The organism is Flavobacterium rhamnosiphilum (assembly GCF_004349195.1).
GTDB lineage: Bacteria > Bacteroidota > Bacteroidia > Flavobacteriales > Flavobacteriaceae > Flavobacterium > Flavobacterium rhamnosiphilum.
Window position 1 is genome coordinate 1 of the sequence record NZ_SMLG01000012.1, and the last position, 115,343, is coordinate 115,343.

General features: G+C 33.9%; 104 protein-coding genes. 53 read left to right on the forward strand and 51 right to left on the reverse strand.

What is annotated here, in order from left to right; translation table 11 throughout:
- The first annotated feature begins 345 nt into the window (after positions 1–345).
- Both E0I26_RS13795 and E0I26_RS13800 read left to right on the forward strand, forming a co-directional pair.
- A complete protein-coding gene (locus E0I26_RS13795) occupies positions 346–1,158 on the forward strand; it encodes a DNA adenine methylase (RefSeq protein WP_131917027.1) in 813 nt (270 codons plus the stop codon).
- 3 nt (positions 1,159–1,161) lie between these two features.
- Complete coding sequence (locus tag E0I26_RS13800; RefSeq protein ID WP_131917028.1) at positions 1,162–3,504, forward strand: DGQHR domain-containing protein; 2,343 nt, start codon at positions 1,162–1,164, stop codon at positions 3,502–3,504.
- A gap of 210 nt (positions 3,505–3,714) precedes the next feature.
- Here the strand turns inward: E0I26_RS13800 and E0I26_RS13810 are convergent, their stop codons facing one another.
- The 3 genes from E0I26_RS13810 to E0I26_RS13820 form a co-directional block, all read right to left on the reverse strand.
- Positions 3,715–4,230, reverse strand: coding sequence for a hypothetical protein (locus E0I26_RS13810; protein ID WP_131917029.1), 516 nt, complete (start codon positions 4,228–4,230; stop codon positions 3,715–3,717).
- Between the two features lie 3 nt (positions 4,231–4,233).
- Positions 4,234–4,710 (reverse strand): Panacea domain-containing protein, encoded by a 477-nt coding sequence (locus E0I26_RS13815; protein WP_131917030.1) that lies wholly within the window; start codon positions 4,708–4,710, stop codon positions 4,234–4,236.
- Between the two features lie 231 nt (positions 4,711–4,941).
- Positions 4,942–5,325 carry a helix-turn-helix domain-containing protein gene (locus E0I26_RS13820; RefSeq protein WP_131917031.1) on the reverse strand — a complete coding sequence of 128 codons (384 nt, stop codon included), beginning with the start codon at positions 5,323–5,325 and terminating at the stop codon, positions 4,942–4,944.
- 169 nt (positions 5,326–5,494) lie between these two features.
- Between E0I26_RS13820 and E0I26_RS13825 the strand changes: the two genes are divergently transcribed.
- From E0I26_RS13825 to E0I26_RS13870, 10 genes are all read left to right on the forward strand, one after another.
- Positions 5,495–6,346: a hypothetical protein gene (locus tag E0I26_RS13825; protein WP_131917032.1), complete on the forward strand. Its 852-nt coding sequence runs from the start codon at positions 5,495–5,497 to the stop codon at positions 6,344–6,346.
- 2 nt (positions 6,347–6,348) lie between these two features.
- Positions 6,349–6,699: a hypothetical protein gene (locus E0I26_RS13830; RefSeq protein WP_131917033.1), complete on the forward strand. Its 351-nt coding sequence runs from the start codon at positions 6,349–6,351 to the stop codon at positions 6,697–6,699.
- Positions 6,700–6,703: 4 nt separating this feature from the next.
- A complete protein-coding gene (locus E0I26_RS13835) occupies positions 6,704–7,063 on the forward strand; it encodes a hypothetical protein (RefSeq protein ID WP_131917129.1) in 360 nt (119 codons plus the stop codon).
- A gap of 453 nt (positions 7,064–7,516) precedes the next feature.
- The gene (locus tag E0I26_RS13840; RefSeq protein WP_131917034.1) at positions 7,517–9,808 is read left to right on the forward strand and encodes a DNA topoisomerase 3; all 2,292 of its coding nucleotides are present in this window, start codon (positions 7,517–7,519) and stop codon (positions 9,806–9,808) included.
- Positions 9,809–10,073: 265 nt separating this feature from the next.
- Positions 10,074–10,553, forward strand: a complete 480-nt coding sequence (locus E0I26_RS13845; protein ID WP_131917035.1) for a DUF6265 family protein — start codon at positions 10,074–10,076, stop codon at positions 10,551–10,553.
- A gap of 198 nt (positions 10,554–10,751) precedes the next feature.
- Entirely contained in the window at positions 10,752–13,124 is a 2,373-nt protein-coding gene (locus tag E0I26_RS13850) for a TonB-dependent receptor (RefSeq protein WP_131917036.1), read from the forward strand.
- 64 nt (positions 13,125–13,188) lie between these two features.
- Entirely contained in the window at positions 13,189–14,322 is a 1,134-nt protein-coding gene (locus E0I26_RS13855; protein ID WP_131917037.1) for a PepSY-associated TM helix domain-containing protein, read from the forward strand.
- A gap of 189 nt (positions 14,323–14,511) precedes the next feature.
- A complete protein-coding gene (locus E0I26_RS13860) occupies positions 14,512–16,731 on the forward strand; it encodes a TonB-dependent siderophore receptor (protein ID WP_131917038.1) in 2,220 nt (739 codons plus the stop codon).
- Between the two features lie 126 nt (positions 16,732–16,857).
- Positions 16,858–17,406 carry a PepSY-associated TM helix domain-containing protein gene (locus tag E0I26_RS13865; protein WP_131917039.1) on the forward strand — a complete coding sequence of 183 codons (549 nt, stop codon included), beginning with the start codon at positions 16,858–16,860 and terminating at the stop codon, positions 17,404–17,406.
- A gap of 136 nt (positions 17,407–17,542) precedes the next feature.
- On the forward strand, positions 17,543–19,447 hold the full coding sequence (locus E0I26_RS13870; RefSeq protein ID WP_131917040.1) for an alpha/beta fold hydrolase: 1,905 nt from the start codon (positions 17,543–17,545) through the stop codon (positions 19,445–19,447).
- 178 nt (positions 19,448–19,625) lie between these two features.
- Here the strand turns inward: E0I26_RS13870 and E0I26_RS13875 are convergent, their stop codons facing one another.
- The gene (locus E0I26_RS13875; RefSeq protein WP_131917041.1) at positions 19,626–20,003 is read right to left on the reverse strand and encodes a hypothetical protein; all 378 of its coding nucleotides are present in this window, start codon (positions 20,001–20,003) and stop codon (positions 19,626–19,628) included.
- 265 nt (positions 20,004–20,268) lie between these two features.
- Positions 20,269–22,902 carry a valine--tRNA ligase gene (locus E0I26_RS13880; protein WP_131917042.1) on the reverse strand — a complete coding sequence of 878 codons (2,634 nt, stop codon included), beginning with the start codon at positions 22,900–22,902 and terminating at the stop codon, positions 20,269–20,271.
- Positions 22,903–23,119: 217 nt separating this feature from the next.
- On the opposite strand from E0I26_RS13880, the gene E0I26_RS13885 reads away from it, so the two are divergent.
- On the forward strand, positions 23,120–23,506 hold the full coding sequence (locus E0I26_RS13885; protein ID WP_131917043.1) for a DUF1573 domain-containing protein: 387 nt from the start codon (positions 23,120–23,122) through the stop codon (positions 23,504–23,506).
- A gap of 63 nt (positions 23,507–23,569) precedes the next feature.
- Here E0I26_RS13885 and E0I26_RS13890 read toward each other — a convergent pair whose 3' ends face one another.
- Complete coding sequence (locus E0I26_RS13890) at positions 23,570–24,898, reverse strand: PDZ domain-containing protein (protein WP_131917044.1); 1,329 nt, start codon at positions 24,896–24,898, stop codon at positions 23,570–23,572.
- 127 nt (positions 24,899–25,025) lie between these two features.
- Between E0I26_RS13890 and E0I26_RS13895 the strand changes: the two genes are divergently transcribed.
- The 5 genes from E0I26_RS13895 to lgt all read left to right on the forward strand — a co-directional run bounded on the left by E0I26_RS13895 (position 25,026) and on the right by lgt (position 30,083).
- Positions 25,026–26,228: a pyridoxal phosphate-dependent aminotransferase gene (locus tag E0I26_RS13895; RefSeq protein WP_131917045.1), complete on the forward strand. Its 1,203-nt coding sequence runs from the start codon at positions 25,026–25,028 to the stop codon at positions 26,226–26,228.
- 218 nt (positions 26,229–26,446) lie between these two features.
- Complete coding sequence (folE, locus tag E0I26_RS13900; protein WP_131917046.1) at positions 26,447–27,118, forward strand: GTP cyclohydrolase I FolE; 672 nt, start codon at positions 26,447–26,449, stop codon at positions 27,116–27,118.
- 159 nt (positions 27,119–27,277) lie between these two features.
- Positions 27,278–28,756, forward strand: coding sequence for a cysteine--tRNA ligase (gene cysS / locus E0I26_RS13905; protein ID WP_131917047.1), 1,479 nt, complete (start codon positions 27,278–27,280; stop codon positions 28,754–28,756).
- Between the two features lie 83 nt (positions 28,757–28,839).
- On the forward strand, positions 28,840–29,088 hold the full coding sequence (gene yidD / locus E0I26_RS13910; protein ID WP_131917048.1) for a membrane protein insertion efficiency factor YidD: 249 nt from the start codon (positions 28,840–28,842) through the stop codon (positions 29,086–29,088).
- Between the two features lie 68 nt (positions 29,089–29,156).
- Entirely contained in the window at positions 29,157–30,083 is a 927-nt protein-coding gene (gene lgt, locus E0I26_RS13915) for a prolipoprotein diacylglyceryl transferase (RefSeq protein ID WP_131917049.1), read from the forward strand.
- Between the two features lie 51 nt (positions 30,084–30,134).
- Here lgt and E0I26_RS13920 read toward each other — a convergent pair whose 3' ends face one another.
- The 13 genes from E0I26_RS13920 to E0I26_RS13980 form a co-directional block, all read right to left on the reverse strand.
- Positions 30,135–32,273, reverse strand: a complete 2,139-nt coding sequence (locus E0I26_RS13920; protein WP_131917050.1) for a T9SS type B sorting domain-containing protein — start codon at positions 32,271–32,273, stop codon at positions 30,135–30,137.
- A 162-nt stretch (positions 32,274–32,435) separates the two neighbouring features.
- Positions 32,436–33,050 carry an acyloxyacyl hydrolase gene (locus E0I26_RS13925; RefSeq protein ID WP_131917051.1) on the reverse strand — a complete coding sequence of 205 codons (615 nt, stop codon included), beginning with the start codon at positions 33,048–33,050 and terminating at the stop codon, positions 32,436–32,438.
- 142 nt (positions 33,051–33,192) lie between these two features.
- Positions 33,193–36,162 (reverse strand): protein translocase subunit SecDF, encoded by a 2,970-nt coding sequence (secDF, locus tag E0I26_RS13930; RefSeq protein ID WP_131917052.1) that lies wholly within the window; start codon positions 36,160–36,162, stop codon positions 33,193–33,195.
- A 226-nt stretch (positions 36,163–36,388) separates the two neighbouring features.
- Positions 36,389–37,324, reverse strand: a complete 936-nt coding sequence (gene mdh / locus E0I26_RS13935; protein ID WP_131917053.1) for a malate dehydrogenase — start codon at positions 37,322–37,324, stop codon at positions 36,389–36,391.
- Positions 37,325–37,393: 69 nt separating this feature from the next.
- Positions 37,394–37,960, reverse strand: coding sequence for a tetratricopeptide repeat protein (locus tag E0I26_RS13940; RefSeq protein ID WP_131917054.1), 567 nt, complete (start codon positions 37,958–37,960; stop codon positions 37,394–37,396).
- Between the two features lie 27 nt (positions 37,961–37,987).
- Positions 37,988–38,224 carry a hypothetical protein gene (locus E0I26_RS13945; protein WP_131917055.1) on the reverse strand — a complete coding sequence of 79 codons (237 nt, stop codon included), beginning with the start codon at positions 38,222–38,224 and terminating at the stop codon, positions 37,988–37,990.
- 25 nt (positions 38,225–38,249) lie between these two features.
- Positions 38,250–40,193, reverse strand: coding sequence for a DNA topoisomerase (ATP-hydrolyzing) subunit B (gyrB, locus tag E0I26_RS13950; protein WP_131917056.1), 1,944 nt, complete (start codon positions 40,191–40,193; stop codon positions 38,250–38,252).
- A gap of 612 nt (positions 40,194–40,805) precedes the next feature.
- Entirely contained in the window at positions 40,806–42,422 is a 1,617-nt protein-coding gene (gene asnB / locus E0I26_RS13955; RefSeq protein ID WP_131917057.1) for an asparagine synthase B, read from the reverse strand.
- A 195-nt stretch (positions 42,423–42,617) separates the two neighbouring features.
- Complete coding sequence (locus E0I26_RS13960) at positions 42,618–44,243, reverse strand: amidohydrolase (RefSeq protein ID WP_131917058.1); 1,626 nt, start codon at positions 44,241–44,243, stop codon at positions 42,618–42,620.
- Between the two features lie 501 nt (positions 44,244–44,744).
- Complete coding sequence (locus tag E0I26_RS13965) at positions 44,745–45,194, reverse strand: hypothetical protein (protein ID WP_131917059.1); 450 nt, start codon at positions 45,192–45,194, stop codon at positions 44,745–44,747.
- Positions 45,195–45,301: 107 nt separating this feature from the next.
- Positions 45,302–47,053, reverse strand: a complete 1,752-nt coding sequence (locus E0I26_RS13970; protein ID WP_131917060.1) for a TonB-dependent receptor — start codon at positions 47,051–47,053, stop codon at positions 45,302–45,304.
- 126 nt (positions 47,054–47,179) lie between these two features.
- Complete coding sequence (locus E0I26_RS13975; RefSeq protein WP_131917061.1) at positions 47,180–48,043, reverse strand: PhzF family phenazine biosynthesis protein; 864 nt, start codon at positions 48,041–48,043, stop codon at positions 47,180–47,182.
- Positions 48,044–48,125: 82 nt separating this feature from the next.
- The gene (locus E0I26_RS13980; RefSeq protein ID WP_131917062.1) at positions 48,126–51,140 is read right to left on the reverse strand and encodes a tetratricopeptide repeat protein; all 3,015 of its coding nucleotides are present in this window, start codon (positions 51,138–51,140) and stop codon (positions 48,126–48,128) included.
- A 236-nt stretch (positions 51,141–51,376) separates the two neighbouring features.
- On the opposite strand from E0I26_RS13980, the gene E0I26_RS13985 reads away from it, so the two are divergent.
- Together E0I26_RS13985 and E0I26_RS13990 are read left to right on the forward strand one after the other, a co-directional pair.
- Positions 51,377–52,060 carry a cell division ATP-binding protein FtsE gene (locus tag E0I26_RS13985; RefSeq protein ID WP_131917063.1) on the forward strand — a complete coding sequence of 228 codons (684 nt, stop codon included), beginning with the start codon at positions 51,377–51,379 and terminating at the stop codon, positions 52,058–52,060.
- Entirely contained in the window at positions 52,060–52,950 is an 891-nt protein-coding gene (locus tag E0I26_RS13990; RefSeq protein ID WP_131917064.1) for a glycosyltransferase family 2 protein, read from the forward strand. Before E0I26_RS13985 ends, E0I26_RS13990 begins: the two co-directional genes overlap by 1 nt.
- On the opposite strand, the gene E0I26_RS13995 is transcribed toward E0I26_RS13990, so the two are convergent.
- From E0I26_RS13995 to E0I26_RS14005, 3 genes are read right to left on the reverse strand one after another with little or no spacing between them, the layout of a single operon-like run.
- Positions 52,947–54,047, reverse strand: a complete 1,101-nt coding sequence (locus tag E0I26_RS13995) for a glycosyltransferase family 4 protein (RefSeq protein ID WP_131917065.1) — start codon at positions 54,045–54,047, stop codon at positions 52,947–52,949. The genes E0I26_RS13990 and E0I26_RS13995 overlap by 4 nt on opposite strands.
- Complete coding sequence (locus E0I26_RS14000) at positions 54,044–54,451, reverse strand: sugar 3,4-ketoisomerase (protein WP_131917066.1); 408 nt, start codon at positions 54,449–54,451, stop codon at positions 54,044–54,046. The genes E0I26_RS13995 and E0I26_RS14000 overlap by 4 nt, the downstream gene beginning before the upstream one ends.
- On the reverse strand, positions 54,448–55,410 hold the full coding sequence (locus E0I26_RS14005) for a glycosyltransferase family A protein (protein ID WP_131917067.1): 963 nt from the start codon (positions 55,408–55,410) through the stop codon (positions 54,448–54,450). Before E0I26_RS14005 ends, E0I26_RS14000 begins: the two co-directional genes overlap by 4 nt.
- Between E0I26_RS14005 and E0I26_RS14010 the strand changes: the two genes are divergently transcribed.
- Entirely contained in the window at positions 55,374–56,471 is a 1,098-nt protein-coding gene (locus E0I26_RS14010) for a glycosyltransferase (RefSeq protein WP_235831777.1), read from the forward strand. The two genes, E0I26_RS14005 and E0I26_RS14010, sit on opposite strands and share 37 nt — an antisense overlap.
- A 4-nt stretch (positions 56,472–56,475) precedes the next feature.
- On the opposite strand, the gene E0I26_RS14015 is transcribed toward E0I26_RS14010, so the two are convergent.
- The 4 genes from E0I26_RS14015 to E0I26_RS14030 are packed head-to-tail and all read right to left on the reverse strand — an operon-like array spanning position 56,476 to position 60,500.
- The gene (locus E0I26_RS14015) at positions 56,476–57,750 is read right to left on the reverse strand and encodes an O-antigen translocase (protein WP_235831778.1); all 1,275 of its coding nucleotides are present in this window, start codon (positions 57,748–57,750) and stop codon (positions 56,476–56,478) included.
- Between the two features lies 1 nt (position 57,751).
- Positions 57,752–58,864: a DegT/DnrJ/EryC1/StrS family aminotransferase gene (locus E0I26_RS14020; protein WP_131917069.1), complete on the reverse strand. Its 1,113-nt coding sequence runs from the start codon at positions 58,862–58,864 to the stop codon at positions 57,752–57,754.
- On the reverse strand, positions 58,861–59,862 hold the full coding sequence (locus E0I26_RS14025; protein WP_131917070.1) for a GNAT family N-acetyltransferase: 1,002 nt from the start codon (positions 59,860–59,862) through the stop codon (positions 58,861–58,863). The genes E0I26_RS14020 and E0I26_RS14025 overlap by 4 nt, the downstream gene beginning before the upstream one ends.
- 35 nt (positions 59,863–59,897) lie before the next feature.
- The gene (locus E0I26_RS14030) at positions 59,898–60,500 is read right to left on the reverse strand and encodes a trimeric intracellular cation channel family protein (protein WP_131917071.1); all 603 of its coding nucleotides are present in this window, start codon (positions 60,498–60,500) and stop codon (positions 59,898–59,900) included.
- 211 nt (positions 60,501–60,711) lie between these two features.
- Here E0I26_RS14030 and E0I26_RS14035 point away from each other — a divergent pair, with 211 nt between their 5' ends.
- From E0I26_RS14035 to E0I26_RS14070, 8 genes are all read left to right on the forward strand, one after another.
- Positions 60,712–61,497 (forward strand): TrmH family RNA methyltransferase, encoded by a 786-nt coding sequence (locus E0I26_RS14035; protein ID WP_131917072.1) that lies wholly within the window; start codon positions 60,712–60,714, stop codon positions 61,495–61,497.
- 71 nt (positions 61,498–61,568) lie between these two features.
- Positions 61,569–63,119 carry a serine hydrolase gene (locus tag E0I26_RS14040; RefSeq protein WP_131917073.1) on the forward strand — a complete coding sequence of 517 codons (1,551 nt, stop codon included), beginning with the start codon at positions 61,569–61,571 and terminating at the stop codon, positions 63,117–63,119.
- Positions 63,120–63,174: 55 nt separating this feature from the next.
- On the forward strand, positions 63,175–63,576 hold the full coding sequence (locus E0I26_RS14045; RefSeq protein ID WP_131917074.1) for an acyl-CoA thioesterase: 402 nt from the start codon (positions 63,175–63,177) through the stop codon (positions 63,574–63,576).
- Between the two features lie 82 nt (positions 63,577–63,658).
- Positions 63,659–65,878: a RelA/SpoT family protein gene (locus E0I26_RS14050; RefSeq protein WP_131917075.1), complete on the forward strand. Its 2,220-nt coding sequence runs from the start codon at positions 63,659–63,661 to the stop codon at positions 65,876–65,878.
- A 118-nt stretch (positions 65,879–65,996) separates the two neighbouring features.
- Positions 65,997–66,452: a Fur family transcriptional regulator gene (locus tag E0I26_RS14055; RefSeq protein WP_035670620.1), complete on the forward strand. Its 456-nt coding sequence runs from the start codon at positions 65,997–65,999 to the stop codon at positions 66,450–66,452.
- 59 nt (positions 66,453–66,511) lie between these two features.
- Positions 66,512–67,783 (forward strand): adenylosuccinate synthase, encoded by a 1,272-nt coding sequence (locus E0I26_RS14060; protein WP_131917076.1) that lies wholly within the window; start codon positions 66,512–66,514, stop codon positions 67,781–67,783.
- Positions 67,784–67,844: 61 nt separating this feature from the next.
- Positions 67,845–68,426 carry a GDP-mannose pyrophosphatase NudK gene (gene nudK, locus E0I26_RS14065; protein ID WP_131917077.1) on the forward strand — a complete coding sequence of 194 codons (582 nt, stop codon included), beginning with the start codon at positions 67,845–67,847 and terminating at the stop codon, positions 68,424–68,426.
- Positions 68,426–69,307 (forward strand): DMT family transporter, encoded by an 882-nt coding sequence (locus E0I26_RS14070; protein ID WP_131917078.1) that lies wholly within the window; start codon positions 68,426–68,428, stop codon positions 69,305–69,307. The genes nudK and E0I26_RS14070 overlap by 1 nt, the downstream gene beginning before the upstream one ends.
- A gap of 195 nt (positions 69,308–69,502) precedes the next feature.
- Here the strand turns inward: E0I26_RS14070 and E0I26_RS14075 are convergent, their stop codons facing one another.
- From E0I26_RS14075 to E0I26_RS14085, 3 genes are all read right to left on the reverse strand, one after another.
- Complete coding sequence (locus E0I26_RS14075) at positions 69,503–70,141, reverse strand: peroxiredoxin (RefSeq protein ID WP_131917079.1); 639 nt, start codon at positions 70,139–70,141, stop codon at positions 69,503–69,505.
- Between the two features lie 245 nt (positions 70,142–70,386).
- Positions 70,387–71,598 carry an MFS transporter gene (locus E0I26_RS14080; RefSeq protein WP_131917080.1) on the reverse strand — a complete coding sequence of 404 codons (1,212 nt, stop codon included), beginning with the start codon at positions 71,596–71,598 and terminating at the stop codon, positions 70,387–70,389.
- Between the two features lie 54 nt (positions 71,599–71,652).
- A complete protein-coding gene (locus E0I26_RS14085) occupies positions 71,653–72,567 on the reverse strand; it encodes an AEC family transporter (RefSeq protein WP_131917081.1) in 915 nt (304 codons plus the stop codon).
- Positions 72,568–72,710: 143 nt separating this feature from the next.
- On the opposite strand from E0I26_RS14085, the gene E0I26_RS14090 reads away from it, so the two are divergent.
- The 3 genes from E0I26_RS14090 (at position 72,711) to meaB (ending at position 75,017) form a co-directional block, all read left to right on the forward strand.
- A complete protein-coding gene (locus E0I26_RS14090) occupies positions 72,711–73,118 on the forward strand; it encodes an RrF2 family transcriptional regulator (RefSeq protein WP_131917082.1) in 408 nt (135 codons plus the stop codon).
- Between the two features lie 55 nt (positions 73,119–73,173).
- A complete protein-coding gene (locus tag E0I26_RS14095) occupies positions 73,174–73,821 on the forward strand; it encodes an NAD(P)-dependent oxidoreductase (RefSeq protein ID WP_131917083.1) in 648 nt (215 codons plus the stop codon).
- A 95-nt stretch (positions 73,822–73,916) separates the two neighbouring features.
- A complete protein-coding gene (gene meaB, locus E0I26_RS14100) occupies positions 73,917–75,017 on the forward strand; it encodes a methylmalonyl Co-A mutase-associated GTPase MeaB (RefSeq protein ID WP_165929455.1) in 1,101 nt (366 codons plus the stop codon).
- Positions 75,018–75,048: 31 nt separating this feature from the next.
- On the opposite strand, the gene E0I26_RS14105 is transcribed toward meaB, so the two are convergent.
- From E0I26_RS14105 to E0I26_RS14120, 4 genes are read right to left on the reverse strand one after another with little or no spacing between them, the layout of a single operon-like run.
- The gene (locus E0I26_RS14105; protein WP_131917085.1) at positions 75,049–76,989 is read right to left on the reverse strand and encodes an LTA synthase family protein; all 1,941 of its coding nucleotides are present in this window, start codon (positions 76,987–76,989) and stop codon (positions 75,049–75,051) included.
- A 55-nt stretch (positions 76,990–77,044) separates the two neighbouring features.
- Positions 77,045–77,284: a hypothetical protein gene (locus tag E0I26_RS14110; protein WP_131917086.1), complete on the reverse strand. Its 240-nt coding sequence runs from the start codon at positions 77,282–77,284 to the stop codon at positions 77,045–77,047.
- 19 nt (positions 77,285–77,303) lie between these two features.
- Positions 77,304–77,531: a hypothetical protein gene (locus E0I26_RS14115; protein ID WP_091204000.1), complete on the reverse strand. Its 228-nt coding sequence runs from the start codon at positions 77,529–77,531 to the stop codon at positions 77,304–77,306.
- 27 nt (positions 77,532–77,558) lie between these two features.
- Positions 77,559–78,941, reverse strand: coding sequence for an MATE family efflux transporter (locus E0I26_RS14120; RefSeq protein WP_131917087.1), 1,383 nt, complete (start codon positions 78,939–78,941; stop codon positions 77,559–77,561).
- Between the two features lie 226 nt (positions 78,942–79,167).
- On the opposite strand from E0I26_RS14120, the gene E0I26_RS14125 reads away from it, so the two are divergent.
- The gene (locus E0I26_RS14125; protein WP_131917088.1) at positions 79,168–79,737 is read left to right on the forward strand and encodes a hypothetical protein; all 570 of its coding nucleotides are present in this window, start codon (positions 79,168–79,170) and stop codon (positions 79,735–79,737) included.
- A gap of 53 nt (positions 79,738–79,790) precedes the next feature.
- On the opposite strand, the gene E0I26_RS14130 is transcribed toward E0I26_RS14125, so the two are convergent.
- Positions 79,791–80,669, reverse strand: a complete 879-nt coding sequence (locus E0I26_RS14130; RefSeq protein WP_131917089.1) for a PPK2 family polyphosphate kinase — start codon at positions 80,667–80,669, stop codon at positions 79,791–79,793.
- Between the two features lie 151 nt (positions 80,670–80,820).
- Here E0I26_RS14130 and E0I26_RS14135 point away from each other — a divergent pair, with 151 nt between their 5' ends.
- Positions 80,821–81,657 carry a DUF6929 family protein gene (locus E0I26_RS14135; protein WP_131917090.1) on the forward strand — a complete coding sequence of 279 codons (837 nt, stop codon included), beginning with the start codon at positions 80,821–80,823 and terminating at the stop codon, positions 81,655–81,657.
- 148 nt (positions 81,658–81,805) lie between these two features.
- On the forward strand, positions 81,806–82,522 hold the full coding sequence (locus E0I26_RS14140) for a 3-ketoacyl-ACP reductase (protein WP_131917091.1): 717 nt from the start codon (positions 81,806–81,808) through the stop codon (positions 82,520–82,522).
- Positions 82,523–82,735: 213 nt separating this feature from the next.
- Here the strand turns inward: E0I26_RS14140 and mtaB are convergent, their stop codons facing one another.
- Positions 82,736–84,064 (reverse strand): tRNA (N(6)-L-threonylcarbamoyladenosine(37)-C(2))-methylthiotransferase MtaB, encoded by a 1,329-nt coding sequence (gene mtaB, locus E0I26_RS14145; protein WP_131917092.1) that lies wholly within the window; start codon positions 84,062–84,064, stop codon positions 82,736–82,738.
- A 131-nt stretch (positions 84,065–84,195) separates the two neighbouring features.
- On the opposite strand from mtaB, the gene E0I26_RS14150 reads away from it, so the two are divergent.
- Together E0I26_RS14150 and E0I26_RS14155 are read left to right on the forward strand one after the other, a co-directional pair.
- Positions 84,196–84,777, forward strand: a complete 582-nt coding sequence (locus tag E0I26_RS14150) for a hypothetical protein (RefSeq protein WP_131917093.1) — start codon at positions 84,196–84,198, stop codon at positions 84,775–84,777.
- A gap of 97 nt (positions 84,778–84,874) precedes the next feature.
- Entirely contained in the window at positions 84,875–85,684 is an 810-nt protein-coding gene (locus tag E0I26_RS14155; RefSeq protein ID WP_131917094.1) for a hypothetical protein, read from the forward strand.
- 255 nt (positions 85,685–85,939) lie between these two features.
- Here E0I26_RS14155 and E0I26_RS14160 read toward each other — a convergent pair whose 3' ends face one another.
- From E0I26_RS14160 to hisS, 9 genes are all read right to left on the reverse strand, one after another.
- Positions 85,940–86,737 (reverse strand): Cof-type HAD-IIB family hydrolase, encoded by a 798-nt coding sequence (locus E0I26_RS14160; RefSeq protein ID WP_131917095.1) that lies wholly within the window; start codon positions 86,735–86,737, stop codon positions 85,940–85,942.
- A 21-nt stretch (positions 86,738–86,758) separates the two neighbouring features.
- Positions 86,759–86,977: a DUF2007 domain-containing protein gene (locus tag E0I26_RS14165; RefSeq protein ID WP_131917096.1), complete on the reverse strand. Its 219-nt coding sequence runs from the start codon at positions 86,975–86,977 to the stop codon at positions 86,759–86,761.
- A 16-nt stretch (positions 86,978–86,993) separates the two neighbouring features.
- Positions 86,994–87,713, reverse strand: coding sequence for a DEAD/DEAH box helicase (locus E0I26_RS14170; protein WP_131917097.1), 720 nt, complete (start codon positions 87,711–87,713; stop codon positions 86,994–86,996).
- A gap of 74 nt (positions 87,714–87,787) precedes the next feature.
- Complete coding sequence (locus E0I26_RS14175) at positions 87,788–88,951, reverse strand: sigma-54-dependent transcriptional regulator (protein WP_131917098.1); 1,164 nt, start codon at positions 88,949–88,951, stop codon at positions 87,788–87,790.
- An 83-nt stretch (positions 88,952–89,034) separates the two neighbouring features.
- Positions 89,035–90,351, reverse strand: a complete 1,317-nt coding sequence (locus tag E0I26_RS14180) for an ABC transporter permease (RefSeq protein WP_131917099.1) — start codon at positions 90,349–90,351, stop codon at positions 89,035–89,037.
- Between the two features lie 96 nt (positions 90,352–90,447).
- Positions 90,448–91,368 (reverse strand): ABC transporter ATP-binding protein, encoded by a 921-nt coding sequence (locus E0I26_RS14185; RefSeq protein ID WP_121342666.1) that lies wholly within the window; start codon positions 91,366–91,368, stop codon positions 90,448–90,450.
- A 141-nt stretch (positions 91,369–91,509) separates the two neighbouring features.
- Positions 91,510–92,625 carry a molecular chaperone DnaJ gene (gene dnaJ / locus E0I26_RS14190; protein ID WP_131917100.1) on the reverse strand — a complete coding sequence of 372 codons (1,116 nt, stop codon included), beginning with the start codon at positions 92,623–92,625 and terminating at the stop codon, positions 91,510–91,512.
- A gap of 78 nt (positions 92,626–92,703) precedes the next feature.
- Positions 92,704–93,282, reverse strand: a complete 579-nt coding sequence (locus E0I26_RS14195; protein ID WP_131917101.1) for a nucleotide exchange factor GrpE — start codon at positions 93,280–93,282, stop codon at positions 92,704–92,706.
- Positions 93,283–93,568: 286 nt separating this feature from the next.
- Positions 93,569–94,939, reverse strand: coding sequence for a histidine--tRNA ligase (gene hisS / locus E0I26_RS14200; RefSeq protein ID WP_131917102.1), 1,371 nt, complete (start codon positions 94,937–94,939; stop codon positions 93,569–93,571).
- 344 nt (positions 94,940–95,283) lie between these two features.
- Here hisS and E0I26_RS14205 point away from each other — a divergent pair, with 344 nt between their 5' ends.
- Positions 95,284–96,528 carry an ABC transporter permease gene (locus E0I26_RS14205; protein WP_165929456.1) on the forward strand — a complete coding sequence of 415 codons (1,245 nt, stop codon included), beginning with the start codon at positions 95,284–95,286 and terminating at the stop codon, positions 96,526–96,528.
- A 10-nt stretch (positions 96,529–96,538) separates the two neighbouring features.
- Here the strand turns inward: E0I26_RS14205 and prmC are convergent, their stop codons facing one another.
- Both prmC and E0I26_RS14215 read right to left on the reverse strand, forming a co-directional pair.
- Complete coding sequence (prmC, locus tag E0I26_RS14210; RefSeq protein WP_131917103.1) at positions 96,539–97,396, reverse strand: peptide chain release factor N(5)-glutamine methyltransferase; 858 nt, start codon at positions 97,394–97,396, stop codon at positions 96,539–96,541.
- A 158-nt stretch (positions 97,397–97,554) separates the two neighbouring features.
- Positions 97,555–98,040, reverse strand: a complete 486-nt coding sequence (locus E0I26_RS14215) for a GNAT family N-acetyltransferase (protein ID WP_131917104.1) — start codon at positions 98,038–98,040, stop codon at positions 97,555–97,557.
- A 115-nt stretch (positions 98,041–98,155) separates the two neighbouring features.
- On the opposite strand from E0I26_RS14215, the gene ribD reads away from it, so the two are divergent.
- The 3 genes from ribD (at position 98,156) to E0I26_RS14230 (ending at position 100,503) form a co-directional block, all read left to right on the forward strand.
- The gene (gene ribD / locus E0I26_RS14220; protein WP_131917105.1) at positions 98,156–99,199 is read left to right on the forward strand and encodes a bifunctional diaminohydroxyphosphoribosylaminopyrimidine deaminase/5-amino-6-(5-phosphoribosylamino)uracil reductase RibD; all 1,044 of its coding nucleotides are present in this window, start codon (positions 98,156–98,158) and stop codon (positions 99,197–99,199) included.
- On the forward strand, positions 99,192–99,794 hold the full coding sequence (locus E0I26_RS14225) for an HAD family hydrolase (RefSeq protein ID WP_131917106.1): 603 nt from the start codon (positions 99,192–99,194) through the stop codon (positions 99,792–99,794). Before ribD ends, E0I26_RS14225 begins: the two co-directional genes overlap by 8 nt.
- Before the next feature lie 85 nt (positions 99,795–99,879).
- Positions 99,880–100,503: an IMPACT family protein gene (locus E0I26_RS14230; protein ID WP_235831779.1), complete on the forward strand. Its 624-nt coding sequence runs from the start codon at positions 99,880–99,882 to the stop codon at positions 100,501–100,503.
- A 29-nt stretch (positions 100,504–100,532) separates the two neighbouring features.
- Here E0I26_RS14230 and E0I26_RS14235 read toward each other — a convergent pair whose 3' ends face one another.
- Entirely contained in the window at positions 100,533–100,937 is a 405-nt protein-coding gene (locus E0I26_RS14235) for an acyl-CoA thioesterase (RefSeq protein ID WP_131917107.1), read from the reverse strand.
- Between the two features lie 184 nt (positions 100,938–101,121).
- Here E0I26_RS14235 and dnaA point away from each other — a divergent pair, with 184 nt between their 5' ends.
- The 6 genes from dnaA (at position 101,122) to E0I26_RS14265 (ending at position 107,115) form a co-directional block, all read left to right on the forward strand.
- Entirely contained in the window at positions 101,122–102,549 is a 1,428-nt protein-coding gene (gene dnaA / locus E0I26_RS14240; protein ID WP_035674283.1) for a chromosomal replication initiator protein DnaA, read from the forward strand.
- A 7-nt stretch (positions 102,550–102,556) separates the two neighbouring features.
- Positions 102,557–103,024, forward strand: coding sequence for a low molecular weight protein-tyrosine-phosphatase (locus E0I26_RS14245; protein ID WP_131917108.1), 468 nt, complete (start codon positions 102,557–102,559; stop codon positions 103,022–103,024).
- A gap of 72 nt (positions 103,025–103,096) precedes the next feature.
- A complete protein-coding gene (locus E0I26_RS14250) occupies positions 103,097–103,819 on the forward strand; it encodes an SAM-dependent methyltransferase (RefSeq protein WP_131917109.1) in 723 nt (240 codons plus the stop codon).
- A 506-nt stretch (positions 103,820–104,325) separates the two neighbouring features.
- Complete coding sequence (locus tag E0I26_RS14255; RefSeq protein WP_131917110.1) at positions 104,326–104,856, forward strand: hypothetical protein; 531 nt, start codon at positions 104,326–104,328, stop codon at positions 104,854–104,856.
- Positions 104,857–105,028: 172 nt separating this feature from the next.
- Positions 105,029–106,156, forward strand: a complete 1,128-nt coding sequence (locus E0I26_RS14260; RefSeq protein ID WP_131917111.1) for a methionine aminotransferase — start codon at positions 105,029–105,031, stop codon at positions 106,154–106,156.
- Positions 106,157–106,233: 77 nt separating this feature from the next.
- On the forward strand, positions 106,234–107,115 hold the full coding sequence (locus E0I26_RS14265) for an SDR family oxidoreductase (RefSeq protein WP_165929457.1): 882 nt from the start codon (positions 106,234–106,236) through the stop codon (positions 107,113–107,115).
- A gap of 57 nt (positions 107,116–107,172) precedes the next feature.
- Here the strand turns inward: E0I26_RS14265 and E0I26_RS14270 are convergent, their stop codons facing one another.
- From E0I26_RS14270 to E0I26_RS14285, 4 genes are all read right to left on the reverse strand, one after another.
- Entirely contained in the window at positions 107,173–107,484 is a 312-nt protein-coding gene (locus E0I26_RS14270; protein ID WP_235831780.1) for a response regulator, read from the reverse strand.
- Positions 107,485–107,554: 70 nt separating this feature from the next.
- Positions 107,555–108,085 carry a YceI family protein gene (locus E0I26_RS14275; protein ID WP_131917113.1) on the reverse strand — a complete coding sequence of 177 codons (531 nt, stop codon included), beginning with the start codon at positions 108,083–108,085 and terminating at the stop codon, positions 107,555–107,557.
- A 74-nt stretch (positions 108,086–108,159) separates the two neighbouring features.
- Positions 108,160–108,912, reverse strand: a complete 753-nt coding sequence (locus E0I26_RS14280; protein ID WP_131917114.1) for a pirin family protein — start codon at positions 108,910–108,912, stop codon at positions 108,160–108,162.
- A 90-nt stretch (positions 108,913–109,002) separates the two neighbouring features.
- A complete protein-coding gene (locus tag E0I26_RS14285) occupies positions 109,003–109,584 on the reverse strand; it encodes a Crp/Fnr family transcriptional regulator (protein WP_131917115.1) in 582 nt (193 codons plus the stop codon).
- A 151-nt stretch (positions 109,585–109,735) separates the two neighbouring features.
- Between E0I26_RS14285 and udk the strand changes: the two genes are divergently transcribed.
- The 6 genes from udk to scpA all read left to right on the forward strand — a co-directional run bounded on the left by udk (position 109,736) and on the right by scpA (position 115,054).
- On the forward strand, positions 109,736–110,344 hold the full coding sequence (gene udk / locus E0I26_RS14290) for a uridine kinase (RefSeq protein WP_131917116.1): 609 nt from the start codon (positions 109,736–109,738) through the stop codon (positions 110,342–110,344).
- A 139-nt stretch (positions 110,345–110,483) separates the two neighbouring features.
- Positions 110,484–110,804, forward strand: a complete 321-nt coding sequence (locus tag E0I26_RS14295) for an FtsB family cell division protein (RefSeq protein ID WP_099714581.1) — start codon at positions 110,484–110,486, stop codon at positions 110,802–110,804.
- 117 nt (positions 110,805–110,921) lie between these two features.
- Positions 110,922–112,286 carry a methylmalonyl-CoA mutase subunit beta gene (locus tag E0I26_RS14300; protein WP_131917117.1) on the forward strand — a complete coding sequence of 455 codons (1,365 nt, stop codon included), beginning with the start codon at positions 110,922–110,924 and terminating at the stop codon, positions 112,284–112,286.
- A gap of 73 nt (positions 112,287–112,359) precedes the next feature.
- Positions 112,360–112,593: a hypothetical protein gene (locus E0I26_RS14305; RefSeq protein ID WP_131917118.1), complete on the forward strand. Its 234-nt coding sequence runs from the start codon at positions 112,360–112,362 to the stop codon at positions 112,591–112,593.
- Positions 112,583–112,879 carry a type II toxin-antitoxin system RelE/ParE family toxin gene (locus E0I26_RS14310; protein ID WP_131917119.1) on the forward strand — a complete coding sequence of 99 codons (297 nt, stop codon included), beginning with the start codon at positions 112,583–112,585 and terminating at the stop codon, positions 112,877–112,879. Before E0I26_RS14305 ends, E0I26_RS14310 begins: the two co-directional genes overlap by 11 nt.
- A 36-nt stretch (positions 112,880–112,915) precedes the next feature.
- Positions 112,916–115,054: a methylmalonyl-CoA mutase gene (scpA, locus tag E0I26_RS14315; protein ID WP_131917120.1), complete on the forward strand. Its 2,139-nt coding sequence runs from the start codon at positions 112,916–112,918 to the stop codon at positions 115,052–115,054.
- Positions 115,055–115,343: the final 289 nt, after the last annotated feature.

The following is a 115,343-nucleotide window of genomic DNA, read 5'->3' on the forward strand; positions in this document are numbered from 1 at the left end:
AGTGCGAGCATCTTGCTCGTACCCACAAACAAGCTAAAACACAAGAAACTACAACCCTAAAAGTTGTCGTTTTTTGTTAAAAAAAGGCATTTACGGTTTCCCGTAAAATCCCTGAATCAAAAGGAGTTACTTTGGGAGGATAATCCAAAATAGAATGTTTTTTATCAGTATTTTCGGTATTAATTTATATATTTGAAAATAAATAAACACTGACGTTTATCAGACAAAACGCCCCAATTTAGAGGTAATAAGTCGGACATCGTTAGACTTATTTATGCAAGTTGGCACAAATATTAAGAAAACCAGTAGAAAAAAGAAATTTTAAATATATTTGAAAAAAAATCAATGGCGGAAACTAAATTGGCAAAACCGTTTTTAAGATGGGCTGGCGGAAAAAGATGGTTGAAAAAAGATATTGACGAGTTAGTTAACATTAATAACTACGAAAATTACCACGAGCCTTTTGTTGGTGGTGGAGCCATTTTATTTCATTTAAAACCAACTAATGCTTTTATATCAGATGCAAACAAAGAATTAATTGATACTTATCTTGCAATAAGAGAAAACCCAAATAACGTTATTGAAAATCTAAAAAAATTCAAAAAAGATAAAGAATCATATTATATAATTAGATCCCAAAATTTTGAAAACAACTTTCAAAAAGCGGCGCAATTTATATACTTAAATCAAATGTCTTTTAATGGAATTTATCGGGTAAATGCAAATGGAGGATATAATGTACCATATGGAAATAGAGAAAAATATGATTTTGATTATGTAAATATTTTATTGGTAAGTGAGTTTTTACAAAACATAACAATTCAGCATTGTGATTTTCAAGAATCCTTAAATAATGTCGGAGAAAATGATCTAGTTTTTCTAGATCCACCATATACAATTGCTCATAACTTAAATGGTTTTGTTCAGTATAATCAAAAAATATTTTCTTTAGACGATCAATATCGTCTTACAGATGCAATTGATCAAATAAAAGAAATTGGAGCTAATTATATTCTAACAAATGCAGCTCATTCAAAAGTTCGAGAAATATTTGACAAAGAAAATGATACAATACTAGAGATTTCGAGAGCTAGTGTAGTAGGTGGGAAAAATTCAATTCGGGGTCAATATTCAGAATACTTATTTACAAATTTATAGTTTATGGCATTTTTAGATCAATTTCAAATAGATACAATAAAAGGGAAAATCATTGATGATTTATCCAATTTAGGGAAAACTTACAAATCGAAAAAAGGAGATTATCAACAAATAAGTGTTGATCATTCACGTGTTGAAGATTATACAAAACAAGGTTGGGAAGAATATGCAAAACCTTTAAAAACTAAAACTTTGCTTCGCAAAGTTAAAGACCATTCTAAGAAATTTGAAGACGATGTTTGGTGCCAATTTTACGAATTAGGTTTCAGAAAAATGAATTATGATGAAAATTTAATTTTACCTTTTAGTAAAAACATTGAAGATACTAAACAAATAGATCTCATTGCAATAAATGAAGAGACTATATTCATCATTGAATGTAAATCAAGTGAAAGTTTCAAAAAAGCACCTTCATACAAAGACGAATTTGATTTATTAAGTTTAAGATTAGATGGTTTTAAAAAATCATTGCGTCAAATTTATGGTAATCATTACAAGATAAAATTCATATTTGCAACAAGGAATTTAAGATTTGATCCCGAAAGTATTGATCTATCAAGATTAAAAACAACGAATTCATTCTTTTACGACAACAACACCTATAGCTATGTAAACAGTTTAATCAAAAACTATAAATCCGCATCATTATATCAATTTTTAGGTTTAGTTTTTAAGAATGAATTAATCAATTTAGATAAAATTGAAATTCCAGCGGTAAAAGGTTTAATGGGAAATAAAAAATATTATATGTTTTCAATCGAACCTCATTTACTTTTAAAAATGGGATTTATTCTACATCGAACTAAAGCAAATGTTACAGAATTCCCCACTTACCAAAGATTATTAGTTCCAAGCAGATTAAAAGGCATTACAAAATTTATTGATGATGGAGGTTATTTCCCTAATTCAATTATTGTGAATTTTAATAGTTCTAAACATAAAGTTCAATTTGAATCTTCATCAAAGCTAGGAGATTCAAATTCTTGTTTTGGCACATTAAAAATTCCGAATTCATATGGTATTACATACATCATCGATGGACAACATAGAGTTTATGGTTATGCTGGATCAAAATTTGCTAAAAACAACACTATTCCAGTTGTAGCGTTTGATGGTCTTGAAACTATTGAACAGTTAGAAATTTTTATGGACATAAATCAAAATCAAAAAGCAGTTAGCCCAAGTTTAAGATTAGATTTAGAAGAAGATTTATATTGGGAATCAGAAAGAGCAGATTCAAGAATAAAAGCATTAAGATCATCAATTATAAAACAATTATCCAATTCCGAATCAAGTCCATTATTTAATAAAATATCTGTTGGAGAAGACAAAGCAATTCTAACTTTTAAGCCTTTTACAGCTGCTATAGCAAATTCACATCTATTGCCAAGTGCTCAAGGAAATAAATATAATGAGGGTTCTTTAATTGGTAGTCTTTACGACACAAATAACCATGATCACAATCAAGAAATGATTAAGGCAAAAAAGAAAATTGTTGAATTTATTATCCACTCTTACGACTATGTTGAACAAGAATATCCCAATATATATAATAGAGAAAAATATTTTATACTGTCAAATAGAGGAACATTTGCATTTATATCGTTAATCGGAGATTTAAATAAATTTGAGACACAAAAAGGAAATTTAAGTAAGCAATTAAATTCATCAGATAGATTTTTAATCATAAAACCTTATTTAAAAGCTTTGTTAGATGGTCTTAGTAAATTAACCAAAGAGGAGGAGGATAATCAACTTACTCTTTTAGGAGCTGGTGCAGACACAAAATGGTTACGATATTTTCAATCGATAGTAAATTCTGTTTATCCAGATTATAATCCAAGTGAATTAATTGATTGGAAAGAACGTCAAAATGAAGAATATCAAACTGATGGAAGAAAATATGTAAAAGAGATTGAACGGTTTATGAAAAAAACAATACTCACAAATCTAAAAATATTATTTGGCGATAATTGGGAATTAGAAATTGAAACTATTCAATCTGCATGTATACTTAGAGCCAACGCCGAAAACAAAAAAAACTACAAAGACGGATTATCTAAAAGAGTGGAATGGACTGAAATGTTTAATATAAATGATTACAATAAAATTATTGAAGATTATTGGTCAAAAAGACCTGAAATTAACGACAGCGACTATATAACTTTTGAAAAAACATTTTCTATCGATATAGGAGTTGGTAAGAATAAAAAAGAAGTTTTAAAATGGATATCATATTTTAATTCATATAGAAATCAATTAGCTCATGAAGGTTCTAAAGAAAAAGGTATCAATAAAAAAGAAGTGGACTTTTTAGAAAAAATACATAATCATTTCTATAAATAAAAATACTTGACAGCTCTGATAAACACAATCGTTATCGTAATTTTGTAAACCGTGCCCGTAGAAACAGGTTTTGTAATTGATCCAATAGATTGGAAATATAGAAGTGCTAGAAACTACGATAATAACGACCATTCTATTTTGAAAATCGACATGAATTAGATTGTACGTACGAGCAATATTCTCGCACGGGCATGGCATGGGACAGTAATACTATTTCGAACCTGGATAAATAATATGATTTTTATCGAACCAAACTAAATAGAAAATTCCTTTGTACAGAAAACCACAAGCTCTTGATTTTTGTTTATAATGCAAATCAAATTGATAAAGTGTGGGTAATTCTTCGTCAGCTAATTCATCTGGTTTATATGTAAGCGCTTTTTTAAAATCTTTTCGCTTAATAGAAAGTTTGTCTTTTTCAAAATCAATAGGATGAAATCTAAAATTAGGTGTTGTTCTTAATTGATTATAAGTAAATTGAGAATTAGTTTTTAAAGCTGTTAAAAAACCTAAATAATCATCAGACGTAAGTTTGTTGCAATCATAACATAATTCAGTTTGATTTAAAGAAAGGTAATCAAAAGCAAATACTGGCTTCATTTCTCTTATATCATAAAAAGATAACCCTTTTACACCTACTTTATATTTATCATTATCAAGTTTTAGTTTATCTAATTGCCCTTGAGGATTTCCAACATTGAATTTTTTTGCGCTCTTATTAGCCATTAGTTAAAGTGTCGAATAAAATTCTAACATAGACGCTTTAGAAATAATATTTGTACATCTTTCATGTGGCAAACAACCGCCTCTAGCATCTATCCAAGGTTTCTCGCTATGAGAAAGTAGTTCTAAATCAAAAGAGGATAAACTTCCGTAATTATCTAAAACAGAATAAATAAATTCAACTTTATCTTCAATTCTATTTTTAGTAATAATAGCTTCAATTTCTTTATCAACTGTTTCCTCTTCGTCATTAATAACTTTTAAGTTATTAAATCCAAATTCTTTTAGCTGGTGATAAAGTTCAGGCACAACAGGTCCATGCATCCAAGCTTGAAAGTCTTCTTCTAATAAAGGTTCTCCAAAATTAACAAGATGCCAAGCGTCAACATAAAAAAGTAACTTTTGTAACTTTTTATGCGAAACTGTGTCTCCTTTTTCATTGACATAGTGAGTAATAATATGTCCTAAATCCCATGATTTCATGTTGCAAAGGTAATTAAAAAAGCACTACTGCCAACACACGTTTTTGCGATATTGGGGTTTTAATGGGATTACCGTAAATAATAACTTTTACGTTTAACAGAAAAATGCTCAGTTTCAAAATCCCCAGCCGCTCCAAGCACCAAAATCTTACTGCAAACGATCACTTACAATACAAAAGAAGAGACTTGTTACAGTCTCTTCTTTTACTTTTTATAATAAAATTTAGCCGTTCTATTTTTTCAATAGCTTCTCTAAATATTCCATTTTTTCTTTTTCCGCTTGTAACAAACGTTCGTAAAGTTCAAGAATTTTATCCAATGGATTAATCGAACATAAGTAGTTATTGTTATTAGAACTACTATCTGTAAAAGTATTATTTATAATATTAAATACAGTTTCTTCACTGAATTGTCTTATTCCTTCTGGAGAAACGTTTAATGCTGTTGAAATTTTTTCCAAAAGTGCATCCTCAATTGTCTCACTACCTTCCATATTAGAAACCGTTTGCTGGCTAACACCAATGGCTATTGCTAGCGCTTCTTGTTTCATTCCTCGCAATTCTCTAATGCGACTGATGTTGCGTCCTATATGTTTTGGTTTTGTAGTTGTATTCATGTTTCAAAGATATTAAATCGGTGCGAATTTTTTATTGGTAAAATACCAATGATGAATTGTGTGATACAATGGTAATTGGTTCGGTACGGCTGGAACTGTTCGGACCTTGCCATGACCTAAACAAAAATACAATTTTTCAGACATTATATCAATTTAAAAAAGTAAAATTATGAAAACAATTGACAACGTAGGATTACAAACAGTTAAAAACATTATTGTTGAAAGTATAAGTATCAGCGGTATGTACTGTTTTGGAAAAAAAAAGAAAATACAATCAGTTTTAAATCCTTTTTCCGAAAACAGCTCAAAAAAGGATAAACACACGCATTTTTATTTATTGGTTTTGACAAATGAATATATCATTAATGCGGTGGCGGATATTAGCGATATCGTAAAAACAAAAACGGAAGGCCGTTATACAGTAACGCTGTTACTGCATAAAGCAAAATCGGTTCATTTTCTCACGCCACATCAATTATATTTTTACCATGAGGTTTTAACCAAAGGCTATAAAGTTTACGAACATGAAAATGTTCTTCTGAACATAGACTTTAATGAAACTCCAAAACGTAAAGTCGATTACTTGCGTTCCTATTGGAAAAACAGAATTAAAATTGCTGAAACATTTTTAAGAAGCGAGAATCAAATTGATTATACGGACACTGGATTTGTTCAGGAATCTATGATGCATATTGCTGTAGAGCAAATCTGTTTAGGGCTAATCAATGTTTTTTTAGGATATCATCCCGATCATTTTTCAATGGCTTATTTGTTTGATATCTGTGAAGTATTCACGCCACTTACTTCTGATGTATTCCCACGAACTACCTCTGAAGATAAAAAACTATTTGATTTACTAAAAGCGCACCCAAGCGCACTTCGCTGGGGTAGTACGAAAAGATCATGTTTATTAGATACAGAACTTTTAGAAAAAAGATGCAATCTTTTTCATGAAAGAGCCTGCGAACTTGTGGAAAAAGAATTAGAACGCTTGGAAAATCTTGAACCTAAAAAACAGTAGTCATGACAAGTGAAATTAAAACCCTCGAAGAATTAAAAGGAATTGCCCGGAAAAGCTTTGTAGTCCTACAACCCAATGATAGAAAGGGACAATACAATATAACGTTGCCGGTTAAAAGTTATATCGAATTGCATTTTTTCATATTAGACATTGTAAGACTTTCGTTAATAGCACTTGATGCAGAACAAGAGTCTGTGACGACTATTAAAAATCCTTGCGGTGCTATACGAGGCGTATTGGAAATTGTGCTGCGGCTTGTCCCATTAGAAGAAGCTGAATTATTGGATAAAATTCATGAAATGATTAGGAACGATGATCAAAAACAAGATGAAACTACCAACCTCAAAGAATAGAATTATGGACACAAATGAAATTAAAAAGGTAGAAAATATTAGAAAATTAAGCGTTCGGTATTTCAACACACTAAAGCCTGTTACAGATAAAACGGATATGTACACTGCTGAAATCAGAGTGCTAAATTATTGCGAACTTGCTTATGTTATTTCTAACATGCTGAAATTATGCATTCTGGCATTAGACCAAGAAGCGCCTGAAATTTCAGAGACAATCAAAAATCCATCTATTAATGTTGCGCTCGTATTGGAAATCGTGGCTCAGTTACTTCCTCTGGATGAAATTGAGTTATTGGATGAAATGCATCAAATGCTTATTACAGATTCGCAGGAACTAAATAAATTAACTACTGAAAAAGTATAGGCTTCTATTAGAGCACCATATCCTACTAGCACCCCCCTTCTGGTGCACTGCGACCGTGAAAAATGATTATTCAAATTTAAATTAAAAATCCTTAGTATGGGTGAAAAACACTTAAAACAAGTGAGAAACACTTATTTTTAATACACTTAGGTGAAAAACACTTATGAAATTTATGTTCGTTTATTCTTAAGGTTTCCGTGATCTTGTATTTGTACAACTTTTTTTGTTACTATTTTGTTTTACGAAAGTTATTTAATATTTGATAAAGCATAGATAGTATATAGATAGTATATAGATAGTGTATGGATAGTGTATGAATAAAGCATCGATAAGCATTGCTTCATTCCTTCCAATGCCTCCTGCACTACTTACACTCGTTGATAACTCCATACAATTTCTTTTCAATACCAACTTCTAAATCCCTAATTTGCGGCCTTAAATTAGAAGGAGAAAATGAAGGTCTGTATTGCCGAAAAACCAAGTGTAGCACGAGAAATCGCATCCGTTTTAGGAGCCAATACCAAACACGATGGGTATTACGAAGGCAATGGCTATGCCGTAACCTATACCTTTGGGCATTTATGCACCTTAAAAGAACCTAACGATTACAAACCCCATTGGAAAAGTTGGGATTTGAACAACCTGCCCATGCTTCCCGAAAAATTCGAAACCAAAGTGGTCGAAAATTCGGGGATTCAAAAGCAATTCAAAATCATAAAAAGTTTATTTGACAAAGCCGAGTTGGTCATCAACTGCGGGGATGCCGGGCAAGAAGGAGAACTCATTCAGCGCTGGGTCATGAATGAAGCCCAGTACAAAGGCGAGGTACAACGCTTATGGATTTCGTCCTTAACCACCGAAGCCATCAAAGAGGGTTTTGAAAATTTAAAACCATCCGCCAACTACGATAATTTATACTACGCAGGCTTTTCCAGAGCCATTGGCGACTGGTTACTCGGTATGAATGCCACCCGTTTGTACACCGTAAAACATGGTGGGTACAAACAGGTATTGTCTATTGGACGGGTGCAAACCCCTACTCTAGCCATGGTCGTTGACCGATTTAAAGAAATTGAGAATTTTAAACCTCAACCGTATTGGGAATTACAAACCTTATACAGAGAGACACTTTTCAGCTATGAGGACGGGCGCTTTTTGAAAAAGGAAGATGGCGAAATTTTGGCTGATAAAGTCAAAGAAAGTGAGTTCGAAATTGTTTCTGTTGAAAAAAAGAACGGCAATGAGTTTGCGCCTAAACTATTTGACTTAACTGGCTTACAAGTGTATTGCAATACAAAGTTTGGGTTTTCGGCAGATGAAACACTTAAAATTGTTCAGACTTTATACGAACAAAAAGTAGTCACGTATCCGAGAGTCGATACCACGTTTTTACCAAACGATATCTATCCAAAAGTACCCGGAATTCTGCAAAATTTAACCAATTATGCTGCGTTGACGCAACCTCTTTTAGAAAAAAAGATCAAAAAATCGACCAAGGTTTTCAACGATAAAAAAGTAACCGATCACCATGCGATTATCCCGACGGGCGTACAAAACAATTTGCAATACAATCAACAGCAAGTGTATGATATTATTGTAAAACGTTTTATTGCCGTGTTTTATGATGATTGTTTGGTAGCCAATACCACAGTAATAGGAAAAGCAGCCGATGTCCTGTTCAAAACCACCGGAAAAGAAATCTTAAAAAAAGGATTCCGTGTTGTTTTTGAAGACCCCAACGCCAAAGAAAAAGAGGCCGATATATTACCGAGTTTTGTTGTAGGCGAAAAAGGACCACACGAACCCTCGTTTTTAGAAAAGGAAACCAAACCACCCAATCAGTTTACGGAAGCCACTTTATTGCGCGCCATGGAAACCGCGGGCAAACAAGTCGATGATGAAGATTTACGCGAATTGATGAAAGAAAACGGTATTGGGCGCCCATCAACACGAGCCAATATTATCGAAACCCTGTTTAAACGCCAATACATCGTTCGGAACAAAAAACAGGTATTGCCAACGCCAACGGGGATCCAATTGATTGACACCATTCAGAATGAATTGGTAAAGTCGGCTGAACTTACGGGTTCCTGGGAGAAGCAGTTGAAAGATATTGAAAAAGGAACCTTTACCGCCGCTGCGTTTATTAAGAATATGAAGCGCATGGTTGAAGTCTTAGTGTATGAAGTACGAAGTGAAACCAGACGCGCCAATATCTCATATGCAGGAAATGCTCAAAAAGAAGTCGCTAAAGTAGAGAAAAAGAAAGCGGCAGGAATTTTGGCTGAAGTCTGTCCGAAATGCAAAAAAACGACGCTCATAAAAGGGAAATCCGCTTATGGATGCGGCGATTATAAAGCAGGTTGCACGTTTCTATTGCCCTATACTTTTGCAGATAAAAAAATATCCGAGAACCAATACTTGCGATTGCTTCAAAAAGGATCTACCGTAAATTTGAAAGACTTCAAAACCGATGCCGGCACTGTGGAAGGCTTGCTTCGCTTTGATGAAAATTTCAAACTTGTATTAGAACCAAAGAAAACTTTGGCGAAAATCATTCCAGACGCATTAGCCTGTCCTAAATGTCAAAAAGGAACAGTTCTTAAAGGGAAAACCGCTTATGGTTGCAGCAATTATAAATCGGGCTGTGATTTTAAAGTCACTTTTGATATGGTCAGAACGAAACTAAATGATCAAAAACCTACTAAAGAATTAGTGCATTCTATTTTGAACGAAAGTATTTAAGAACATTTAAAAAATATTTTTTTTACCACATAGAAATAAAACTTCTATCAAACTCTTTTTTAAATACTAGAATTTCTATGCCTCTATGTGGTAAAAAACTACACTCAACTGAATCTGATCACTATTTTAGCCTGATTACTTCATTATTCACAATGAACCATTAATTCGATGGGTCACTCTTTTGCATATTCCAAAACTAAAAAAGGCACACTATTCTATTTTTTCATACTTTAGCTTTTCAAAATAACATCAAAAATTTACACCAATGTTTCAAAAAACGACTCTTTTACTGCTTTTGTTAGCCATTGTTTCCTGCAAAAATTCTGATTCAAGCAAAAACGAAAAAATCAAAGCGGCAAGTTGGCTTTTGGGTAATTGGGAAAACAAATCAGCAGATGGTAATCTAACGGAAAATTGGAAAAAAGTAAACGACAGTACTTTTGAAGCACAATCCTATTATATAAAAGAGAAAGATACCTTGCATTTTGAATCTATAACATTGCAACAAAAAGGAGAAGAACTGACTTATACCGCAACTGTACAAGGACAAAATAACGATAAACCAGTGGCTTTCAAATTGACAACTGCAACCGATAAACAAGTAGCATTTGAAAATTTGAAACACGATTATCCTCAAAAAATCAGTTACAGCCAAATTACTCCTGACAGTTTGGTTGCTAAAATTTCGGGAATCCAACAAGGGAAACCAAGCTCTGAGAGTTTTTCGATGAAAAAAATCAAATAAAAGTTTAACATTTTATACTCAAATCAAAACCTTGCTCTAGAAAAGCAAGGTTTTTTTATGCTCAAAACTATGGAAATCATCTCGTTAAAATATTATTTTTAATTAGTCTAAATAATATTCGTTAAATAAAAATTAAATTTTATTTTTGTCTTATTCTTATTTATTCTAAATAAGCTTTAACTTCTTTAATTTTTAATCATGAACTATTTAAAACAACGAATACCTCAATTTATTTTTCTCGCCTGTCTATTGCTACTTTCTATAACCACCGCTTTTGCCCAAAACTCCGGTAGCATAAAAGGAACCATTTTGACTAGTGACAACAAACCCGCCGAAGGAGTTTCAGTTTCTATAAAAGGAGCGAACAAAAATACTATTGCGGATAACAATGGAATTTTTACACTAAAAAACATGCCCGAAGGAGTTCATATCCTAAAAGTTACTTTAGTTGGGTATAATGACCTGGAGCAAGAAGTAAAAATTACTACTGGAGAAGCTACTGCCGTGGCACTAAAACTTACCTTATCGAACAATGAACTCAATCAAGTGGTGGTTTTGAGTAACAAAAGTGCTTTCAAAACGAATCGTGTTTCATCTACGCTACGATTACAATCTCCTATTATAGAAATACCACAAAATATTCAGGTCATAACTGGAAAACTTATTCAAGACCAACAAATTTTCAATATGCTAGAAGGTGTGACCCGCAATGTGAGTGGCGCTACAAGAGTGGAACATTGGGATAATTATGCCAATATTACGATGAGAGGCAGTCAAGTAGCCGCTTTTAGAAACGGAATGAATGTAAGCTCAAGTTGGGGTCCGCTTACCGAGGATATGAGTATGGTAGAACGGATTGAATTTGTAAAAGGTCCTGCAGGATTTATGCTCGCAAACGGTAACCCGAGCGGTTTTTATAATGTAGTTACCAAAAAACCAAGCGGACGTACCAAAGGCGAAGCGAGTTTAACGTTGGGAAGTTTTGATATGTATAGAGGAACATTAGATTTTGATGGGAAGTTGACCAAAAATGGAAAACTATTGTACCGCATTAATGTAATGGGCGAAAAGAAACAAAGTTACCGTGATTTTGATTTTAATGACCGCTACACATTTGCTCCTGTACTTAAATATTTGGCAACCGATAAAACAGCAATTACACTGGAATACACGCAACAATTCTCTAAAGTAAATGCCGTTGGGAGTAACTATGCCTTTTCTAAAAAAGGGTACGCTGATTTGCCAAGAAACTTTACCACTTCAGAATCAAATTTAGACCCGACAAAAATGACAGAAAGAAATATTCTTGCCATTTTAGACCATAAAATAAGCGACAACTGGAAATTAACGGCTCAAACATCCTATCTTAATTACCAACAGGAAGGAATGTCATTATGGCCTGCTGGCTTTGACCCAAACAATGATGCGATTCTTAAACGTGCCGGTGGAAATTGGGATATTTTAGGAAAAATATATGTTGGACAAGCTTTTATAAATGGCGAAGCTAAAACAGGATCCGTAACCCACAAAATACTATCAGGATTGGATTTAAGTGATAAAACATTTTTTCATGACTGGTCACAAACCTTTACAATGCCTGATTTAGACATATACAATCCGGTACACGGAACACTGGCCGCCTCTCCTACTTTTGACAGAAGTAAAAGCTTGGAAGATAGAGGTGTAAAATACCAAAACAGTTACAAAGCGCTATATGTGCAGGACGAATTAGGTTTCTTTGACAATAAACTTCGATTAACATTGGCAGGAAGATACACTGTACTTAAAGCGTATAATGTTTACTCTGGGGGTACCAAAAACGAAAAATTTACGCCAAGAGTAGGTTTGAGTTATTCTATTGATAAAAACACGGCCGCCTATTTTGTGAACGATCAATCTTTTAATGAGAACTACGGTGCGGACTGGCAAGGCAAATCTTTTAAACCTGAAACTGGAGGGAATATAGAATTCGGTTTAAAAAGAGACTGGTTGAACGGAAAATGGAATTCAGTTGTTTCCGTTTACCAAATAACCAAAAACAATGTACTAACATTAGATCCTGAACATTCCAATTCTACAAACCAATTCAGTAGAGAAAGTGGACAACAAAAAACAAAAGGGTTTGAGGTAGACCTTAGAGGTGAAATTTTCAAAAACTTAGATCTTATTGTAAACTACGCTTTCACGGAAGGAAAAACAACCAAAGACACTGATCAATCGCTTGTGGGCACTCCAGTAGCAGGAACGACAAGGCATATACAAAATGCTTGGTTGAATTATAAAATAGATAGAGGGACACTAAATGGAGTTGGTTTTTCATTAGGATACCAATACCAAGTAAAGAGAGCACCTTGGTTTATTTCACCTGATAATACAGGAATGCTTCCAGACTATTTCCGATTGGACGGAGGGGTTACTTACCAAAAAAACAAAATATCAGTCAACCTTGTTGTCAATAATATCTTGAATAAATACTTGTATTCTGGAGGATATTATAGCTATAACACCATGTATTACTGGCAAACAGAAGCCGGAACCAACATGCGCTTATCTGTTGGGTATAAATTTTAGAGTTAGTTAGTTTTGTTTGTTTAACTAAACTCCTCATTTCGGTGGGGAGTTTTATCCATTTTTAATGAAAAATAATAATTTCAAAAAACTGATAGGAAAAGTACACCTATGGTTGGGTTTATCATCGGGCATAATAGTTTTTATAATTGCCATAACGGGTTGTTTGTATGCTTTTCAGGAAGAAATACAAAACAGCACTGAAGAATATCGTTTTGTAAAAGAACAGGAGGATGCTTTTTTACCTCCTTCAAAATTAGCTGCAATTGCTAAAAAAGAGCTTCCAAATAAACTACTCCATGCTGTAAAATACAACGAAAAAAATAATGCCGTAGAAGCTGAATTTTATCATTATGAACCCACGTATTACTATACGATCTTTATAAATCCTTATACAGGAAAAGTTTTGAAAACGGTAAACAATGAGGAAGGGTTCTTTCCTTTTATACTAGACGGACATTTTAACTTATGGCTTCCCCATGAAATTGGTCAAGTCGTAGTTTCCGTAGCCACCTTAATTTTTCTTGTATTATTAGTCTCGGGATTGATTCTTTGGTATCCCAAAAATAAAAATGCGGCAAAACAGCGCTTTTGGTTCAAATGGAAAAATGGCACGAAGTGGAAAAGAAAAAATTACGATTTACATAATATCACAGGTTTTTATATGCTTATAATCGGAATTATTTTTGCCATTACGGGTTTAGTATGGGGATTTCAATGGTTTGCGTATTCCTATTATAAAGTGTCCGGTGGTGAAAAATCATTGTTATATGAAGAACCGCTTTCGAAAATAAATACAACAACTAATGCAATCGCAAACCCATTGGATAAAATCTGGCATAAAATGCAAAAAGAATATCCTCAAGCGGAATCCATAGAAATACATCCGCCAGAAACAGTTGCTTCACCAATAGCCGCCAATGCTAATTTAGACAAAGGAACCTATTGGAAAATAGATTACCGTTATTTTGATCAATACAGCTTAAAAGAAATGAACGTTTCTCATTTATGGGGCAGACAGAAAGATGCCAAAATTGCCGATAACCTGATTAAAATGAATTATGACATTCACACAGGAGCCATATTAGGTTTGCCAGGCAAAATATTTGCATTTCTGACCAGCTTACTTATTGCGAGTCTTCCAATATCCGGATTCTATATTTGGTGGGGACGAAACAGAAAATCAAAGCCGAAAATTTAACATATCGACCTTAAACCAAAACCTTGCTCTAAATAAGCAAGGTTTTTTTATGGTGTTAAAATACTGTATTTCAACTGCGTAAAAAATATTTTTAAATTACTATTCATATTTAATCTAAATAAGTTTTGTTAAACCAAAATTGGATTCTATATTTGCATCGTTATTTTTAATTATTCCAAATAAACAATCATGAAATATATTTTACCGCTTTCGTTAACCTTTTTATGTAGCCTGGCTGGCTTTGCACAAACAGCAGCAAATGATACAGAAAACACAAACGCTATTGAAGCTTTCGACACTGTTTCTGACACCATAAAAAATAAAAAAGGAGGGACTCTTAAAGAAGTAATCATCACTTCTAATCATCAAAAAGCACCCGTATCTGCCTTACGTTCTGGTTTAAAACCGATGGACACTCCGCAAAGCATACAAGTAATTGGTGCTGAAATCATTGGTCAACAACAAGCAATCAGACTAAGCGATGTTATAAAAAATGTAAATGGTGTTTACGTTAGTTCAGCACGTGGTGGAGCGCAAGAATCTTTCTTCTCAAGAGGATACGACATGTCAGCCAATAATATGTTTAAAAATGGATTTCGTTTTAGCAGTGGTTCTATCCCAGAAGTTTCATCTTTAGAAAAAGTAGAAGTATTAAAAGGTAGTGCCGCTTTATTATTCGGAAATGTAGCGCCTGGCGGAATATTGAATATGGTGACAAAATCACCCTCTTTCACAAAAGGAGGAGAACTATCCATGCAAATGGGAAGTTATTCTTTTTACAAACCGTCAATTGACATTTACGGTCCATTGAATGATATTATCGCTTACCGATTTACAGGTTCTTATGAAAACTCGGAAAGCTTCAGAGATAACGTAACAAAAGAGCGTTACTATATTAACCCCTCTTTTCTTTTCAAAGTAAGCAAAAAAACAGAAATCACATTACAAGGAGATTACTTGCACGATGACTGGACACCTGATTTTGGGACTGGAATCATCGGAAAAGAAATTGTAGACCTTCCTCGAAGCACCTATTTAGGCGCAACTTGGTCTAATGGTCAAACAAAACAAGCTACTGTTTCTGCATCAGTAAAACATGATTTGAACACCAATTGGAAACTAAATTTCAATACTTCTTTTCAAGATTACAACAGAACTTCAAAAGGAACGGAACGTATTCAGCCTGCAGCAAACGGTGACTGGAAAAGACCATTGGGACAAAATAAAAACCTGGAACAAATAATTGGAGAACAATTAAGCTTACAAGGAAATTTCTCGACAGGAAAAATAAAACACCAACTATTTACAGGTGTTGATATGGAAAACTCATTTACAGAAGCTTATACTTTTACATTTGGCACACCAACTTATGGCAGCGGTAACATTTTTGATTTCGACAATTTTAATCAAGGTGGAGCTATCCCAAATGCTAATGCTACCAAAATAGTAAAAGCAGACACGAACCGTTTTGGAATCTACGCACAAGATTTAATTTCGATTACCGAAAAATTTAAAGTCTTGGCAGGAATTCGTTGGTCTTGGCAAGAAACACAAGTGGACACTTACGACTTAGTTAAAAATACAGTTACAGAAGCTCCAAAACGTAAAGATCAAGCTTTTACTCCAAAACTAGGACTTGTATTTCAACCAACCAAAGACATGTCATTGTTTGCCAGCTACTCAAACTCATTTACACCAAATACTGGAACAACAGTTGACTTAAAAGCAATTGAACCTTCAATCATAGACCAATATGAAGTTGGAGTTAAAAAAGATTTCTGGAGAGGAGTTTTGAGTACCAATGTAACTTTATATCAAATTTCAAATAGCAATTTAGCTCAAACAGCCGGATTTAAAGCAGATGGAGTTACACAAAATACAGATTCTACTGTAAAAGTTTTGAGCGGAGCAACTAAAAGCAAAGGAATAGAAATTGACATCACTGCAAAACCTACTGAAGGTTTGAATATCATAGCCGGTTACAGTTATAACGATATGCGCTACACTAAAACTTCAGGATTACACGGAAGTTTTATAGAAGGAGACCGTTTAGCAAGAACACCAGCAAACACCGCTAATTTAAGCTTTTTCTACACATTGCCTTCTGGCATCCTAAAAGGTGTTTCTTTTGGAGCAATCGGAAACTATATTGGAAAAAGAGTTGGTGGTTGGAATAATGACATTCAAATTACAGGAACTCCACCAGTTACTACCATCAGAGACAGAGAAATTCCTTTAGAAGGATACACCACAATTGATGTGTCTGCAGGTTACAACTGGAAACAATTTTCTATCTTATGTAGATTATCAAATATTACTAATGAGCTGAACTATACAGTACACGAAAATTACAGTGTAAACCCAATCGCTCCGCGTATGGTAATGACATCATTAAAATACAAGTTCTAAGACGATCAGGGCAAACACATTCAAAAACTTTTTTCTGACTGAATCAGTTATCGAAAAACAGAAAAAAGTTTTTGAATTTTTATACCCAAATAGATTATTTTTGCAAACGCAAAACCAGCATATACAATGAAAAAAAAGACTTTCAGAAATTTACATAGAGATTTAGGTTACTTCTATATTGGACTCATCGTTTCCTTTGCTTTATCAGGGCTTATGATGAACCACAGAGAATATTGGCATCCTGATAAATACACTACCGAGACTAAAGTTATTGAAGTAAAGCTTCCTGCAGAAAGTGAAATCAATGAAAAATTTGCGGAAGATTTAGGAAAACAATTGGGTATTGATGACAAGTTCAGACGCCATAATGTAAAGAAAGAAGTCTTTAAAATTTCTTTTGAAAAACACGATGTCGAAATTGATATGAAAACTGGAAAAGGAGAAATTGTATCTTTTATAAAAACACCAATCATCAGCCAAACGATGAAATTGCATAAAAGCACTTCTAATTTTTGGATTTATTATTCTGATATTTTTGCACTGAGTTTAATTATTATTGCACTGACAGGAACTATTATGGTAAAAGCAGGAAAGTTCAGTTTCAAAGAACGCGGTTGGAAACTCGCTCTGGCAGGAATTTTATTTCCGTTGATTTTCTTGTTTTTTCTGGGTTAAAATTCAAATTTAAGACATAACATTCAAAAACCTCGTTTAGAAATAGACGGGGTTTTCTGTTTTTTACCAAACTATTATTTTTTTCATATATTTGATAGTAACAATTGATATATAATGACTTAACAAAATTTAAATTATGAAAAAAACATCTATTTTATTTGGGACTTTATTAATCATAATACTTTCATCATGTAAAGATGGAAAAAAAAAGGAGGAAGCACGTTTGCCTGAACAGTATGACTTAGAAGATTTTTACAATACCAAATCGATAAGTGCATCAGGGTTTAATGACGATGAAACTAAAGTCCTAATAAACAATAACACTACAGGAATCTACAATGCGTATGAGTTATCTATCGCTGATACTACTGCTATAGCATTGACAAAATCTACTAAAGAAAGTATTTATACTGTAGATTATTTACCTGGAAGTTCTAAATTTATTTATTCGGCAGATGAAGGAGGAAATGAGAATTCTCATTTATTTCTAATGGATCGTAAAAGTAATAATCCAAAAGACATCACTCCTTGGGCAAATAGTGCCAATAGCTTTATTGGCTGGAGCCATGACAAGAAAAGCATGTACATAAATAGTAACAAGCGAGATGTAAAGTATTTTGATATTTTAAAATTAGACTCTCTAACCTGGAAACCAACGATTTTGTACCAAAATGAATCCGGTTTAACCCCGTCAGTAATTAGTAAAACGGAACGCTATATAGCACTTACCAAAGAAATCACTACGGATAAAAACGAAATGTATTTATACGATAGTAAGACCAAAACAACCAAACGTCTCAGTAGCGATAAAGAAGCAAATTGGAGTCCGATGGCTTTTGAAAAAAATGACAGCATTTTTTATTATACCAGTAATGAAGATAAAGAATTCAGTTCGCTAATCAAATACAATATCAATACTGGAAAATCAGAAAAAATATTTGAAGATAAATGGGATGTAATGTATATGTCTTTAAGTGAAAAGGAAAAATATCGTATTATTTTTGTGAACAATGATGGAAAAAATAAAGTACTACTTTTTGAACATGCTACCGGAAAACCGCTAAAGCTACCAGACTTTGATGATGGTGATGTAATAAATGTAATCATTTCCAATAGTGAAAATAAATTATTACTGACAGTAGGGAGCAGTACCAGCTCGCCAAACTTATATCTTTATGATATCCCTTCCAAAAAACTAAAACAACTGACCTCCACTCTGAGCAAAAAAATTAATCAGAATGACCTTGTAAAAGCCGAAGTGATTCGTTTCAAGTCTTTTGATGGCAAAGAAATTCCAGCCATTTATTACAAACCTTTGCAAGCTTCCAAAAACAATAAAGTTCCGGCATTAATCTGGGTGCACGGCGGACCTGGCGGGCAAAGTCGCATTGGATATTCAAACACCATACAATATCTTGTTAATAAAGGATATGCGGTTTTGGCCGTAAACAATCGTGGTAGTAGTGGCTATGGAAAAACATTTTACAAAATGGATAATAAAGATCACAGCAACGGAGATTTAAAAGACTGTATTTGGGGCAAAAAGTGGCTAACACAACAGGATTATATTGATCCGAATGCTATTGGTATTTATGGCGGAAGCTATGGCGGATGCATGGTTTTAGGCGCATTAGCATTCCATCCTGAAGAATTTAAAGTAGGTGTGGATTTATTTGGTGTTGCAAATTGGCCTAGAACATTAAAAAGTATTCCTCCTTATTGGGAATCATTCCGTAAAGCGCTATATGATGAAATGGGAGATCCCTATACTGCTGATAGTATTCGATTGAAAAAAATATCACCATTATACAATTACGATAAAATAAACAAACCATTACTTGTTTTCCAAGGTGCCAATGATGTAAGAGTATTGCCTGTAGAAAGTGATGAAATTGTAGTTGGAGTAAAGAAAAATGGAGTGCCGGTTCAATATGTAGTATATCCAGATGAAGGACATGGTTTTCAGAAAAAGGAAAACCAAATTGCCACAACAAAAACAACATTACTCTTCTTAGATAAATACCTAAAATCGAAGAAATAGAATAATTGAAAAATAAGTTTAAAGAAAAAAACTATCTCATTCTTACAACGAGATAGTTTTTTTTATCCTAAAACTTTCAAATACAGCTATACTATGTTCCGTTCAATATATAAACCAACCGAAAATTTGGTGAATTGTAACCAACTTAATTGAAGTTGCGAGACATTGTATAAAAAGTTTAATTTATTTGAATTCCGTTTTTTTCAAGTAATTCAAAAAGAGAGATACTTTGATTTGGCTCATATTTCTCTACACCACTTTGATACCATTTTGTTATCAAATTCATCTGATGTGAAGTATAGCCATCTGTATCGATACTTAAGCCTAGTAAACCCGCCAAAAGAAAATCTTCCAAAACTTTATTAGTAACAATACATTGTGGAATTCCATCACTAATACATCCGTTCATCCTCTCATAATCCGATCTTCCTGAATCAAATCCAGCAATAAAAGCTTCATTCCTTTTTGCATAATTAAATTCCAGAAATGGATTCAAACCAATTGAATATCCTTCAAAATAATGTTGTCTATATGTTGGACTAAATATTTTTTTCATTTCTATACTAATCTAATGATTGAGAATTCTATGACAAACATATTAACAATATTTCAGAAAATGCACAAAAATCGTTTAAAGGAGAAAATACTCTTTAAATCACAATACAATTGACGTTTATCGATGAAATATTATCAAATTATAATAAATCGCAAGTATTCCCCTTTTACCAAAGACGAAATTATTTATTCAATTTTTCAACAAAAAAAATCCCATCACGTTATAAAATGAGATGGGATTTTGAATGTTATAAATAAGCTAAATTTTATTTCAATCCAGCCAAACTATGCTCAATGGTTTCAATTTTTGCTAAAGCATCCGCTTCTTTTTGTCTTTCGTTTGCCAAAACTTTCTTTGGCGCACCCGCCACAAATTTTTCATTTGCCAGTTTGTTTTGAACAGATTTCAAGAAACCTTGCGTATACACTAACTCTGCAGTAAGTTTTGCAATTTCCTCTTCTACATTAATATTTCCAGTAATTGGAATGAAATATTCATTCGATTTTACACGGAAAGACAAAGCGCCATCCACTTTATCCGAAACATATTCTAACGAAGTGATGTTTCCTAATTTAGTCACCACTGAATCAAAATACGTTGAAGCTTTATCATTGTTTACCGCTTTCAATTCGATTGTATCTTTAAACGGAATATTTTTGTCTTTACGAATCGTTCTTATCCCAGAAATCACTTCAATTGTATTTTCAAAATCAGCAATTAGACCTGCATTAAAAGGTTTCATTTCTGGCCAAGTCGAAACAATTAAAGCTTGTTCAGGAGTTCTTTCGGCAAGAATCTGCCAAATTTCCTCTGTCAAGAACGGCATAAACGGATGCAATAATTTCAAGTTATTTTCAAGCATTTCTATGGCTTTCGCCAAAGTTACGCTGTCAATTGGCTGTTGGTATGCCGGTTTTATCATTTCGAGAAACCAAGAACAGAAATCATCCCAAACCAATTTGTAAATTCCCATTAAAGCATCGGAAATCCTGTATTTTTCAAAATTATCTTCAATTTCTAAAAGGGTTTGTTGCAATTTGGCTTCATACCATTCAATTGCCACTTTTGAAGATTCCGGCTGCGGAATAGTATCCGAAACTTCCCAACCTTTTATTAGTTTGAACGCATTCCAAATTTTATTGGTAAACGCTTTTCCCTGGTTACACAATTCTTCGTCAAACATGATGTCGTTCCCTGCAGAAGCACTCAAAAGCAATCCAACACGAACACCATCGGCACCAAATTTTTCAATCAAATCCAAAGGATCAGGTGAATTTCCTAATGATTTAGACATTTTACGTCTTTGTTTGTCACGAACCAAACCAGTCAAGTACACATTCGTAAATGGTTTTTTGCCTGTATATTCATAACCCGCAATAATCATTCTAGCTACCCAGAAAAACAAAATATCCGGTCCGGTTACTAAATCATTCGTTGGATAATAGTATTTAAAATCTTCACTTTCCGGATCCATAATTCCTCCAAAAACCGACATTGGCCACAGCCAAGAAGAGAACCAAGTATCAAGAGCATCTACATCTTGTTTTAGGTTTTCGGTGGTTAGGTTTTGGTTGTTAGTTTTAGTCTTTGCCAATTCTAAAGCTTCTTCGATAGATTCAGCAACTACAAAATCTTCTTTACCGTCGCCGTAGAAATAAGCCGGAATTTGTTGTCCCCACCACAATTGACGGGAAATATTCCAGTCACGAATGTTATTTAACCAATGTGCATACGTATTATTAAAACGTGCTGGATGCAATTTAATTTCACCATCAACCAAAACAGATTTAATAGCCGGTTTTACCAAATCTTCCATTTTCAAGAACCACTGATCTGACAAACGAGGTTCGATAACCGCTTTGGTTCTTTCAGAAGTTCCTACTTTATTCAAGTGTGTTTCTGTTTTGGCTAATGCACCAATAGTTTCTAACTCTTTGGCAATTGCCTCACGAACCACAAAACGATCTTTTCCTTGGTAGTGTAAACCAAAACTATTTAAAGTCGCATCTTCATTGAAAATATCAATAATCTCCAAATTATGCTTCTCCCCTAGTGCTTTGTCATTCATATCGTGCGCCGGAGTCACTTTCAAACATCCCGTTCCAAATTCAATATCAACATATTCATCTTCGATAATTGGAATTACTCTTCCACAAATTGGCACAATTGCTTTTTTGCCTTTCAAATGAGCAAAACGTTCATCATTTGGATTAATACAAATAGCCGTATCTCCAAAAATAGTTTCCGGACGCGTGGTTGCAATCGTCAGGAAGTCTTCACTTCCTTCGATTTTATATTTTAAGAAATATAATTTCCCTTGTTGTTCTTCGTAAATTACTTCTTCGTCAGATAGAGTAGTTTTCGCTTCAGGATCCCAGTTTACCATGCGGTATCCTCTATAAATCAAGCCTTTGTTGTATAAATCCACAAAAGAACGAATTACAGAAGCTGACATATCAGGATCCATCGTAAACTTGGTTCTTTCCCAGTCACAGGAAGCGCCTAGTTTTTTCAATTGATCCAGAATCACACCACCGTATTTATCAGTCCATTCCCAAGCGTGAGCCAAAAATTCTTCGCGTGTTAAATCATTTTTATTGATTCCTTCGGCTTTTAATTTGGCTACTACTTTGGCTTCGGTAGCAATCGATGCGTGATCAGTTCCTGGAACCCAACAAGCATTGAAACCTTTGAGCCGCGCTCTTCTAATTAATACATCTTGAATAGTGTTGTTCAACATGTGTCCCATGTGCAAAACTCCGGTGACATTAGGCGGAGGAATTACTATGGTATATGGTGTTCTATGGTCTGGTTCTGAGTGAAAATAATTGTTCTTCATCCAGTAGTCATACCACTTATTCTCAATAGTTTTAGCGTCAAATTGTGCAGGAATTGTCATTTTATTGTGGATCGTTTAATCGTTAAATTCAATTGTTTGTTGATTCAGTTAAACGAATAACCAAATCAACAAATAACCTTTTAGACTTTGGTCTGATATTTGTAATTCTAATTGGAGACAAAAGTAAATAATTAAGTACACTATAAAAAGAGAAATAAAAATTTGTACCTTAATTAATAAGGAACTAAATTTACTAAATGATTTTAAATTCAAGAAAATGAAAAAAATAATAGCTTTATTCACATTCGCGTTAATCAGTAGTATCGGTTTTGCTCAAAATGGACCTAAAATTGAGTTTGCTGCCAAAGACAACACGATTGATTATGGAAAGGTTACCAAGAATGAAAATGGCTCTCGTGATTTTATCTTTACAAATACAGGTAATGCTCCATTAATTATTACTAATGTACTATCTACTTGTGGATGCACGGTACCTACAAAACCAGACGAGCCAATCATGCCAGGAAAAACAGGAAAAATAACCGTTAAATACAACATGGCTCCCGGTCCTATCAGAAAAACACTAACTGTTGAATCAAATGCAGTCAACTATGAAGCCGGAAGGGTTGCTCTAAAAATTAAAGGAGAAGTTATTTCCAATTAATATCAGAATTAAAAATAAATAAAAAAACGCTTTTGGATAAATCTTTCCAGAAGCGTTTTTAATTTATAATATATCATACAATTGAAACCTGAATTTTAAGATTTCGCTTTTACGTTCCACCTCCAAAGTAATCCATTTTTCTTCTTCCGACTTAAAAAGAGCATTAATTTCTTGCAATGAGTGTGTATGGATTGGATTATTATTAATCAAAAGGATTATATCACCTTTTTTCAATCCCGCGTTGGCGGCTGGAGAATTTTTCCTAACATTGGCAACCTCATAAATAGGCTTTAATTGAAATTTATATTTAAACTCATTCGTAACTTTAGTCCCGTCAGACTCATAGTAATTTGAGCTCAAGGGAACAGTTTCCATTCGAACGGTTTCCTGAACCCACTGCAATCCATTATGTTGTACCTCTACACCACTTTTATTATAGCTAAATGGAGCCTGATAATCACTATTCTTTTTTAGATACATTTGTTGTTTTTGGTAATCGAATATAACCGTAAATCGCTTCATGATTTCACCTCCTACTGATCCCATTCGATCTGGTACTATGGTGACATTTCTAATCGAAATCGAGTCTGGAAAAGCCACTACGGGATTATTAAATTCAAAATCTGCCATCTGGAATTTTTGAATTCTACCTCTTTTACCTTCTATGTCGCCGCTAAAACCTCTTCCCAAAAAATCATCGAAATTTTTCAATGGAACTTTAATCGATTCAGAACGGCCTTGAAACAACCAAACTGCATCACTATTGCCTATATCTATCAATAATTTAACGGGAACATTCCGATTATCCTGATACACCGTACTTTTTAGATAAGGCTTCAATTTCTCGATAGTAATAGGAATAGTATTAAACTTTTTTTCAATTTTAGTTCGGTTTTTATCAGTGTCTTTGTAAACAATCACTCTCTTTTTTTGGTAATTAATTTCCACTAAATTATTTCGAAAAAACTGATACCCAATAATCCCGTTTACTGGAATTCCTATATGAGACGATAAATTAAAATCGGGATCTAAAACAATATAAAGCATATGATTCCTATTCTTTAAACTGCTAAATTCCAAAATATTATTTGTAGATTTTAATCCTTCAACAGCCGCTTGACTTCCTAACCCTTTTAATAATATTTTTTCGGCATTAAAAAAACGAACTTCTTTTTTATCTTCCAAACTAAACAATATGGTTTCGGCAACACCGGTATCTAACAAAAAATTCAACTCTATACCATTCACTTTAATAGGTACAAAAACCAAATTATTGATCAATTTAAAAGGTACGCTGACTTTATTAACGTCTTTTTCAAAATGAAATCCTTGTTGTGCAGAAACAGCAGAAACAAATAGGCAAATGAGAAATAAAAATAGTGTTTTTTTCATTGTTATTCTTTTACATAAAAATAGTAAATAAATCATATCAAAAATGCAGATTTAACAATATATACGCATATTGATTATAATAAATTCGAAAAAAAAATTGCAAATTTGCAACTCAATAATTAAGACTATGCCAAAAATATCAAACAAAGGGAAACAGATGCCCGAATCACCAATACGAAAATTGGTTCCCTACTCAGAAATAGCTAAGAAAAAAGGACATAAAGTATACCATTTGAACATTGGTCAACCGGATATCAAAACTCCTGAAGTTGCCATGAATGCAGTTAAAAATATTGATTTAACTATTTTAGAATACAGTCATTCCGCAGGAAATGAAAGCTACAGAAAAAAATTATCGGCTTATTATACCAACCAAGGGATTCCTGTAAATATAGAGGATATCATAATCACTACCGGTGGATCGGAAGCACTTATGTTTGCTATGGGAAGTACTATGGATCAGGGTGATGAAATTATCATACCAGAGCCATTTTATGCTAATTACAATGGATTTTCAACAGCTTCAGGTGTTACTGTTGTTCCTGTAATTTCAACTATTGAAACAGGTTTTGCTTTACCGGCAGTTGAAGATTTTGAAAAACTGATTACTCCAAAAACAAAAGCGATCCTTATTTGCAATCCAGGAAATCCAACCGGATATTTATATTCGAAAGAAGAAATTATGCAACTAGCTGCTTTGGTCAAAAAACATGATTTATTCTTGATTTCTGACGAAGTATATCGTGAGTTTACGTACGATGGCGACATCCATTATTCAGTAATGAATGTTCCAGGACTTGAAGAACACGCTATTATGATTGATTCTGTTTCCAAAAGATACAGCATGTGTGGCGCGAGAATAGGATGTATTGTTTCTAAAAACAAAGAAGTCATGGCTACCGCTATGAAATTTGCGCAAGCAAGATTGAGTCCTCCTACTATTGAACAGATTGCAAGTGAAGCAGCTTTGGATACTCCAAAAAGTTATTTTGACGAAGTGATTTCGGAATATAGAGAGCGAAGAGATACGCTAATTAATGAGTTGAACAAAATTGAAGGTGTTATAGTATCAAAACCAAAAGGTGCTTTCTACTGTATTGCACAACTGCCGGTTGACAATGCTGATGCTTTTGCACAATGGCTTTTAGAAACGTATGATTTTAATGGTGAAACGGTAATGGTAGCGCCTGCAGCAGGTTTCTACTCGACTCCGGGAATGGGATTAAATCAGGTTCGAATTGCTTATGTATTAAAGAAAGAAGATTTAATTACTGCTGTATCTATTTTGAAAGCGGCAATTCCAGTTTATAATGCAACTCAATCCAAATAAAAAAAACACTCCCATTTTGGTATCCTAAAATAGAACTAATTTATGAAAAGGCAGTAACGTAACAGTTACTGCCTTTGTTTTTACAACCAGTTTAGAACAAACCAACGCTTTTGTGACCCTAAAGTCGTCTTAAATAGTAAGCGCTATAGAAATTCTTTAATTTTTATTATTTATCTTTACCGCTTAAATATTTACACCCACAATAATAGTAGCTTTTAATGATAAACAACGAAGAATTTCAAGACGAAATAGGAAACAATCATATTAGTACCAATGCAGAAAATCCAGTACGAAAGGATGCTTTTGACATTACAGATGAAATAAAAATAGACAAAATAAAAAAAGATGTCGAAAATATTCTGATTACACTTGGAATGGACTTGACAGATGACAGCTTAAAAGGTACGCCCAATCGTGTTGCCAAAATGTTTGTAAAAGAAATTTTTGGAGGTCTAAATCCTGCCAAAAAACCAAAAGCTTCTACTTTTGACAATAACTACAAATACGGCGAAATGTTAGTTGAAAAAAACATTATCGTTTACTCTACCTGTGAACATCATTTATTGCCAATTATAGGAAGAGCCCATGTGGCTTATATTTCCAATGGAAGGGTGATTGGACTTTCTAAAATGAATAGAATTGTAGAATATTATTCCAAAAGACCCCAAGTACAAGAGCGTTTAACGATGCAAATTGTTCAAGAATTACAAATTGCTTTAGGCACTGAAGATGTCGCTTGCGTTATTGATGCCAAACATCTATGTGTAAATTCCAGAGGAATAGGCGATATTGAAAGTAGTACCGTAACCTCAGAATTTGGCGGGAAATTTAAAGATGCTCAAACTAAAAGAGAATTTTTGGATTATATTAAATTAGAAACAAAGTTCTAAAATAGAAATAAACTTCATTAGTAACGATAAAGCCCTAGCCCTGATTGTAGTGAAAATCCTTTTATTCGTTTTTTTTTAAACGAAAAAAGATTGTAACGTAAAGCAGGAATAAGCTCCTGATTGCCACGTTCCTCGCAATGACAAATAAAAAAACACAAAATGCCATTATACAGTAGCCAAAATCTAAAAATATACAATTCTCTTTCGGGAGAAAAAGAAATTTTCACACCTATTCACGAAGGGAATGTTGGAATGTACGTTTGCGGACCTACGGTTTATAGCAATGTGCATCTTGGAAATGTGCGAACATTCATGTCCTTTGACGTAATTTTCAGGTATTTTTTGCATTTGGATTTCAAGGTTCGTTATGTTCGAAACATTACTGATGTGGGGCATATTGTGGATGATGTGGATGAAGGTGAGGATAAAATTGCAAAAAAAGCACGTTTAGAGCAACTGGAACCCATGGAAGTAGTGCAGCGCTATACGGTAGATTTTCATGATATATTGAATGAATTTAATTTTTTACCGCCAAGTATAGAACCTACAGCTACGGGGCATATCATTGAACAAATTGAAATTATCAAGACTATTATTGACAAAGGAATTGGCTATGAAGCCAATGGATCGGTTTATTTTGATGTAGTAAAGTTCAACGAAACCAATCATTACGGTAGACTAAGCGGTAGAAATATTGAGGATATGCTTGCCAACACCCGTGATCTTGACGGTCAAAGTGACAAGAGAAATTCACAGGATTTTGCGCTTTGGAAAAAAGCCGAACCACAGCACATTATGCGTTGGCCTTCGCCATGGAGCGATGGATTTCCGGGCTGGCATCTTGAATGTACCGCAATGAGTACGAAATATTTAGGCAATCATTTTGATATTCACGGAGGCGGAATGGATTTGAAATTCCCGCATCATGAATGTGAAATTGCTCAAAATGAAGCATGTACCGGACAAACTCCTGTTAATTACTGGATGCATGCCAACATGCTGACTTTAAATGGTAAAAAAATGGCAAAATCTACTGGTAATAATATTTTACCAAGAGAAATATTGACTGGAGAAAATACCATTTTAAGCAAGGCCTTTTCAGCATCGGTAGCCCGATTTTTCATGTTACAAGCACATTACAGAAGCATTCTTGATTTTTCTGATGATGCAATTGTCGCTGCCGAAAAAGGATACAAACGATTGATGGAAGCCATGAATTCGTTAAAAGATATTGTTGCAGGCACAAAAAGCACGATTGATATTCAGGCATGGAAACAATTATGTTATGATGCGATGAATGATGATTTTAACACTCCAATTTTAATTGCACAATTATTTGAAGGCGTTCGATTTATCAATTTATTGAAAGACGGAAAAGAAACCTTGAATGCCGAAGATTTAAAATCTTTTGCAAAAGCAATGCATAGTTTCGTTTCTGATGTTCTAGGACTGGAAGACGAAAAAGTTTCTGATAACAGTAATGACAAATTAGAAGGGACGGTAAACATGCTTATTGAAATGAGAAAACAAGCCCGCGACAATAAGAATTTTACATTATCAGACCAAATCAGAGATCAATTGATTGCATTAGGAATTCAGTTGAAAGATGGAAAAGAAGGAACTACTTTTAGTATTTAGTTTCATAATATCAAGTTGCAGATTAATACCGTAAAATAATTTTGATTAACAAAAGTGAAGTTTTAAATTCTAATACTAAAGTCATGTTATCCAAAATAATTATTTACCCATTTTTGCTATTGGTTCGGTTTTATCAAATTGCTATTTCCCCTTTTACTCCTGCAGCTTGTCGATTTGAACCTACTTGTTCTTCCTATATGATTGAAGCATTACAAACTCATGGTTTGTTTTATGGTGTTTTTTTAGGAATGAAACGTATTTTAAGTTGCCATCCTTGGGGAAAAACTGGTTATGATCCTGTTCCCAAAAAAGTGTGTAATCACAAACATTAACTTTTTTTAAATACGAAATTTTACTTTAAATCTTTATTTTTACGGCTAATAAACAAATTTAACACTAAATGACACACGCTTTAAACATAGTTTGGAATCCATCAGAAGGAATCGATTTAGGCTTTTTTGTAATTAGATATTACAGCTTAATGTTTGTAATCGCTTTTGGATTAGGCTGGTACATTATGAAAAACATATTTGAACGCGAAGGAGAATCCATAGATAAATTAGATTCTTTGTTCATCTGGACTGTACTTGCCACTTTGATTGGTGCACGTTTAGGACACGTTTTCTTTTATGATTGGGAATATTACCGCAATCATTTATTGGAAATCATTTTACCTTTCCGCTTTTCACCAAATTTTGAATTTACCGGTTATCAAGGTTTAGCAAGTCATGGTGCGGCCATTTCTATTATAATTGCCATGTATTTTTATAGTAAAAATGTACTTAAAAGACCCCAAATGTGGATTTTAGACCGAGTGGTAATTCCAGTGGCTAGCGGCGCTATTTTTGTGAGATTAGGCAATTTTTTAAATTCAGAAATTATAGGCTATGAGACCACATCACCATTTGGAATAAAATTTATCAAAGATCATTTCAGTCCAATGGATGCTGTTAACGCTACACAAATAGCCAATCCTAAAGATGCTTATACTGCTATCGCAACAGATCCTAAATTCGCATCTTTACTCGAACAGGTACCGCTAAGACATCCTACTCAATTGTACGAAGCTTTTTGCTACATTTTTGTTTTTGCAATTTTATTTTTCTTGTATTGGAAAACTGAAAAACGAAATAAAACAGGATATATATTCGGTATGTTTCTAGTTCTGTTATTTTCTGTACGTTTTGTAGTGGAATCCGTTAAGGAAAGTCAAGGCGGTTTTGAGAGTGCTTTGGGATTATTTTCTACGGGGCAATGGCTAAGCATTCCTTTTATTTTAATTGGACTGTATTTTATTTTTACTGCAGAAAAGCCTATTAAAATATAATATTACTTAATAAAACAAAAAAGCTTCCCAATTCAGGAAGCTTTTTTGTTTTTATCTTTTTAATGAAAAATGAGATTTGAATTTCTTGGGAATATCTTGTTCCGTGTATTCAATACTGAACCAATAATCATTTGCCGGCATTGGCTGTCCGATATACGTTCCATCCCAACCCGAACCATTTGGAAAAATTTCTTTTAAAAGTTTGCCATAACGATCAAATATTAGAATTTTAGAACTGGATTGATCTTGTAAAGCAAAAATGTTCCAAGTATCATTATATCCATCATTGTTAGGTGTGAAAAATTTAGGATAATTAACCACTAAAACATTATTTCTTGTTATTGGAAGACTACATCCATTTTTGTCTTGAACTGTAATGGAATGGGGCCCTAAAGAAACATTTTCAAAGATTGGACTTTCTTGAAACGGCCCATCATCTAATTGATACAAATAATCTCCAGCTGCCGTGGCATTAATCGTGACTATTTGATTTTTGGCAAATGCTTCCGTAACTGTCCAATTCACGTCAACAAGCGTATTGGATGAACTAACTGTAATTGATTGTGTAATTGTTGCCGCACATTGTCCCGGATTGGGCGTAAAAACATAGTCATTTGGTCCTAAAACTGACGTATCAACAGTTGCCGGACTCCATGCTCCCGTTATTGCAGGAATATCCGAAGAACTTGTTGGCAAAACCAGAACTGGATCATTTTCACAAACAGTTGCCGGAATAGTAGTAAAAGTTGGCGTTCTTAATGGATTCACCGTAATCGTTAAATTAGCCGTAGTTGCACATTGCCCCGCTGTTGGCGTAAAAGTATAGGTTGTAGTAGCCGTATTATTTAAGGCCGGAGACCATGTTCCTGTATAACCATTATTAGAAATTGTCGGCAAAGGAGCCAAGGGTGTTCCTGTACAAATTGGAGAAACCACAGTAAATGTCGGAGTAGCATTTGGCGTGACTGTAATGATCATTGTAGCCGTAGTTGCACATTGACCAGCAGTTGGAGTAAAAGTATAGGTTGTAGTAGCCGTATTATTTAAGGCCGGAGACCAAGTCCCTGTAAAACTATTATTTGAAGTTGTAGGTAAAGCCGAAAGTGCAGCACCGGAACAAATAGCCGGAACCTGTGTAAAAGTTGGCGTTATATTGGGATTAACGGTAATCGTTACTACTGTTGTAGGGCTTGAAACACATTGTCCCGGATTAGGAGTAAAAGTATAAGGAGTTGGTCCCGAAACAGTTGTACTAACAACTGGAGGACTCCAAGTACCGGTTATTGGCGTGGCGTTTGATGAACTTGTTGGCAAGATTGGCGCTGTCGCATTTTGACAAACAGTAGCTGGAATACCTGTAAAAGTCGGGGTAACCAATGGTGTAACAGTTACATTCAAAGTTTGTGTTGTAGCACATGGAAATAAAGTTGGATTTGGAGTAAACACATAACTTCCGCTTGTTGTATTGTTTATTATTACAGGTGACCAAGTTCCTGTAATTCCATTTGGGGATGTTGGTGCTAAAATTGGTGTTACAGACCCTGAGCAAAAAGGAGCAATTGCAGGGAAATCAGGTGTTTTAATATTAGCTGGAGAACATGTTGTTCTACAACTTGTAGTTTCAGGAGTCACACAAGTCTTTGCTCCTACAGCTGTAAGAGTAAACACTACTGTTTGCCCTTCATTCAAACCTAAAACTGTAAAATTAGAAGGAGCAGTATGTGTTCCTGTAACTGGTGTCCCACCATCAACCGTATAACTATATGTAAAACTAGATTGTCCTGTATTTGCAAAATCAAATTTAATAGAATTCGGTGTTATTGTTTGACAAAATAAATCTAATTTTTGGTTAACATAAACATATATTTCAGTTCGAGGAGTACTCTCAACTCCTCCAATTACTTGAGTTACATAATACGTAAGAGGACTCGATCCTGGAGTTCCTGTAGCTGCTGTAGCTGTTGGCGGAGTTGGAGCAGTGGTAGAAAATGTTCCTCCAGTAGCTGCAGCATACCATCTTAATGTACCTCCTCCAGAAGGTGTTGCCACTAAAGGAACAGCAGGTTCATTTAAACAATAATACAGGAATTGCGGATTTGGTGTTGGCGGAGCAGTTTGACCAAAAATACTAGAGCCAAGTAATAAATTAACAAAACAAACAAAGACAAATAAAAGTATATTCTTTTTCATTATTCGTAGGTTTTAATTTGATCTAAAAATAAAGCTGTATGTTTTTAACAAATATTTAGTAAATATATAAATTTTATACTTTGATACTATAAAGTTTCAATTAATATATCTTTAGAGATAGTAACTGATTATAAAGGATCTAGAAAAAAAAGAGTCATTATTCTATAACGAAAATGAAAAACCAAAATCAATATTTGTAGTATCATACCCAGAATTTAAACTTTGTAATCCAGCATTAGATACATGACGAAAATTAGGTCTTACATCAACTGTAATTTTGTTTAATTTAAAAGTAATTCCTAAAGCTACTACGTTAGAAAAAGCAAAACCTTTTGATAATCGCTCTGTCTCCGTATCAATAATCATAGGTCCAACACTTCCCAAAACGTAAACACTAGCCTTTTTAAAAATTGGTTTTCTCATCAAAAAACCAATATTCAAAACATATTCTTTTATATCTTTTAACTTGGTATATCTTTCGCGCTTTTCAATGTAATTGGGATCGTCAGGTTGCACAAAATTGGGATTCAAAAGTTGGTGCGTTGCAAAATTTAGTTCCGGCTGCAACAAAATCTCATATTTAAAACGCTTAGTTTTTTTTAGTGTATAATATAAGTGTAGTTTATAATAACTATTAGAGTACGTATAATCGTCATTCTTTAATTCACTTCCAAAACCATAATTAAAACCCAATTCAATTTTACTCGTTTTATCTTGAGCATAAAACGTCATAGAACTAAAGACAACCGTTAAAATAAAAAATATTTTATTACACATAAAATTTTATTTTCAAAGCTATTACGTTTCTCGAATTACACCATTAAATTAGTGATAAAAAAACAAATTAACAATTATGAACTAAAAAAAAAGAGATCCAACTTTCGTTGGATCTCTTTTTAAAAATTATATAACTATTTTTTTAACTTTCTTGGTGTTGTTTTTCAACCCTATTTTTATCTTCTTTTGAGATCGTATCTACAAGCACTGGTGTTGCAATAAACAATGAAGAATACGTTCCTACAATGATACCCACCAACATAGCAAATATAAATCCTCTGATAGATTCACCTCCAAAAACAAACATAATCAACAATACCACAATCATTGTCAATGAAGTATTAATTGTTCTTGACATCGTCGTATTAATAGATTGATTTACAATTTCAGCAAAAGAACCTTTAGTTTTACCTGCCAAGAATTCACGAACCCTGTCAAATACAATTACGGTATCGTTCATAGAATACCCAATAACCGTTAGAATCGCAGCGATAAAATGCTGATCGATTTCCATACCAAAAGGCATGAATTTATAGCATAATGAGTAAATCCCTAATACAAAAATAACATCATGTGCAATAGCTGCAATAGCTCCTAAACTATATTGCCATTTTCTGTAACTGATCATCAAGTATAAAAACACGATAGCCATCGCTCCAAGTACCGCCCAATACGCATTAGTTTTAATATCCTGTGCTACAGTTGGACCTACTTTTGAAGCTTGTAGAATTCCTAATTTTTTACCATCATAAGAATTTACAAATTTATCATAAGTCATATCTGCTGAAAAATGCTGTTTTAAAGTAGCATACAACAATTTATTCACTTCTTCATCAGCTTTAATTCCTGGCTCATGAACTTTGTATTTTGTTGTAATTTTTAATTGATTGTCTTTACCAACTATTTTAGCTTCGGCACTACCAAACACTTTAGTCAATTCAGCTTTTACTGTTTCAGTTTCGATTGGTTTTTCGAAACGCACTTGAAATGTTCTTCCTCCAACAAAATCCACACCTTCATCAAGTCCGTTTGTTGCTAAAGAGATAACACTTATAACAACTACTATACTTGAGAATAAATACGTCCATTTTTTTACACCTAAGAAATCAAAATGGAAATTGTTAAACATATTCTTAGAGAAATTTGTAACAAATGTCAAATTATTCTTTTTGCTTATATTCCAATCAATAAAGATTCTTGCAATAAAAATAGAGGTAAACAATGAAGTTACGATACCAATCAATAATGTAGTAGCAAAACCTTTAATTGGTCCTGAACCAAAAATAAACAATACAGCTCCCGTTAAAATATGCGTTACGTTAGCATCAGTAATTGATGACATCGCACCTCTCCAACTGTATGAAGTTTTAATAGCTTCTTCCAACGTTTTACCAGCACGCAATTCTTCTTTTGCTCTTTCGTAAATAATGATATTCGCATCAACAGCTGTTCCCATTGTTAAAACGATACCGGCAATACCTGGCAATGTTAACACTGCTCCAAGACTTGCTAAAATTCCGAACAAGAAAAGTAAGTTAACCGCTAATGCAAGATTTGCATACCAACCTGCTTTACCATAATAGATCATCATCCAAAGTGATACTAAAAGCAATCCTATCAAAGCGGAGTTAGTACCATTATCAATTGCTTCTTGACCTAAGGATGGCCCTACCACATCTGATTGAACAATATCCGCAGCAGCAGGAAGTTTCCCTGCTCTTAACACATTCGCTAAATCTTTAGTTTCTGTAATATCAAAAGCTCCTGAAATTTCAGATCTACCACCTGAAATTGGACCAGTAGAAACTCCCGGTGCAGAATAAACCACATCATCCAAAACAATAGCGATATTGCTTTTTTGAGTATACGCTCTACCCGTTAATTCTTCCCAAGCTTTTGCACCTTGACCGTTCATTTGCATAGAAACAGCTGGTTTACCTGATTGGTCAAATGTATCGCTTGCATCTGTAACCACACCACCACTCATTGAAGGCACATTGTCTCTGTTTCCTTTTAAAGCGTATAATTCTACAGCATCAATATCTTTTGCTTTAGCATCTTTTATTGTCATTGGTTTACCCCAAACAAATTTTGCATAACGTTGGTCACCTGCTAATAAAATTCTAATATCAGCTCTTTTCAAATATCCGTTTACTACGGCAGTATCTTTTGGGGAGAAAAGTCCTAAAACTGGACCTCCACCTTGACCAATAATTTTATCAAATAAAGGATTTTCTCCTTTTTTAGTAGCAGTTGAATCTTTAGTATCCGTAAGTAAAGCACTTAAAGAATCTTTTACAACTGGTTTTACTTCAGTAATTTTGATTTCAGTTTTTTTCAATGACTCATTAGCAGCCATTAAAAAGTTACCTATTTCTTCAATTTTGTACGTTTCCCAAAACTGCAATTGAGCTGTGCTTGATAATAATTTTTTAGCACGATCTACATCTTTTGCGCCAGGAAGTTCAACAAGAATCTGACCTGAATTTCCTAATTTTTGAATATTAGGTTGCGTTACACCAAACTGGTCGATACGTTTTCTTAAAACTCCAAAAGCACTTTCGACAGACTCATCTACTTTTCTGGAGATAACCTTTTTTACTTCTGCATCTGTCATTTGAAAATCTACTCCACCTTCACCTTGCAAACTTCTGTTTGCGAAAATATCAGGAGAAGCTAATTTTACAGTTCCTTTTGAATTTGCTTCAAAAGCATCAAAAAACTTATCTAAATACGATTTATTCCCTTGTAAATCTGCAGTAGCATCCGCCAAAGACTTATTGAAAACTGGGTTTTTAGAATTATTCGATAATCCTTTTAAAATGTCTTTAACAGATATTTGAAGTATCACATTGATACCACCTTCTAAGTCAAGACCTTTATTGATTTGTTTGTCACTAACTTCATTGAACGTAAAATCGGTAAACCCAAGATTAAATACTTTCTCTTTACCAATAGAATCCAAATATTTTACTTCTTTTTCAGGATTTCCACCTGCAAAAGATTTTGCATCACTTTTTACTTTGCTTGCGACAAAAGTGAAAGAAAGTTGGTAAATACTTACCAATGCAAATAGAATTGCGAAAAATTTAATAAGTCCTTTATTCTGCATTATTACTAAAAATTAATTATTTTTTATTTATTTATTTTTGCTTTAAACCTTATAGAATAAGACTTGACATCGATTTTTTTAATTCAAAAAAGAACATCTCGAACTACATCATTTTTTTAAACCGAGCAAATATATAATTAACGTTAAGATTAACCAATTTATTTATTAATTAATCTCAAGAAAAAGACTGCAAAAGTGCAGTCTTCTTTATTATATATGTAATTTTTTATGCTAAAATCGATTTTAAGGCATCATTCATTTGTCTAACAGCATCAGCACTTTTAGCAAATAAGGCTTTTTCTTGATCATTTAGTTTAATGTCTAGAATTTCTTCCACTCCATTTTTACCAATAATACAAGGAACACCAATACAGATATCATTTTGACCGTATTCCCCTTCAACAAATACAGAACAAGCAATCATTTTCTTTTGGTCATTCAAAATACTGTCTACCAAGAAAGCAACTGAAGCTCCCGGAGCATACCAAGCTGACGTTCCTAAAAGTCCCGTAAGTGTAGCTCCACCTACCATAGTGTCTGCAGCAACTTTTTGCAATTCTTCTTCCGATAGAAATTGAGAAACCGGAATTCCATTATAGGAAGCCAATCTTGTTAAAGGAATCATAGTAGTATCTCCATGTCCGCCTATCACCATTGCTGATATATCATTGGCTGGTTTATCCAAAGCCAAAGATAAATAGGTTCTGAAACGAGAACTATCCAGCGCTCCTCCCATACCAATAATTCTGTTTTTTGGCAATCCTGTAGATTTCAACGCCAAATAAGTCATGGTATCCATAGGATTAGAAACTACAACAATAATCGTGTCCGGTGAATGTTTCAATACATTTTCAGCAACCGATTTTACAATTCCTGCGTTGATACCAATTAACTCTTCACGGGTCATTCCTGGTTTTCTAGGAATCCCTGATGTAATAACAACTACATCGCTTCCTGCGGTTTTAGAATAATCATTGGTAACGCCTGATACTTTGGTATTAAAACCCGTATTGGTAGCGCATTGCATAATATCCAAAGCTTTACCTTCAGCAAAACCCTCTCTGATATCTAACAATACTACTTCGCTGGCAATTCCTCTATAAGAAATTACATCTGCACAGGTCGCACCTACATTTCCTGCTCCTACAATGGTAACTTTCATATTTTAAAATTTATTCGGTTATTAGTTAATTTCTGTGGTTAATTGTTTATTCGGTTATTTATAAATCTCTTAATTATTACAAAATTTATCTATTAAATCATAGGCACGATTATCACCTTTTTCTCCTGCTACACTCCAATCTGAACAAGCGCCATTTGCATCGTCTAGGAAATTATATTTTAAAATGCCTCTGTGATAATACGCATATTTACTATTAAATGATTCAGTCAATATATTATAATCTGCTAAAGCTCCGCGATAGTCATTTAGAGATTCTTTAGCAAACGCTCTTTTTTGATAAACCTCTTCAACTTCGTAATGTTGCATAATCCCTTGATTATTTATTGCAATTGTAAATAGCTCTATAGCTTTAGAATATTCTTCATCTTCTAATTTCATCTTACCCATCAACACTGTAGCTCTAGAAAATCCTGGGCAACTTAAGATTGCTTCATTACATAATCTATAAGCCCCATTGAAATCTTTAGATTCATACTTGCTATATGCTATTCTAACTAGACTATCCGCAGTATTTATCCTTTTTGACTCAAACTCTTCTGGATCAAATTTCTTTTTACAAGCAATAATACCAATTAAAAAAAGAAATAAAAAAACTAAAATTGATTTATTTTTCATAGAAGGACATTAAGAATTATTCAATAGTCAATCAACTTTTCTAATGTTTTTAATATCAAATAAATTAAAGCTATTTATTTCGCCTTTAGAATCCTCAAATTTAATAAATATTGGAAGAGTAGAAGATTTAGAAACATCTCCATAGCCAACAATAACCCCCTCTATTTCTCTAGAATTAATTGAGTTATCGATTTCAAGAATAACTGGAATATTCATAATTTCCGAAATGTCTTCTATTGTATAGCTTAAAAGATGTTTAAACATTGTATAAAGGTTTAATTAAAATGAACTAAGCATCAATATTTGCATAAACTGCATTCTTCTCAATGAATTCTCTTCTTGGCGGTACCTCATCACCCATTAACATAGAGAAAACTCTATCGGCTTCCGCCAAACTGTCAATAGTTACCTGACGCAACGTTCTGAAACTTGGATCCATTGTGGTTTCCCATAATTGCTCCGCGTTCATCTCTCCAAGACCTTTATAACGTTGAATTCCTGCGCTTCCGCCCATTCTTTCATTCGCTTGATCACGTTGCACGTCATTCCAAGCATATTCTTTCTTGTTTCCTTTTTTAACTAAATACAAAGGTGGTGCGGCAATATATACGTGACCTTCTTCGATTAATTCTTTCATGAACCTAAAGAAGAACGTTAAGATTAAAGTAGAAATGTGACTACCATCGACATCGGCATCACACATAATAATTACTTTATGGTAGCGTAATTTTTCAATATTTAACGCTTTACTATCTTCGGCAGTTCCAATTGTAACACCAAGAGCCGTAAATATATTTCGAATCTCTTCGTTTTCAAAAACTTTATGATGCATTGCTTTTTCTACGTTCAAAATCTTACCACGCAGTGGCAAAATAGCTTGAAACGCACGGTCACGACCTTGTTTTGCAGTTCCACCTGCCGAATCTCCCTCGACAAGATACACTTCACATTTTGCAGGATCTTGCTCAGAACAATCCGATAGTTTCCCTGGCAAGCCACCGCCACCCATTACGGTTTTGCGCTGTACCATTTCACGCGCTTTTTTGGCTGCATGACGAGCCTGAGCTGCAAGAATTACTTTTTGAACAATGATACGAGCATCATTTGGATTTTCTTCCAAATAATTCTCAATCATTTCACTCACCGCTTGACTCACCGGCGAAACAACTTCTCTGTTCCCCAGTTTAGTTTTAGTTTGTCCCTCAAATTGTGGTTCAGCAACTTTTACCGAAATAATAGCCGTAAGACCTTCACGGAAGTCATCTCCTGAAATATCAAATTTCAGTTTATCTAACATTCCAGAAGCATCTGCATATTTCTTTAAAGATCTGGTAAGACCAGTTCTAAAACCTTGCAAGTGCGTTCCTCCTTCGTGTGTATTGATATTATTTACATAAGAGAAAATATTCTCTGTGTAGCTTGTGTTATAGATTAATGCAACCTCAACTGGAATTTCTCCTTTTTCATGATCCATAGAAATTACGTGTGCAATAATTGGCTCACGGTTCCCATCTAAATAACGAATGTATTCTTTTAAACCCTCATCAGAATGAAAGATTTCAGAAACAAAATTTCCGTCTTTATCTAATTCTCTTTTATCTGTAAATGTAATGGTGATTCCTTTATTCAAGTATGACAATTCACGCATACGTGCTGACAAAGTATCATAAGAATACTCTATTGTTTGCGTAAATATGCTTGGATCCGGATAAAAAGTAACGATCGTTCCTCTCTTAGATGTTTCTCCAATTTGCTTAACCGGATACAACGCTTTTCCTTTTTCGTACTCTTGCTCGTATACTTTTCCATCACTACTATGAACGGTAGCTCTCAAATGATTGGATAAAGCATTTACTACAGAAACCCCAACACCGTGAAGTCCTCCAGAAACTTTATATGAATCTTTATCAAATTTTCCTCCAGCTCCAATCTTGGTCATTACAACCTCCAATGCCGAAACTCCTTCTTTTTTATGAATTCCAACTGGAATACCACGTCCATTATCTTCAACAGAAATAGACCCATCTTCATTTATGTCAACTATTATGGTATCACAATGGCCTCCCATTGCCTCATCGATAGAGTTATCTACAACCTCATAAACTAAATGATGCAGTCCTCGAACACCTACATCTCCAATATACATCGACGGACGCATTCTTACGTGCTCCATTCCTTCTAATGCCTGAATACTATCCGCTGAATAATTGTCCTTCTTGATTTCTTCGCTCATATATTTTATTCTAAAAAAATGTAATTTTTGTCTAACACGCAAATATATAAAAACGCAAATTATATAACCGTTAAAATCAATTTTTAAGCAGTTAAGTTATTAACATATTGTTAGAAATTTCAATAGCAAAAATCAATTTCAATTGCAATATCAATGGCAATGACAAAAATCAATTTCAATAAAAACAACAAATTCCAAAACGAAACCTGTTATAAAAAAAAACAAATTTTCAAAACAAACATTTACATGCCGTCTTGAAAATTTAAATTAATATGATTGTCAATTACTTGCACCAAGCTACATCTTATGAATAAAATTTAACTGTTTTGCCATTTCGACGAAGGAGACTCGAACGAAGTGAACAGGTGAAACAAATCACATAACGAGAGCAACTAATGAGATTTCTCCTTCGTCGAAATGACAAAATCAAATGCATTGGCATTAAACGGACTGTCATAAAAAACAAAATCCCAAAAACAACATTAAAAATGTCGCTCCGGGAAATTTGCTAACTAATTCAAATTTAATCTGTCCTTGAAATTATTATTATTTTTAAATTGATTTTTGTCATTGCCATTGCCATTGCTATTGCTATTGAAATTGATTTTTTTTTTAAACCGTTGCTCCAGTTTTAGCAATTTCGGTATCCGCCTGAACGTGTGCCGCATTAGCTCTTCCGCTTGGATCTTGGTTTTCTTGCCATTTCGGAATCCACTTTCTAACCGTTTGCGCTGCACTTACTTGCGGATAATATTTATTAAATATAGATCTGTAAAAGTACGCTTCTTTAGTCGTTGGCGCATTGTATGGGAACTCTACTGCAGCTCCAGCTAATTGTTCATCCGTAACTTGAGAAGAACAATACTCAATCAATTGATCGATCCAGTTGTATCCTACTCCATCAGAAAACTGTTCTTTTTGTCTCCATAAAACCTCTGCAGGAAGATAAGGGTTGTCAGGGGTATCAAATGCTTTTCTTAAAATATATTTTTCTTTTCCATCGTACGTTTTAGGCATCTTTTCTTCTGCTTTGATACGAACTGCCATATCCAGGAAAGCTTTGTCTAAAAACGGAACTCTAGCCTCTAATCCATGAGCCATAGTCGATTTATCTGCTCTTAATAAATCGGCAGTAAATAATTTTTGAACTCTTTCGATGGTTTCTTTTTGGAAATCCTCTGTTGAAGGTGCATTTCTAAAATACAAATACCCCCCAAAAATCTCATCGGCTCCTTCACCGGAAAGCACCACTTTTATTCCCATATCAGTAATTGCTTTAGACAAGAAATACATTGGCGTACTTGCTCTTACTGAAGTCACATCATAGGTTTCTAAATGCCAAATCAATTTATCCAAGATTTTAATCCCTTCTTCTATTGTAAAGTGGATTTCATGATGCTCTGTTCCTAAATACTCTGCCACTTTTCTGGCTGCCGCTGCATCCGGAGCGTCAGCATCTAAACCAATAGAGAACGAATGTAATTTTTTACCGCTTTCCGCCAATAATCTAGAGGCTATTGCTGATGTCAATGAAGAATCCAATCCTCCTGAAAGCAACACTCCAATTGGCACATCGCTCATTAATCTTTTACGGGTCGCTTCAGTTAAAGTTTCCCTGATTAAATCCAAGTCTAAATCCTGATCCGCTTTTAAGTAGTCTTCGTATTCCGGTTTGTAATATTTTACAAAACCTGTTTTTTGAGTATAAAAATGTCCTGGAGGAAATGTAGAGAATGTTTTACATTGATCTGCAATAGGTTTCATTTCAGAGGAGAAATAAATTCTTCCTCTTTCATCCAAACCATAATACAACGGCTTCACTCCCATTGGGTCTCTACCGGCAATAAAATCATCACCATCAACTACCACAAAAGCCCAATCTCCATCCAACATGTTGCAAAAATCGTAACCAAACTCTTCGTACAAATGCACAATAACTTCTGAATCGGATTTAGTTCTAAAAGTATGTCCTTTCAAAACACCATCCCTTAACTCCTGATGATTGTAAACTTCTCCATTATGAATCATCCAAGCAGTTGAAGTTCCTTGAATTGGCTGTCTTCCTGAATGCAAATCGATGATAGACAAACGTTCATGACTTAAAATATGTCCGTTTTCTGTTACGTGTAAATCACTTTCATCCGGGCCACGGTGTGACATTCTTTTTGAAAGTGTTTTTACTAACTCTTCATCTTTTCCTTTTCCTATAATGGCTAATATTCCGCACATAACTATATATTTTAAATGTTTTGTTTATTTTGATAAGGCAAAGATGCGATACCAGTTACAAATACAAAACACAAACACACTATTTAGTTATAATTTAAAATCAAAAATTGATTTTTACAGTAAAAACGTAATTCAAACACCCGAAAATTAAAACATTCGATTACACTTGTAAATTATCAAAGGCTGACAATTCATTTATTTCACTTTGTTGCCTTTTAAATAGGTGTTTATTGGTTTCATTTTTACCATTTTATTTTCTTCCACTTTCATTAAATCCTGATCGTACATTACAAAATCAGCCCATTTACCTACTTCCAGACTTCCTTTTTCTTTTTCTTCGAAATTAGAATAAGCAGCCCAGATGGTCATCCCTCTTAAAGTTTCAGCTCTGGTTAAAGCATTTTCCATTTGAAAACCATCTTTTGGATATCCCTTGCTGTCTTTTCTGGCTACGGCTGCATGAAAGGTCAGCATCGGATTCACTTCTTCTACAGGAAAGTCCGTTCCTAAAGCTATCATCCTCGCTTTTTGAAGTAATTTTTTATAAGCATACGCATTTTTCAGTCTTCTTTTCCCCAATCTATCACCAGCCCAATACATATCGGATGTGGCATGTGTAGGTTGTACCGAAGGAATTATCCCAAATTTGAAATAATCAAAATCTTGTTCCCGCAAAACTTGGGCGTGCTCAATTTTCCATCTTCGGTCTTTTGTACCTGCTAGAACTTCGCCGTATATTTTAAGTATAACTGTATTTGCCGAATCGCCAATAGCATGCGAATTCAATTGAAAATTCGAAGCCGCTATTTGCTTTGCAACCGCTTTTAATTCCGAAACAGAAGACAACAAAGCACCATATTGTTCTGGCATGTCAGAATATGGTTTATGTAGGCATGCGCCACGGGAACCCAAAGCGCCATCTCCATACATTTTAAAAGAACGCACATTTAAATTATCCGTTTTATAAATTCCTTTTTTTAGATATAAATCGATGTTTTTTTGGTTTGCCGTAATCATAGCATATACATTAAGCTTTAAAATTTTTGCTTTTTGCAAACTATCTATTAAATGAATAATATCCGGATCTAATCCCGCATCATTTACAGTTGTCAATCCGTAATCAAACATTACTTTTTCGGCATCCAACAAAGCGGCAATTTGTATTTTACGGGTTGGTTTCGGAATTATTTTAGTGACTAATTCCATCGGATTGTCTATTAAAACCCCAGTTGGTTCACCATTAGCCATTTCAATCTGACCGCCAACAGCTTTCGTGTCTTTTGTAATTCCCGCTAATTTCAACGCTTTACTGTTAGCGATTATTGCATGCCCGTCTACTCTATTCAATACCACAGGAATGTCAGGAAACACAGCATCTAATTCTGCTTTTGTAGGATACTTTTTTACTTTCCAATCGTTTTGATCCCAGCCATTCCCAACAATAAATGTTGGATTTTTATCTTTTTGAAAAGCCTTTAAACGTGTAATTATTTCATCCATACTTTTGGTTCCGCGTAAATCCGCTTCCTGCAGACTTAATCCATAGCTATAAAAATGGCAATGCGCGTCAATCAAGCCCGGATAAATGAATTTCCCTTCGGCTTCTATCGTATTCTTAGATTCATATTTTTTGGCAATTTCACCATTGGTACCAATAGCCACAATTTCCCCCTTATCGATCGCCATAGCCGAAGCCGTCTCAAAGGAGTTATTGACCGAGTAAATAGTTGCATCTGTAATAATAGTATCAACCGAAATCTTATTTTTTTGATCACAGGAAATCAATAAAAATAAAGCAAAAAGAAGTGTAACTCGTTTCATAATAAACAGTTTAGTTGAGCTAATATAAAAAAGAAACCCGAACAACGGTGAATTATAAACGAATATTTAGAAAGAAGAAGCTTATAAAATGTCTTCGATAATGTATTTTGTAGTATTGATTTCGAAAGTAAATCCCACTTTGTTCCCCATCAATTTATTCCCAAAGGGGATTTACATTTAAATTGTAATTTAAAAGATGTAAAAGCAGAATCGAAGTCGAGGATTGTAAAATGGAACGCAGATGAGACGGATAAGCAACACGGATTATGACTGATTTTTTAAAGAAATTATCCTATTGCTTTGAAAAAATAAACAACTCCCATAATTATAAGCATTATAATCCCTACCCAATGTTTGAAGTTTCCAGCTTTTACTTGAAATTTATAAAGTTTATCCTTTTCGGTAACGTCCTTATGCCAAAGTTTATGAATTTTATAAAAAGCAAAAGCTGATATAAACCAAGAAAAACTGCATATTAAATACCAATAATCCATTTGTAAATTAGTTAATTTCTTCAATCAAATACTTCGTCCCATTAATCTCAAAAGTAAATCCGTTTGAATTTCCCATCAATTTATTTCCCAAAGGGGATTGCGGTGATAATGCAATAATATTGATGCCTTCAATACTAATTTTTGGAAGCGCCACACTCAGGTATAAATAAATCCCGTTTGCTTTTACTAAACTCCCCACAATAATTGTCTCAGCAATTGTAGCGGCATCAATTTTATCCAGAACTATTTTTTGATCCATCACTTCTCTCAATTTACGATTGAGTTTCTCTTGCTCAATGTGCATCATTGACAAAGCAGTTTCGTGTTTATCTCCTGCGGAGCCTTTGGCGTCGTTCTTCGAATCTTCAGTAAGGGCGACAATCATGTCTTTGAAAACATCGATTCTGTCCTGAACTAATTGCAGATAATGGGTATGTATTTTTTGTTTAAAAGTCATAAATATTTTGCCACGAAGGCGCTAAGTCACAAAGTTTTTTAATAAAAAAAGCGAAGATTGTTTTGCGTTTCGGCTCCCTCCCCTTCGGGGAGGGCTGGGGTGGGGATTTAAAAATCAAATTTATAGTTCACTCCCAGAATCACCTGAAAACCCTGAACTGGGTAATTCAACCATTTTTGGTAGGCATTATTAGTGATATTATTGGCTCTTGCAAAAGCAGTCAATCGGTCGCTGTATTTGAATCCAACATTTGCATTTACATCAAAATACGATTTTAAAGTTACAGGAGCAGCATTGGCAGGAAATAAAGTATTCACCTGAAAATCTTTTCGCTCGCCTACGTAAAACACATTTGCACCAGCGAACCATTTCTCCGTTATATTAAAATCAAGATTTGAATTTATTTTTATTGTTGGCAAATTCCAAGCTTCTTGCTGAAAATCATTGGTATAACTACTGAAAGTTCCGTTGATTCCAAAAGACACATCTTCAGAAAAATTAGCTTTTAATTCTCCATAAAAACGCAATGTTTTCATATCGTCATACACCACTTGAAAGGAATTTCCATACGCATAATCATCGTTACCCGTATTTTCATTATAATCATTGCTTCTAAACAAGGCTTTATTTCTTTCGTTTACATACGAAGCTTTAACATTATAACTCACATTGTTAGTTAGTTTCCCTTTTAATCCGGCAAAAACATCATACTGCTTGTCTGTCGGCGCAATATTCAATGTTGGCGATAAAAACGGGTTTTCATTGACAAAATCCATATATGAGTTTTGCTCTAAATTTCCTTCGGCTCCAGCATAGAAAATCATTAAATCGCCAACAACTTTGTAAGAAGCATTGAACTGCGGATACACTAAAAATTTATTATTGCTGTTTTCATTGTCCAAACTGTAAAACAAACCAGCCCCAATATTCAACGTCCAATCATCTTCCTGCATTACAAAACTAGGAACAACTCCAAAATTTGTAAAACCATATTTTATACGCTCTGTATTGGTATTTGAATAATTTTTCTTGAAACTACCACCAACATAATCTACAATTATATTTGTTTTTACAGCACTTTCCATTACATCAAATTCGACAATCGGTTTTGCATAAAAACGATTTTCAGAAGATCCTGAAGCATCCGAAAAATGGTTGTATTTCAGACTTGCTTTGTTCAAAATACTTTCGTTAAAGGCTACATTTCCGCCTAATGATATCGTACCGTAGGTTTGCTGAGGATTAATTCCGTTAATCAAAGTCACTCTGTCTTGAGGAGCCAAAGTACTGCCAAAATCAGCAGGTAATCCGTACCAATTATAAATTTGGTTTTGATACCCTAAATCCAGATTCCACGATACGTCTTTTTGATTGGAACCATACATCAAGTCTAGCGATGTATCATAAAAACCATCCTCTAATTTTACATTTTTGATTCCGCCCTCAGACGAATGATGACGAAACATTCCGCCAACATAATCCGTATTATTAATATCATGATTTACGAATAATTCCCCAATAAAGGTTCCGTAATTCCCCACACCAAAAGTGGCGTAATTTTTAAACAAATGCGCTTGTTTTTCTTTCTCTACTCCTTCAGCTTTTCCTTTGGATGGTGTAAAAGTTGAGGCTACCGGAAAAGAGAAAATCGTGTATTTTATCTTTTCTTTTTTGGCATTTCCTTCCTCATCCAGTTCAGGAATTTCTTTTACTTTGAAAGCGTCCGAAATTTTTGGCGTATATGGTTTTACAACATTTACAGTTTCTGTGCCTATTTGCTCTTTCTTTTGTGCAAACGAAAATTGAAATACAATAAGTAACAGACTTATAATTATTTTATTTTGAAAATTGATTCTCATTTTTATTGTTGTTTTTTTTTTGATAAAAGAAGAAAGAAACAAGACTTTTCAAAATTGTCTAATTACTAACCTTTACTTATTTCTTGTCTCTTTTTTACTTTTTATTTATAACTCTTAACCTGTAATTTATACTTCCCATTCGCCTTTTGCAATGAATTGCGTTTCTCCTCCGATTTTTATAACAAAATGATTTTCAGTTAATTTTCCATCAAAATAAATTTGGGAAGCTCTGTTTATAAAATCTCCCTGATGATTGACAATTTTAATTTCTGGTGAATAATATTTTAAAAGAAAAGCCTGTAAACAAGTACTGGCACTTCCCGTTGCTGCATCTTCAATAAGTTGATTGTTTTCAATACATAGCATTCTGCTAATTAGTTTTGCATCTTCTAAACAATAAAAATACAAAGCCCTATGATTTGTTTTACAGTGTGTATGCAACCATTCGTTCATTTTATCCTTGTCAAGAATTAAATTCTCCAATGCTTTTTTATTTTTCAGAGGAACAATTACAAAGGCGCTTCCGGTACTTACTTCCTGAATGGGAAATTCATCATCAAAATCAGCACTGCTTAAATTACTGAAGGATAAAAAACCTTCTGCTGAAAAAGTATCCAAAAACTGGGGTTGAGCAGCCTGCAACCAAACCAAATCTCCCGATTGATGAATTGGAATTTCGCCAATTGGAACCGATAACGTAATCTTTTCGGGTTGATTTTCAAATATTCTGTTCATCAAAACCCAAGAAGTTCCTATGATTGGATGTCCCGCAAACTTCATTTCGTGCTCTGGAGTAAAAATTCTGATTTCCGCGACACTAATTTTTGGTTCAAGCTTAGTTATAAAGGTACTTTCCGCAAAGTTGATTTCACGGGCAATTTTTTGCATCTGTTCGTCACTTAAGGCATCAGCTCCTAAAAAAACAGCCAATTGATTGCCTGCATATTTTTTCTCTGTAAAAACATCAACGATGTAAAAAGATAGATTCATTCTCTTTGTTTTTTGGCTTTCGATTATTTTAAAAATTTCATGCCGATTCTTCTTGTTTTCTTAATCCAATTCCCAGACTTCTTTACTTGGTAATCGATGAATTTGTTTTGGATTCTTCCGCTTTTATAATATCCAATTCTTTTTGCGCATCAGAAACTACATCCGAAAAATCAGTGAAATTTTGAATTACATTTTCTAAAATATAGGTTGCTTGGTAACTGTCTTTCAATCCGTAAAAGTTTTTCGCCATTAAGACTAATCCTTTGGCTCCAAAATATTTATAGCTGGAATAATTCTTCGCTAATTTTTGAACTGCAGTATTGGAAGCTTCAAATTTTTCATCTTTATTTTTAAAATAAGCGTCATAATATAGGGCTTCGGCGGCTAATTCTCCTTTGGCAATCGTCATTAATTTTGCGTAAGCAACTTTCGCTTTTGCTTCATCACCCGTTTCAATTGCCGCACGTGCAATGATTATTTGCGCATCACTTTTTACCTTATCATCCGTTTTAGGATTCATCAAAACCTTCTCGGCATAAATACCTGAATTCGGATAATCTTTCTTATCGTAATACAATTTCATCAAGTTCGATTGTGCAAATGTTTTATTCTGAGAAAGATCCGCTTCGTTTTCTAAACGGGATAAAACCGGAATTGCTTTCTCATACTCTTTGTTTTTAAGAAAAATTTGAGCCAATCTTGATAACGATTGTTCTGTGAATTCACTTCTGGATTGTGCAACTACATACTCATAATTAGGAATCGATTTGCTCTCTGATCCTTCAGAAAAATACAATTGAGCAAGGTAATAATTAGCCTGCAAAGCATGTATTCCTCGAGGAAATTGGCTTACATAACTATTAAATCCTGCAATAGCCTGCTTGGCATTATTTTGTTGAAATTGTTTTTCAGCAGCTTCATACGTGTCATTATCCAATTCTGCATCTGTTACAGCAACAAAATCCAATGTACGAACCCAAGTTGCATATTCATCTACTCTCCCATTGTCCACATAAATCAATCGAGCGGTGGCTACAGCTTCTAAAGCCTCCGGAGTTCTAGGGAAATCAGCAGCAACTTTTTTAAATTTCAACAATGCCTGATCGTCTTTATCCGTGTTATAATACACTAATCCCTGACGCAAAATAGATCTGGAAGTGAAAGATCCTTTTTTAAATTCAGTATTTAATCGGTCATACGTTTTTACGGCAAGGTCATTTTTATTCTCGGCAACATAGGCATTGGCAAGTTCAAAAAGCGCATCGTCTCTGTACTCTGATTTTGGATACAATTGTAAAAAAGCGTTTAATTCCTCTATTTTCTTATCGTTTTTAGCAATAAATCCGTAGCAAATCGCTTTTTGAAAATAGGCATAATCCGCGTCTTCACTTTTGGATTCTATGACTTTAATATACGCATCCATAGCCGGACCGTATTTTGAAGTTACAAAACGGCAATCCGCTAAACGCAAATACGAATCATTCAAACGTACTTTATCCGAAGGTGCTTTTTCTATTTGGTTTTGGAAATAATTACCCGCTTGCTCGTATTCTTTCAATTTGAAATACGTGTAAGCAATATTGTAATTACTATTTTTAAATTCTGGTGTTGTTGCTGCTTGGTTTGAACCAATGAATTGCTTGAAACTTAATAACGCCCCTTTGAAATCATTCAAAACATATTCCGTTTCTCCTTGCCAGAAAGTAGCACGAGCAGTAAAAACAGCATCTTTTTGTTCACTTATGGATTTCGTGAACATTTTCAATGCTTCTGGATAATTTCCATCCGTGTATAATTCTAAACCTCTATAAAAAAGTACTTTTTGGTAGGCTAATTTATTTTCTGGTGATTTATTTTTTTCCAATAAAACTAAGGCTTCTTTGTAGTTTTTAGAAGAAATATAAGAATCTATCAGTAATTTTTCAACCACTGAACGGCTTGCATTATCCGGATATTTTTTCAAAAAAGCCTGTAAAACCGCCGGAACACTTTGATATGAATTCCCTAATTCATAACTTAATTTGGCATAATTTAAACTGGCATCTTCTTGGATGGCCAAATCAAACTCCATTTCAGAAGCATTTTTGAAAGCATTCAAAGCTTGTTGTTTTTTATCAGTATTGAGGTAACTTTCTCCCAAATGATAATACGCATTTTGCGCTACAAAATCTTTCCCTCCGATTATTTTATTAAACTGAGAAATCGCGTTTTCGTAGTCTTTTTGTTTGTAATACGCATATCCCAATTGATAAAAATCCGTATTATTCCACCTTCCTTTTTTCCCTTTATAATCTACTAAATATGGAATTGCTTTATCATATTGCTTCAAATTGAAGTAGCTTTCGCCAATGATTTTATTCAGTTCAGATTTTTCTAAAGGACTTGATTTAGCCATTGCTTTCTGTCCTAAATCAATAGCTTTTTGGAAATTACCCAACTTAAAATTCATATCAGCCTGATAATATGAAAGCTTTTCTTTGTACTTTTCTTCGCCTGAAACTTCATCAAAATATTTTGTAGCTTGCTTGTAATCATCGCCTTCATATGCCATAAAACCTAAATAATATTTGGCTTGAGAACCATATTCGGCAGAGTTAACGACTTTATTCAAATAGACTGTGGCCTCCTTTTTCTTTTTGGCATTAAAAAAACTATAGCCTTTCTGGAAGTTGAATTTATCTTGGTCATTTCTGCTTAAACTGCTTTCGTCCACTTTATCAAACCATTGCAGCGCTTGTGGATAATTCCCTTGGTTAAAATGATAATGTGCCACCTCAATGTACGCTTGATTTTGTTTTACGCTCGTAGGATAGTCCGAAACAAATTGCTCCATCAATGCATCAGCATTCGCTTGATTGGTTCGAATGGCACAATTAGCGGCATAATACGCACAATCTGATTTCAATTCTTCAGTAGTCGCCGTTTCCTTTACTTTATTAAAAATTAGTTGCGCCGATGCATATTGCGCGTCTTTAAATAAAGAAACCGCTTTATTAAAATCTTTCGAATCGTGCGTGTAAATGGTTGATTTTTGTGCCGAAATAGTGGCCGTTATAATAAAAATTGGGATAAAGAAGAGCCAAGAAATTTTACGCATTGGTGTTTTATTTTAATAATTCAAATGTATCATATTCTGAACTCTATAACGAATCGTTATTGGCTTTTATTATGAACATTTTTTTTAACACCGTAGAATTTAACTTTATTCATCCCTTTAAACTCCGCTACTTTGACATATTATTTATAATTTTTGTAATTCTGTCTAATACAACAGAATTTATTTTGAATAGAACCGTTATCTTCTTACTTTTACCCAATAAACAAATGCAAATTATGTCACAATCCGTACTGTCTTTAAAAAATGTAAATATTTATCAAGAAGGAAAATCTATTTTAACAGAGGTAAACTTGGAGGTAAAACACGGTGAATTCCTTTACATCATTGGAAAAACAGGCTCTGGAAAAAGTAGTTTAATGAAAACTTTATATGCTGATTTACCTTTAACAGAAGGAGAAGGAAACATTGTAGATTTTGACTTAGCCACTTTAAAAGAAGATGATATTCCGTTTTTGAGAAGAAAGATTGGAATCGTTTTTCAAGATTTCAAATTACTACCGGACAGAACCGTAAAAGACAATATGTTATTTGTTCTAAAAGCTACAGGCTGGATTGACAATGACGAAATGCAACGAAAAATTGATGAAGTTTTAGACAAAGTAGGCATGAAAGAATTTGGCAATAAAATGCCGCATCAACTTTCAGGTGGCGAACAACAGCGTGTTGCCATTGCCAGAGCTTTACTGAACGACCCCGAATTAATCCTTGCTGATGAACCAACAGGAAACCTTGATCCACAAACCAGTGCCGAAGTTTTAGAAGTATTAAAAAGCATCAATGCTAACGGAAAAACCATTATTATGGCAACACACGATTATGCATTATTGATGAAATTCCCTTCAAAAACATTGAAATGTGAAGATGCAAAAATCTTTGAAGTGGTTCAGAGAACGGCATAATGCTTTCCATTCTTGTTCCAATATACAATTACAATGTTTATCCTCTTGTTCTAGAGCTGCATAAACAATGTATGGATTGCGGAATATCTTTTGAAATTCTATGTCAAGACGACGCTTCAAAATCAAGTTTGAATGCATGTAATGAAAATGTAAACGCATTATCAAATTGCAGTTTTGTCTCCTTAAAAGAAAATCTGGCACATCGTGAAAATAGAAATTCCCTTGCCGAACAAGCAAAATTTGATTATTTGCTTTTTATCGACGGGGACTCCATCATTATTCATGACAATTACATAAAAAAATACATTGAAAATCTTCATGATTTTGATGTTGTTTATGGCGGTAGGTTACATCCTGAAAAATGTCCTTCTGACAATCAAAAACTACGTTGGAAATACGGAAGATTTATTGAAGACAAATCTGCAGCAAACCGAAAGAAAAAACCATATCAATCGTTACTTTTTAATAATACCGTAATTAAAAAAGACTGTTTCAACAAAGTGAAATTTGACACAAACAGGAAGAAATATGGTCATGATGACACCCAGCTTTCGTATCAATTGAGTGTATTGCAAGCGAAAGTAAATCATATAGAAAACCCTGTTAAACATGGAGACATTGACAACAATTTGGTTTATCTGAATAAAACCAAAGAGTCTTTAGAAAATTTGATTTCCTTATACGAAGAAGAAAAAATTGATATTGAATTTGTAAGACTGATTCAATTGTATCATTTTTTAAAAAGAACAAAATCCACTTTTATTATTTCAAAAATGCATTCCGTTTTGGAAAAATATCTATCACAAAATTTGACCGAAAAGAATCCTAATTTATTTCTTTTTAATTGGTTTCGAGTTGGCTATTTATGCTCGATAAATCAGAAAAATTAATTCTTTTTGATTCCAATAAATAATTGATTCCAAGTTTCCATAATAGCATCGATATGGTATTTTTCGCTGGCTAATTTTGCCTTTTTTCCCATTTCTCTTCTTACTGTCGCATTTTCGATTAAAGTCTCTATTGCTTTTACATAATCTGATTCGTTGCCGTTTTCAATCAAAAAACCGTCTTCTTTTTGAGAAATTATTCCTCTTGGTCCACACGGACAATCATAAGCAACACAAGTCAATCCGGAAGCCATTGCCTCAATTAAAACCATTCCAAAACCTTCAAATCGAGACGTCATTAGATAAAATGAAGCTTCTAAATATTTTTTATCAATATCCTGAACCGGTTCATAAAAAACAACATTGTCAGAAACGCTCAGATTTTCAGCTAACAATCGTAAATTAATATTTTCAGATGATTTTCCATAAATTTCCAATATCCAGTCCGGGTGTTTAGCAACCGCTTTTTTCCAGATTTGTAACATTCTGTCAAATCCTTTTTCATACGTATGCCGACCAACAGCAATGACTTTTTTATTTACTAAAGCACTGGATTTTTCAAAAGTAAACCACAAGGGATTTGGAATGACAATTGCATTATTTATTTTCCATTCTGCAATGCTTTCGCTCGTCACAACAACAAATCGATCGTATTTCTTTATTCCTATTTTTTTAAAAAAATGAAGAAAACCAGATTTAACTTTCGTCAAAAAATCATTGTTTAATTCTCTTTCTTCAATAAACTTGGAGCTGTGCATTTCTAAAATAAGTGGAACTTTATTTTTTAAAATAAAAGGAATCAAATATGCTTTTAGACCATTATCACAAACAACAATAACATCGGGTTGAATTGCTTTAATTTTACTTTTTAACCCTTTCGCAAAAGAATTAAAAAACTGAAAGACATTTCCTTTCAATAGTAAATCGTGAAAAATAATATTGGAATTAAAAGAATAAAACAAAGGAAAAAATCCCTCGTTTTGAGTCAGAATATGAACTTCATATCCTAATTTTTCAACAAGATAATTGGCTTTTACAGAAAGTACTCGAGCTACACCTCCTTCGTTATTTATGTTGGGAACAATGTATAAAAGTTTCATTTTTTTGAATCCAAAAATGCATTAAAATCCCGAATATAATCGGCTTCTTCAAAAACATCCGATGCCAAAACTAAACAAACTGCTCCTGATGAAAAGTTTTGCAATTCTCTCCAAATACCCGTTGGAATATACAATCCAATATTGGGTTTGTTCAATAGAAATGACTTTTTTTCAGTTCCATCATTAAGAACAACTTCAAAACTTCCGCTCAAAGCAATTAACACTACGCTTTGACTGATATGCGAATGTCCGCCTCTAAAAGAATTGCTTGGCACATCAAAAAGATAATACACCCGCTTAAATTCAAATGGCAAAACATCCTCTTGAATAAATGCCAGATTCCCACGCATATCTTCCACAACAGGGATTTTTAACAATTGTATGGCGTTAAGAGTTGTTTTCATTTAGTAATTTGTAAAAAAGCTTCTTTTCCTTTGTTTGCGCTTTTTAGTGCTGCAAAAACTTGGTTTATTTTAATTTTGTTTTGTTTAATATCAAAAAAAAGTTTCATAAAAACCCCTTTAAAATAACCATCATTTGAAACTCTGGTCAAGAAAGCACCTTGTATATAATATCTTTGTTCAAAATTTAATTTATCATCTGTTGAAATCGACGGATGACTTGTTATAAGCTTAGGTACAATGATTATACTTTTATTTTGCTTCTTCCAATCCGACAAAAAAATAGCTTCTTCTCCCATCATGAATGGACTTCCAAGGCCAAAATTAGTATCAAACTTACTATTTAATTGATTTAATACCGTTTTTTTTAAACTTATTTCAATGGATAAAATATTAAAAATATCTAGATTATTTAGTTGCAATTTTGTTTGAGAAGGATATTTTTTAAATAAGAAACCATTAGAATCTTCTATTGCAAAACAAATACTGGCTGCCTCAGGATAATTGTTGTGGGCTTCAAGAATGCTGCTTTCAAAATCTTCCTTGAAAATTTCATCGTCATCCGCTATTAAGATAATTTTCCCTTTTGCATTTTGCAAGCCTAAATTCCTGCTTTTCGATAACCCTTTTTCAAATGAATTTACAACTCTAATGGAAGGAAAATCTGAAACTAATAGTTTATTCTCTAGGGTTTGATTGATAATTAAAATTGAAAATTCTGAAAAATGACAGAAAGGAAAGATAGGAATCAAAAAATCCAAAGAATCTCTATTCATCGTAGCCATTACTATTTCAAGATCTCCTTTTTTAAATTCTTTTATCAATTTGTTATTATATTTACACAAATATAAATAATTCAGCTTTGTAAATGAAAATACTTTTGATTGGCGAATACAGTCGATTGCATAATTCTTTAAAAGAAGGATTGATAGCGCTGGGACATGAAGTAATTTTGTTGTCATCGGGAGATCATTTCAAAAAATTCGATACTGATTATTCATTTCATTCCGCCTTTTTATCTGGGTATTGGTTGCCTCTAAAAATCAAAAATGTCTTTTATAAACTCACGGGTGTCAATTTAGAGAAAGCAGAAAGAGGACTTCGCTTTTTCCTTTTATTACCACAATTAAAGAACTTTGATCACGTACAGCTCATTAATTCGGATGCAATTGAAACGTTTCCTTTTTTCTCTCGAATACTCTATAAAAAGGTATTCAAAAAAATTAAAAATCGGAGCTTATTAATCTGTGGTGATGAAACCACAGTTATTGATTATTTGCTCAAAAAAGAGTCTGATTACAGCATTCTGACTCCCTATTTCGAAGATAATTCATTAAAAAAACATTTTGAATATCCATTAAAGTACACCACAAAAAACTATCGAAAAACCTTTGACTGGTTGGTCGAAAACTGTCAAAACCTAATTGCCTCCGATTTAGATTATAAAATTCCGATGGAGAAAATGGGATACTCGGTTCATTTCATTCCAAATCCAGTTAACACTCGAAAAATTGAATTTGAAGAACAAAAAATTAATGATAAAATCGTTATTTTTATGGGAATAAATCGTTCTAGTTACATCAAAAAAGGGATTGTTTATTTTGAAAAAACATTGCAAATTATTCAGGAAAAATATGCTGAAAAAGTAGCAGTCATTATCACCGAAAACATCCCATATAACGATTATATAAATTTATACAATACCGCACAAATCGTATTAGATCAAATCTATGCTGACGATCAGGGCTACAATGCCTTGGAAGCCATGGCAAAAGGAAAAGTGGTATTTACTGGTGCCGAAAAAGAGTTTGTACAACATTATAATTTATCCGAAAAAGTAGCTATTAACGCTTTGCCTAATGTGGATTATTTAGTAAAAGAATTGTCATTTTTGATTGAAAATCCTAATGAGATTACAGCAATTGGCAAACGTGCCAGAGCATTTGTGGAGAAAGAACATGATTATATAAAAATCGCTAATCAATACTTAGAAACTTGGAATAAAGCTTACATTTTTATCTAAAAAACTAAAACAAACTCTTCCTGAAATAAACAACCAACACCAACAAATAAATAAAATTATCAAAAGCCTGAGCCATTACAACTCCCTGAATTCCAAATAAATTAACTAAATAAACACTTGAAAAGTACAAAACGAGAAGTGAAAACAACTCTGAAACTATAAATGCTACAGTTAATTTTTTTGCGAAAAACTGATACCCTAAAATCAAAGAAGCTACTTTTAAAACATCTCCTGCCAACTGCCAAAAAAATAAAGTTGTTACAGGTAGAAATGCATGGGTAAAAAGTAGATTAACGATAAAAAATCGCAAAAAATAAATCACCGTTAATACAATTATGAAAACGGGTAAAATACTTTTAAAATAACTCCAAAAAACACGTTTTGTGTCTTGATTGTTTTTGGCGACAGCCAATTTTGGCAAAAAATATACAGTCAAAATTGTGGTAACAAACAACATATAATACGTCGAAATGCGTGTCATTGTCTCCCAAAAACCGGCTTGTTCCAGTCCAACATTCTGGATAACATGATTCCTGATTAACAGATAAACCAAAGGCCCTAAAACTGTTGAAACCAAAGCCATTAAAGAATAAGACGATAGATTTTTCAGCACTTGATAATCAAACTGACGAAGCCGAATCGTTTTAAAAAAATTGATTTCTTTGTTTATGTAATAAAATGTCACAAAAAACAATAAAGCTGGAGAGAGTACTAACGACAGCAACGCACCTAGAGTTTTATAATTCAAAATCATACCGACAGATACTAATAACCCAATGGCACTTCCTATTATATTAACCCAAATAACTCCTTTGAATTGCCCTAGACCATTAAGTACAGACAACAAAAAAACAGAAATTGCGTACCAAGGCAAAGCTAAAGCCAGTACTTTGAAAACAATAGCATACTCAAAATTATTTCCAAATATTTGACTGTTCCAATAAGACGCAAAAAAATATAAAATGCCACTTAAAACAGTGGCAATACATACCAAACTAATAAAAACTGTGGTGATTATTTTTTTAAGCTCATTCTCATTTTTTTCGTTTTCAGCAACATATTTTATAATTCCGTTTTGAAAACCTAAAGTCGAAATACTTTCTAAAGAAGTTAAAAAATTTCTCAAGTTACCGACCAAAGCCATTCCGCTTGGACCAACAAAAACAGCCAATAATTTTGAAGTTATTAATCCAATTCCAATTTTTAAAATGACGCTTAAACTATTTAAAGACGAAATCTTAAACAGCAGTGTTTGGGAAATTTTTCTAATAAATTCCAATTTAATATTTATTTAAAACTGTAACAATAAAACTCACCTCATCCATTGTCAAAACAGGGCTTATAGGCAAACTCAACACTTCATTGTGTATCTTTTCGGTAATTGGAAAAGACAAATGATTCCATAATGATAACGCTTTTTGTTTGTGTGGCGGAACGGGATAATGTATTACCGTTTGAATACCATTTTGATGTAAATAGTCTTGTAAATCGATTCTGTTTTGTGTTCGAATGACAAACAAATGAAAAACATGATTAGATTGCTTTGTTCCTCGAAATGACACAGTTGGCAATATTATTTTATCGTTTTTAATTTCAGACAAATAGCGTTTGGCAATTGTTCTTCGCAGTTCGTTTTCAATATCTAAATTAGGTAATTTCACATTCAGGAAAGCCGCTTGCAATTCATCTAATCTTGAATTTACTCCAATGTAATCATTATAATACTTCGTTTCAGAACCGTAATTTCTAAGTGATTGAATAACTTTGGCTAATTCAGCATCATTTGTGGTAACTGCTCCTCCATCGCCCAAGGCTCCTAAATTTTTTCCAGGATAAAAACTATACGCTACGCTTGATTTTTGATTTTTGATTACTGATTCTTGATTTCTGATTGCTCCGTGAGCCTGAGCTGCATCTTCGATAACCAGCAAATCATTGGCAACGGTAATTTCATGTATCGCATCCATTTCTGCCAATTGTCCATAAAGATGAACTGCCAGAATCGCTTTGGTTTTTAAAGTAATCTTTTGTGAAATTAAATCGGGATTGATGTTGTAGGTTTCTAATTTTGGCTCGACCAAAACAGGAATTAAATCCGCTTGTAAAATAGCCAGAATACTCGCAATATAAGTATTGGCAGGAACAATAACTTCATCCCCTTTTTGCAGTTTCCCAAGTTGAATATATCCTTTAAAAATCAAAACTAAAGCGTCAAAACCATTTCCCGTCCCGATGCAATATTCTGTTCCGCAATAGTTAGCAAAACTGGTTTCAAATTCCTTTACTTCGTTCCCTAAAACATACCAACCATTAGCTAAAACCGATTTCAATTTTTCCTGAAAAGCGGTTTCATAGGGTTCGTTTATTTTTTTTAAATCAAGAAATGGAATCATTTGGTCAGCATATTTTTTGATTTAGTAAAAAAGGAATCTAGCTTAACATAATTAGCCGTTTTGACTTTATAAAAATCATGGACTATTGTACTGGCTCCGAAACTTTCTTTCCAATAAGACAATCCATCATTCAATAATTTTCCTTGCGCTTCATTAGAAATCCCAAAATCAAAAAATCGTTTATTGGCAAAAGCTTCCGTAATCAAAAAATGATATAAAAAATCTAAGCTTCCAAGATTCTCATCCTTTTCATATTTAGAAATGTATTGACAATGCGCAACCATTTCACTTTCGAAAACAGTAGTTCCTGCGACAATTTTATCGTTATAATACACATTAAACTGCCATATATTATTAGGAAAAAGGCTTTTCAAAAGATTCATTTCTGCAATAGAATGAATCGGTTTTGCTCTGTGTCTTTCATCTAAGTTTGGAATCAATATTTCATTCCAAAAAGATTCAAAATTAGTTTCTTCTTTAATGACTAATCCGCTTGCTTTTCCTTTTTGAACACCTCTTTTTCTAATTTTTGAAAAACTATTTTTCTGTGACAAATCAATCACAGACAAACTATCTCTTCTTACTAATTGGGCTTCCGCCAAAAACAAAGCATATTGAATTTCTTCGGCAGGTTTAGTATGATAAATAGATGGAATCGTTTTCAGATGCAGTTTCTCGATTTCATTGTCATTTAGAAACAACAAAACAGCCCTGAAAGCGGTAATTATAGTTCTCAATTTTGACTTATCATTATACACTAAACCACCATAAGTCAATCCCTGGTGCGAAAAAATTTCATTCCCAACTTTATTCGCTGGTATAACTCCAATCCATTTATCCTTATAAAAAACAATCAAGGAATTATCCTCGAATCGATCTTTGTGGTATTCCATAAAATCACGGTGAAATAAAAAGGTAGCGTTTTTGGCTTGACCTATAAAGGCATTCCAATTGGCATAATCGCTTTCCTGGTATTGTTTGACGGAATAATTTTTCACTATTTGATTTTAGACTTCGTGAAATTAAGCATTTTTTATTTATTCTCTAAAGGTGATAAATACCATTTGAATTTCACTGCCATCAAGCGTACCGTAATAATAACCAAAGAAGTTATTAGATATAAAACATCATTATCTAAATTCAATTTTTTTAGAATAAAAAAAACAATTCCACCCAAAATACAAATCGTTGCATAAATTTCTCTTCTGAAAATAACGGGGATTTCAGTACATAAAATATCACGGATTACACCTCCAAAACAAGCTGTCATGGTCCCTAAAGCTACGCAAATGACTGGATGAAGACCTATATTAATTCCTTTTTCAAGACCTATTAATGTAAAAACGCCTAATCCTATAGTATCAAATAAAAACAACGAAGTTCGTAATCGGTCGAATTTTTTTCGAAAAATAATGGCCAAAATAAATCCGATCACAATTACATAAACATAATTCAAATCACGCATCCATCCCACGGGGGTTCTACCAATCATCACATCACGCAACGTTCCGCCACCCACAGCCGTAACAAAAGCAATGATAAACACACCAAAAGGATCGAGCTTTTTATTCATTGCAGTCAATGCGCCTGACATAGCAAAAGCCAATGTGCCGATGATGTCTAATAAATAAAACATGATGTTTTTGTGGATTTAAAAATGGATAAAGTAAGAATGCTGTCTATTGAATATAATTCAGGCAAAATTAAAGAAAATACTCGTGTAACCAACTCATATTGTCTACATTTAATCCACGCCTGTTTCAGTAGATAAATATTCGAAACCAAATATAGAAAACTGAATTTTCTCTGTGTATCTTTGTTTCCTATAAATTAAATAGTTGTACCTCTTGAAACAAATCACTTCGATACAAAATCCATATATAAAATCTTTAGTGCAATTGCAGGAAAAAGCAAAAGCTCGTAAACAATCCGGAACCTTTTTAATTGAGGGAAAACGTGAAATTTCTATTGCCATCAAAGGAAGTTATGAAATGGAAACGCTGTTATTTTTACCTGAAATTTGTTCCGAAGCCGAAGTCCGTCAATTATCTAAAAATGCAGAATTGATAGAAATCAATAAAGAAGTCTATCAAAAACTGGCCTATCGGGATACCACCGAAGGAATTTTGGCTGTAGCCAAAACCAAATCGTTGCAATTAACTGATTTAAAATTATCTGAAAATCCATTAATTCTTATTGCCGAAGCACCGGAAAAGCCTGGAAATATCGGCGCTTTACTTCGTACTGCAGACGCTGCTAATCTCGACGCGGTAATTATTGCCAATCCAAAAAGCGATTTATACAATCCAAATATTGTGCGTTCCAGCGTAGGTTGTTTATTTACCAATCAAATTGCAACCGGAACAACATCAGAAATTATTGCCTTTTTGAAAGAAAGAAAAATCAATTTTTATTGTGCGACTTTACAAAACTCCACTTCCTATCACACGCAAGATTACACCACGCCAACCGCTTTGATTGTAGGGACGGAAGCCACAGGATTGACTGAAGAATGGAGAAAGGAAGCGACTCAAAATATTATTATTCCAATGCAAGGCGAGATCGATTCTATGAATGTTTCGGTTGCAGCCGCCATCTTGATTTTTGAAGCCAAAAGACAGAGAGGATTTTAGTCCCGAAAGCTTTCGGGAGCAGATTAACGATTTTTGATTTCAGATTTCAAAAAAAAGAAAATATAAATACTATGAAAAACAAATTATTCGTTGCAATAGCATTACTTTCAACCTCACTTTCTTTCGCACAAATCAGTTCGACTCACGTCGATGAATTAGTAGATCGTACGCTAAAAACATTCAATGTTCCCGGAATTGCCGTCGCCATCGTGAAAGACGGAAAGATTATTCATGCCAAAGGATATGGTGTAAAATCAATTTTAACTAATGAAAAAGTAGATGCAAATACCCTTTTTGGAATAGCATCGAACAGTAAAGCATTTACCAGCGCCGCATTGGCGATGTTAGTAGATGAAGGAAAAGTAAAATGGGATGATAAAGTGATTAAAAACCTTCCTAATTTCAAAATGTATAATGAGTATGTAACGAATGAATTTACGATTCGGGATTTATTGACACACCGCAGCGGATTGGGTCTTGGCGCAGGCGATTTAATGTGGTGGCCAGGAGGCAGCAATTTTACACCAAAAGATATTATTGAGAATTTACAATATTTGAAACCCGTTTCGGCATTTAGAACACAATACGATTATGACAATTTACTGTACATTGTTGCCGGAGAAGTAATTCGCGTAGCAAGCGGTTTGAGCTGGTGTGATTTTGTAGAACAACGCATGATGAAACCCTTAGAAATGAATAATAGTGCCGCTTCTTTTGTTCGATTGAAAGACACGACAAATATCATTGTACCTCATGTTCCTATTGATGGAAAACTCAAAGTAATCTCTAGATATAAAAACCAGATACTTGATCCCGCCGGAGGAATATACTCCAGTGTCAATGACATGAGTAAATGGATGATTATGCAATTGAACAACGGGAAATACGGTGCCGAAAACCAACAATTATTCTCCGAAAAAGAACATAATGAGATGTGGACTCCACAAACTATAATGCCTGTGACCACAAAACCACCTTACAACACTCATTTTCGTTCCTATGGATTGGGTTGGTATTTAACAGATGAAAAAGGATACAAACAAGTGAGACATTCTGGAAGCTTAGAAGGAATTGTCACTCTTGTTACCCTCCTTCCTGAACTGAATTTAGGAATTATAGTTTTGACCAACCAGCAATCAGGTGCCGCTTTTTATGCGATATCCAACACTATAAAAGACTCCTACTTGGGAATCAAATCGGATGATTATGTTACCGTTTATAGCAATAGAGTAAAAGCCAGCGAAGACTCTGCAGATAAAGTAACTGATGAAGTTTGGGCATTGGTTGCCGAAAACAAAAAAATAAATACCAAAATTGACTTCAACAATTACGTTGGTACATACAAAGACGTATGGTTTGGCGAAATTGTAATTAGCGAAAAGAAAGGAAAATTGTTTTTCGCCTCCAAGCGTTCTCCAAGACTTACAGGAGAATTATTCTTCTACAAAGAGAAAAACTTAGTCGTAAAATGGAACAATGCCTATTTTCATGCTGATGCTCATCTATTCTTTGAATATGATGCAGCCGGAAAAGCAATTGCAATCAAAATGAAACCGATTTCAGAATTAACCGACTTCAGTTACGATTTTCAGGATTTAGATTTCAAGAGAGTGAACAAATAATTACTGTCGACTACTATATTTTTAAAACAACAACAAACTATTTTATATCCAAAAAATGAATTTAGAAGAAAAAATTGCACACGCTGAAACCAGAATTTTCAAAACCGTTTTCCCAAGCACAACTAATCATTACGATACTTTATTTGGCGGAACTGCCATGTTGATGATGGATGAAGTAGCTTTTATAGCAGCCACCAGGTTTACCAGAAAAAGATGCGTAACCGTTTCATCTGACAGAATTGATTTTAAAAAGCCCATTCCTGCCGGAACAATTGTAGAACTTATAGGAAAAGTATCAAAAATAGGAAACACGAGTTTAGATGTGAAAGTGGAAATCTATATCGAGCAAATGTATAGCAATCATAGAGAAAAGGCCATAACAGGGAATTTTACTTTTGTTGCATTGGATGAAAACAAAAAGCCAATGCGCATTTTAGACAATAATGAACCAGTATAGATCCTTTATTATTTTCAAATCCTAAAATCTTCTTGTTTATTTCATTACTTATTGTTATTTTTAGGAATTGAACCATGCCGTTATGACAGAAATAGATTTAGAAAAAGAAAACAAAGCAATTGCTCAAGAATACAAAGAATTACTTCGCATAAGCTACCAAACCTTAACTCCGGAAGGCAAAAAACTTATTCGTAAGGCTTTTGATGTTTCAGTAGATGCGCATAAAGATCAACGAAGAAAATCAGGAGAAGCTTATATCTTTCATCCTATTGCTGTGGCAAAAATTGTTGCCTCGGAAATAGGTTTGGGAGCCACATCCATTGCCGCCGCTTTATTGCATGATGTTGTCGAAGACACGCTAATGACGGTTCCGGACATCGAACGTTTGTTTAATCCAAAAGTAGCACAACTTGTTGAAGGTTTGACCAAAATATCATTGGTTCAAAAGGATTTGAATGCATCATTACAAGCCGAGAATTTCCGAAAAATGATTCTTACACTGAATGATGACGTTCGAGTAATTCTGATAAAACTAGCCGATCGTTTGCACAATATGCAAACTATGGAATCGATGCAGGAAGACAAACAAACCAAAATTGCATCGGAGACTTTGTATATATACGCTCCATTAGCGCACCGATTGGGTTTATACAACATAAAAACAAAGCTGGAAGATTTAGGATTAAAATATACGGAACCAGCAGTTTATAATGATATTGTAAGCAAAATAAAAGAAACCAAGGAAGAGCAAGATGCCTACATTGCTGATATTACAGCCGTTCTAAAAACAGCTTTGGATGAAGAAGGAGTCGAGTATATTATAAAAGGTCGTCCAAAATCTATCTACTCAATTCGACGAAAAATGAAAGCGCAAAACGTAAGCTTCGACGAAGTGTATGATAAGTTTGCGTTGCGCATCGTTTACAAATCTAATCCTCATGACGAAAAATTTATTGCCTGGAAGATCTATTCTATCGTAACAGATCATTATAGACCAAGCCCAAGTCGTTTACGTGACTGGATTTCGTCACCAAAATCTACCGGTTACGAAGCGCTGCATATTACCGTTATGGGACCAAAAGGCCGCTGGGTCGAAGTTCAGGTTCGAAGCGAACGCATGGACGAAATTGCCGAAAAAGGATATGCTGCACATTACAAATATAAAAATGGTGCTACTGAAGAAAGCGGTCTCGATGTTTGGCTAAACTTATTAAAAGAAGCCCTGGAAAGTTCAGAAACGAATGCAGTAGATTTTGTGGAAGATTTCAAAATGAATTTATATTCTAAAGAAATCTTTGTATTTACTCCAAAAGGAGAAATAAAATCATTGCCTAAAGGTGCCACTTCACTTGATTTTGCTTTCAGTATTCACTCTGAAATAGGAATTAGAACTAGAGGAACTCGTGTCAATGGGAAATTAGTTCCTTTGAACTTCGAATTAAAAAGTGGCGATCAAATTGAAGTTATCACCTCACAACATCAAAAACCAACTTCCAACTGGCTGGATTATGTAACTACTTCCAGAGCCAAAACGAAGATAAAAAATGTTTTAAACGAAAACACCAAGAAAATTGGCGAGGAAGGAAAAGAACTCCTTACTCGAAAATTAAAACATTTAAAAATAACGTTAAATGAATCAGTGGTTAACGAATTGGTTAACTTTTTCAAACTAAAAACGAGTTTAGATTTGTTTTATAGAGTGGGAATTGGTGCTATTGAAAATCAGCAACTCAAAGACTACGCAGCACAAAAAAGCAATACTTTCATTAATTTTTTCAAAAATAAAATGAAACGTTCGCCAAGCACTGCTGATGAAGACATTCATAAACCAATCATAAGCAGTAACTATGATTTACTTGTTTTTGGAAAGGAACATGACAAACTGGATTATAAATTATCGCCTTGTTGCAACCCGATTCCGGGTGATGATGTATTTGGATTTGTAACGATCAACGAAGGAATAAAAGTGCATAAAAAAGATTGTCCAAACGCCATTGGGATGCAATCTAATTATGCCTACCGAATAATGACCGCCAAATGGATTGACTCTTCACAAGAAGAATTCAAAGCCATCATAAACATAACCGGAATGGATGTTTTAGGACTTACAAACCAATTAACAAAGGTGATTTCAAACAATATGCATGTTAATATTCAGAGTATTTCTTTGAGTACTGATGCAGGAATTTTTCATGGTCAAGTTGCCGTAATTGTTCAAAACAATACTATTTTGAAAAAAATGATCAATAACATCAAAAAAATTGACGGAATCGATAAAGTAACAAGGGTTTATAAAACATAGAAAAAAATCCAGTTTTTAGTTTCAAATCTCCGTTTATTCAACCTGAAACTAAAAAACTTGAAACTAAACAAACCTGAAACTTTATACTTTAAACTAAAAAATTTATCTTTGCCCGCATATGACACTCATTTCCACAGATAACACCAAAAACCAAGAAATTGTAAAAAATGTTTTTACAATGTATCTTGAAAAAAAAGGACATCGCAAGACTCCTGAACGTTATGCTATCCTTCAGGAAATTTACGATAGCGAAGAACATTTTGATGTAGAGAATCTTTATATCAAAATGAAAAATAAAAACTATCGTGTGAGTAGAGCAACTCTTTACAATACGATTGAATTGCTATTGGATTGTGCTTTAGTGCGTAAACACCAATTTGGACAAAATCAGGCACATTATGAAAAATCATATTTTGACAAACAGCACGATCATATTATAATGACTGATACTGGTGAAGTAATCGAGTTTTGTGATCCAAGAATTCAAAGTATCAAAAAAACAATCGAAGAAATATTCGACATAGAGATTACCAACCATTCCTTATATTTATATGGAATAAAAAAACAAAAATAGTATGGACAACTGACTAGTTGTCCCTTCAAAATATCACTAACTACAAAATAACAGATAGAATGACCGTAGATTTATTACTAGGATTACAATGGGGAGATGAAGGAAAAGGAAAAATTGTTGATGTTCTAACTTCAAATTATGATATTATCGCTCGTTTTCAAGGAGGTCCAAATGCAGGACATACCTTGGAATTTGACGGAATAAAACATGTTCTTAGAACTATTCCTTCTGGTATTTTTCATAAAACGGCTGTAAACATCATTGGAAACGGAGTAGTAATTGATCCTGTAGTTTTTCAAAAAGAAATCGAAGGTCTTGAGAAATTTAATTTAGACATCAAAAGCAAATTAATCATTTCAAGAAAAGCACATTTAATTTTGCCAACGCACCGTTTATTAGATGCTGCTTCTGAGGCTTCTAAAGGGAAAGCAAAAATAGGTTCTACATTAAAAGGAATTGGTCCAACGTATATGGACAAAACCGGAAGAAACGGTCTTCGTGTAGGCGATATCGAATTAGAAGATTTTGCAGATCGTTACAGAGCTTTGGCTGACAAGCATGAAGCAATGATTAAATTCTACGATGTTGCTATCCAATACAATCTTGAAGAATTAGAAAAAGAATTTTTTGAATCCATTGAAGAATTAAAAAAACTGGATTTTATAGATAGCGAAGAATATTTGCACCAAGCTCAAAAAGCTGGTAAATCAATATTATGTGAAGGTGCTCAAGGTTCATTATTGGACGTTGATTTTGGAACCTATCCATTTGTAACTTCATCTAATACTACCGCTGCTGGTGCTTGTACCGGTTTAGGAATTGCTCCAAATAAAATCAAGGAAGTATACGGAATTTTCAAAGCTTACGTAACACGCGTAGGAAGTGGTCCATTCCCTACTGAACTTTTTGACGAAGATGGTGCAACTATGGCACGTGTAGGAAATGAATTTGGATCTGTAACCGGAAGACAAAGACGTTGTGGCTGGTTAGACTTAGTAGCACTTAAATATGCTGTTCAGATTAATGGTGTAACGCAACTGATGATGATGAAAGGTGATGTACTTTCAGGATTTGAAACTTTAAAAGTATGTACGGAATACAATTATAAAGGAGAGAAAATTTCTCATTTCCCTTATAACATCGAACCAGAAAATGTAACTCCAGTTTATCAGGATTTCAAAGGATGGAAACAAGATTTAACTGGTATGACAACGTATGATGAATTACCGACAGAGTTGAAAGAATACATTGAATTCATTGAAAAAGAAGTGGAAGTTCCTATCAAAATAGTTTCTGTAGGTCCAGACAGAAAGCAAACTATTCTAAAATAAGATTACTAAACGCTCTGAAAATTCAGAGCGTTTTTTTTAGTTTAAAAACCAATCCAACCGAATGAAAAATCCAACTATTAAAATACAAAAAACCGAATTGCTCTCTGATAATTGGTACATTTTAAACAAAGTAACTTTTGACTATCAGAAAAAAGACGACTCCTGGATTACCCAAAAAAGAGAAGTCTATGATCGAGGAAACGGCGCTGCCATTTTATTATACAACACACAACAAAAAACAGTTATTTTAACGCGACAGTTTCGCTTGCCAACGTACCTTAACGGAAATGAAACCGGAATGATGATTGAGGTTTGCGCAGGACTTCTGGACCAAGACAATCCAGAACAATGTATCATTCGAGAAACTGAAGAAGAAACAGGATACCGTATTTCTAAAGTAAAAAAGGTAATGGAAACCTATATGTCACCCGGTGCCGTAACCGAAATTTTATACTTATTTGTTGGCGAATACGATGAATCCATGAAAGTGAGTGACGGTGGCGGAGTGGAACATGAAGAAGAAAATATAGATGTGATGGAAATGTCTTTTGACGAGGCGTATTCTATGATTGAATCTGGTCAAATGCAGGATGCAAAGACCATTATGTTATTACAATATGCCAAAATAAACAGTCTTATTTAATGAATAATACGACTAAAGGGGTTTTATTTGCCTTATTAGCTACCTTTCTTTGGTCAGTAAATATGGTAATTGCCAGTGGCATAAAAGGTCATATTCCTCCTATTGGATTGGCTTTTTGGCGATGGACTGTTGCTTGTATCGTTTTGGCTCCGTTTGCTATAAAAAGCACTTATAAAAGTTTCAAAATTGTAAAGAAACACATCCGGTATCTTACGCTTACGGCTGTATTGGGCATCACTATTTTTAATACGCTGATTTACTTTGCAGGAAGAACAACGAGCGCAGTCAACTTATCGTTAATAGCGATTTCGATTCCGCTATTTATTGTTGTACTCTCCAGGATTATTTTTAAAGAGAAAGTTTCCAATATAAAAATAGTGGGAATTGCAACCATAATCACAGGAGTTTTAGTCCTTATTTCCAAAGGTTCCTTACAAGCATTACTCAATATCAGCTTCACAATCGGGGATTTATTGATGCTTGTGGCTTGTTTCTTTTTTGCTTGTTACACTATTTTAGTACGCAAAAAACCAGATGAGTTAACCCCAAAAGTATTTTTGTTTAGTGTTTTTGTAATTGGTACAATTTTACTGTTCCCTTTTTACATGTATGAACACATGTATTATAAAAAAGTGATTTTTAACACTAAAACAGTCATGGTAACCACCTATGTAGGCATCTGCGCTTCCTTAATTTCTTTTTATTTATGGAACGAAGCCATTCGATTAATTGGCACATCAAAAACAGCATTAATTTATTATTTAATTCCCGTATTCAGTGGGATTCTGGCGTATTTTTTTCTTAATCAAGCTATTTTACTAACACAGATTATAAGCATGGGAATCATTATTTCCGGGTTATTAATTACCAATAAGAAGTAACTATTCAGTTTTTTTATTACTAAATCAATTAGTAATTTCAACAATGAGATTAAGAGGTAAAGAGAAAATTTGAAGAAGTTCTAAATTGCATTAAAAAATTTCAATGACTTACTGTTTGGTGTTATATGTTAAAAAAAAGCAGAGTGAAAATAAATTCATTCTGCTTTTTGATTGGTAAGATCTTCTAAAAAATCACTATTTATTAGGCTGCGGTGTCATTCTTAAATACGGTTTTACTCTTTCGTAGCCTTTTGGAAATTTAGCAGCTATATCTTCATCCTTAACCGCTGTCGAAATTACCACCTTATCACCATCTTTCCAGTTTGCCGGCGTTGCTACGCTGTATTTAGCAGTCAATTGTAAACTATCAATTACACGCAATAATTCGTCGAAATTTCTACCGGTTGACGCAGGATACGTCAAGGTCAATTTTATTTTCTTATCTGGTCCAATTATAAAAACGGAACGAACCGTGAAACTCTCATTTGCATTGGGATGAATCATATCATATAATTCAGCAACATGCTTGTCTTCATCAGCAATTATAGGGAAATTTACTGTTGTATTTTGAGTTTCATTGATGTCTTTAATCCACTCCATGTGCGAATCCACTCCATCAACACTCAATGCGATTACTTTTACATTTCGTTTTTCAAATTCAGGATAATAATTGGCAACTGTTCCTAACTCAGTGGTACAAACAGGTGTAAAATCAGCTGGATGGGAGAATAAAACACCCCAAGAATCTCCTAACCATTCATGAAATTTTATTTTTCCTTGTGACGTTTCTGCTTCAAAATCAGGAGCTATATCGCCTAATCGTAATGTTGCCATACTTGTTTATTTTATTGATTAGTAACACTGTAAGGTATTGAAATAAACGCAATATAAGGAGAAAACTAATCTTAAAATTCTACTAATTTTTATGAAACTTAGAAAATAATAATTCAAAAATAATGCAATTAAGAAACCAAATGCCCTAGCCCTGATCGCAACGGCATCCTTTTGTTTTTTTCTTTAAAAAACAAAAGATACAGTGCAGAGCAGGAAATAGCTCCTGAAAATAAATTTAGAATGTATTATTTCTTCTTTAAATTGGGCAAAAAGAGTGCAATAATTCCTATCAAAGGCAAATACGCACAAAGATAATACACATACGTGATGCTGGTGTGATCTGCAAGATTTCCCAATAAAGCAGAACCCAAACCTCCCATTCCAAAGGCAAAACCATAGAAAAGACCGGAAACCATTCCGAGTTTTTTAGGCAATAATTCTTGTGCAAAAACCAAAATAGCGGGAAATGCAGAGGAGATTATGGTTCCAATTAAGACTGATAAAACGCCTGTCCAAAACAAATCGACATACGGCAACAATAAAGTAAAAGGTGCTGCTCCCAAAACCGAAAACCAAATCACATATTTTCTTCCAAATTTATCGCCTAATGGCCCACCAATTAAAGTTCCGATTGCACAAGAAGCTAAAAACAAAACCAAATGAAATTGCGCTTCCTGAACCGACAATCCAAATTTTTCGATTAAGTAAAACGTAAAATAACTGGACATACTTGCCATGTAAAAGAATTTTGAAAATATCAAAACCATCAAAATTCCCACCGAGATTACAATCGTTTTTTGAGACAAATTAGGCAAATCGATTACTGCTTTCTTGGTACTTCTCAAACTCAAATGGTTTTGATACCACAGCGCGATTCTACTCAAAACAATCAATCCGATAATGGCAACAACCACAAACCAAATAATGTAATATTGTGAATTTGGAACCACAATTAATGCCACTAATAAAGGTCCGATTGCTGTCCCGGCATTCCCTCCCAACTGGAAAATGGATTGCGCCAAACCACGCTTTCCACCAGATGCCAAAAAGGAGATTCGGGAAGCTTCAGGATGAAAAATGGAAGAACCAATCCCAACCAAAACAACCGAAATTATAATCATCGAAAAACTGGAAGCATACGATAAAAACACAATTCCGGATAAGGTAAACAGCATTCCAAAAATTTGAGAAAAAGGCTTTGGTCTTTTGTCCGTATACAAACCAACCAAAGGTTGCAATATAGAAGCCGCCAATTGATACGCCAAGGTGATTAACCCGATTTGTGTAAAAGTTAAATTGAAATTTTCCTTTAAAATAGGATAGGCTGCCGGAATAACGGCTTGTAATAAATCATTCAATAAATGGGCGAATGCAATGGAAAATAATACGGAGTAAACGGTTTGCTGAGCAATAGGAGTTGTATCAATTTTTGATACATTATCAAGAGATGAATTCATATTTTTAAATAAAACGATATTAATAACTATTGGTCCAAATTCGTTTCAGAAAATTTAAACAAACTGAACCACAAAATACCAAAATAACAAGGTGATAAACGATAATGGAATTCCAAAACCAATCATCATGCTGCATAAACGGGGCTTTAAACCGTGGGTAGATGCTAAAATACAAGCTGTAATCATGGGTGCCATCGCTGACTCCATTATGGCAACTTGAATAATTTTAGAATGCTGTTGCAAAATTACGACATACAACAAGTAAATGAGAGCCGGAGTCACTATTAATTTATACAAAAGACCCAGTCCTAAAAACTTCCAATGCTTACTTTTCCTGTCAAAACGCAGTTGCAAACCAACAGAAAGCAAAGCCAGCGGAGTCACACTACTTCCCAATTTTTGCAATAGAATCTGAACGTAATCCTGAAAATCAACATTAAAAACATTCATCAAACAGGCTACCAAAAAAGTTATAAATGGTGGGAAAAGAAGAATTTTTTTGGCAATTTGAAAACCGTTTGGGCTTCCGGTCGAATATACGGTTGCCACGAGAATTGCCAATGTAGAAAGCACGACAAAAGAACCAGGTTGATCGACTAAAATAGCCGTTTTCAAACCTTCTTCGCCATATAATGCTTCAATTATTGGGAAGCCTAAAAAGGAAGTATTCCCTAAACCGGCAGTTATAATTAAACATCCGATGAGTTTTTTAGACCATCCGAATTTGCTTCCTAAAAAACTGAAAAACAAATACGAAACGACAAACCCAATCCATGATACACCAATTGGCAAAAGCAATTCAGTACTCCACTCTATTTTTGGAATATAGTACAAGGCCAAAGCTGGAAGACAGATATAAATGACAATCTTGTTTAATAGCTTGTAAACATTTACTACAGGAAATGCTTTTACATTTTGCAGTACAATGCCCAGGAATAAAAAAACAAAGATTAGAATGAAGTTATTCATAATTACGAATTGGATACAAAAATACCATTTAAATTTATTCAGGGGAATAGAAAATCCTCATTTAGATTTTTTGATTATGTTAAAAAACAAAAAATTGGTAATTCTATTTTTAATTGTATATTTGCAATATATTTTATTACAGTATGATTTCAGGTAAATTTGCAATAACAATACATATCCTTACATTACTCACTAAATTCCCAGATGAATACTTATCTTCTGAATTTATAGCGGGAAGTATCAACTTACATCCTGTTTTGGTCAGAAAAGAAATAGCAAACCTGAAAAAAAATAGTATTGTAGAAAGCAAAGAAGGCAAAAATGGAGGAACGAAATTATTAAAATCGGCCGCAAAAATTTCATTAGACACTATTTTTAGAATGACTTTTGACACTGTTAGCTTTGGATTCTCAAAAAATGAACCGAATCCGAATTGCCCTGTTGGAAAACAAATCAATAAAAATTTAGAAAATTTATATGGAAAAATCAATGAAAAAATCAGCCTACAATTAAGCAGCATTTCATTGGAAGATTTTTCAAATCAATTTTAAACCATTTTTTTAAACAAAACTGTAACATTTTTTATTACTTAATAAATATACTATTATGAAAATCGCAATTATCGGAGCCACAGGATTTGTAGGCTCACACATTTTAAATGAATTGGCCAGTCGTAATCATGAAATTACAGCCATTGTCAGAAATCCAAAAACGACAGATGACAAAAATATTAAATGGGTTAAAGCAGATGTTTTTAACGTCGATGAATTAGCAAAAACTGTAGAAAATCATGATGTGGTTGTCAATGCCTTCAATCCAGGCTGGGCAAATCCAAACATTTATGATGATTTTATTGCGGGTTCTAAAGCAATTCAAGAAGCTGTGAAAAAATCGGGCGTAAAACGATTTATTACAATTGGCGGCGGCGGAAGTTTGTACGTTGCTCCCAATCTTCAAGCAGTTGACACCCCTGATTTCCCAAAAGAATACCATGCAGCAGCCACGGCAGCAAGAGATTATTTGAACATCATTAAAGAGGAAAAAGATTTGGATTGGGCATTTTTTAGTCCTGCGTTTGAAATGCATCAAGGCATAACTACAGGAAGAACTGGTAAATACCGTCTGGGATTAGAAAATCCAGTTTTTGATGAAAATCAAAGAAGCATTTTATCCGTTGAAGATTTAGCAGTCGTTATTGCTGATGAAGTTGAAAACCCAAAACATCATCAGGTTCGTTTTACAGCAGCGTATTAATTCTATATATTTTCTTAAATAAAACAGTTTCATAAGGCAGTTGCTTTTTGAAACTGTTTTTGTTTTCACTACTTTTACTTTTCAAATAAATTATTTTGCCAAATAAAAAACATCATCCAAGCGCCTTAAACGAAAAACCCGGAATTTCTCCTCCTGAAATCATCAGCGCTGTTGCTGTTGGGCATATTCAGCAATTTAGAAAAATACAACCTTCGGCAAAAGAACTCGTTGAAGGGATTTTAGCGGGAAATATAACTGTTCTGAGCCGTGCGATTACCTTAGTGGAAAGTACGAATGTAAGCCATTTGACAAAAGCCAATGAAGTAATAAATGCCTGTTTGCCTTATGCTAACAAATCTGTCAGAATAGGAATTACCGGTGTTCCCGGTGTTGGAAAAAGCACCTTTATTGAAGCTTTTGGAAAATACTTGACCGGTTTAGGAAAAAAAGTTGCGGTACTTGCCGTTGATCCCAGCAGTACGATTTCGCATGGAAGCATTTTGGGTGATAAAACCCGAATGGAAGAATTAGTTAAAGACAAGAATGCTTTTATACGTCCATCAGCTTCGGGAGAAACATTAGGTGGTGTAGCTCGAAAAACCCGAGAAACGATTACTCTTTGTGAGGCTGCCGGTTTTGACACTATTATTATAGAAACGGTTGGCGTAGGACAAAGCGAAACCGCCGTTCACAGCATGGTTGATTTTTTTCTTCTATTAAAAATTTCAGGAGCAGGCGATGAATTGCAGGGTATCAAACGCGGAATCATGGAAATGGCCGATGCTATTGTCATCAACAAAGCTGATGGTGATAATATTAAAAAAGCAAATTTAGCTAAATTAGAATTCAATAGAGCATTGCATCTTTTCCCTGCAAAAAAATCCGGTTGGACACCCACAACTGCTGCTTGCAGTGCCATTACCCATGAAGGAATACCCGATGTTTGGGAAACCATTCAAAAATTCCTGGAACTGACAAAAGGCAATACTTATTTCTTTGAAAAAAGGAAAGAACAAAACCAATATTGGATGTTGGAGACCATCAACGAGCAATTGAAAACCAATTTTTATAACCATCCAGAAATTCAAAAGTCATTAGAACAAAACAAAAAAGCGGTGCAAAATGATGAAATTTCACCCTTTGCAGCCGCTCAAAAATTATTAAATCTGTACCAAGATTCTAAAAAATCACCCTAATCCCTTTTCCACTTTTTCGGAAAACAGCGATTTATTTCTTCTTATCCCTAAGTTTATATTTTTTCTCTTTATATAAATTCCCTGCCATAATAACGTGTGCTAAAGCATCTTTTGCTAATTCAGTATTTACTTTAACAGGAATAAAAGTAGTATCGTTCTTAATTTCAAACTGTAACGGATTTAAGTTTGGCTGCATGATTACGACTTGATTATCAACTCTAAAAGCGTTGATGTCGTTAAACTGCATAATAGACCTTCCTTTTGTGGATGCATTCAAACTGTTTAAATTTCTTCCAACCATCGGGGTTTCAAATTGAGCTCCGAGATAACTCAATAAAGTTGGCGGAATATCAATTTGACTGCTTAATTTATCATATACTTTTCCTTTTGGAACATTAGGTCCAATTATCAAAGCAGGAATATGAAACTTATTTATAGGAACTAAATTTTTTCCGTAGGTTCTTGTATTGTGATCTGCAATAACAATAAAAATAGTGTTTTTAAAATAGGCCTCTTTTTTAGCTAATTCAATAAATTTGCCAATTGAAAAATCAGCGTATTTCATAGCATTGTTTACTGTTGCAGGCTTTTTGTCAAAAGGCTTAATTCTGCCGGAAGGATACTCGAAAGGTTCGTGATTAGATGTAGAAAACATTAACGAAAAGAACGGTTTATTTCCTTTGGATTTAAAATAATTATTAGCTTTCACCACCAAATCCTCATCGGAATAACCCCAAGTTCCCTTGAAAGCATATTTATTCCCGTCTTTGTCGAAATCATCCTGATCGACAATGTCTTCAAAACCATTTCCATTGAAAAAAGAAGCCATGTTATCAAAATTAGCCATGCCGCCATAGATAAAACTGGTGCTGTAGCCTTTTCTTTTTAAAGCATCCGCCAAAGTAAAAAATCCTTGTTGTGAATTTCCAAGTTTCACCACACTTTCAGATGGAGAAGGAAGAAATCCAGTTATAACGGCTTCAATTCCTCTTACACTTCGCGTTCCGGTGCAATACAAATTGGTAAACAGCAATCCTTCCTTAGACAGTTTATCGAACTCCGGAGTTAATGGTTTTCCTCCCAAAATCCCAACGTATTCCGCTCCAAGGCTTTCTTGTAAAAAAACAACAAGGTTATACGGTCTTTTTAAAAGAGAATCGGGTTCTTGATTATGAAGAAATGGAATCGATGGATCGGTAAAATCAGTTTCTGGCACATTCATGTATTTTTTTACGCGGGCAGTCGCCTCGGCTTCATCCATTTTGCCATACATCTTAGTATTACCTTCATTTTTTATCGAATAAGCGGCAAAAGCAACGGTGTAAAAGGAGTTTAATCCTAAGCAATTTGTTAATTGATCCGTTGAAAAAACAGCATTACTCGCATTAATGGGTCTTTTTGAAGTAAGGCTGGAACGCGCACCAAAAAAAAGAAAAAAAGCAACAAACGGAAAAATAATCAGCTTGAATTTGTAATCCGATTTTTGAGTGTGAAATAATGTATTCCCTTTTTTTATGGCAAAATACAACGTGATTCCTAAGATTAAAAAAGTAACGATTATAGAAGTTAAATAGCTTTTTAACAACATCCCGACAACTTCTTTTGGATAAATCAAATAATCTAAAAAAATCTTGTTTGGGCGCGTATCATATTGCTTAATAAAATCCGGCGTTGCCAATTCTACAAAAAGAATCAAAAAGAGAAATAAAAAACTATAAAACACTACAATTTTATTCGTGTATTTTACAATTTTACTGGGCAAAAAGGTAATTAAAACTGCGGGAAGAAAAGACAAATAACACAACAGTATTAAATCCATTCGGAATCCAATTGGAAAAATGTGCCAATACTCTTGAGTTTCTACTACCCTGTCTTTAAAAAGAAAAAATAAAAATATTCGACTTAAAGTAGTTATTAGCAATCCTATTGCTATGAAATTGAAAACAGGTTTCAGAAAAGCTAATCTTCTCATTTAAAAGGGATATTTTACTTTACAATTATTATTTAGAAAAATTATTTAGGAGTATCTAATTGTTTTCTTGCATTTTATTTTCATCACTAAACCAATCATAAGTATATTTAATTAAAAATATACCCACAATAATTTTAGCAACTTTAGCTGTTAAATAACCAAAATCATGTCCTAAATCATAGGAATAATTATTTTCAGAGATTGTCCTAAAATTCAAAGGAAAAAAACCAAATATTCCTTTTAACACTAATCCAACTCCACATAAAGCCAAAAAAACTACAAATATTTTTTTCATAAAACTTGATATTTTAGACCTACTCTTCGTAAAGTTTAATTTCTCGGTCATAAAATTCATTGGCAAGAACGATTAATCCTTCCATTTCAGCATTTAATTCTGCTTCGTCAAGATCCTCTGCTTCTTCCATAAACTCTACCTCATCATCTTTTAGATTGATGATAAATCTTGGGTAATCTAAGTGTATGATAAAAATATCTTCGGGGAAATCAGTATTGTCGCCCAGTAAAAATTTTGGTAATTCCATGAATTTAATATTTAAGTATTTAGTATTTTATTTGTTATCATTTTGCAACACCAACTTTCTTGTTAATCTCGCAAAGCGAATATACAAAAATAAAGCGGCGGCGGTTAATCCCGCCAAAAGTCCAATCCAGATCCCAACGGCTTTGAGCTCGGTATATTTTCCTAAATAATAGGAAATAGGAAAACCAATGACCCAATATGCCACAAAGGTAATGTACATAGGGATTTTTACATCTTGCAAACCGCGTAATGCCCCCAAAACAACGACTTGAATTCCGTCCGAGATTTGAAAAATGGCTGCAATCAAGAGTAATTTTGAAGTTATAATGATGATTTCTTCGTTGTCTAGCATTTGGGCTGAATCCGTCATATTCAAGAATAAATGCGGTAAAAAATTATGAAAAACCACAAAAATTATCGCAAAAAAGATTTCAAGTATAATCGCCAATAAAAAAATAGATCGTGCTACAATAATCAAATTTTTATAATCGTTCATTCCTTTGGTATGACTCACCCGAATCATTGCTGTAACACTTAAACCCATCGCTACCATAAAAGTTGATGATGCCAAAATAAGTGCAATCTGATTGGCAGCCTGGCTATTTTTACCTAAAGAGCCTGAAAGCCAAATCGCAGCTGTGAACAAAGTTACTTCAAACAACATTTGCATTGCTGAAGGCAAACCAAGATTGATGATTTTTTTCAAAATTGATTTTCGTATTTCTTTGAAACTAAAATTCTTGAAATATTTTTTCAATGCTGAATTTCTTTTCATCAGGTAATGCATAAAAACTACCATCATTATCCTTGATAATACGGTTCCTAGTGCAGCACCCAAGATTCCTAATTTTGGAAAAACCCAAATTCCGTAAATCAATACATAATTAAAAAAGATATGCACTACGTTAGCCATTAAAATAGCATACATCGAATATTTTGTTTTGGCTAAACCATCAGCAAATTGTTTGTATCCCTGATAGATAATCACCGGAATCAAAGAAAACGCAACCCAATCAATATAAGGAGCAGCCATATCAGCCACTTCTTTGGGTTGGTGCATCAAATACATAATTTGTTTAGACAACACCGTCAAAATAAATAATGCAACTCCTAAAACAGTACATAAAAGCAATCCGTGATGAAAAGTAGATCGGATTTTTTGATCATTTTTTTCGGCATCCGCTTCAGCGACCAATGGAGTAATTGCGGTAGAAAAACCTATCCCTAAAGACAAAGCAATGAATATAAAGCTATTACCCAGTGAAACGGCCGCCAATTCGGTAGAACCCAATTTACCAACCATGAAATTATCAACTATACCTATTAATGTATGTCCTAGCATTCCTAAAACTACTGGGTAGGCTAATGTAATATTATAAGAAAACTCTTTGAAGTACTGAGATAAATTCACTTTTTGCTTTTTTGATGGCAAAGATAATTAGAAGCTTTCAATTGCATCAATACTATTGCATATATAACACTACTTTTTTACTGCTTATTTACACTCAACAAGGAATTCTATAACAAAACCCAACAATTCTATAACAAAACAGGCCTATGGGGGCTATACATTTGTAAAGTCGTTTAGAAACAAATAGAAATAGCGACAAAAGAATATTAATCAAAACAATAGAATTATGAAAATCACTGGAAAAATTAAAACGGTATTTGCATTAGCAATAGCAATGTTATTTGCTAGTAATGTAGAAGCACAAGAAACAAAAGAAGTTATAGAAGTTAAAGAAGTTCCAAATTACGATCAGGGATTCCGTTTAGGATTTGGTTTAAATGGTGGATATTCTGTTGATGATCCATACAAATTAGCTTTAGGAGCCGATGCAAGATTACAATATGATTTATCAAAAAGGTATTCTGTAACCTTAACAACTGGTTTCAATAACTTATTTGTAAGTAAAGCTGACGGAGATGATTTAGGATTTATTCCGGTAAAAGCAGGTTTTAAAGCTTTCGTATGGAACGATCAATTTTATGTAATGGGTGAAGCCGGTGCAGGATTTGCAGTGACTAATGATTACAACCAAACCTCCTTGATTTTAGCTCCAAGTATTGGTTATGCTACAAAATACATTGATCTCTCTTTGCGTTATGAGCACTATTCTGATTTTCCAAGAGTAAACAATAATGGAACTTTAGGAGAAGGTGTAGGACAAATTGGAGTTCGTGTTGCTTATGGTTTCAAACTATAAGACTGTTTTTAATTAGTTAAAAAAATGCGCTGAAATTCAGCGCATTTTTTGTTTTATTTCTTTTTTAACATCTCTTTATACATTTCAATATTTCCCTTGATTTTTTCATCCATTTCAGGTTCTCTAATATCGGTATGTTTTTGCATTTCTTCCCAAATAATTTTGGCTACAATATACCGCGCCATTTCTTTATCATCAGCAGGAATAATATACCAAGGTGCATATTCTGAACTTGTTTTATTGATTGCTTCCTCGTAATAATGCATATAATCATCCCAACGATCCCTTTCTTTCAAATCTCCTGTTGAGAATTTCCAGTTGTGTTTTTGTTCTTCTAATCGGCGTAACAAACGTTGTCTTTGTTCTTCTTTACTCATGTGTAAAAAGAATTTCAGCATAATAGTTCCGTTTTGCGTAATGTGCTTCTCAAAATTATTGATTTGCTGCATTCTATTTTCCCAAAATTGCGGCGTAATAGCATCTACGGTTTCAATACCCGGTAAATTTTCATTCATAATGTATTCCGGATGCACACGTGTGACCAAAACATTTTCATAATGTGACCTGTTAAAAACCGTAAACTTTCCTTTTTCAGGCAAAACCAAATAATGTCTCCACAAATAATCATGTTCTAGCTCACTTGAGTTGGGTGTTTTAAAACTATGTACCACGACACCTCGTGAGTTAAATTCCTTAAAAACTTCCCGAATCATACTATCCTTCCCAGAGGTATCCATGCCTTGCAAACAAACCAAAACACCATAGCGATTGTGAGCATACATCACATCTTGAATTTCACTCAATTTCACTTGCACCTTCTCCAGTTTTTCTTCTTTATCATCATCATCGGCTTTGCTAAACAAGTTCGTAGGGATTTTTGACAAATCAATTTTGCCAATCACTTTAAAATCATCGGGATTTATAGACTTCATAAGAAATATTTTATCTTTGCAAACTCAAATATAACAAATTATAAGGAGCATTTTCCAGCTATTCGTTTCAATCTTTTATTATTTTAAAGAAAAATAATAAAAGGATTTCCACTATTATCTGGGCTAGGCACTCGTTTTCAAAACAAATACAATGGAAAAATTCACACTCGAATTACTCTTTCAAATCATCGGCATTAGTTCAGCATCAGGACTCATTTACAAAGACAATTCCCTACTGATTATTGGTGACAACAGCGGCTTTCTTTATGAGTACCACATCGATTCCCAAGATTTAAAACGCCATCCATTACTAGAGAATCCAACAGAAAACACGCTAAAAAAAGACAAAGCTGATTTTGAAGCCATAACTTATTTTGGCGACAGCTTGTATATTTTTGGTTCCGGTTCCACTGAAAAAAGGAACAAAATGATACAAGTCAATTCCAGCGATAAAAAGGTAATTGCCACAAATGACATCGCTGATTTGTATGCAGTCATGCAAAATTTTGGAGAAATAAAACCCGAAGATTTCAACCTCGAAGGCGCCATCTATACTGGCGAAAGTTGGTTTTTATTGAATCGTGGCAACGGAAGTTCCAATAAAAATATCCTTTTCACCATCGAAGGAAAAAACCTGACCAACGATTTTACTATTCTTTCTAACGCCTACAAACTCCCTAAAATAAAAGGAGTACGCAGCAGTTTTACCGATGCGGTTTTAGTCGATGACAGCATTTATTTTTTGGCCACAGCCGAAGATACCGAATCTACTTATGACGATGGCGAAGTTTTAGGAAGTCTTATTGGGAGAATCAACCTAAAAACCATGAAAATCGATTTCACTCAAAAAATTAGCAGTACCCATAAATTCGAAGGATTGACTTTATTCACCAATTCAAAAGAAAAAATCGAATTCCTGCTTTGTGAAGACAAAGACACCGAAGTATTGGAAACTGCTATTTATAAATTGACTTTGGACAAAAAATGAAGTCAATTAGATTAAAAAATATTCATTTCATCCAAAATAACAGAACGTTAAATTTAGATTAAATAGAAAATCAAAATAGATTTCAAATGTAAAACAAGGTACTTTTACAGTAAACTAAGCCTTTTATTGGCATAAAATAATTAATAAAATGACAGACTTAAAAAATAAAAACGCCCTAATCACCGGCGCAGGAAAAGGAATTGGAAAAGCAATCGCTTTGGCATTAGCCAAAGAAGGCGTAAATGTAATTTTGGTTGCCAGAACACAGGACGAAATAGACAGTGTAGCGGCAAAAGTACGTTCATTAAGAGTAAAAGCACTGGCGATAGCCGCTGACGTTGCTGATATTAATTCGGTAAACGCTGCCGTTGCCAAAGCCTTGGCTGAATTTGGGACTATTGATATTTTAATCAACAATGCCGGAATAGCTGCTTTTGGAAAATTCTTAGAATTAGAACCGACCGATTGGGAACGCATCATTCAGGTAAACCTGATGGGAACCTATTATGTGACACGTGCCGTTTTGCCAAATATGATAGAAAGACAAACGGGCGATATCATCAATATTTCTTCAACAGCAGGATTAAGCGGAAATGCTTTAACGAGCGCTTATAGTGCTTCTAAATTTGCTGTTTTAGGATTAACGGAATCGTTGATGCAAGAAGTGCGTAAACATAATATTCGTGTAACGGCATTAACACCAAGCACTGTTGCGACTGATATGGCCAAAGAATTAAAACTGACCGATGGAAATCCAGAAAAAGTCATGCAAGCAGAAGATATGGCCGAATTAATCATCGCGCAACTCAAATTAAACCGACGCGTTTTCATCAAAAACAGCAGTATTTGGTCTACGAATCCATAATTCGTTTTTATTTTTGTTTTTAAACATATAAGCTTAAAATATAAAAACCATTAAGAAACTAAGTTTCATTAAGTTTTGCGCTTAATTTTCTTAATCTCTTAATGGTTAAAAAACTTTCGAGTTACTTACTTAAATATCACTCTTAATCTCTTTGTTTATTAAAGCCCTTGTTAGTCCTAAAAACTTAAATGACTTATATGGTTAATAATTGATTTAAACCAAAGCCGTAACAAAATCCATTCGTACACTTCCGTCTTCATCAATTTTTGTCAAATTGATTTCGTGCAACGTGTTTACTAATTCTGGATTCCAAGGCGTTTTTACTTTCACATAGTTTTCGGTAAACCCGTGAATATACCCTTCTTTATTTTCACTTTCGAATAAAACAGTTCTATTGGTTCCCAATTGACTTTCATAAAAAGCACGACGTTTTTTAACTGATAGACCGCGTAACATTTTGCTGCGTTTTGCACGAACATTGGCAGGAACAACACCTTCCATCGCAGCAGCTTCAGTATTATCCCGTTCTGAATATGTAAAAACATGCAAATAGGAGATATTCATTTCATTCAAAAAATGGTAGGTTTCCAGAAAATGTTCATCTGTTTCGCCTGGAAAACCAACAATTACATCCACACCAATACAAGCGTGCGGCATCACTTCCCGAATTTTATTGACTCTTTCTGTATATACTTCACGTTGGTAACGACGTTTCATCAACTTTAGAATGTCATTACTTCCGGATTGCAAAGGAATATGAAAATGCGGTACAAAAGTTCTACTTTTTGATACAAACTCTATGGTTTCATTTTTCAATAAATTCGGTTCAATAGACGAAATTCGCAATCTTTCGATTCCTTCCACTTTGTCTAATTCCTGAACTAATTCTAAGAATGTATGTTCGTGTTTTTTATTTCCGAATTCCCCTTTACCGTAATCACCAATATTTACTCCGGTAAGAACAATTTCTTTTATGTTTTGTTTCGAAATTTCTGAGGCGTTTTTCAATACATTTTCCAGTTCATCACTTCTCGAAATTCCTCTTGCTAACGGAATCGTGCAATACGTACATTTGTAATCACAACCGTCCTGAACTTTCAAGAAAGCACGGGTTCGGTCTCCTATCGAATAACTTCCCACATAGAAATCAGCTTCGGCAATTTCACAGGAATGCACTTCACCAAAATCATTTTTAGACAAATCATTAATATAATCCGCCAATTTAAATTTTTCAGTTGCTCCCAAAACCAAATCCACTCCATCTACACTCGCTAATTCTTCCGGCTTCAATTGCGCATAACAACCTACCGCCGCAACAAATGCTTTATCATTCAATTTCATTGCTTTTCGCACGACTTGTTTGAACTGCTTATCCGCATTTTCAGTAACTGAACACGTATTAATTACATACATATCAGCTACTTCCTCAAAATCGACGCGATCAAAACCTTCGTCTTGAAGATTACGAGCAATTGTAGAAGTTTCTGAAAAATTCAGTTTACAACCAAGCGTATAAAAAGCAACTTTTTTTCTATTTTCCATAATTCATCTTAAACTAATGAAATCGTTGTCAAAAAATTTAAGTGCGCAAATTTACGCACAATATTCTGGAAAATGAAATCAATAATTTCTATATCTTAGCATCTTCTAGACCAATAATTTATACTCTCAAAATGAAAAAAACAATTTCAATTATATTCCTTTTTATTGCGGTTCAAATAAATGCTCAGAACAACATTGAATGGGATGGAAAATACCAATTACAACTTTCCGATTTTCAATCTAGCGCTACTCAAATTGGAAATGTCAAAATCAATAGTATTCATACCGCTGCAAGTCTTGATTTCGCTTTCCAAATGAGCAATATTGAATTTATGTTTACCAAGAATTTTAATTCAAAAGTAAATTCTACATTCAAGCGTGATGCCGCATCCATTATTGCAACTGATACTAATACAGCTAATTATTTAGTAAATTTTGCGCAATATGAATTTGATTTATCTGAACTCTATGCCCGAAAATTGCGAAAAGAAATTTACGACCAAAAAGGGACTTTTTCTGATGCCAGTTTTTTACAAGTTATTTATGATGCCATTCAGAAACAATACACAGAGGATCATGCGAATGCCTCAAAAATAACGGACCTTGGACAAAATGAGAAAAAGCTTTTAGAAATTAGAACTGAAGCCCTTAAAAGAATACAAGAATATCCTGATTTTTGCAAAAGTTGTAAACCTCCAAAGAAAAAATCTTAGTTAGATATAGATCTTTTTACTTTAGCGCCCGATTGTGTCGAGTGCTAACTTACTTTTGTAAACAAATTAACAGCAAGATTTTGAAACATCTTACAAAATGAAAATTAAACTTATCCTATTTTGCTTCTTTTTATTTCAAAGTATCTTCTCTCAGAAAGAATTCCTAGATTATTTAGTAACTGAAAAGAATGATACTATCTATGGAACTTTTAGAAATAATGCTTTGTTTGAAAAAAATCTGTATCCTGAAAAAGATGGTATTAAATTTTACTCGCACAAAATATCTAAAATGAAAATCATCAGGTTTAATGATGATATTTATTTCCGCCAGTCTACGGAAGATGGAATCTATGAATCAGTACCTGCAAGAGATTCATCAAACTTTGTTTTGAAAACAAAAGGATCCTTTCTAAATAAAAAGCCACGATTACAAGAATTCATTGTACTTGTAAATAATGATACAATTTATGGAGAAATATCAGAACCAATGATTGGCAATCTTTATTTGTCCGATAAGAATGGAAACAAGCACAAAATAAAAAACGAAACAATAAAAACGTATCATTTTAGAAATGACCTCTATGAATTCAAAGAGAAAACTAAAGTCGATTTATTTGACACCAAAGAAAGTTTCCTCAAAGTTTTAGCAATTGGTAAAGTAAACTTATACGAATATGAATATCATCACAACGATAGAACAAAAAATCTTCGTAAACCTAAAGAATATTACTTTATAGAGATAGACGGTCAATTGATTTTATTAAATTCAATTATTGGTAAGTTGAAAATCAAGAAAAAACTCACTGAAATATTCAAAGACAATAATGATTTAGTAAGGCAAATTTCTGATGATGTCTATGGTTTGCAAAACATATATTTAATCGTAAAGAAATATAATTCCAATTAATCCAGCTGTTAACAGCGGTTTTGCCGGATTTGGGTTTTCGGCTTAATTTGAAGTTGGTTTTGTACTTGAAATAAAAGTGATTAACCGAATGATAAATCTTAACTTATTCCAAAAACCCAAGCAAAGCCGCGGGGACGATAAAACGTTTGCAACTCGACTACTTTCTAAAAACAAAAACCATTAAGAATTTAAGATAATTTAAGAGCAGTTCTTAATAATCTTAATTTCTTAATGGTAATTATAACTTGAAAAATCTTAGTTCAAGATAAATCGTCTAACAACCTCAGCCACGCCATGGTTATTATTTGACGCTACGATAAAATCTCCTTTATCTCTCAATTCAGGATCTACATTATCAACCCAAACACCCAATCCGGCATATTCAATCATCGTCAAATCATTCCCTGCATTTCCAACAGCTATAATCTCACTTTGATGTATATCCAATTTTTTTGCCAAAATTTTTATGCTGGCGGCTTTGTCAATTCCATTTTGTGCTACTTCAAGAAAAAAAGGCTTTGACATGCTGACACTAAGGTGTGGCATAGCGGCTTTCAAGTCTTTTTCTACTTCTTTAAGATAAATTGGATCTTCTAATAAAATACATTTTACAGCTGAAGACTGAACCTCTTCTTTAAAACTAAGGACTTTATTATGTTCTAAACCTGTGATGTTTTTTTCGATTTCGATAAATTCCGAATTTGTCTCACTCACAATTTTCCCATCAACATAAGTAATAATATGAGTATTACTTTTTAAGCTGTAATCATACAATTCATGAATTTGTTCTTGGGTTAACGTTTGCTCAAAAATGACTTTATCTTCCTTTAAATCTGTAATGACAGCGCCATTATACGATATCATATACGAATCATCTAGTTGTAATTCTTCGGCATAAGCTGTCATTGCAGGCGTAGGTCTTCCGGATGCCAGAATAACATAAACCCCCAATTCCTGTGCCTTAAACAACATTTCTTTATTCTCGTTTGAAATGGTATGGTCATCAGTCAACAAAGTGTCGTCCATGTCCAAAACCAACATTTTATATTTCATCTAATTTTTTTTGCGAATGCGTTAAATACTCATTCTAAATTCTTCAATAACTGGATTCACTTTTGCAAACTCGGTTTCTTGAACGAATAATTCCACTGCTTGTCCCGAAGTTCCAAAACCTGCCAATCGAGCCGATTGTATATTATTTTTCAAAACGGTTTCAACACCAATTGCTTCAATTTTTTCTTTCAACGCCATTGCTAAAATTTCACTTCCCGAAAATACTTTCATTAATCCCATCGTATTGTATTTTTAATTATTTATTCCCGTTTTCCTCATCACCTTCTTGCTCCTCAAAATCTTCATCTTGATCTGCCTCAAAGTTTTCTTCCTCCTCAAAATCTTCGTCCTCATCCTCTTCGGCTCCATCAAAATCGAATTCAAAAGGCTCCACTAGCATTTTTTCAGCAAGGATTTCTATTCGATCTGTAAATTGTTCCGAGAATATAATACGTTGGGTTCTAACAATGCTATTCGAAATACGCATGATTTTAGTTTCATGACGCAATTTCAAAATTGGGTCTGCATCATCCAAAATAAACATTTTCAATCGGTTTACATTAAATCCAGCTGTGGTAAACATTTCACTTAACTTATTTGGAGTCCCAATCAACACGTCAATTCCGCTAGAAATATAATTTTTATCGTATTCCATATCCCCTTTATCATGAACACCATAGACTTCTAAATTAGAATTCTTTCCGTATTTTTCAAAAAGTGATTCCATTTCCAATACTTTAGCTTTGTCTTCAACAATAATTAAAGCTCTTGGTGATTCTTCGTTTGCGCCTGCCAATTTCTGAATTACATTCAGCACAATTGTTGTCGATTTCCCGCTTCCTTTTGGTGCAATAATAATACAATCCGAACCACTTTTCATTGTCGAAAATGTTTCTTTTTGCATCGCATTGGCCTCAGTCAAACCGTTTTCAATTAGGGCTTGTTGTAACTCTTCGTTTATTTTTTTTAGTTTCATATTTTTAGTTGTACGTTATAAGGTATAAGATATAAGGTTAAACAAATAACCTACAACTTATAACCTATAACTATTTACTTACTTGCGAATAACTTTACATCATTTTCGGAAATTTCGCTTCCGCCAAGGATAATCAAGCGTTCCACTACATTTCGCAATTCACGGATATTTCCTGTCCAATCGTATTCCTTCAATAAATTAATCGCTTCTTTTGAGAATTTTTTGACTGCATTTCCTTGCTCCGAGGCAATTTTATCAGCAAAATGCGAAATCAACATCGGGATGTCATCCCGTCTTTCATTCAATGCAGGAACTTTTATCAAAATTACTGCCAAACGATGGTATAAATCTTCACGGAAACGTCCTTCGGCAATTTCCTTTTTCAAATCTTTATTCGTTGCCGCTACGACACGAACATCAACTTTTATGTCTTTATCCGCTCCCACTCTGGTAATCATACTTTCCTGTAAAGCACGCAATACTTTGGCTTGCGCCGAAAGACTCATATCCCCAATTTCATCCAAGAAAATAGTTCCTTTATCAGCGGCTTCAAATTTTCCAGCGCGGTCTTTTACTGCCGATGTAAAGGCCCCTTTTACATGACCGAATAATTCGCTTTCTATCAATTCAGATGGAATAGCAGCGCAGTTCACTTCGATTAAAGGAAAGTTAGCTCTTTCACTTCTTTCATGCAATTGATGCGCAACCAATTCTTTTCCGGTTCCGTTTGGTCCCGTGATTAAAACTCGGGCTTCCGTTTGGGCAACCTTGTCAATCATCAATTTAATGTGATTAATGGCTTCGCTTTCGCCAACCATTTCGTAGTTTTTGCTGACTTTTTTCTTCAGAATTTTATTCTCTACTACGAGTTGTTTTTTGTCTAAAGCGTTACGAACCGTATTCAATAATCGGTTTAAATCCGGTGGTTTTGAGATGTAATCAAACGCACCCAAACGCATCGTATTGATTGCCGTTTCCATATCGCCATGACCGGAAATCATAACCATAGGGATTTCGGGTTTGATTTTTTTGACTGCTTCCAGCACCTCAACACCGTCCATTTTTGGCATTTTGATGTCGCACAAAACCAAATCGTAATCGTTGTTTTTTATTTTTTCAAAACCTGCAACACCATCTTCGGCTTCTTCAACCTGATAGGTGTCGTTTTCTTCAGAGAGTATTTTTGTAAGTACTCTTCGAATTGCGGCTTCGTCTTCTATGATTAGTATTTTTGACATATTTTAATAATTTGTTTAATCGTTAATTTGGTTATTTGTTTAATCGATTAAACGAATAACCAAATAACCGAATTAATCTAAATTTAATATTTCAACCAGCGGTACATTTCACTCCACGTTGGTTTTTTGCCGTACATGAGTATTCCTATTCGGTATATTTTTGCGGCAAACCAAACTACAAAAAAGAAGCTTCCGAATAATAATGTTACCGATATTGCAATTTGCCACAAAGGTACGCCAAACGGAATTCGCATGAGCATTACGATTGGCGAGGTAAGCGGAATCATTGAAAAAACGACTGCAATTGTCCCGTGCGGATCATTGATAACAGTGAAAAATCCGACGTAAACACTCAACATTAACGGCATAATGATAGGCAACAAAAATTGCTGTGAATCCGTTTGATTATCAACTGCAGCGCCAATTGCAGCGTAAAATGAACTGTACAGAAAATACCCGCCAATGAAATAAATCACAAACCCAACAAGGATACTTGCAATGGGTAAATTCCATAATTCCTTAATATACATTTGGGCAGTTCCGGTCATTTCTTGCTGTGCAGTATGCATCAATTCAGGTGAAACGCTGGCTGTTGGCCCCACATTTACCCCAAAAAATACGGAGGCCGCAAACATTAATGACATTCCGATTATTGCCCAAATAAAGAATTGCAGCAATCCTGCTAATGAAGTTCCTATGATTTTACCCATCATCAATTGAAATGGTTTCACCGAGGAAATTATGATTTCTACTATTCGGCTGGTTTTTTCTTCGATCACGCTTCGCATCACCATGTTTCCGTAGATGATTATGAACATCATAATAAGATATCCAAATGCGCCGCCGATGCCTATTTTGATTTCGTTAAGCCCTTTTACACTTTCTTCACCAGATGCTTTTGTCAAGCTGATATTCACTTTTGACTGGGCATTTTTAATAGCCAATGTATCTAAATGTGCTTTTTCTAAATTGTTTTTGGTCAGTTTACTTGCTATTACATCCTGAACATTTTCAATGAATGACATACTGGGACTGCTGTTTGAAATAAACTGGATTTTACTTTCGAAATCCTTGGTATTATTCGCTTTTGGAATGTATAATAATCCTTCATAGCTTTCATTTGTGATACTGTCTTTAAGGAATTTTAAATCTATTAAAGACAAATCAAGGTATTTGTACGCTTGATTTTTATTGTTTTGCGACGTAAATTCCTTTACAAACATACCCGATTCATCATGAATAGCGATTCTTTTGGTATCTGCTTTCATGGAACTTAAATAGGCCACAAAAACGGCTATTCCCACAAATAGTAACGGACTTAAAAAAGTCATAACAATAAAAGATTTATTGCGAACTTTGGCAATAAACTCTCTTTTTATAATTAATGATATGATGCTCATTTTTTAGACTGCTTAGATTTTTAGATTACTTAGATTTTTTAGAACGATTAGATTAGAAGACTGTAAAAAGTCTAACAATCTAAGAAGTCTAACGATCTATTGTGTTACTGTTTGAATGAAAATATCATTTACACTTGGAATTTTTTCTACAAAATGTGTTACCTGGCCGCATTGCGTCAAGATATTCAACAATTCATTTGGCGTGGCATTTCCGAGTTGAATTTCCAGTTTTAATTCGTTGTTCAGTGATTTAAAATTAGCTGGACCAACGGTAAATTTCTGCGTAATAGCATACATCAAACCTTCTACATTCTCCGATAAAATACCCACTTCAAAACTATTGGTTTTAAATTGTCTTTTTACATCGTCCAGTTTTCCTTCAATCAGTTTATTGGATTTGTGAATCAGCGCAATATGATCACATAATTCTTCTACGCTTTCCATGCGGTGTGTCGAGAAAATTATGGTAGCTCCTTCCTCTCTCAACGCCAGAATTTCATCTTTGATAATATTGGCGTTTACGGGATCAAAACCAGAAAAAGGTTCATCAAAAATCAACAGCTTTGGCTTGTGCAAAACACATACCACAAACTGAATTTTCTGCGCCATTCCTTTAGAAAGTTCTTGGATTTTCTTGTTCCACCAGCCTTGAATTTCTAATCTTTCGAACCAATACTCCAGTTGTTTTTTGGCTTCAGCCTTAGAAAGTCCTTTCATTTGAGCCAAATACAAGCATTGTTCTCCCACTTTCATCGTGTTGTACAATCCTCTTTCTTCCGGTAAATAGCCTATATATTGAACGTGTTTCGGTTGCAGTTTTTCACCATCCAAAATAATTTCACCACTGTCAGGCAACGTAATTTGATTTATAATTCGGATAAGTGATGTTTTTCCGGCTCCATTTGGACCTAAAAGTCCGTAGATACTTCCTTTTGGAACCATTAATGAAACCTCGTTAAGCGCCACATAATCACCGTATTGCTTGACAACTTTATTCACTTCAAGAATATTACTCATGCTCATTTTTTAATTGGTGTAAAAGTAAATAATTAGTACCGAAATACTTAGAATAGTTACATAAAAAACCCATCCTTATTTTAACAAGGATGGGGAATATATTTTTTAAATTAGACGCTATAAATAGCATCTAACTTTTTATTATGAAAACATGTCTTTCACTTTCTCAAAAAATGACTTGTCTGATTTTTCCGGATTTGGAATAAAATTTTCATCCGTAAGATTTTTTTCAAAAAACTGTTTTTGGTCTTTGTTTAACGTTTTTGGAGTCCAAACATTCACATGCACCAATAAATCGCCGTTTCCGTAACCATTGATACTAGGAATTCCTTTTCCTTTTAATCTCAGAATCTTACCCGATTGAATTCCTTCTTCCAGTTTGATTCTCACTTTTCCGTTTATAGCTTCGATGTCTTTCGAAATTCCAAGAACCGCTTCAGCGAAACTGATGTATAAATCGTAATGTAAATTCTCCCCTTCACGTTTCAAGAACTCATGCTCCAATTCTTCAATAGCAACAATCAAATCTCCCGGAATACTGTTTCCCGGAGCATCATTCCCTTTATTAGAAACTTTCAATTGCATTCCGTCAACCACACCCGCAGGTATTTTTATCGAAACTGTTTCATCTTCAAGAATCATTCCTTGTGAATCTGCTTCTGATGGTTTTCTATCTAAAATTTGACCTGAACCACTACATGTTGGACATGTAGAAGCCGATTGCATTCTGCCCAAAATTGTATTCGTAACGCGCATCACTTGTCCTTGACCGTTACATGTAGAACACGTTTTATAGGTAACTCCAGGTGCTTGAACTTTACGTTTTACTTTTACTTTTTTCTCCACGCCATTGGCAATTTCTTCCAATGTCAATTTTACTTTGATACGAAGGTTGCTTCCTTTAGCACGACGAACTCCGCCGCCTCCACCACCTCCGAAACCACCAAAACCGCCTCCGAAAATATCACCAAACTGACTGAAAATGTCATCCATATTCATTCCGCCGTGACCACCTCCGCCAAAACCGCCTGAACCATCAAAAGCTTGGTGACCATATTGATCGTATTTTGCTTTTTTCTGAGGGTCGCTTAATACTTCGTAAGCTTCAGCAGCCAATTTGAATTTATCTTCTGCCGATTTGTCTCCAGGATTTTTGTCAGGATGAAATTGTAGTGCGTTTTTTCGGTATGCTTTTTTAATTTCAGCAGCATCAGCATTCTTTGAAATGCCTAATATTTCGTAAAAATCTTTTTTCATTTTTATTTTTTCTTTTGTTGAGTCGCACTGCAGTGCGCCTCTACGCGTGATATAAATACGCGATTAATCGCGAATCTATTACTGCCCTATAACAACTTTTGGAAAACGAATGATCTTGTCTCCTAATTTATATCCTTTTTCAAGAACATCGACAATTTTACCTTTCATTTTGTCTGACGGCGCAGGAATTTGAGTTATTGCTTCAGCAAAATCCGCATCAAAAGCGTCTCCAGCCTTTACATCAACTTGCTCTAACCCTTTAGAAACTAAAGTGTTTTTTAATTTTTCATGAATAAGCTCCACTCCTTTTAGCAGCAATTCATCTTCTGATTTGCTTATTTCTACAATCGCTCTGTCGAAATCATCTAAAACAGGCAACATCGCAAGTAAAACTTCTTGATTAGCCGTTTTAAATAACTCGATGCGTTCTTTTGTAGTTCTTCGTTTGTAATTTTCAAATTCAGCAAATAATCGTAAATACTTGTCTTTCTCTTTGGCTAAGTCTTGTGTTAATTGCTCTTCTACACCCAATTCCTCAATAATAAGTTGCTCTCCATTGGCATTATTCTCTAATGTTGCCTCATCTATTTCTTGATCGATTTCTGTATTTTCAGTAGTCATATTGCTTGTATTTTTAAAAATATTCTTAAACTTCATTTTTATTCTTTTCTTTGGATTGCAAAAGTACTGCCAATTCTTTTAAAATGTCAAATTGTCACCTTTTTATTGAATTTGTAATTCTTTCTAAATTTTATACTCTTTAAAACAAATTTGACCAACTCAAAATTTTAATATAATTTTAAGACTATCTCGATATAGATTATTTAGCTTTGTTAAGGTTAAAAAAGATTACCTCCTGAAAATTATTAATTCACCATTGACTTATATTAAAAAAAGCTTCGTTTAGTAAAACGAAGCTTTTTTTATGCTTTTACAACTAAAACTACAACAATGCATTTTTCAAACCCTCAAAATCGACTGAAACCTGCTCTCCCGTCACTAAATTTTTAAGCGAAAAAGAATTGGGAGCCATTTCTTGTTCCCCTGTGATTACCGCAAAAGGAATCCCTCTTTTATCAGCATGTTGAAACTGCTTCGCCACTTTTGCATTATCCGGATACAATTCTACTTTTATACCTGAATTTCTTAATTCTTTTATCGCTTTCATCGCGTAAAAAGCTTCTGTATCACCATAATTAATAAACAACGCTTTGGATGTTGCAGTTACGGTTTCAGGAAATAAATTCAATTCTTCGACAACCAAATAAATTCGATCCAATCCAAAAGAAATTCCCACTCCGCTCATGTTTTTCAATCCGAAAATTCCGGTCAAATCATCATACCTTCCACCACCGCCTATGGATCCCATAGCAACTGATTTTGGCGGAGCCACTTCAAAAATAGCACCTGTGTAATAATTCAATCCGCGAGCAAGTGTAACATCCAAATCTAAAATTGCTGTTGACAATCCCAATTCAATAACGTTATCACAAATAAAACGCAACTCTTCAACTCCTTTCATTCCTTCATTAGACTCCGCTAGCAAAACAGAAAGTTGATTTATTTTTTCTGAAATAGTTCCTGTGAAATTAAATAACGGCTGTACTTTCAGAATCGCTTCTTCCGAAATTCCTTTCTCCATCATTTCTTTTTTCACGCCGTCCTCGCCTATTTTATCGAGTTTGTCCAACGCAACGGTAAAATCTATTAATTTATCTGATGCGCCAATCACTTCCGCAATCCCAGATAATATTTTTCGGTTATTGATTTTGATGGTTACTCCTTCTAATCCTAAAGCAGTAAAAACAGTGTCATACAACTGAACTAATTCTACTTCTTGCCATAATGATTTAGAACCTACCACATCAGCATCACATTGAAAAAATTCTCTGAAACGTCCTTTTTGCGGGCGGTCTGCTCTCCAAACGGGTTGAATTTGGTATCTTTTGAATGGAAATTCTATATCATTTTGGTGTTGCACTACGTAACGCGCAAACGGAACGGTTAAGTCATAACGCAAGGCTTTTTCGGAAATACTTGACGTTAATTTAGTGCTGTCTTTATTTTCTAAATGAGTCGCATTGGCTTTCGCCAAATAATCTCCTGAATTTAATATTTTAAAAATCAAACGATCGCCTTCTTCTCCGTATTTTCCCATCAGGGTTTCAGAGTTTTCGAACGAAGGAGTTTCTATCGGTTGAAAACCAAATTTCTCGAAATTACTTTTTATAATCTGAATAATATAGTGACGTTTTGCCACCTCAGTTGGTGAAAAATCTCTGGTTCCTTTTGGAATGCTCGGTTTTGATGCCATTTTTTGATTATTGGATTTTTAGATTTTCAGATTTAGGAATTGTTGAAAAAACTCCAAATTCTAATTCTTTGCAAATATCTTATTTTTAAAATAAATCTGTTTACAAATTTCAGCATTTTATTGCCCGATGCCTAGCCCAGATTACAGCGGAAATAGGGAAGTGAAAAATAATATTGTTTTCTTGCCTGAAAGAGCGACCAAAGGAAGCTCCTTTTAGGCAATTTAAAACAAATTATTTTCACTGACAGGTTGTAGCGGAAAGCTGGAAATAGCTCCTAAAAAATAAATTAGGATTTTTGAAAAGGAAATTTGTAACAAAAATTGTATTTTCGTGTCAAACTGCTATGATGTTAAAATTATTCAAAGAAAATATTCGAATTGCATTCGGTTCCATCAGAACACAATTGTTGAGAACCGTTCTTACCGTGTTGATTATCGCTATTGGCATCACGGCTTTAGTTAGTATTCTTACTGTTGTTTCTGCTTTGGAAAACACTATTTCCTCTGATTTCGCATCAATGGGAGCCAATACCTTTAATATCAATCAATACGAAAACACAACTCGAAATCGCGGTGGCGGAGAAAGAGAAATAATAAATCCAATCATTTCTTACCCTGAAGCGGTCGCTTTTAAAAATAAATACAAATATCCTTTTACTGAAACTTCGCTTTCTTTTACCGCAACTACTGCTGCCGAAGTAAAATATGAATCTTCTAAAACGGACCCCGAAAATACGGTTGTTGGTGTCGATGAATTTTTTGTCACCAACTCCGGATTAGAAATCAGCTCCGGACGTAATTTTACGGGATTTGACATCGATAACAATGCTTATGTGTGTATTGTAGGTTCTGATTTTGAAAAAGAATTATTAAAAGATGTAAATCCTATTGATAAAACACTCTCGATTCGAGGAGCCAAATTTAAAGTTATTGGAGTCCTAAAAGAGAAAGGATCAACCTTTGGGAACAGTCAAGATTTAAGGATTTTAATACCTATTCAAGTGGCACGTTCCTTGTTTACAGCACCAAACATAAATTACACCATGAGCGTCATGGTTTCTAAAAAAGAATTTTTAGATAAGGCAATAGACAACGCGACAAGTACTATGCGCCGGGTTCGTAAATTAAGCCCGGTAAAAGACAATAATTTCGGAGTGGTTCGCAGTGATGACCTCATCAACAAAATCCTTGGAATCACACAATATCTGGGGCTTGCATCTTGGCTTATCGGCATCATCACCGTTCTTGGATCTTCGATTGCCTTGATGAATATTATGATTGTTTCGGTAACGGAACGCACAAGGGAAATAGGGGTTCGAAAAGCCTTGGGAGCCAAAAAAACGACGATTGCTTTTCAGTTTTTTATCGAAACTTTACTTATTGGTCAATTAGGCGGATTAGTCGGTATAATTTTTGGAATCTTAATTGGTTTTGGTATTGCAACTGCAATGAGTTTCGATTTTGTAATTCCGTGGGGCGCCATTATGTCCGCGTTTATAACCAGTTTTATCGTGGCAATCGTTTCCGGTTTATATCCAGCTGTAAAAGCGGCGAAACTGGATCCGATTGAGGCATTGCGATATGAGTAGATTGCAGTAATCAGTATTCAGTACATTTAATCATCCTGTCATTCCCGTAAATATCTTTTCGCAATTCGATGTTTTTAAAATTCATTTTTTCAAGTAAATCAACCATTTCTTTTCCTAAATACTGATTGATTTCAAAATACAACTGTCCGTTTTCAGATAGGTTTTCCAAAGCCAATTCGGCTATTTTTTTATAAAAAATTAATGCGTCATTGTCTTCTACAAAAAGTGCCAAATGCGGTTCATTGTCCAATACATTTTTCTTGATTTCCTCTTTTTCTAAATTGCGAACATAAGGCGGATTAGAAACAATAATATCAAATTGTTGCTGTAAATCTTCCGTTTCAAGAATGTTTTGATTGATAAAAGTAACATTCACGGAATTATTTTCTGCGTTTGTTTTGGCTGTAGCCAAGGCCTTTTCAGAAACATCAATTGCAAAAACTGTGGCATTAGGAATATTTTTAGCCAATGAAATGGCGATACAACCGCTTCCGGTTCCAATGTCCAGAATCCTTAGATTATTAGACTCTTGGATTACTAGATTATTAGATATAATCCAATCAACCAATTCCTCGGTTTCGGATCTTGGAATTAAAACGTTCTCATTGACTTCAAAATCCAATCCATAAAAACTCGTTTTTCCTAAAAGATATTGTACTGGAATTTCCTGTTTCAACTGTTCCAAAATCGAATTCCAAACTACAATTTCCGCTTCCGAAAAAACCAAATCAGGATTCAAAGCCAAATCGATTCTTTTCAGTTTATGTTTTTCTTCTAAAATTAAATAGAAAAAACTCTCCGATTCTCCAGCATCATAAATTGGAGTCAGTTCTTGAATAAATTGGGTTCTGTATTCTTTTATTTTCATTTTTCTTATTTGAATTGTTTACTTAAAAACCATTCTTTATTCTCTAAATCTCTTTGTTTATTAATGTATTCTCAGGTCAAAAATAAATATTTAATTTCTTGAGACTATCTTTTCAATAGTAGATGGCATTCCAAGTGTTTTTATAAGTTGCTATTTTTTTATAAATCCTTCAACATCCAAACAGGACAACTGGTATGCCCAGTGTTTCCCATTGGAGAACAAATGTTTTCAAAACCTACTTTTTTGTACAGTTTTTGAGCATCAAGCATAAAAGGCATTGTTTCCAAATAGCATTTTTCAAAACCAAACTCTTTAGCACTTTGTAAACACTTGGCCATCATTTGGCTTCCTATTCCAACACCTCTGGTTTCCGGTAGAAAATACATTTTTTGAAGTTCACAGATGGTTTTAGCTTCATTTTCAAGTGGCGCAACACCGGCAGAACCAATAATTTTTCCATCCTTTTCTACAACATAATAAACTGATTTAGGTTTATTATATTCTTCAAACATTAAATCCAAATATGGATCTTCATAAGCTGTTCCAACTTTTGGAATATTTAATTCGTCAAAAACTGCTCTTATCAATGCAGCAACCGCTTGATTGTCCTCTTTTTTTATTTTTCTAATGCTGTAATTTTCCATTTTCTCAAAAACTAATTTTATATGCAAAAGTAGAAATTGTTTAGTGTTATTTTAGAAAGTTTCAAAACTAATCCCGAAGTTTCGGGGCTAAACCCAAAATAACTACTTTTGTGTTGTGAAAATACATGAAAAATACATCCGACGATGCATCGAATTAGCCAAAAATGGTTTGGGAACAACGTATCCAAATCCTTTGGTAGGCAGTGTCATTGTTTATGAAGACAAAATCATTGGCGAAGGCTGGCATAAAAAATCGGGAGAACCACACGCCGAGGTAAACGCTGTGAATTCTGTAAAAGACAAATCGTTGTTAAAAAAAGCGACTATTTATGTGAGTTTAGAACCGTGTAGTCATTTTGGCAAAACGCCGCCTTGTTGTGATTTGATTATTAAGAATAAAATTCCAAATGTCGTTATTGGGACTATTGACCCCAATGTAAAAGTAGCAGGAAACGGAATCAAAAAACTAATGGAAGCCGGAATACATGTTACAGTAGGTATTCTTGAAGAGGAATGCAATGAACTTAATAAAAGGTTCTTTACATTTCACGAAAAGAAAAGACCTTATATTATTTTGAAATGGGCCGAAAGCCAAGATGGTTTTATCGCGCCAAAGGAAAAATCAGAAAAGAAACCCGTCTGGATTACAAATCGGTATTCGAGACAATTGGTACATAAATGGCGAACTGAGGAGCAAGCCATTCTGGTGGGAACTAAAACTGCCATTGATGATAACCCAAAATTGAATGCACGGGATTGGTCAGGAAACAACCCGATTAGAGTAGTTTTAGACCAAAACAATCGCATTCCTGAAGACAATCATATATTTGACAATCAAGCAAAAACAATCCTATTTTCTAAATCAAAACAACCTATTAAAAAAGAAAATAGTATCTTTGAGTATATTGATTTTGAACAAAATATAGCAACCCAAATAATACAATCGCTATATCAACATCAAATTCAATCCATTATTATTGAAGGAGGACGACAAACTTTACAGACATTTATTGATGCCAATCTTTGGGACGAAGCTAGGATATTTGTTGGAAACGCACAATTTAAGGAAGGAATTAAAGCCCCAATACTAGATAAAAACCAGTTCAAAAAGCAATCGATTGGTAATGATGAATTAATACTATCTAGAAACTATGATTAATACTATAATTTTTGATTTTGGAGATATTTTTATCAATTTAGACAAAGAAGCTCCTATTGTCGAGTTTTCTAAATTAGGTTTAAAAGAATGGACTGAGGATTTAGATGAGCTCAACCTATCATTTGAAAAAGGAAAAATTTCTGAACTTCAATTCATTGAAGGCTTCCAGAAACATATGCCTAAAGCTTCAATAGATGAGATCAGGAATGCATGGAATACCATTTTATTGGATTTTCCATTGTACAGACTTGAATTTTTGCAAATGCTTTCGCAAAAATACCGTTTGTTTTTGTTAAGCAATACGGATTCAATCCACATCGATAGATTTCAGCACAAAGCCGGAATAACTTTTTACAGAGAATTTTATCAATGTTTTGAAAGAGTTTATTTTTCCTTTGAGTTAGGCATGCGAAAACCCGAAGCCGAAATTTTCAATTACTTGGTAAAACAACATGAGTTAACTCCAAAACGCACTTTATTTATTGATGACAAAAAAGAAAATACAGATGCGGCACTTGCATTAGGATTTCAAGTTTGGAATCTACAAGTGGGGAAAGAAGATGTTGTTCATTTATTTGACAAAAAAATAATTTAAAACAAATAATTTAAAAAAATCAATGATAATAGCAATGACAATGACCTTTTGAAATTGAAATTGATTTTTGAAATTGCCATTAAACTTGAAAGACACCTACAACACTATTGAATTTCCCTCTGAAGAAGTATTACTCAAAGAAAAAAACAGTAAATTTTTTGGTTATGCATTTCCAATTCAATCGGAAGAGGAAGTAAAACCACTAATCGAAACCTTACGAAAACAACACCCCAATGCAGGACATTTTTGTTATGCGTACCAAATAGGTGCTGATACGGTAACTTACAGAGCTAATGATGATGGCGAACCCAGTAATAGCGCAGGAATGCCTATTTATGGACAAATTCAGTCTTTTTCGGTAACCAATATACTTATTATTGTAGTCCGAATATTTGGTGGTGTAAAATTAGGTGTTGGAGGATTAATCTCTGCTTATAAAACGACCGCACAAATGGTTCTTGAGACCTGTGAAATTGTCGAAAAAACGATAGATATTCATTTTACAATCACATTTGATTATAAAAACATGAATAAAGTAATGCGGGTAATTAAGGAAAAAAAGCTGGAAATTGTAAGTCAAGAAATGGAAATAAATGAAATTTCAGCACTTCCAATGGGAAAAATAGAGCTAAAAACCCGAAAAAAAAATGCCGAAATGGTATTCGACATATTTAATTCAATGTTTGAAATCGATATAAAACGACTCTAATTTCTACTAAAAATTGCTTTTTTTATAATTTATTCTATTGTTTTTAAGAGTTCTAAAATATAATCTGGTGGAGCGGTAGGACGACCTGTTTTTAAGGACACAAAAACTAAAATAAATTGGGCAGTTGTTAATAACTCATCAGAGTCATTATAAATAGCGCAATCAAATTCTATCTTCACAGAACTCTGACTTTTGAAAACAGTGTGAACCGTAAGCAACTCATCATAGCGAGCTGATTTTTTATAATTTACATTCATGGAAACAATAGGAAGCGCAATCCCACTTTCCTCCATGCTTTTATACGAAATCCCTTTGTCTCTAAGCCATTCCACCCTTCCTATCTCAAAATAAGGGATATAATTTCCGTGATATACAACGCCCATTTGATCTGTTTCAGAGTAGCGTACCCTAACTTCTATTTGATGATCTTTCATTAATTATGTATTAAAATTTTTAAATTTAAAAAGCTCCTTACAACAATAATTTGGAAAATTATTGTCCAATATATTTTTTTTTACAGAAATTTGTTCACATATTTGTTACCCCGATAAATAATAAGAAAACATCTTTTTTTTTGTAAGATAACAATTACCAATTAAAAATAATTTAACAGAATATATGAACAAAACTGCTCAATCAGTATGGGAAAACTGTTTGTCTTTTATAAAAGACAACATTCAGGATCAAGCTTACAAAACTTGGTTCGAACCAATCAAATCAGTTGAGCTAACCGATAACGCATTATATATTCAAGTTCCAAGTAAATTTTTCTACGAATGGTTAGAAGAACACTATGTAAAATTACTAAAAGTGGCACTTACCAAAGAACTTGGAAAAAACGCTAAGTTACTTTATAAAATTAGAATGGAAAACACTTATGGCAACAAACAACCGTTTACGGAGCAATTGCCAAGTGCCAATAGAGTTCCTATGAAGCCTCAAGAAGTTGATGCTCCATTCAAAAACTTAAACCCAGAATTAAAAAATCCATTTGTAATTCCGGGAATCCGAAATTTAAAAATCGAATCTCAACTGAATGCAAATTACAGTTTTGATAATTTTTTAGAAGGAGATTCTAATAGATTAGCCCGTTCTGCAGGTATGGCTGTTGCCAATAAACCTGGTGGAACTTCCTTTAATCCGTTGTTGATTTTTGGAGGAGTTGGTCTAGGAAAAACACACTTAGCACATGCTATTGGTGTGGAAATAAAAGACAAATACCCGGAAAAAACTGTTTTATACATTTCAGCGGAGATTTTCACGCAACAATATATTGACTCGGTAAAGAAAAACAACCGAAATGATTTCATACATTTCTATCAATTAATTGATGTTTTAATTATTGATGATGTTCAGTTCCTTTCCGGAAAATCTGGAACTCAGGATGTTTTCTTCCATATTTTCAATTATTTACATCAAAATGGCAAACAGGTAATCTTGACATCTGACAAGGCGCCAGTTGACATGCAAGATATTGAACAACGATTATTATCTCGTTTCAAATGGGGATTGTCTGCTGAATTGCACCAACCGGATTATGAAACCAGAATTTCTATCCTAAAAAATATATTATACAGAGATGGTGTTGAAATCCCTGAAGAAATAATAGAATATGTTGCCCGTAACATCAAATCGAATGTAAGAGAACTGGAAGGAGCCATCATTTCCTTGATTGCACAATCTTCATTCAATAAAAAAGAAGTTACGCTGGAACTTGCTAAAAGTGTTGTTGAAAAATTTGTTAAAAATGTAAAACGAGAAATTTCTATCGATTACATTCAAAAAATTGTTTCGGATTACTTCCAATTGGATTTAGAAACATTGCAATCAAAAACCAGAAAAAGGCACGTTGTTCAAGCCAGACAATTGGCAATGTTTTTTGCAAAAAAATTCACAAAAGCATCTTTAGCAAATATTGGTTCTCAAATTGGGGACAGAGATCACGCTACCGTATTACACGCATGTAAAACCGTTGATAATTTAGTTGCTACCGACAAACAATTCAAGAAATTTGTTGAAGATATCAATAAAAAATTAACGCTGTAAACGCATCATGTCCGTGAAAATTTTAATGGTCTGTTTGGGCAATATTTGTCGATCACCCTTAGCCGAAGGCATATTAGCCTCAAAGCTCCCAAAAAATAAATTCAAAGTTGATTCAGCAGGAACTGGTCCTTGGCACGTTGGCCATACTCCGGATGATCGATCCATTGCTGTAGCAAAAAAAAACAAAATAAGTATTTCAGATCAAAAAGGAAGACAATTCAGTAAATCTGATTTCGATTCATTTGACTACATCTATGTAATGGATAATTCTAATTATGATGATGTAATTCAGCTTGCCGAAACCCAAGAACAAAAACAAAAAGTACAACTAATTTTAAATGAATTATTTCCCAACGAAAAAGTAGATGTTCCGGATCCGTATTTTGGTTTACCCAATGGATTTGAAATAGTTTATAACATGCTTGATGAAGTTTGCGATATAATTGCAAAAAAATTAATAGACAAACATCAATAGTTTTTGGAATTAAAATCTTTTTCACAAGAAAAAATCAACAGAAATTTACTCTAGAAACGTAAAACTACAGCAATGCAAACAACTACTTTATTAGGAAAACTATACTTAATCCCTACTACAATGGGCGATTGCGATCCAATGGATGTGTTGCCTCAAACCGTAAAAAGAAGTATTGATTTTATAGATTATTATATTGTTGAAAACGAAAAAACAGCCCGAAAATCCATTAAAGGTGTAAATCCTGAAAAGAAACAATCGGAGCTAAAACTTTTTGTATTAAACAAGCATACCGAAACCAAAGAGCATTTAGATTTCATAAAACCTTTATTAGAAGGGAAAAACATGGGATTAATGAGCGAAGCTGGTTGTCCTGGTGTTGCTGATCCCGGTGCTGTTATTGTAAAATTGGCACATGAAAAAGGAATACAAGTTGTACCGTTAGTTGGGCCTTCTTCTATTCTTTTGGCTATGATGGCTTCCGGAATGAATGGACAAAGTTTTACGTTTAATGGCTACTTGCCTATTGAAAAAGGAGAAAAAAAGACAGCCCTGAAAAATTTGGAAAAATTATCTCAGGACAAAAACCAATCTCAAATTTTCATAGAGACTCCGTATCGAAATAATAAAATGCTGGAAGATATTTTACAGGCTATTAATCCCGCAACTCATCTTTGTATTGCAACCGATATTACTTTACCTACAGAATATATCAAAACCATGCGAGCTTCTGATTGGAAAAAAACAAAAGTGGATTTACACAACCGCCCTACTATTTTCATCATTCACAAAATGTAATATTTCTGATTTTTGACTTTAAAACCGAATTCAAAATCATATTTAGGAGTCAATCGCTATCAAAAAAAACCTGAAATACTTCTTTTTTAGCGCTACAATTTCATTTCAAAATTAAACTTTTTGGAAGGCTTCCTGCTGTCTATTAAATAAACTAAAGAATTACTTACCAAAAAGTTCTTTTTTATTTCGAAATAGCAAATACTTCTTTATTTCTTCGATATAGCAAATGGATTTTCCTGCTAAAAAATTCGAACAAAATCCCTGTTTACATTAACATTATTTACAAAAAAATTAACCCGTGCACCTATGAAAAAAAGGTAATTTTACTACTGCCCACAGTCGTTTTTTGATTCAAAATTCAAAAAAATAAAACTACTGATGTTATGAATTATAATGATTTAAATAAATTGCAAAAAACAAAAAGGGGAAGAAATGAATTAAGCCTTACTAATTATTGTAATCATTAATGTATTATGTATCAAATCATTAATTCAAAAATAAACATCATGAAATCATATATAATTGTTTTATTTTTTTTAAGCATAAGTACCATTTATTCTCAGGATAAAATAATTGATTCAGGGCAAGGGAATATTAAAATGGTAAATTTACCAGGAGTTGTAATTAAAAGTGCCGGTAAAGATTTTTCCATATACCTACCTGATAGAAACCCTGATAAAAGCGTAAGAGCACTTGAAGAAAAATTCATTGCCTATGATTTAGGGAGAGATTATGAAGGATTTGAAAATTATTTGGTAATTATGGAAACCAGTAAAGGATCACTGACTGCGACATATAATGAAAATGGTAAATTGACTAGTGTGATTGAAAATTATAAAAATATAAAACTTCCAAATAGTGTAATTTATTCCATTTACAAAACATATCCAGGTTGGCAGATTGTAAATGACAAGTATTTATATTCTCAAAAAGAAGGTGATATCATTAAAAAAGAGTACAATCTTAAAATAAAAAAAGGCAATGAAGTTCGTAAATTAATTGTCAAACCAGATGGTGAAATTGTTAAAGAAAATTAAACTATTAATAACCATAAAGGAAAAGCTACCGAATTGGTAGCTTTTTTTTAGAATACGATTTAGCAAATAAATAAGAAAGGTAAGAACTTAAATTTTTGAAATTATCAGTCCGTAAAAAATTAAAATTAGGATAAAACCAGTACTTTTATAAAAGTAATCAATGTTATTTTTAATGAGTAAACTACCAAATATCAGCACCAGTATTTTTACGGTTATGTCAAAAATGGCAGCTGAATATAACGCCATCAATCTTTCACAAGGTTTTCCAAACTTTCCTGTTGACGAAAGATTGACTGATATAATTGCCAAACTGGCGAAAGAAAATGTTCATCAATACACACCAATGTCCGGCTACGCGCCATTATTATCAAAAATAGCGACACTAGTTAATAATTCCTACAGAAGAACTGTTCATCCTGAAACTGAATTGTTAGTTACCGCCGGAGCGACCCAAGCCATTTTCACCACTATCACGGCTTTAGTAAAAAATAATGATGACGTAATTATCTTAGATCCAAGTTATGATTGCTATGAAGCACCCGTATTATTGTGCAACGCAAATCCGGTTCGAGTGGCACTAAACGATGATTATACTCCAAATTGGGAAATTATCGAAAAAGCGTGTTCTGCTAAAACCAAAATGATTATCATTAATAATCCGCATAATCCAACGGGGAAGATTTTAACGGAATCCGATTTTGAAGCCTTGGAAATCCTGTTGGAAAAATATCCGGATATTGTACTTCTTTCTGATGAAGTCTATGAATACATCACTTTCGAAGAGAAACATATTTCGGCTCATACACGCGAGAAACTATTAAATCGTAGTGTAATGGTTTCCTCTTTCGGAAAATCATTCCACGTAACAGGATGGAAAGTAGGCTATCTGGTAGCGCCGGAATACTTAATAGAGGAAATCAAAAAAGTACATCAGTTTTTAGTTTTTAGCGTAAATAGTATTTCTCAAATTGCTATTAGCGAGTATCTAGACATCGTTTCTATTGCTGAAATCGGGAAATTATATCAGGAAAAACGGGATTACTTTAGACAATTATTAAAAAATAGTCGGTTCGAACTCATGCCTTGCGAGGGAACTTATTTTCAGGTGGCTTCTTATGCAGCTATATCAAATGAGAATGATGTTGATTTTTGCAAACGCCTCATTATTGAACATGGCGTGGCTGCAATTCCTATTTCTACTTTTTATGCCGATGGAAAAGACCTCAAATTAATACGTTTCTGTTTTGCCAAAGACAATGCGACACTGGAAGAAGCCGCTAAAAGATTGTGTGTTATTTAAAAGAAACGATTTTGTTTTTTTATTATGCATGCATACTATTTAATTTATTATATTTACAATAAAAAAATATCAAAAATATGAGTTATACAGATAAAATGTTACGTGACGATGCCCTGAAAGGTAAAGTGATTGTCGTAACCGGGGGCGGAAGCGGTTTAGGAAAAGCAATGACTAAATATTTCTTGGAATTAGGTGCACAAGTTGCCATCACTTCCAGAGATTTAGAAAAACTAAAAAACACTGCTGCAGAACTGGAAACTGAAACAGGTGGAAAATGTCTTCCGATTCAATGTGATGTGCGTCATTATGAAGAAGTGGAAAATATGCTCCAGGAAGTGTTAAAAGCTTTTGGAAAAGTAGATGTTTTACTGAATAATGCTGCCGGAAATTTCATTTCTCCAACCGAAAGATTATCTGCCAATGCTTTTGATACTGTAATTGATATTGTTTTAAAAGGGACCAAAAACTGTACACTTGCTTTTGGAAAACATTGGATTGACACCAAACAAAAATCATCTACCATCTTAAATATCGTAACGACTTACGCTTGGACGGGTTCTGCTTATGTGGTACCTAGCGCAACTGCAAAAGCTGGCGTTTTGGCCATGACACGAAGTCTTGCAGTAGAATGGGCAAAATACGGAATTCGTTCTAATGCAATTGCACCGGGACCATTCCCTACTAAAGGCGCGTGGGACCGATTATTACCAGGAGATTTAGCCGAAAAATTTGATATGGCTAAAAAAGTACCGTTAAAACGTGTAGGAGATCACCAGGAATTGGCCAATTTAGCGGCTTATTTAGTTTCTGATTTTTCTGCGTATGTAAATGGCGAAGTCGTTGTTATTGACGGTGGCGAATGGCTGAAAGGCGCCGGACAATTTAATATTCTGGAAGCTATTCCCGAAGAACTTTGGGATCAGTTGGAAATGATGATCAAAGCAAAGAAGAATAAATAATAGTTTTTATATAAAATATAAAAGAGAGTCATTCACATGGCTCTCTTTTTGTTTCTGCTAATTTTTATTATTCTCCAAGGCGAGTAGAATTTCACTTTTCAGCAAGCCGCTTCCACCGCCATAATGCTGAACAATACTTATATTTGGATTCTGTTTATTGAAAAAAGCGCATAAATTAGTTTCACTTTCTTCCTGAATTCCGGAACCCAACAATACAAGGGAAAAATCTTTTTTTAGAAAAATATCCTTCGCTTCCTCATCATTCATAACGCCTACTCCATTCCAATTCTCGTTTGCATTTATTAATCGGACTACAGTTGCCAAAATTTCCAGATGTCTTCCTATGTATAAAATATTTATGGTTTCCATCATTCTACTTTTAAAAAACACAAACCTCAAAAGAAATTATTCTTTGAGATCTGTGTTTGTTTACTTTAAATTATTGTTGCAAAAATTGCAATTCGATATTCAAACGAACTTCTTCGCTTACTAAAACACCACCTGTTTCAAGAGCAGAATTCCAGTTTAATCCCCAATCTTTTCTGTTGATTTTTCCTTCTAATGAAAGTGCCATTTTAGTATTTCCCCATGGATCTTTCATTAATCCTCCATATTCTGCAGCTAATTTTACCGATTTTGTAACGCCGTGTAAGGTTAAATCACCAACCAATTCATATTCACCTTCATTAATTTTGGTAAAAGAAGTAGCGCTAAATTTAATTTCTGGAAATTGTGCAGCATCAAAAAAATCCGGACTCAATAAATGAGTGTCTCTATCTGCATTTCCTGTTGTTATGGAATCAATTGCTCCGGTAAATTCAATTTTAGCATTTTCAAAATCGTTGTCTTCTGATTCAATCATTGCATCGAATTTTGAAAATTTACCTGAAATAGTAGTGAACATCATGTGTTTCACTTTAAAACCAATTTCAGAGTGCGTTGGGTCAATTACCCATTTTGTTGTTGACATAGTCTTATTTTTTATTTAAATTGTTATTATTTATTATCATTGAAATTGCCATTGAAATTGCCATTGAAATTACCTTACACGCTCATCGGTACTTCCATTAATAGGATTTCGGCATTAGCTGAATCAGCGGTAATTTTAATACTATTCGTTTCCCAAATTCCTAATCCGTCACGTTCATTTAAAGCGATGTTCCCTATGGTGAAATCCCCTTTTAAAACAAAAGCATAGATTCCATTTCCCGGTTTTTTCAATTCATAAGAAGTAGAAAAATCGTTATCAAACTTCCCAATATGGAACCAAGCATCTTGATGAATCCAAACCCCTTCATCTTCTGGATTTGGAGATAAAATTTGCTGTAATTTATTGTGACGATCATTTAAATCTAAAGTGATTTGGTCATAACGAGGCGTTACATTTTTCTGATTTGGATAAATCCAAATCTGCAAAAATTTAACCAACTGATCTTTGTTTTTATTGTACTCGCTGTGAAAAATTCCGGTACCAGCACTCATCGCTTGAATATCGCCTTCTTTGATTACGGTAGTATTTCCCATACTGTCTTGGTGTTCTAAATCACCTTCGAGCGGAATGGAAATAATTTCCATATTATCATGCGGATGTTTCCCAAAACCCATTCCCTGATTGACTCTGTCATCATTCAGAACGCGCAGCACGCCAAAATTCATACGCTCCGGATTTTGATAATTCGCAAAACTAAAAGTATGATACGATTCTAACCAACCGTGATTGGCATGACCACGGGTATTTGCTTTATGCAAAATGGAATGCGTAATTGCTCCGTCTATTATTTTATCTGTATTTTCCATTGTCGTGTTCTTTAATATTGTGGTACAAAGTTGCGTCAAAAAAAAAGCGCATGCATTGAACTAGGACAAGAAATGAAAAATACCGAGAATTTAGTGTTTAGCGATTTTGGTTCTTATTTTACTTAAAAACTCAGCAGAAATACCCAAATAAGAAGCAATGTAATGCTGGGCAACGCGCTGTGAAAGTGTGGGATAATGGTCGAGAAACTCGAGATATTTCTCCGTGGCAGTTTTAGAAATAGTATTAAATAAGCGCTCTTGAGTAACCGCCAGATTGCGTTGCATTAGGATCCGGAAAGCGCGTTCAAACTTGGGTGCTTTGGCAAATAATTCTTCTTTTGTGTCTGGACTAAACATAAAAAATTCACAATCTTCCAATGTTTCGATATATACCCGACTCGGTTTATCTTCGTAAATACTAAAAGAAATATCGCTCACCCAGGCATTTTCGATGGCAAATTGTAAAATGACTTCAAAACCATTGGCATCAATATAATATTTCCGGACACAACCTTTGATAACAAAAGCTTCAAAATTGCACATCTCGCCTTCATGAAGTAAAATCGTTTTCTTAGGAACGGATTTATATTCCAATAAAGAATTGAAAATTTCTAATTCTTCTGGCTTAAAAGTGACATAGCGGCTTATGTTTTTATTGATTTGTGAATACAAAGCAGTCAGTTTTAGAAACTAAAGATAGAAAAAAATGTCAATTAATAACCACCAATAAATATATTAAATTAGCAAGATTTCCTCAAAAAATAAAATCCACTCCCAATTAAATTCCTATTTTTGTCAGGATAAAATACATAACAAAAAAATTATGCTCATTATAGGAATTGCAGGTGGTACAGGAAGCGGAAAAACAACCGTTGTACATCAAATTATGAATGAATTACCAGAAACCGAAGTAGGAATTATTTCGCAAGACTCATATTACAAAGAAAATCACGGACTGTCATTTGATGAAAGAGCATTAATTAATTTTGATCATCCGCGTGCCATTGATTTCGAATTATTGGTAACTCACCTTAAAGAATTAAAAGAAGGAAACAACATTAATCAACCCGTTTATTCGTTTGTAACGCACAATAGAACGGACGATACCGTTTTCACACATCCCCGAAAAGTGATGATTGTGGAAGGGATTTTAATTTTGGCAAATCCCGAATTAAGGGAATTATTTGATGTAAAAATATACGTTCATGCTGATTCTGACGAACGATTAATCCGACGTATGAAACGCGATATCGCTGAACGTGGCCGCGATATGCATGAAGTAATCAACAGATACCAAACAACATTAAAGCCAATGCACGAACAGTTTATAGAACCAACCAAAGCATTTGCAGACATCATCATACCAAACGACAAATACAATACGGTCGCCATTGATGTAGTTCGTGCGGTAATAAATCAAAAAATTCTATAATTTAGTTGTAATTTTAGTGTAATAATTATTAGGAGCTATTCCCGCTTTCCGTTTCAATCTTTTAGGATGTGAATCTTCCTTCGTCATCATCACCTACTAAAAGGATTTTCACTGTAATCGGGGCTAAAAAAAATAAAAAATGACAAATCCGTACAAAGACAAACCTTGGTTTAAATTTTTAAGTAACAAATATGTCTGGGTCTTGTTATTTTTTGCTACTTGGATGATTTTTCTGGATAACTATTCCTATTTCGGACATCGTGTTTTAGACAAACAAATCAACGAATTGGAAGACAATGCAAATTATTATAAGGAAGAAATAAAAAAAGACCAAGAGAATATCAAGCAATTAAAAAACTCAGAACAGATAGAAAAATACGCCCGAGAAAAATACTATATGAAAAAAGATAGCGAAGATATTTATATCATTGAATTCGAAGGCGACACGATTGAAAAATAAAATCCCATCCCTAAAGGGAAAGGAGTATAAAATTAATAGTGATTATTGAAAATAAAACACCAAGTTTCGGCTCACTTTCCTTAGGAGAAGGCTGGGATTAGGAAAACCATAAACAAAATGACAACAAATCTTTTCGATGATTTCAATCCCATTTCCTCCAAACAATGGAAACAAAAAATCCAATTTGAACTCAATGGAGCTGATTATAATGAAACCTTAGTTTGGAATTCTCCCGAAGATATCCAAGTAAAACCTTTTTATCACAAAGATGAGTTCTCAAAAGCTTTTTCGGTAAATACAAAAGCTACAGATTTCAGAATTTGTCAAAACATATTTGTTTATGATATTGAAAAATCAATCGAAAGAGCATTAGATTCCTTGAGTCGCGGTGCTGACAGCCTTCGTTTTACAATAGAAAACGAATCTATCGATGTTACCAATCTACTGGAGAAATTACCTTTAGAAAAAGTTACCGTTTACTTTCATTTGAGTTTTATCTCAATCGATTTCGTCAAAAAAATTGATGCTTTTGCAAAGAAAAACAATACTCCTATTTTCTGTAATCTGGATCCGATTGGGCAATTAGCCAAAGACGGAAACTGGTTTACAACCAAAGAAAAAAATAATTTCGAAACACTGAATTTACTTTCGGCAGCAGCAACATCTGTATCTTTAATAAGTATCAATGCATCATTATATCAAAATGCCGGAGCCAACATGGTGCAGCAAATTGCCTATAGTTTAGGACATGCCAATGAATATTTTAATAGAATTGAAGCCATAAATAAACCTATTGTTTTTGAAGTTGCCGTTGGGACAAATTACTTTTTTGAAATTGCAAAACTGCGCGCTTTGCGATTACTTTTTAATCTGATTGCCAAAGAATACAACCACAACTTAGATTGCAACATCATCGTTTCGCCTACAAAACGAAACAAAACATTATTCGATTATAACGTAAACATGTTGCGTACCACAACCGAATGTATGAGTGCAATTATTGGCGGAGCTGATGCAGTTGCCAATTTACCTTACGATGCGTTGTATCACAAAGACAATGAATTTGGGGATCGAATTTCCCGAAACCAATTATTGATTCTCAAAAACGAAAGTTATTTTGACAAAGTTAATAATCCGGCTGACGGCAGTTATTATATCGAAAATCTCACCAATCAATTAGCTGAAAAATCGTTGGCTTTATTCAAAGATATTGAGGCAAATGGCGGTTTCCTGAAACAACTTAATGATGGAATCATCAAAAGGAAAATTCAGGAAAGTGCTGATACGGCTCAAGCATTATTTGACAACGGTAAAGAAATTTTATTGGGAACAAACAAACATCCCAACAAACAGGATAAGATGAAACATGATTTAGAACTGTTCCCTTTTGTAAAAGTCAAACCAAGAAAAACATTGATTACACCAATAATCGAAAAACGTCTGGCAGAAAAAATAGAACAGGAAAGATTGGAGAAAGAGTAGTCAGCCAGGGTTAGCTATTTTGAATTAATACCATTGAAAAAGAGTATATTTACTTTACTAAAAAAACAAAATAATGGAAGCCATAAGACAAATCGTTAAGGTGAAAAATCACAAAATAAATATCACACTGCCCGATGATTTTAATGCTGATGAAGTAGAAGTGATTATTCTTCCTAAATCGAATAATGTGGAAATCCCTCAATGGCAAATGGACCAAGTTAGAGAAAGAACTGAGAAATATCTTAAAAATCCTTCTTCAGCTCAAGACATTGAAGATTTTCTAAAAGAAATTGACGGTGAAATATAAAATTGTAATTGTAGAGGAAGCTAAACTTGATTTCAAAACAACTTTGGATTGGTACAAAAGCATTCAGCCTAAACTAGGAGAAAGGTTCACCAAGTCTTTTAGAGAAAGTTTAAAAATAATTAAGTTAAATCCGCTACTGTTTCAAATAAGATATGACAATACCAGAGTGGCTTTGATTGAAAATTTTCCATACTTAATTCATTTCAATAGTTACAATAACAAAATTGTAATTAAAGCTATTTTTCATACATCAAGAAATACTGAAATATGGATTGAAAGGAATTAAAAATTTCAAAAAACTATAATCTTTGTGCTAAAACAAATGAAAAGAAAAGATTTACAACATATAAAATTAGAAAGTACGCCGTTGAAAGTGGAGAATGAAAATTCTCTGGCTGATGCATTTCTTACCGCAGAGGGAATCGAACTAAAACCAACGTATTCGGAACATGACATTGAAAATCTTACCCATCTTGATTTTGGAGCTGGTTTTGCACCTAATTTACGCGGGCCTTATGCAACAATGTACGTTCGCCGACCTTGGACCGTACGCCAATATGCAGGATTTTCGACTGCCGAAGAAAGCAATGCTTTTTACAGAAGAAACCTGGCTGCGGGTCAAAAAGGACTTTCCATCGCTTTTGATTTACCTACACATCGCGGCTATGATTCCGATCATGAACGTGTAGTAGGCGATGTCGGAAAAGCGGGAGTTGCTATTGACTCCGTGGAAGACATGAAAGTATTATTCGACCAAATTCCGTTGGATGAAATGTCAGTTTCCATGACGATGAATGGCGCTGTTTTACCTATTATGGCTTTCTATATTGTCGCCGCCGAAGAACAAGGCGTAAAACCTGAGTTGCTTTCCGGGACGATACAAAATGACATTCTGAAAGAATTCATGGTGCGTAATACGTATATTTATCCGCCAACTCCTTCGATGAAAATCATTGCTGATATTTTTGAATTCACCAGCAAAAAAATGCCAAAATTTAACTCGATATCTATTTCAGGATATCACATGCAAGAAGCGGGAGCCACTGCTGATATTGAATTAGCTTACACTCTGGCTGATGGATTGGAATACATTAGAACTGGATTAGCAACCGGAATGAAAATTGATGAGTTTGCTCCAAGATTATCTTTTTTCTGGGCGATTGGAATGAACCATTTTATGGAAATTGCCAAAATGCGTGCCGGTAGAATGATATGGGCAAAACTGGTGAAACAATTCGAACCAAAAGACGATAAATCTTTAGCATTACGAACCCATTGTCAAACTTCGGGTTGGAGTTTAACAGAGCAGGATCCTTTTAACAATGTGGCTCGAACCTGTATTGAAGCAGCCGCAGCCGCTTTTGGGGGAACACAATCTTTGCATACCAATGCTTTGGATGAAGCCATAGCTTTACCAACGGATTTCTCTGCAAGAATTGCCAGAAACACACAGCTTTATTTACAAGAAGAAACTAAAATCACCAAAACCGTTGATCCTTGGGCCGGCAGTTATTATGTAGAAAGCTTGACGAATGAAATTGCCGAAAATGCTTGGAAGCTTATTGAAGAAGTGGAAGAACTGGGCGGAATGACCAAAGCAATTGAATCTGGAATTCCGAAACTTAGAATCGAGGAAGCGGCAGCCAGAAAACAAGCTAGGATTGACAGCGGTCAGGATATTATTGTGGGTGTAAATCAATACCGATTAGAAAAAGAAGATCCTTTACAGATTCTGGATGTGGATAACCAAATGGTTCGCAAGCAACAATTGGAACAATTAGACCGAATAAAAGCAACCAGAGATACAGAAAAAGTCCAGAATTCACTAAGAAAACTAACCCTTTGTGCTCAAACAGGAGAAGGCAATTTACTGGAAATTGCCATTGAGGCCGCTAGAAACCGAACAACATTAGGAGAAATCAGCGATGCACTGGAAGCGGTTTTTGGAAGATACAAAGCACAAATTAAATCCTTTAGCGGTGTGTATAGTAAAGAAATAAAAGACGACAAAAGTTTTGAAAAAGCAAAACAATTAGCAGATGAATTTGCTAAAAAAGAAGGACGCCGACCTCGAATAATGATTGCCAAAATGGGACAAGACGGGCACGATCGTGGCGCAAAAGTTGTGGCTACCGGTTATGCCGATGTAGGTTTTGATGTAGACATTGGCCCACTTTTTCAAACACCAGCCGAAGCTGCCAAACAAGCAGTAGAAAACGACGTTCACATTTTGGGGGTTTCCTCTCTTGCGGCAGGGCACAAAACCCTTGTACCGCAAGTAATTGAAGAGCTGAAAAAATACGGCCGAGAAGATATTATGGTGGTTGTAGGCGGAGTAATTCCTGCACAAGATTACCAATTTTTGTTTGATGCCGGTGCAGTTGCCGTATTTGGACCCGGAACAAAAATCAGTGAAGCGGCCATTAAAATATTAGAAATTTTAATAGAAAGTTTCGAATAAAAAAGGACACCATAATTGTCAATTCTATCTAAAGCACTAATCAAAAGATTGGTGCTTTTTTGTTTTATTTTACAGATTAAAAATATACTATTCCTATTAAAAAAGAGGCAATTTAACTGATTTTATTAACATAACTTATGGTATAAATTAACGCTAAAAACTAAATTAAAAAGCTAAATTTACATAAGCATATTTATTTGTTTTTTAAAAATATAAATTTCAAAACATTGACAAATAGACAGTTAAATCTAAAGAAGGGGAAGTAAAACGATATGCCTTATGATTTATT

Excerpts from the sequence above, each read along its gene's own strand:
- E0I26_RS13820 (WP_131917031.1), bottom strand. The coding sequence starts at position 5,325 with ATGAATACAACTACAAAACCAAAACATATAGGACGCAACATCAGTCGC.
- E0I26_RS14275 (WP_131917113.1), bottom strand. The coding sequence starts at position 108,085 with ATGTCAACAACAAAATGGGTAATTGACCCAACGCACTCTGAAATTGGT.
- E0I26_RS13875 (WP_131917041.1), bottom strand. The coding sequence starts at position 20,003 with ATGAAAAAAATATTTAGTCCAACATATAGACAACATTATTTTGAAGGA.
- E0I26_RS14005 (WP_131917067.1), bottom strand. The coding sequence starts at position 55,410 with ATGACAACAAAATTACTTCATGTCCCAGCGCTATCAATCCTTCTTTTA.
- E0I26_RS13810 (WP_131917029.1), bottom strand. The coding sequence starts at position 4,230 with ATGGCTAATAAGAGCGCAAAAAAATTCAATGTTGGAAATCCTCAAGGG.
- E0I26_RS14045 (WP_131917074.1), top strand. The coding sequence starts at position 63,175 with ATGAATTTAGAAGAAAAAATTGCACACGCTGAAACCAGAATTTTCAAA.
- E0I26_RS13865 (WP_131917039.1), top strand. The coding sequence starts at position 16,858 with ATGAAAAAAAAGACTTTCAGAAATTTACATAGAGATTTAGGTTACTTC.
- E0I26_RS13960 (WP_131917058.1), bottom strand. The coding sequence starts at position 44,243 with ATGAAACGAGTTACACTTCTTTTTGCTTTATTTTTATTGATTTCCTGT.
- E0I26_RS13920 (WP_131917050.1), bottom strand. The coding sequence starts at position 32,273 with ATGAAAAAGAATATACTTTTATTTGTCTTTGTTTGTTTTGTTAATTTA.
- prmC (WP_131917103.1), bottom strand. The coding sequence starts at position 97,396 with ATGAAAATAAAAGAATACAGAACCCAATTTATTCAAGAACTGACTCCA.
- E0I26_RS14095 (WP_131917083.1), top strand. The coding sequence starts at position 73,174 with ATGAAAATCGCAATTATCGGAGCCACAGGATTTGTAGGCTCACACATT.
- E0I26_RS14165 (WP_131917096.1), bottom strand. The coding sequence starts at position 86,977 with ATGGGATTAATGAAAGTATTTTCGGGAAGTGAAATTTTAGCAATGGCG.
- E0I26_RS13995 (WP_131917065.1), bottom strand. The coding sequence starts at position 54,047 with ATGAAACTTTTATACATTGTTCCCAACATAAATAACGAAGGAGGTGTA.
- E0I26_RS13825 (WP_131917032.1), top strand. The coding sequence starts at position 5,495 with ATGAAAACAATTGACAACGTAGGATTACAAACAGTTAAAAACATTATT.
- E0I26_RS13850 (WP_131917036.1), top strand. The coding sequence starts at position 10,752 with ATGAACTATTTAAAACAACGAATACCTCAATTTATTTTTCTCGCCTGT.
- E0I26_RS13830 (WP_131917033.1), top strand. The coding sequence starts at position 6,349 with ATGACAAGTGAAATTAAAACCCTCGAAGAATTAAAAGGAATTGCCCGG.
- E0I26_RS14170 (WP_131917097.1), bottom strand. The coding sequence starts at position 87,713 with ATGAAACTAAAAAAAATAAACGAAGAGTTACAACAAGCCCTAATTGAA.
- secDF (WP_131917052.1), bottom strand. The coding sequence starts at position 36,162 with ATGCAGAATAAAGGACTTATTAAATTTTTCGCAATTCTATTTGCATTG.
- dnaJ (WP_131917100.1), bottom strand. The coding sequence starts at position 92,625 with ATGAAAAAAGATTTTTACGAAATATTAGGCATTTCAAAGAATGCTGAT.
- E0I26_RS14055 (WP_035670620.1), top strand. The coding sequence starts at position 65,997 with ATGACACTCATTTCCACAGATAACACCAAAAACCAAGAAATTGTAAAA.
- folE (WP_131917046.1), top strand. The coding sequence starts at position 26,447 with ATGATAAACAACGAAGAATTTCAAGACGAAATAGGAAACAATCATATT.
- E0I26_RS14040 (WP_131917073.1), top strand. The coding sequence starts at position 61,569 with ATGAAAAACAAATTATTCGTTGCAATAGCATTACTTTCAACCTCACTT.
- E0I26_RS14070 (WP_131917078.1), top strand. The coding sequence starts at position 68,426 with ATGAATAATACGACTAAAGGGGTTTTATTTGCCTTATTAGCTACCTTT.
- E0I26_RS14150 (WP_131917093.1), top strand. The coding sequence starts at position 84,196 with ATGAAAAAAACAATTTCAATTATATTCCTTTTTATTGCGGTTCAAATA.
- E0I26_RS14125 (WP_131917088.1), top strand. The coding sequence starts at position 79,168 with ATGAAAATCACTGGAAAAATTAAAACGGTATTTGCATTAGCAATAGCA.
- E0I26_RS13895 (WP_131917045.1), top strand. The coding sequence starts at position 25,026 with ATGCCAAAAATATCAAACAAAGGGAAACAGATGCCCGAATCACCAATA.
- E0I26_RS14160 (WP_131917095.1), bottom strand. The coding sequence starts at position 86,737 with ATGAAATATAAAATGTTGGTTTTGGACATGGACGACACTTTGTTGACT.
- E0I26_RS13975 (WP_131917061.1), bottom strand. The coding sequence starts at position 48,043 with ATGAATCTATCTTTTTACATCGTTGATGTTTTTACAGAGAAAAAATAT.
- E0I26_RS13990 (WP_131917064.1), top strand. The coding sequence starts at position 52,060 with ATGCTTTCCATTCTTGTTCCAATATACAATTACAATGTTTATCCTCTT.
- E0I26_RS14295 (WP_099714581.1), top strand. The coding sequence starts at position 110,484 with ATGACAAATCCGTACAAAGACAAACCTTGGTTTAAATTTTTAAGTAAC.
- E0I26_RS13870 (WP_131917040.1), top strand. The coding sequence starts at position 17,543 with ATGAAAAAAACATCTATTTTATTTGGGACTTTATTAATCATAATACTT.
- E0I26_RS13815 (WP_131917030.1), bottom strand. The coding sequence starts at position 4,710 with ATGAAATCATGGGATTTAGGACATATTATTACTCACTATGTCAATGAA.
- E0I26_RS14060 (WP_131917076.1), top strand. The coding sequence starts at position 66,512 with ATGACCGTAGATTTATTACTAGGATTACAATGGGGAGATGAAGGAAAA.
- E0I26_RS13845 (WP_131917035.1), top strand. The coding sequence starts at position 10,074 with ATGTTTCAAAAAACGACTCTTTTACTGCTTTTGTTAGCCATTGTTTCC.
- lgt (WP_131917049.1), top strand. The coding sequence starts at position 29,157 with ATGACACACGCTTTAAACATAGTTTGGAATCCATCAGAAGGAATCGAT.
- E0I26_RS14280 (WP_131917114.1), bottom strand. The coding sequence starts at position 108,912 with ATGGAAAATACAGATAAAATAATAGACGGAGCAATTACGCATTCCATT.
- E0I26_RS14090 (WP_131917082.1), top strand. The coding sequence starts at position 72,711 with ATGATTTCAGGTAAATTTGCAATAACAATACATATCCTTACATTACTC.
- cysS (WP_131917047.1), top strand. The coding sequence starts at position 27,278 with ATGCCATTATACAGTAGCCAAAATCTAAAAATATACAATTCTCTTTCG.
- E0I26_RS14225 (WP_131917106.1), top strand. The coding sequence starts at position 99,192 with ATGATTAATACTATAATTTTTGATTTTGGAGATATTTTTATCAATTTA.
- E0I26_RS14305 (WP_131917118.1), top strand. The coding sequence starts at position 112,360 with ATGGAAGCCATAAGACAAATCGTTAAGGTGAAAAATCACAAAATAAAT.
- E0I26_RS14155 (WP_131917094.1), top strand. The coding sequence starts at position 84,875 with ATGAAAATTAAACTTATCCTATTTTGCTTCTTTTTATTTCAAAGTATC.
- E0I26_RS13880 (WP_131917042.1), bottom strand. The coding sequence starts at position 22,902 with ATGACAATTCCTGCACAATTTGACGCTAAAACTATTGAGAATAAGTGG.
- E0I26_RS14265 (WP_165929457.1), top strand. The coding sequence starts at position 106,234 with ATGAGTTATACAGATAAAATGTTACGTGACGATGCCCTGAAAGGTAAA.
- gyrB (WP_131917056.1), bottom strand. The coding sequence starts at position 40,193 with ATGAGCGAAGAAATCAAGAAGGACAATTATTCAGCGGATAGTATTCAG.
- E0I26_RS14030 (WP_131917071.1), bottom strand. The coding sequence starts at position 60,500 with ATGTTTTATTTATTAGACATCATCGGCACATTGGCTTTTGCTATGTCA.
- E0I26_RS14270 (WP_235831780.1), bottom strand. The coding sequence starts at position 107,484 with ATGGAAACCATAAATATTTTATACATAGGAAGACATCTGGAAATTTTG.
- E0I26_RS13890 (WP_131917044.1), bottom strand. The coding sequence starts at position 24,898 with ATGAAAAAAACACTATTTTTATTTCTCATTTGCCTATTTGTTTCTGCT.
- E0I26_RS14250 (WP_131917109.1), top strand. The coding sequence starts at position 103,097 with ATGCAAACAACTACTTTATTAGGAAAACTATACTTAATCCCTACTACA.
- E0I26_RS13800 (WP_131917028.1), top strand. The coding sequence starts at position 1,162 with ATGGCATTTTTAGATCAATTTCAAATAGATACAATAAAAGGGAAAATC.
- E0I26_RS14205 (WP_165929456.1), top strand. The coding sequence starts at position 95,284 with ATGATGTTAAAATTATTCAAAGAAAATATTCGAATTGCATTCGGTTCC.
- asnB (WP_131917057.1), bottom strand. The coding sequence starts at position 42,422 with ATGTGCGGAATATTAGCCATTATAGGAAAAGGAAAAGATGAAGAGTTA.
- scpA (WP_131917120.1), top strand. The coding sequence starts at position 112,916 with ATGAAAAGAAAAGATTTACAACATATAAAATTAGAAAGTACGCCGTTG.
- E0I26_RS13985 (WP_131917063.1), top strand. The coding sequence starts at position 51,377 with ATGTCACAATCCGTACTGTCTTTAAAAAATGTAAATATTTATCAAGAA.
- E0I26_RS14255 (WP_131917110.1), top strand. The coding sequence starts at position 104,326 with ATGAAATCATATATAATTGTTTTATTTTTTTTAAGCATAAGTACCATT.
- E0I26_RS13945 (WP_131917055.1), bottom strand. The coding sequence starts at position 38,224 with ATGTTTAAACATCTTTTAAGCTATACAATAGAAGACATTTCGGAAATT.
- E0I26_RS14215 (WP_131917104.1), bottom strand. The coding sequence starts at position 98,040 with ATGGAAAATTACAGCATTAGAAAAATAAAAAAAGAGGACAATCAAGCG.
- E0I26_RS14105 (WP_131917085.1), bottom strand. The coding sequence starts at position 76,989 with ATGAGAAGATTAGCTTTTCTGAAACCTGTTTTCAATTTCATAGCAATA.
- E0I26_RS13855 (WP_131917037.1), top strand. The coding sequence starts at position 13,189 with ATGAAAAATAATAATTTCAAAAAACTGATAGGAAAAGTACACCTATGG.
- E0I26_RS13980 (WP_131917062.1), bottom strand. The coding sequence starts at position 51,140 with ATGCGTAAAATTTCTTGGCTCTTCTTTATCCCAATTTTTATTATAACG.
- E0I26_RS13795 (WP_131917027.1), top strand. The coding sequence starts at position 346 with ATGGCGGAAACTAAATTGGCAAAACCGTTTTTAAGATGGGCTGGCGGA.
- E0I26_RS14135 (WP_131917090.1), top strand. The coding sequence starts at position 80,821 with ATGGAAAAATTCACACTCGAATTACTCTTTCAAATCATCGGCATTAGT.
- E0I26_RS14115 (WP_091204000.1), bottom strand. The coding sequence starts at position 77,531 with ATGGAATTACCAAAATTTTTACTGGGCGACAATACTGATTTCCCCGAA.
- E0I26_RS14185 (WP_121342666.1), bottom strand. The coding sequence starts at position 91,368 with ATGAGTAATATTCTTGAAGTGAATAAAGTTGTCAAGCAATACGGTGAT.
- dnaA (WP_035674283.1), top strand. The coding sequence starts at position 101,122 with ATGAACAAAACTGCTCAATCAGTATGGGAAAACTGTTTGTCTTTTATA.
- nudK (WP_131917077.1), top strand. The coding sequence starts at position 67,845 with ATGAAAAATCCAACTATTAAAATACAAAAAACCGAATTGCTCTCTGAT.
- E0I26_RS13970 (WP_131917060.1), bottom strand. The coding sequence starts at position 47,053 with ATGAGAATCAATTTTCAAAATAAAATAATTATAAGTCTGTTACTTATT.
- E0I26_RS13925 (WP_131917051.1), bottom strand. The coding sequence starts at position 33,050 with ATGTGTAATAAAATATTTTTTATTTTAACGGTTGTCTTTAGTTCTATG.
- E0I26_RS14050 (WP_131917075.1), top strand. The coding sequence starts at position 63,659 with ATGACAGAAATAGATTTAGAAAAAGAAAACAAAGCAATTGCTCAAGAA.
- E0I26_RS14130 (WP_131917089.1), bottom strand. The coding sequence starts at position 80,669 with ATGAAGTCTATAAATCCCGATGATTTTAAAGTGATTGGCAAAATTGAT.
- E0I26_RS13835 (WP_131917129.1), top strand. The coding sequence starts at position 6,704 with ATGGACACAAATGAAATTAAAAAGGTAGAAAATATTAGAAAATTAAGC.
- E0I26_RS14020 (WP_131917069.1), bottom strand. The coding sequence starts at position 58,864 with ATGATTCCATTTCTTGATTTAAAAAAAATAAACGAACCCTATGAAACC.
- udk (WP_131917116.1), top strand. The coding sequence starts at position 109,736 with ATGCTCATTATAGGAATTGCAGGTGGTACAGGAAGCGGAAAAACAACC.
- E0I26_RS14300 (WP_131917117.1), top strand. The coding sequence starts at position 110,922 with ATGACAACAAATCTTTTCGATGATTTCAATCCCATTTCCTCCAAACAA.
- E0I26_RS14000 (WP_131917066.1), bottom strand. The coding sequence starts at position 54,451 with ATGAAAACAACTCTTAACGCCATACAATTGTTAAAAATCCCTGTTGTG.
- E0I26_RS14180 (WP_131917099.1), bottom strand. The coding sequence starts at position 90,351 with ATGAGCATCATATCATTAATTATAAAAAGAGAGTTTATTGCCAAAGTT.
- E0I26_RS13885 (WP_131917043.1), top strand. The coding sequence starts at position 23,120 with ATGAAAAAAATAATAGCTTTATTCACATTCGCGTTAATCAGTAGTATC.
- mtaB (WP_131917092.1), bottom strand. The coding sequence starts at position 84,064 with ATGGAAAATAGAAAAAAAGTTGCTTTTTATACGCTTGGTTGTAAACTG.
- E0I26_RS13965 (WP_131917059.1), bottom strand. The coding sequence starts at position 45,194 with ATGACTTTTAAACAAAAAATACATACCCATTATCTGCAATTAGTTCAG.
- E0I26_RS14260 (WP_131917111.1), top strand. The coding sequence starts at position 105,029 with ATGAGTAAACTACCAAATATCAGCACCAGTATTTTTACGGTTATGTCA.
- E0I26_RS13860 (WP_131917038.1), top strand. The coding sequence starts at position 14,512 with ATGAAATATATTTTACCGCTTTCGTTAACCTTTTTATGTAGCCTGGCT.
- yidD (WP_131917048.1), top strand. The coding sequence starts at position 28,840 with ATGTTATCCAAAATAATTATTTACCCATTTTTGCTATTGGTTCGGTTT.
- E0I26_RS14080 (WP_131917080.1), bottom strand. The coding sequence starts at position 71,598 with ATGAATTCATCTCTTGATAATGTATCAAAAATTGATACAACTCCTATT.
- hisS (WP_131917102.1), bottom strand. The coding sequence starts at position 94,939 with ATGGCATCAAAACCGAGCATTCCAAAAGGAACCAGAGATTTTTCACCA.
- mdh (WP_131917053.1), bottom strand. The coding sequence starts at position 37,324 with ATGAAAGTTACCATTGTAGGAGCAGGAAATGTAGGTGCGACCTGTGCA.
- E0I26_RS14235 (WP_131917107.1), bottom strand. The coding sequence starts at position 100,937 with ATGAAAGATCATCAAATAGAAGTTAGGGTACGCTACTCTGAAACAGAT.
- E0I26_RS14110 (WP_131917086.1), bottom strand. The coding sequence starts at position 77,284 with ATGAAAAAAATATTTGTAGTTTTTTTGGCTTTATGTGGAGTTGGATTA.
- E0I26_RS13840 (WP_131917034.1), top strand. The coding sequence starts at position 7,517 with ATGAAGGTCTGTATTGCCGAAAAACCAAGTGTAGCACGAGAAATCGCA.
- E0I26_RS14245 (WP_131917108.1), top strand. The coding sequence starts at position 102,557 with ATGTCCGTGAAAATTTTAATGGTCTGTTTGGGCAATATTTGTCGATCA.
- E0I26_RS14195 (WP_131917101.1), bottom strand. The coding sequence starts at position 93,282 with ATGAAGTTTAAGAATATTTTTAAAAATACAAGCAATATGACTACTGAA.
- E0I26_RS14075 (WP_131917079.1), bottom strand. The coding sequence starts at position 70,141 with ATGGCAACATTACGATTAGGCGATATAGCTCCTGATTTTGAAGCAGAA.
- E0I26_RS13940 (WP_131917054.1), bottom strand. The coding sequence starts at position 37,960 with ATGAAAAATAAATCAATTTTAGTTTTTTTATTTCTTTTTTTAATTGGT.
- E0I26_RS14085 (WP_131917081.1), bottom strand. The coding sequence starts at position 72,567 with ATGAATAACTTCATTCTAATCTTTGTTTTTTTATTCCTGGGCATTGTA.
- E0I26_RS14175 (WP_131917098.1), bottom strand. The coding sequence starts at position 88,951 with ATGTCAAAAATACTAATCATAGAAGACGAAGCCGCAATTCGAAGAGTA.
- E0I26_RS14140 (WP_131917091.1), top strand. The coding sequence starts at position 81,806 with ATGACAGACTTAAAAAATAAAAACGCCCTAATCACCGGCGCAGGAAAA.